At 60.7% G+C, this 98,504-nt stretch carries 83 protein-coding genes and 21 pseudogenes; 62 read left to right on the top strand and 42 right to left on the bottom strand.

The window, feature by feature from the left end:
* Window positions 1-578 precede the first annotated feature (578 nt).
* Window positions 579-758 carry a hypothetical protein gene (locus FJ958_RS21955; protein WP_140745385.1) on the top strand — a complete coding sequence of 60 codons (180 nt, stop codon included), beginning with the start codon at window positions 579-581 and terminating at the stop codon, window positions 756-758.
* 779 nt (window positions 759-1,537) lie between these two features.
* Window positions 1,538-1,705 (top strand): hypothetical protein, encoded by a 168-nt coding sequence (locus FJ958_RS21950; RefSeq protein WP_246677072.1) that lies wholly within the window; start codon window positions 1,538-1,540, stop codon window positions 1,703-1,705.
* Between the two features lie 688 nt (window positions 1,706-2,393).
* Here the strand turns inward: FJ958_RS21950 and FJ958_RS21945 are convergent.
* On the bottom strand, window positions 2,394-3,053 hold the full coding sequence (locus FJ958_RS21945; protein ID WP_140745398.1) for a GntR family transcriptional regulator: 660 nt from the start codon (window positions 3,051-3,053) through the stop codon (window positions 2,394-2,396).
* 341 nt (window positions 3,054-3,394) lie between these two features.
* Here FJ958_RS21945 and FJ958_RS21940 point away from each other — a divergent pair, with 341 nt between their 5' ends.
* Genes FJ958_RS21940 through atzF form a run of 8 tightly spaced genes read left to right on the top strand, consistent with a single transcriptional unit; the run spans window position 3,395 to window position 11,701 of the window.
* Complete coding sequence (locus FJ958_RS21940; protein WP_140745383.1) at window positions 3,395-4,522, top strand: BMP family ABC transporter substrate-binding protein; 1,128 nt, start codon at window positions 3,395-3,397, stop codon at window positions 4,520-4,522.
* Window positions 4,523-4,545: 23 nt separating this feature from the next.
* Window positions 4,546-5,685 (top strand): ABC transporter permease, encoded by a 1,140-nt coding sequence (locus FJ958_RS21935; RefSeq protein WP_140745381.1) that lies wholly within the window; start codon window positions 4,546-4,548, stop codon window positions 5,683-5,685.
* Window positions 5,685-6,611 (top strand): ABC transporter permease, encoded by a 927-nt coding sequence (locus tag FJ958_RS21930; protein WP_140745379.1) that lies wholly within the window; start codon window positions 5,685-5,687, stop codon window positions 6,609-6,611. Before FJ958_RS21935 ends, FJ958_RS21930 begins: the two co-directional genes overlap by 1 nt.
* Before the next feature lie 18 nt (window positions 6,612-6,629).
* Window positions 6,630-7,331 carry an isochorismatase family cysteine hydrolase gene (locus tag FJ958_RS21925; protein WP_140745377.1) on the top strand — a complete coding sequence of 234 codons (702 nt, stop codon included), beginning with the start codon at window positions 6,630-6,632 and terminating at the stop codon, window positions 7,329-7,331.
* A gap of 12 nt (window positions 7,332-7,343) precedes the next feature.
* Complete coding sequence (locus tag FJ958_RS21920; protein ID WP_140745375.1) at window positions 7,344-8,873, top strand: ABC transporter ATP-binding protein; 1,530 nt, start codon at window positions 7,344-7,346, stop codon at window positions 8,871-8,873.
* Window positions 8,873-9,541, top strand: a complete 669-nt coding sequence (locus tag FJ958_RS21915; protein ID WP_140745373.1) for a cysteine hydrolase — start codon at window positions 8,873-8,875, stop codon at window positions 9,539-9,541. The genes FJ958_RS21920 and FJ958_RS21915 overlap by 1 nt, the downstream gene beginning before the upstream one ends.
* Entirely contained in the window at window positions 9,534-9,884 is a 351-nt protein-coding gene (locus FJ958_RS21910) for a cupin domain-containing protein (protein ID WP_140745371.1), read from the top strand. Before FJ958_RS21915 ends, FJ958_RS21910 begins: the two co-directional genes overlap by 8 nt.
* On the top strand, window positions 9,881-11,701 hold the full coding sequence (atzF, locus tag FJ958_RS21905; protein ID WP_140745369.1) for an allophanate hydrolase: 1,821 nt from the start codon (window positions 9,881-9,883) through the stop codon (window positions 11,699-11,701). Before FJ958_RS21910 ends, atzF begins: the two co-directional genes overlap by 4 nt.
* Here the strand turns inward: atzF and FJ958_RS32130 are convergent.
* Window positions 11,661-12,041, bottom strand: coding sequence for a hypothetical protein (locus FJ958_RS32130; RefSeq protein ID WP_140745367.1), 381 nt, complete (start codon window positions 12,039-12,041; stop codon window positions 11,661-11,663). The two genes, atzF and FJ958_RS32130, sit on opposite strands and share 41 nt — an antisense overlap.
* Between FJ958_RS32130 and FJ958_RS31655 the strand changes: the two genes are divergently transcribed.
* Entirely contained in the window at window positions 11,935-12,393 is a 459-nt protein-coding gene (locus FJ958_RS31655; protein WP_181176469.1) for a hypothetical protein, read from the top strand. The two genes, FJ958_RS32130 and FJ958_RS31655, sit on opposite strands and share 107 nt — an antisense overlap.
* 13 nt (window positions 12,394-12,406) lie before the next feature.
* On the opposite strand, the pseudogene FJ958_RS32125 reads toward FJ958_RS31655, so the two are convergent.
* A pseudogene (locus FJ958_RS32125) lies at window positions 12,407-12,559 on the bottom strand (IS110 family transposase); the annotation flags it as partial.
* 33 nt (window positions 12,560-12,592) lie between these two features.
* On the opposite strand from FJ958_RS32125, the gene FJ958_RS21890 reads away from it, so the two are divergent.
* The gene (locus FJ958_RS21890) at window positions 12,593-13,429 is read left to right on the top strand and encodes a hypothetical protein (protein ID WP_246679693.1); all 837 of its coding nucleotides are present in this window, start codon (window positions 12,593-12,595) and stop codon (window positions 13,427-13,429) included.
* A 352-nt stretch (window positions 13,430-13,781) separates the two neighbouring features.
* Here the strand turns inward: FJ958_RS21890 and FJ958_RS21885 are convergent, their stop codons facing one another.
* A complete protein-coding gene (locus FJ958_RS21885; protein ID WP_140745361.1) occupies window positions 13,782-15,548 on the bottom strand; it encodes an adenylate/guanylate cyclase domain-containing protein in 1,767 nt (588 codons plus the stop codon).
* Between the two features lie 827 nt (window positions 15,549-16,375).
* Between FJ958_RS21885 and FJ958_RS21880 the strand changes: the two genes are divergently transcribed.
* Window positions 16,376-18,229, top strand: coding sequence for a tetratricopeptide repeat protein (locus FJ958_RS21880; protein ID WP_140745359.1), 1,854 nt, complete (start codon window positions 16,376-16,378; stop codon window positions 18,227-18,229).
* 531 nt (window positions 18,230-18,760) lie between these two features.
* A pseudogene (locus tag FJ958_RS21875) lies at window positions 18,761-19,056 on the top strand (transposase); the annotation flags it as partial.
* 47 nt (window positions 19,057-19,103) lie between these two features.
* Here the strand turns inward: FJ958_RS21875 and FJ958_RS21870 are convergent.
* A pseudogene (locus FJ958_RS21870) lies at window positions 19,104-19,463 on the bottom strand (transposase); the annotation flags it as partial.
* Between the two features lie 209 nt (window positions 19,464-19,672).
* Between FJ958_RS21870 and FJ958_RS21865 the strand changes: the two are divergent.
* The 3 genes and pseudogenes from FJ958_RS21865 to FJ958_RS21855 all read left to right on the top strand — a co-directional run.
* A complete protein-coding gene (locus FJ958_RS21865) occupies window positions 19,673-20,137 on the top strand; it encodes a mobile mystery protein A (RefSeq protein WP_140745357.1) in 465 nt (154 codons plus the stop codon).
* Window positions 20,134-20,724, top strand: a complete 591-nt coding sequence (locus FJ958_RS21860) for a mobile mystery protein B (RefSeq protein WP_140745355.1) — start codon at window positions 20,134-20,136, stop codon at window positions 20,722-20,724. Before FJ958_RS21865 ends, FJ958_RS21860 begins: the two co-directional genes overlap by 4 nt.
* 375 nt (window positions 20,725-21,099) lie before the next feature.
* Window positions 21,100-21,444, top strand: a pseudogene (locus FJ958_RS21855) (transposase); the annotation flags it as partial.
* Between the two features lie 263 nt (window positions 21,445-21,707).
* On the opposite strand, the gene FJ958_RS21845 reads toward FJ958_RS21855, so the two are convergent.
* The 3 genes from FJ958_RS21845 to FJ958_RS21835 form a co-directional block, all read right to left on the bottom strand.
* Window positions 21,708-22,640 carry a hypothetical protein gene (locus tag FJ958_RS21845; RefSeq protein ID WP_140745352.1) on the bottom strand — a complete coding sequence of 311 codons (933 nt, stop codon included), beginning with the start codon at window positions 22,638-22,640 and terminating at the stop codon, window positions 21,708-21,710.
* Window positions 22,641-22,941: 301 nt separating this feature from the next.
* Entirely contained in the window at window positions 22,942-23,727 is a 786-nt protein-coding gene (locus FJ958_RS21840) for a hypothetical protein (protein WP_140745351.1), read from the bottom strand.
* A 6-nt stretch (window positions 23,728-23,733) separates the two neighbouring features.
* Complete coding sequence (locus tag FJ958_RS21835; RefSeq protein ID WP_140745349.1) at window positions 23,734-25,677, bottom strand: adenylate/guanylate cyclase domain-containing protein; 1,944 nt, start codon at window positions 25,675-25,677, stop codon at window positions 23,734-23,736.
* A 229-nt stretch (window positions 25,678-25,906) separates the two neighbouring features.
* Between FJ958_RS21835 and FJ958_RS21830 the strand changes: the two genes are divergently transcribed.
* Complete coding sequence (locus tag FJ958_RS21830) at window positions 25,907-27,556, top strand: caspase domain-containing protein (protein ID WP_140745348.1); 1,650 nt, start codon at window positions 25,907-25,909, stop codon at window positions 27,554-27,556.
* Between the two features lie 329 nt (window positions 27,557-27,885).
* On the opposite strand, the pseudogene FJ958_RS21825 reads toward FJ958_RS21830, so the two are convergent.
* Window positions 27,886-28,706, bottom strand: a pseudogene (locus tag FJ958_RS21825) (IS256 family transposase); the annotation flags it as partial.
* 89 nt (window positions 28,707-28,795) lie between these two features.
* On the opposite strand from FJ958_RS21825, the gene FJ958_RS21820 reads away from it, so the two are divergent.
* Window positions 28,796-29,278, top strand: a complete 483-nt coding sequence (locus tag FJ958_RS21820) for a hypothetical protein (RefSeq protein ID WP_348642213.1) — start codon at window positions 28,796-28,798, stop codon at window positions 29,276-29,278.
* On the opposite strand, the gene FJ958_RS32555 is transcribed toward FJ958_RS21820, so the two are convergent.
* On the bottom strand, window positions 29,208-29,540 hold the full coding sequence (locus FJ958_RS32555; RefSeq protein WP_348642214.1) for a hydrolase: 333 nt from the start codon (window positions 29,538-29,540) through the stop codon (window positions 29,208-29,210). The genes FJ958_RS21820 and FJ958_RS32555 overlap by 71 nt on opposite strands.
* 18 nt (window positions 29,541-29,558) lie before the next feature.
* A pseudogene (locus FJ958_RS21810) lies at window positions 29,559-29,723 on the bottom strand (IS110 family transposase); the annotation flags it as partial.
* Window positions 29,724-29,854: 131 nt separating this feature from the next.
* Between FJ958_RS21810 and FJ958_RS21805 the strand changes: the two are divergent.
* From FJ958_RS21805 to FJ958_RS21790, 4 genes and pseudogenes are all read left to right on the top strand, one after another.
* Window positions 29,855-30,076: pseudogene (locus tag FJ958_RS21805) on the top strand (transposase); the annotation flags it as partial.
* A 153-nt stretch (window positions 30,077-30,229) separates the two neighbouring features.
* On the top strand, window positions 30,230-31,309 hold the full coding sequence (locus tag FJ958_RS21800) for a glycosyltransferase family 4 protein (RefSeq protein ID WP_140745344.1): 1,080 nt from the start codon (window positions 30,230-30,232) through the stop codon (window positions 31,307-31,309).
* Between the two features lie 17 nt (window positions 31,310-31,326).
* On the top strand, window positions 31,327-33,537 hold the full coding sequence (locus FJ958_RS21795; protein ID WP_140745342.1) for an amylo-alpha-1,6-glucosidase: 2,211 nt from the start codon (window positions 31,327-31,329) through the stop codon (window positions 33,535-33,537).
* Between the two features lie 163 nt (window positions 33,538-33,700).
* Window positions 33,701-34,374: pseudogene (locus FJ958_RS21790) on the top strand (IS5 family transposase); the annotation flags it as partial.
* On the opposite strand, the pseudogene FJ958_RS21785 reads toward FJ958_RS21790, so the two are convergent.
* Window positions 34,373-35,014 (bottom strand): annotated as a pseudogene (locus FJ958_RS21785) (DUF932 domain-containing protein); the annotation flags it as partial. The pseudogenes FJ958_RS21790 and FJ958_RS21785 overlap by 2 nt on opposite strands.
* Window positions 35,015-35,416: 402 nt before the next feature.
* Between FJ958_RS21785 and FJ958_RS21780 the strand changes: the two are divergent.
* A complete protein-coding gene (locus FJ958_RS21780) occupies window positions 35,417-35,950 on the top strand; it encodes a MucR family transcriptional regulator (protein WP_140745340.1) in 534 nt (177 codons plus the stop codon).
* Between the two features lie 99 nt (window positions 35,951-36,049).
* On the opposite strand, the gene FJ958_RS21775 is transcribed toward FJ958_RS21780, so the two are convergent.
* Together FJ958_RS21775 and FJ958_RS21770 are read right to left on the bottom strand one after the other, a co-directional pair.
* Window positions 36,050-36,361 carry a DUF736 domain-containing protein gene (locus FJ958_RS21775; protein WP_140745339.1) on the bottom strand — a complete coding sequence of 104 codons (312 nt, stop codon included), beginning with the start codon at window positions 36,359-36,361 and terminating at the stop codon, window positions 36,050-36,052.
* Between the two features lie 994 nt (window positions 36,362-37,355).
* A pseudogene (locus FJ958_RS21770) lies at window positions 37,356-38,457 on the bottom strand (chromosome partitioning protein ParB); the annotation flags it as partial.
* A gap of 312 nt (window positions 38,458-38,769) precedes the next feature.
* Between FJ958_RS21770 and FJ958_RS21765 the strand changes: the two are divergent.
* Together FJ958_RS21765 and FJ958_RS21760 are read left to right on the top strand one after the other, a co-directional pair.
* Window positions 38,770-39,516, top strand: coding sequence for a DUF4142 domain-containing protein (locus FJ958_RS21765; protein WP_246677074.1), 747 nt, complete (start codon window positions 38,770-38,772; stop codon window positions 39,514-39,516).
* Between the two features lie 24 nt (window positions 39,517-39,540).
* Complete coding sequence (locus FJ958_RS21760; RefSeq protein ID WP_140745336.1) at window positions 39,541-40,137, top strand: hypothetical protein; 597 nt, start codon at window positions 39,541-39,543, stop codon at window positions 40,135-40,137.
* 732 nt (window positions 40,138-40,869) lie between these two features.
* On the opposite strand, the gene FJ958_RS31650 is transcribed toward FJ958_RS21760, so the two are convergent.
* A complete protein-coding gene (locus FJ958_RS31650; RefSeq protein ID WP_181176466.1) occupies window positions 40,870-41,118 on the bottom strand; it encodes a hypothetical protein in 249 nt (82 codons plus the stop codon).
* A 792-nt stretch (window positions 41,119-41,910) separates the two neighbouring features.
* Window positions 41,911-42,238 (bottom strand): annotated as a pseudogene (locus FJ958_RS21740) (PAS domain-containing protein); the annotation flags it as partial.
* Window positions 42,239-42,722: 484 nt separating this feature from the next.
* Here FJ958_RS21740 and FJ958_RS21735 point away from each other — a divergent pair.
* A complete protein-coding gene (locus FJ958_RS21735) occupies window positions 42,723-42,908 on the top strand; it encodes a hypothetical protein (RefSeq protein ID WP_140745334.1) in 186 nt (61 codons plus the stop codon).
* Here the strand turns inward: FJ958_RS21735 and FJ958_RS21730 are convergent, their stop codons facing one another.
* Both FJ958_RS21730 and FJ958_RS32120 read right to left on the bottom strand, forming a co-directional pair.
* Window positions 42,909-43,484 (bottom strand): sigma-70 family RNA polymerase sigma factor, encoded by a 576-nt coding sequence (locus tag FJ958_RS21730; RefSeq protein ID WP_246679692.1) that lies wholly within the window; start codon window positions 43,482-43,484, stop codon window positions 42,909-42,911. It lies immediately after the preceding gene.
* A 532-nt stretch (window positions 43,485-44,016) separates the two neighbouring features.
* A pseudogene (locus FJ958_RS32120) lies at window positions 44,017-44,193 on the bottom strand (cytochrome C oxidase subunit I); the annotation flags it as partial.
* A 164-nt stretch (window positions 44,194-44,357) separates the two neighbouring features.
* Between FJ958_RS32120 and FJ958_RS21720 the strand changes: the two are divergent.
* A complete protein-coding gene (locus tag FJ958_RS21720) occupies window positions 44,358-45,872 on the top strand; it encodes a PAS domain S-box protein (protein ID WP_181176465.1) in 1,515 nt (504 codons plus the stop codon).
* Window positions 45,873-46,493: 621 nt separating this feature from the next.
* On the opposite strand, the gene FJ958_RS21715 is transcribed toward FJ958_RS21720, so the two are convergent.
* From FJ958_RS21715 to FJ958_RS32110, 3 genes and pseudogenes are all read right to left on the bottom strand, one after another.
* Window positions 46,494-46,970 carry a hypothetical protein gene (locus tag FJ958_RS21715; protein WP_140745328.1) on the bottom strand — a complete coding sequence of 159 codons (477 nt, stop codon included), beginning with the start codon at window positions 46,968-46,970 and terminating at the stop codon, window positions 46,494-46,496.
* Between the two features lie 58 nt (window positions 46,971-47,028).
* On the bottom strand, window positions 47,029-47,241 hold the full coding sequence (locus tag FJ958_RS32115; RefSeq protein ID WP_246677062.1) for a YidB family protein: 213 nt from the start codon (window positions 47,239-47,241) through the stop codon (window positions 47,029-47,031).
* 18 nt (window positions 47,242-47,259) lie between these two features.
* Window positions 47,260-47,367 (bottom strand): annotated as a pseudogene (locus tag FJ958_RS32110) (MucR family transcriptional regulator); the annotation flags it as partial.
* Between the two features lie 460 nt (window positions 47,368-47,827).
* On the opposite strand from FJ958_RS32110, the gene FJ958_RS21705 reads away from it, so the two are divergent.
* From FJ958_RS21705 to FJ958_RS32105, 4 genes are all read left to right on the top strand, one after another.
* The gene (locus tag FJ958_RS21705) at window positions 47,828-48,334 is read left to right on the top strand and encodes a hypothetical protein (RefSeq protein ID WP_140745326.1); all 507 of its coding nucleotides are present in this window, start codon (window positions 47,828-47,830) and stop codon (window positions 48,332-48,334) included.
* Entirely contained in the window at window positions 48,331-48,726 is a 396-nt protein-coding gene (locus FJ958_RS21700; RefSeq protein WP_140745324.1) for a phage holin family protein, read from the top strand. Before FJ958_RS21705 ends, FJ958_RS21700 begins: the two co-directional genes overlap by 4 nt.
* Window positions 48,723-49,595, top strand: coding sequence for a hypothetical protein (locus tag FJ958_RS21695; protein ID WP_140745323.1), 873 nt, complete (start codon window positions 48,723-48,725; stop codon window positions 49,593-49,595). Before FJ958_RS21700 ends, FJ958_RS21695 begins: the two co-directional genes overlap by 4 nt.
* Before the next feature lie 141 nt (window positions 49,596-49,736).
* The gene (locus FJ958_RS32105) at window positions 49,737-49,985 is read left to right on the top strand and encodes a hypothetical protein (protein ID WP_246679690.1); all 249 of its coding nucleotides are present in this window, start codon (window positions 49,737-49,739) and stop codon (window positions 49,983-49,985) included.
* A gap of 613 nt (window positions 49,986-50,598) precedes the next feature.
* Here FJ958_RS32105 and FJ958_RS21685 read toward each other — a convergent pair.
* On the bottom strand, window positions 50,599-51,009 hold the full coding sequence (locus tag FJ958_RS21685) for a cbb3-type cytochrome c oxidase subunit I (protein WP_140745321.1): 411 nt from the start codon (window positions 51,007-51,009) through the stop codon (window positions 50,599-50,601).
* 1,978 nt (window positions 51,010-52,987) lie between these two features.
* Here FJ958_RS21685 and repA point away from each other — a divergent pair.
* The 7 genes and pseudogenes from repA to FJ958_RS21650 all read left to right on the top strand — a co-directional run bounded on the left by repA (window position 52,988) and on the right by FJ958_RS21650 (window position 58,211).
* Window positions 52,988-54,190, top strand: coding sequence for a plasmid partitioning protein RepA (gene repA / locus FJ958_RS21680; protein ID WP_140745319.1), 1,203 nt, complete (start codon window positions 52,988-52,990; stop codon window positions 54,188-54,190).
* 81 nt (window positions 54,191-54,271) lie between these two features.
* Window positions 54,272-55,240 (top strand): plasmid partitioning protein RepB, encoded by a 969-nt coding sequence (gene repB / locus FJ958_RS21675; RefSeq protein WP_140745317.1) that lies wholly within the window; start codon window positions 54,272-54,274, stop codon window positions 55,238-55,240.
* A 148-nt stretch (window positions 55,241-55,388) separates the two neighbouring features.
* Window positions 55,389-56,594, top strand: coding sequence for a plasmid replication protein RepC (repC, locus tag FJ958_RS21670; RefSeq protein ID WP_140745315.1), 1,206 nt, complete (start codon window positions 55,389-55,391; stop codon window positions 56,592-56,594).
* A 102-nt stretch (window positions 56,595-56,696) separates the two neighbouring features.
* Window positions 56,697-57,086 carry an antitoxin Xre/MbcA/ParS toxin-binding domain-containing protein gene (locus tag FJ958_RS21665; RefSeq protein WP_140745393.1) on the top strand — a complete coding sequence of 130 codons (390 nt, stop codon included), beginning with the start codon at window positions 56,697-56,699 and terminating at the stop codon, window positions 57,084-57,086.
* Window positions 57,083-57,601, top strand: coding sequence for an RES family NAD+ phosphorylase (locus tag FJ958_RS21660; protein WP_140745313.1), 519 nt, complete (start codon window positions 57,083-57,085; stop codon window positions 57,599-57,601). Before FJ958_RS21665 ends, FJ958_RS21660 begins: the two co-directional genes overlap by 4 nt.
* 129 nt (window positions 57,602-57,730) lie before the next feature.
* Entirely contained in the window at window positions 57,731-57,931 is a 201-nt protein-coding gene (locus FJ958_RS21655) for an AbrB/MazE/SpoVT family DNA-binding domain-containing protein (protein WP_246677058.1), read from the top strand.
* Window positions 57,928-58,211 (top strand): annotated as a pseudogene (locus FJ958_RS21650) (DNA-binding protein). Before FJ958_RS21655 ends, FJ958_RS21650 begins: the two are co-directional and overlap by 4 nt.
* A 180-nt stretch (window positions 58,212-58,391) precedes the next feature.
* On the opposite strand, the gene FJ958_RS21645 reads toward FJ958_RS21650, so the two are convergent.
* From FJ958_RS21645 to FJ958_RS21635, 3 genes are read right to left on the bottom strand one after another with little or no spacing between them, the layout of a single operon-like run.
* The gene (locus tag FJ958_RS21645; RefSeq protein ID WP_140745311.1) at window positions 58,392-59,537 is read right to left on the bottom strand and encodes a site-specific integrase; all 1,146 of its coding nucleotides are present in this window, start codon (window positions 59,535-59,537) and stop codon (window positions 58,392-58,394) included.
* Window positions 59,534-59,920, bottom strand: coding sequence for a type II toxin-antitoxin system VapC family toxin (locus tag FJ958_RS21640; protein WP_140745309.1), 387 nt, complete (start codon window positions 59,918-59,920; stop codon window positions 59,534-59,536). Before FJ958_RS21640 ends, FJ958_RS21645 begins: the two co-directional genes overlap by 4 nt.
* Complete coding sequence (locus FJ958_RS21635; protein WP_140745307.1) at window positions 59,920-60,174, bottom strand: type II toxin-antitoxin system VapB family antitoxin; 255 nt, start codon at window positions 60,172-60,174, stop codon at window positions 59,920-59,922. The genes FJ958_RS21640 and FJ958_RS21635 overlap by 1 nt, the downstream gene beginning before the upstream one ends.
* A gap of 273 nt (window positions 60,175-60,447) precedes the next feature.
* Here FJ958_RS21635 and FJ958_RS21630 point away from each other — a divergent pair, with 273 nt between their 5' ends.
* Window positions 60,448-61,404, top strand: coding sequence for a DUF1403 family protein (locus FJ958_RS21630; RefSeq protein ID WP_140745305.1), 957 nt, complete (start codon window positions 60,448-60,450; stop codon window positions 61,402-61,404).
* A 2-nt stretch (window positions 61,405-61,406) separates the two neighbouring features.
* The gene (locus FJ958_RS21625; protein ID WP_140745303.1) at window positions 61,407-62,108 is read left to right on the top strand and encodes an SMC-Scp complex subunit ScpB; all 702 of its coding nucleotides are present in this window, start codon (window positions 61,407-61,409) and stop codon (window positions 62,106-62,108) included.
* Window positions 62,109-62,142: 34 nt separating this feature from the next.
* Here the strand turns inward: FJ958_RS21625 and FJ958_RS21620 are convergent, their stop codons facing one another.
* The 3 genes from FJ958_RS21620 to FJ958_RS32100 all read right to left on the bottom strand — a co-directional run bounded on the left by FJ958_RS21620 (window position 62,143) and on the right by FJ958_RS32100 (window position 63,299).
* Complete coding sequence (locus FJ958_RS21620) at window positions 62,143-62,676, bottom strand: RES family NAD+ phosphorylase (protein ID WP_140533556.1); 534 nt, start codon at window positions 62,674-62,676, stop codon at window positions 62,143-62,145.
* Entirely contained in the window at window positions 62,673-63,059 is a 387-nt protein-coding gene (locus FJ958_RS21615) for a DUF2384 domain-containing protein (protein ID WP_140745301.1), read from the bottom strand. The genes FJ958_RS21620 and FJ958_RS21615 overlap by 4 nt, the downstream gene beginning before the upstream one ends.
* Before the next feature lie 90 nt (window positions 63,060-63,149).
* Entirely contained in the window at window positions 63,150-63,299 is a 150-nt protein-coding gene (locus tag FJ958_RS32100; protein ID WP_246677057.1) for a hypothetical protein, read from the bottom strand.
* A 371-nt stretch (window positions 63,300-63,670) separates the two neighbouring features.
* Here FJ958_RS32100 and FJ958_RS21605 point away from each other — a divergent pair, with 371 nt between their 5' ends.
* Entirely contained in the window at window positions 63,671-64,120 is a 450-nt protein-coding gene (locus tag FJ958_RS21605) for a hypothetical protein (RefSeq protein WP_140745299.1), read from the top strand.
* Window positions 64,121-64,201: 81 nt separating this feature from the next.
* Here FJ958_RS21605 and FJ958_RS21600 read toward each other — a convergent pair whose 3' ends face one another.
* The 3 genes from FJ958_RS21600 to FJ958_RS21590 all read right to left on the bottom strand — a co-directional run bounded on the left by FJ958_RS21600 (window position 64,202) and on the right by FJ958_RS21590 (window position 71,603).
* Window positions 64,202-65,707: an HlyD family type I secretion periplasmic adaptor subunit gene (locus tag FJ958_RS21600; protein WP_181176464.1), complete on the bottom strand. Its 1,506-nt coding sequence runs from the start codon at window positions 65,705-65,707 to the stop codon at window positions 64,202-64,204.
* A gap of 29 nt (window positions 65,708-65,736) precedes the next feature.
* Window positions 65,737-67,923, bottom strand: a complete 2,187-nt coding sequence (locus tag FJ958_RS21595) for a type I secretion system permease/ATPase (RefSeq protein WP_140745295.1) — start codon at window positions 67,921-67,923, stop codon at window positions 65,737-65,739.
* A gap of 71 nt (window positions 67,924-67,994) precedes the next feature.
* Window positions 67,995-71,603, bottom strand: a complete 3,609-nt coding sequence (locus FJ958_RS21590) for an FG-GAP-like repeat-containing protein (protein WP_140745293.1) — start codon at window positions 71,601-71,603, stop codon at window positions 67,995-67,997.
* Between the two features lie 545 nt (window positions 71,604-72,148).
* Here FJ958_RS21590 and FJ958_RS21585 point away from each other — a divergent pair.
* Entirely contained in the window at window positions 72,149-73,063 is a 915-nt protein-coding gene (locus FJ958_RS21585; RefSeq protein WP_348642212.1) for a helix-turn-helix domain-containing protein, read from the top strand.
* 409 nt (window positions 73,064-73,472) lie between these two features.
* Here the strand turns inward: FJ958_RS21585 and FJ958_RS21580 are convergent.
* Window positions 73,473-73,817, bottom strand: a pseudogene (locus tag FJ958_RS21580) (HEPN domain-containing protein); the annotation flags it as partial.
* 400 nt (window positions 73,818-74,217) lie between these two features.
* On the opposite strand from FJ958_RS21580, the gene FJ958_RS21575 reads away from it, so the two are divergent.
* From FJ958_RS21575 to FJ958_RS21550, 6 genes and pseudogenes are all read left to right on the top strand, one after another.
* Window positions 74,218-74,493: a hypothetical protein gene (locus FJ958_RS21575; RefSeq protein ID WP_140745289.1), complete on the top strand. Its 276-nt coding sequence runs from the start codon at window positions 74,218-74,220 to the stop codon at window positions 74,491-74,493.
* Window positions 74,490-75,899: a His-Xaa-Ser system radical SAM maturase HxsB gene (gene hxsB, locus FJ958_RS21570; protein ID WP_140745287.1), complete on the top strand. Its 1,410-nt coding sequence runs from the start codon at window positions 74,490-74,492 to the stop codon at window positions 75,897-75,899. The genes FJ958_RS21575 and hxsB overlap by 4 nt, the downstream gene beginning before the upstream one ends.
* A complete protein-coding gene (gene hxsC / locus FJ958_RS21565; protein WP_140745285.1) occupies window positions 75,896-77,005 on the top strand; it encodes a His-Xaa-Ser system radical SAM maturase HxsC in 1,110 nt (369 codons plus the stop codon). Before hxsB ends, hxsC begins: the two co-directional genes overlap by 4 nt.
* Window positions 77,002-77,556: a His-Xaa-Ser repeat protein HxsA gene (gene hxsA / locus FJ958_RS21560; RefSeq protein WP_140745283.1), complete on the top strand. Its 555-nt coding sequence runs from the start codon at window positions 77,002-77,004 to the stop codon at window positions 77,554-77,556. The genes hxsC and hxsA overlap by 4 nt, the downstream gene beginning before the upstream one ends.
* A gap of 206 nt (window positions 77,557-77,762) precedes the next feature.
* Window positions 77,763-78,364, top strand: a pseudogene (locus tag FJ958_RS21555) (Tn3 family transposase); the annotation flags it as partial.
* 166 nt (window positions 78,365-78,530) lie between these two features.
* Window positions 78,531-79,628 (top strand): GSU2403 family nucleotidyltransferase fold protein, encoded by a 1,098-nt coding sequence (locus FJ958_RS21550; RefSeq protein ID WP_140745282.1) that lies wholly within the window; start codon window positions 78,531-78,533, stop codon window positions 79,626-79,628.
* A gap of 366 nt (window positions 79,629-79,994) precedes the next feature.
* On the opposite strand, the gene FJ958_RS21545 is transcribed toward FJ958_RS21550, so the two are convergent.
* Together FJ958_RS21545 and FJ958_RS21540 are read right to left on the bottom strand one after the other, a co-directional pair.
* Window positions 79,995-80,387: a hypothetical protein gene (locus FJ958_RS21545; protein ID WP_140745280.1), complete on the bottom strand. Its 393-nt coding sequence runs from the start codon at window positions 80,385-80,387 to the stop codon at window positions 79,995-79,997.
* Window positions 80,388-80,409: 22 nt separating this feature from the next.
* Window positions 80,410-81,234, bottom strand: a complete 825-nt coding sequence (locus FJ958_RS21540; protein WP_281406681.1) for a PD-(D/E)XK nuclease family protein — start codon at window positions 81,232-81,234, stop codon at window positions 80,410-80,412.
* Window positions 81,235-81,611: 377 nt separating this feature from the next.
* Between FJ958_RS21540 and FJ958_RS21535 the strand changes: the two genes are divergently transcribed.
* A complete protein-coding gene (locus FJ958_RS21535) occupies window positions 81,612-82,574 on the top strand; it encodes an AAA family ATPase (RefSeq protein WP_140745276.1) in 963 nt (320 codons plus the stop codon).
* Window positions 82,575-82,609: 35 nt separating this feature from the next.
* On the opposite strand, the gene FJ958_RS21530 is transcribed toward FJ958_RS21535, so the two are convergent.
* From FJ958_RS21530 to FJ958_RS32095, 3 genes and pseudogenes are all read right to left on the bottom strand, one after another.
* Complete coding sequence (locus FJ958_RS21530; protein WP_140745274.1) at window positions 82,610-83,533, bottom strand: nucleotidyltransferase and HEPN domain-containing protein; 924 nt, start codon at window positions 83,531-83,533, stop codon at window positions 82,610-82,612.
* A gap of 598 nt (window positions 83,534-84,131) precedes the next feature.
* A pseudogene (locus FJ958_RS21525) lies at window positions 84,132-84,517 on the bottom strand (hypothetical protein).
* A 118-nt stretch (window positions 84,518-84,635) separates the two neighbouring features.
* Window positions 84,636-84,917 (bottom strand): annotated as a pseudogene (locus FJ958_RS32095) (NUDIX domain-containing protein); the annotation flags it as partial.
* Between the two features lie 57 nt (window positions 84,918-84,974).
* Between FJ958_RS32095 and FJ958_RS21515 the strand changes: the two are divergent.
* Together FJ958_RS21515 and FJ958_RS21510 are read left to right on the top strand one after the other, a co-directional pair.
* Window positions 84,975-85,238 (top strand): hypothetical protein, encoded by a 264-nt coding sequence (locus FJ958_RS21515; protein WP_140745272.1) that lies wholly within the window; start codon window positions 84,975-84,977, stop codon window positions 85,236-85,238.
* Between the two features lie 18 nt (window positions 85,239-85,256).
* A complete protein-coding gene (locus tag FJ958_RS21510) occupies window positions 85,257-86,177 on the top strand; it encodes a complex I NDUFA9 subunit family protein (RefSeq protein WP_140745271.1) in 921 nt (306 codons plus the stop codon).
* Here the strand turns inward: FJ958_RS21510 and FJ958_RS21505 are convergent.
* The 3 genes and pseudogenes from FJ958_RS21505 to FJ958_RS32455 form a co-directional block, all read right to left on the bottom strand.
* A pseudogene (locus tag FJ958_RS21505) lies at window positions 86,178-86,629 on the bottom strand (4a-hydroxytetrahydrobiopterin dehydratase).
* Between the two features lie 45 nt (window positions 86,630-86,674).
* Window positions 86,675-86,830: a PTD012 family protein gene (locus tag FJ958_RS21500; RefSeq protein ID WP_140745269.1), complete on the bottom strand. Its 156-nt coding sequence runs from the start codon at window positions 86,828-86,830 to the stop codon at window positions 86,675-86,677.
* Between the two features lie 38 nt (window positions 86,831-86,868).
* A complete protein-coding gene (locus tag FJ958_RS32455) occupies window positions 86,869-87,150 on the bottom strand; it encodes an SAM hydroxide adenosyltransferase (RefSeq protein ID WP_210243464.1) in 282 nt (93 codons plus the stop codon).
* Window positions 87,151-87,223: 73 nt separating this feature from the next.
* On the opposite strand from FJ958_RS32455, the gene FJ958_RS32450 reads away from it, so the two are divergent.
* On the top strand, window positions 87,224-87,592 hold the full coding sequence (locus FJ958_RS32450) for a hypothetical protein (protein ID WP_281406680.1): 369 nt from the start codon (window positions 87,224-87,226) through the stop codon (window positions 87,590-87,592).
* On the opposite strand, the gene FJ958_RS21490 is transcribed toward FJ958_RS32450, so the two are convergent.
* A complete protein-coding gene (locus tag FJ958_RS21490) occupies window positions 87,586-88,521 on the bottom strand; it encodes an oxygenase MpaB family protein (RefSeq protein WP_140745267.1) in 936 nt (311 codons plus the stop codon). The two genes, FJ958_RS32450 and FJ958_RS21490, sit on opposite strands and share 7 nt — an antisense overlap.
* Here FJ958_RS21490 and FJ958_RS21485 point away from each other — a divergent pair.
* The 4 genes from FJ958_RS21485 to FJ958_RS21465 are packed head-to-tail and all read left to right on the top strand — an operon-like array spanning window position 88,520 to window position 90,127.
* On the top strand, window positions 88,520-88,870 hold the full coding sequence (locus FJ958_RS21485) for a type II toxin-antitoxin system RelE/ParE family toxin (RefSeq protein WP_140745265.1): 351 nt from the start codon (window positions 88,520-88,522) through the stop codon (window positions 88,868-88,870). The genes FJ958_RS21490 and FJ958_RS21485 overlap by 2 nt on opposite strands.
* Window positions 88,851-89,132 (top strand): helix-turn-helix transcriptional regulator, encoded by a 282-nt coding sequence (locus FJ958_RS21480; RefSeq protein ID WP_140745263.1) that lies wholly within the window; start codon window positions 88,851-88,853, stop codon window positions 89,130-89,132. The genes FJ958_RS21485 and FJ958_RS21480 overlap by 20 nt, the downstream gene beginning before the upstream one ends.
* Window positions 89,133-89,176: 44 nt before the next feature.
* Complete coding sequence (locus FJ958_RS32085) at window positions 89,177-89,617, top strand: DUF1778 domain-containing protein (protein WP_246679685.1); 441 nt, start codon at window positions 89,177-89,179, stop codon at window positions 89,615-89,617.
* Window positions 89,618-90,127, top strand: coding sequence for a GNAT family N-acetyltransferase (locus FJ958_RS21465; RefSeq protein ID WP_140745261.1), 510 nt, complete (start codon window positions 89,618-89,620; stop codon window positions 90,125-90,127). It abuts the gene before it with no gap.
* Between the two features lie 541 nt (window positions 90,128-90,668).
* On the opposite strand, the gene FJ958_RS32445 is transcribed toward FJ958_RS21465, so the two are convergent.
* Window positions 90,669-91,286 carry a cold-shock protein gene (locus FJ958_RS32445; RefSeq protein WP_281406679.1) on the bottom strand — a complete coding sequence of 206 codons (618 nt, stop codon included), beginning with the start codon at window positions 91,284-91,286 and terminating at the stop codon, window positions 90,669-90,671.
* A 661-nt stretch (window positions 91,287-91,947) separates the two neighbouring features.
* Between FJ958_RS32445 and FJ958_RS21450 the strand changes: the two genes are divergently transcribed.
* From FJ958_RS21450 to FJ958_RS21430, 5 genes and pseudogenes are all read left to right on the top strand, one after another.
* Window positions 91,948-92,541: a DUF6088 family protein gene (locus FJ958_RS21450; protein ID WP_140745387.1), complete on the top strand. Its 594-nt coding sequence runs from the start codon at window positions 91,948-91,950 to the stop codon at window positions 92,539-92,541.
* A pseudogene (locus FJ958_RS21445) lies at window positions 92,534-92,836 on the top strand (nucleotidyl transferase AbiEii/AbiGii toxin family protein); the annotation flags it as partial. The gene FJ958_RS21450 and the pseudogene FJ958_RS21445, both read left to right, overlap by 8 nt.
* Window positions 92,837-93,152: 316 nt before the next feature.
* Entirely contained in the window at window positions 93,153-94,412 is a 1,260-nt protein-coding gene (locus FJ958_RS21440) for a DNA repair exonuclease (RefSeq protein ID WP_140745259.1), read from the top strand.
* Window positions 94,409-97,879, top strand: a complete 3,471-nt coding sequence (locus FJ958_RS21435) for a YhaN family protein (RefSeq protein ID WP_140745257.1) — start codon at window positions 94,409-94,411, stop codon at window positions 97,877-97,879. Before FJ958_RS21440 ends, FJ958_RS21435 begins: the two co-directional genes overlap by 4 nt.
* Window positions 97,880-98,123: 244 nt before the next feature.
* Window positions 98,124-98,504 (top strand): annotated as a pseudogene (locus FJ958_RS21430) (LuxR family transcriptional regulator); the annotation flags it as partial.

Below are 98,504 nucleotides of genomic sequence, written 5' to 3'. Positions count from 1 at the left end.
GGCGCCTGAAGCCCCACCCACCCCCCGCCCAATGGCGCCGGCCGTCCAGCATCGTGACTTAAGCACAGGATGCGCCTCAAGGCGGCGGCAGGAATGCCCGATTGTTCGACTGCAATGACGAGAGGCCTTAATCTATCGGCACCCTTAGATTTACGATAACTTGTCTGGCGATGGCTTCGTCTGTGAGGACGTAGAATTGCCCCGAGTTGCCACTGGGTTCGTGGTTGTTCCGCCTCGCATTTGCGGGAACGTCAACGCTCGATTCGTTGCGGATCTGGAACGCGATCTGCGGGCCACGATGCCTCACTACCGCTTCAAGGTAGTCGTCAATCATGTCGGGCGACAGGACGATGACTTTTTTGTTGAGCCGAATGGCCAAGTCAGCGATCTAAGCATTCTCGAAACGTTGGCTGGTGTGATGGCCCCGTATCTGCACGGCGGCCCCGTCCACCTTCACTGACGAAGTGGGCCCAATTAGGCCGCGTAACGCTGCCCACCTAACGGTTTGTTTGTGCCAGAGATATGCGGATCAGTGAATTCGGAGTAAATTCCGAATCGGCGAGGTGCGGAAACTCACGATGGGAAAGTTAAAAAAGGCCAAGCGAACTGTTGGCGTCCCCACTTCGGGGTCGCCCGAAGTGATTACCGAAGCAAGCTATTTCGCTCGTAAGTGTGGCCTCACAATTGAAGAAGCTCTGGCCCTGATCCTGCAGTCGGGCAAGGCGGACAAAAAACAGAAGTCATCACCTCGCAAATGAAGAAAGCGCCGCCAGCCGGAGCCGTGCGGATTGATGAGCAATCACAGTGGTCAGCTCGCCGAGGCGGAAAACACGACGCTCCCCAAAAGACCTTGTCTTTGATTGGTTGTCGCGCTGTCGATCGCGTGGCATGTTATGGAATGTCTTCAGATCCACCCACGCGCGATCGCGTTGATGCCGGCGGAACTGCTGACCCCCAGCTTGCGCTGCACTCCGCGACCGACCTTTACGGCGAGCACGCCGCGACCGCAGTGGGCCTATTGCGCGCTGGAAGCGAATTTCGCATCTGGGGACGCCCGATTACCGCTTTTGGTGCCAAGTTATCCCTCGCGATTGAATTTAGCATGTGCTGAAATAGTTCCGAAAGGGAAATGTCGCCCGCTGCAACGAAGCGGCCGATGGCACGTTGCGGATCTCGCACAGGAGGAACAAAGATGGCAAGGTGGGCATCATTCCGCAGCAGGTGAGGGACCTGATCGAGAAGCACGGAAACAGCCGCGAGGTTCTGGAGCGAGAGGCGAAGAAGCTGAACGGCCGATGACGAAGCTACCCGACATTGAGCCGCCTACCGCTGGCGTCCTGCATCGTGGTGAACCGGCCAACGATGGGCACGATCACTTCTACACCTGGGCCATGTGCGGGCAGCGGGTAGACATGAGCACCTGCGGCAAGTCATGTGGCACAAACAGCCAAGCCCGCTAGAGATAGATAGCTGAAAATTGCCGGATCTGACCCCGCACCATTGCCGAATAGCACGAGGACTATTGAAATGGCCGCAAGTGCGGCTCGCCGCTAAATGCAGTCTCAGCGAGGGGACCATTCGTGATTTCGAGAGCGGCCGAAGAATCTTGCGCAAAGAGAAGATCGCAGCAATCCGACAAGCGCTTGAACTGGCCGGGGTGGTCTTCACGTCGCAAGGCCCGTCAATGACCGCTCAATCGGGTTGAGGCAGGTGATATCGGCCTCAATGAAATGTTAATTCGGTTGGCTGTGCATTCCCGCTGAATAAGCGTGCGGCGCCCCGCGTCTACGGTTTCGGGCGATCCTCTGCCATCACGTTGTAGAGCACAAGGCACGCCAATAGCGAGACGAGTCCGCCTAAGAGATCGTTCCCGCTCAACCCGGGAAAATATACGAAATCAAGCGCCAGCACGGCCATCGCTCTGCCCCTTGGCAAATCTACCCGGATAACCGTTAGAATGCTCTAATGTTCCGCTCCCGGTAACGGCACTTCGGGACTCTGCGTCGAGACGGACGCATTCTGCTATTGGGAGCTGGGGGACGTGGACAAATCTTGTTACGACAGTCGGTCGGACCAATGGCGCAAGCGCGCTGGCGCCAGGCATCGCCGCGCCCTCCGAATTCTGACATTCCAGCCGATCTCGCGAGCGCGCGTAGTTCAGCTGGAGGTGTCAAACAGAAAGTTCGAAAAGCTTCCAGGAACCCCAGTCGATGGCCAGTTGTAGAACCGCCTGACGACTGCTTTTGGCCAGAAATGAACTGGCAGCTTCTGGCGTCCGAAAAGCGACAACGGACATGCCGCCTGATGGCGCCAAAGGTGTCCGACTGACCTATAGCCGACTTTGGTCCTCGGTTTGCCTTTCGATAGTCATGTCGTTTGGCAAGGATCACTTCTCAGCTGGCGATGACCGGCATCGTGGTAATTGTGCCCTTTGGCTGCTCGCCGAGGGCAAAGACAGCGCTGGCCTCGCTGACTATGGAAACGTGGTCCTTGGCGGCAGCGCCGGCTGCCACGCCATCACCGCGCAGGATCGCGCTGACGATCGCGTCGTGTTCCTTCCAGGATTTGGTCAGCCGGCCGTCAAGCCGGAATTGCGCCCGCCGGAACGGCGCCAAGCGGCTGCGCGTCATGACGGTGAGCTCGAAGACGTGCGTGCTGTGGGCGCCGCGATACAGGCGTGAATGGAACTCGGTGTTGAAATATTCGTAGTCCTCTTCGGCGCCAAGGCGAACCAGCCGGGCCGATGCCTGATGCTCGATTTCCAACGCGCGGCGTTCGCCGGCGCTCATGCGCTCGGCGGAAAATCGGGCACAGATTCCTTCCAGTTCAGCCATGCTTTCAAACATCGATGCAAGATGTTCCTGGGTGACCACGGCGACTATCGCGCCACGGTTCGGCCGCCTCTCGACCAATCCCATCGCGCTTAGATGGCCGAGTGCTTCGCGCACTGGCGTGCGTGACACATCGAAGCGCGCGGCGAGCGATGCCTCGTCCAGCTTCTCGCCAGGACGCAGCACGCCGGTGACGATGCGGTCGCCGATCGCCCTCACCATCTGATCGACGGTCGTTCCCGACCTGAGCAAGCTGCGCTTTCCCGACACGTTCTCTCCCGTACAGTCTTTTTGCGTGGCCGAAACGGCCCAACCCAGCAGGCCCAGCCGCTGTTTCGACTCGCCACTTGCTCCTCTATGTCTATATTTTAATCCGTTTGTCAAATAGCGTACGTAATAGGCAGCAAGTGTATGCAATTGCTGGGACTTTGTGCAGCGCACGCCGCTATGAGTGTTGAATCTATTAGATAATCTGGAATCCTCAAGCTGGCACGGAGATTGCATACACTTTCTTAGCGAGGTGTTAACAGGCTCCCGAAGAGCCTCACAGAGGGAACATTCAGATGACCGACAGATTCATGCTGACGCGCCGCGACTTGCTCAAGACCACCGCCACCGGTGTGGCGGCTCTCGGTCTCTCCAACGCATTGCCCATGAGCCGTGCCTTTGCCGCGGCCGCCACTGTCGGCTTCATCTATGTCGGCCCGAAGGACGACTATGGCTACAACCAGGCGCATGCTGAAGGTGCTGCCGCGCTGAAAGGTATCGAAGGCATTTCCGTCGTCGAAGAGGAAAACGTCCCCGAGACGGTCGATGTCCAGAAGACGATGGAATCGATGATCAATCTCGACGGCGCCGCGCTGATCTTCCCGACCTCGTTCGGCTATTTCGACCCTCATATGCTCGCCATGTGCGCGAAATTCCCCGACGTGCAGTTCCGCCATTGCGGCGGCATGTGGGACAAGGCCAAGCACCCGATGAACGCCGGCTCCTATTTTGGTTACATCGGCATGGGCCAGTATCTCAATGGCGTCGTGGCCGGCCACACCACCAAGTCGAAGAAGCTCGGCTTCGTCGCCGCCAAACCGATCCCGCAGGTGCTGCTCAACATCAACTCGTTCCTGATCGGCGCGCGCTCGGTCGACCCCACCATCACCTGCCAGGTTATATTCACCGGCGAATGGTCGCTGGCGGTCAAGGAGGCGGAGGCCACCAATGCGCTGGTCGACCAGGGCATCGACGTCGTCACCTGCCATGTCGACAGCCCGAAGGTGGTGGTCGAGACGGCCGCCGGCCGCGGCGCCTTCGTCTGCGGCTACCACGCCAACCAGAGCCCTCTGGCACCGGAAAAATACCTCACCGGCGCGGAGTGGAACTGGGCCAAGGTCTACAAGATGTTCGTCGATGACTTCGTCGCCGGCAAGCCGCTGCCCAACTTCACCCGCGGTGGCCTCGCCGACGGCTTCGTCAAGATGAGCCCGCTCGGCCCCGCGGTCGGCGAGCCGGCGCGCAAGCAGTTCGACGCCACGCTGGCGGAAATGATGAAGGGCGGCTTCGCCGTCATCAAGGGGCCGCTGAAGAGCAACAAGGGCGCCGTCGTCGCCACCGAAGGCCAGGCCTTCCCCGAGACCGCCATCGAACTCGAAAGCATGGACTACCTGGTCGACGGGGTCGTCGGCTCCACCGCTTGATCCGGCAGGACGGAGACGGGGCCATGGCAGAGACGGTCAGCAACGCGGACGTGCCGATGTTCGGCGTCAGGGGTTATCCGGCGGCGCTCGAACGGGTCGCCAGACGGGCCGAGGCCTTCGTCATTCCGGTCGCCGCGCTGATCGTCGGCATGGCCATCTTCAGCCTGTTCATCCTGGCTGTCGGCAAGTCGCCGCTGCAGCTCTATGAAGTGATGTGGCGCGGCGGCTTCGGCTCCTGGTTCTCCATCCAGAACTCGCTGTCTCGCGCCGCCCCCTTGCTGCTCGCTGCGCTCTGCGTGGCGCTGCCGGCGCGGCTCGGCCTCGTTGTCATCGGCGGCGAGGGTGCGATCGTGCTCGGCGGTGTCGCGGCGGCCGCGGCCGCCATGGCGTTTAATGGCGCGCCGTCGTTCATCGTCATTCTCGTCATGGGCGTGGCGGGCATGGCCGCCGGCGGCATCTGGATCGGTGCCGTCGGCGCGCTGCGCCATTACCGCGCCGTCAACGAGACCATCTCCAGCCTGCTGATGGCCTATATCGCCATTGCCCTGATGAACCAGTTGGTCGAAGGGCCGTTGCGCGATCCGGCCTCGCTCAACAAGCCGTCGACACAGCCGCTGGCGGAGGCTTACCGCATCGGCAACATTCCTGGCATCGAGGTGCATTGGGGTATCGTCGTCGGCATCGTCGCCTGCGTGCTGTCCTGGGTGCTGATCGAGAAGACCCGCTGGGGGTTTGCCGCCCGCATCGCGGGCGGCAACGTCAAGGCCGCCCAGGTGCAGGGGCTTGCCGTCGGGCCGCTGATCGTCGGATTCACAGCGCTGGCCGGCGGCTTCGCCGGTGTCGCCGGCATGCTCGAAGTCGCCGCCGTGCAGGGTAGCGCCAACGCCTCGCTCGCTGCCGGCTACGGCTATACAGGCATTCTCGTCGCGTTCCTCGCCCGCCACAATCCGCTCGCAATCATCCCGGTCGCTTTCCTGCTCGGCGGCATCGAGGCCTCCGGCGGACTGATCCAGCGGCGCATGGACCTGCCCGACGCCACCGTGCTGGTGCTGCAAGGCATGCTGTTTATCGTCATCCTGTTCAGCGAGACCTTCTACGGTCGCTTCAAGGCATTCAATCCGGATCTCTGGAAGAGGTCCGATCACTTGAAGAGGATCGCCTGATGGACCCGACCGACATCGGCCTCTGGGGCGTCCCGCTCGCCATCCTCGGCGGCGCCATCCGCGTTTCGACGCCCTTCATCTTCGTTTCGCTGGGCGAAGCCATCACCGAGCGCTCGGGCCGGATCAACCTTGGCCTCGAAGGCACGCTGGTGTTCGGCGCCATGACCGCCTATGCGATCGCGGTGATATCAGGCTCGCCATGGCTCGGCCTGTTCGCGGCGGCAGCCGCCGGCTCCTTTTTCGGCCTGTTCCACGGCTGGATCTGCAAATTTCCCAAGGTCAACGACATCGCGATCGGCATAGCGCTGATGCTGTTCGGCTCCGGCCTCGCCTTCTTCTTCGGCAAGCCGTTCATCCAGCCCAAGGCACCCAGTTTACCGGCGATCCCCTTCGGCGGCTGGTCCGATATTCCACAGGTGCAGGCCGCACTCGACGTCAACGTGCTGTTCCTGATCGGGGCGGTGCTGTCGGCCGTGCTGTGGTGGGCCTTCCGCAACACGCGCGCCGGCCTGATTGTGCGTGTGGTCGGCGACAGTTCCGACGCGGCACGCGCCATGGGTCTCAACCCTGACACCGTGCGCCTGCTCGCCACTGGCGTCGGCGGCGCGTTCGCCGGCATCGGCGGCGCCTATCTCTCCCTCTACTATCCCGGCAGCTGGACCGAGCGCATTTCCTCCGGACAAGGGCTGATGGCGGTGGCGCTGGTTATCTTCGCGCGCTGGAACCCGCTCGGCTGCTTTGCCGCCGCATTGCTGTTTGGCGGCGCTGGAGCGCTCGGGCCGGCGCTGCAGTCGGTCGGCGTCACGCAAGGCTACTACCTGTTCTACGCCGCCCCTTACATCCTCACGCTCGTCATCATGATCGCCACCTCCTCACCGGGCCGCTCGCTGGCCGGCGCGCCCGGCGAGCTGTCAATCACCAAATGAGATGACTGGAGTTTCCGCATGAACGCCAGAGCCGAATTCGCCCAGCACTACATTGATGCCGACCCCTATCCGTGGCCGTACAATGGCGATCTGAGGCCCGACAACACGGCGTTGATGATCATCGATATGCAGACGGATTTCTGCGGGCCTGGCGGTTATGTCGACCATATGGGCTACGACCTGTCGCTGGTGCGGGCGCCGATCGAACCGATCAAGGCTGTGCTGTCGGCGATGCGAGCCAAGGGCTACACCATCATTCATACGCGCGAAGGCCATCGTCCCGATCTTGCCGACCTGCCGGCCAACAAGCGCTGGCGTTCGCGCCGCATCAATGCCGGCATCGGCGATCCCGGCCCGTGCGGGCGCATCCTGGTGCGCGGCGAGCCGGGCTGGGACATCATCCCCGATCTCTACCCCATCGAAGGCGAGCCGATCATCGACAAGCCGGGAAAGGGTTCGTTCTGCGCCACCGACCTGGAATTGATCCTCAACCGACGCGGCATCCAGAACATCGTGCTTACCGGCATCACCACGGATGTCTGCGTGCACACCACGATGCGCGAAGCCAATGACCGTGGCCTCGAGTGCGTCATGCTGGAGGACTGCTGCGGCGCCACCGACTACGGCAACCATCTGGCGGCCATCAAGATGATCACGATGCAGGGCGGCGTGTTCGGCGCGGTGTCGAATTCGAAAGCCTTCGCCGCGCAACTGCCATGATGGGACTCAGCCATGAGTGAGGGCGACAAAAAAGCGGTTGGCGTCGAGACGATCGGCATGACGATGCGCTTCGGTGGCTTCACCGCCCTCGACACCGTGTCGATCAAGGTGCCGGCGGGGTCGTTCCATGCGCTGCTCGGCGAAAACGGCGCCGGCAAGTCGACGCTGGTGAAATGCATGATGGGTTTCTATCACCCGACCGCGGGCGACATCCTGGTCGAGGGGCGCGAAGTATCTGTCACCAGCCCGCGCGATGCCTCGGCGTTCGGCCTCGGCATGGTCTACCAGCATTTCACGCTGGTGCCTTCGTTGACGGGCGCGGAAAACCTGGTCATTTCTCGCGAGAAGGTTCCCGGGATCATCGACTGGCGGCAGGAGCGCGCCGACCTCGCCGATTTCATGCAGCGCATGCCGTTCAAGCTGCCGCTCGACGTGAAAGTGGCCGAGCTTGCCGCCGGCGAGAAGCAGAAGCTCGAAATCGTCAAGCAGCTCTATCTCGGCCGTAACTTCCTCGTGCTCGATGAGCCGACTTCGGTGCTGACGCCGGGCGAAGCACAGGAAGTGCTTGGCCTGGTGCGCGGCATGACCAAGGCCGGCGATCTGACCGTGCTGATGATCTCGCACAAATTCCACGAGGTGACCGCGTTCGCCGACGATGTCAGCGTGCTGCGCAAGGGCAAGCTGACCGGCACCGGTAGGGTCGCCGACCTCGATCACAAGGCGATGGCGGGGATGATGATCGGCGACCAGCCGATCACCGCGCTCGACAGCCGCGCGCTAACAAAGCCGGACGCGGACCTCGTGCTCAAGGTGACTTCGCTGAAGGCGCCGGACCGCACCGGGCTGAAATCGATCCGCATCGACGATCTCGGGGTGCGCTCCGGCGAAATTGTCGGTATTGCCGGCATCTCCGGCAATGGTCAAAAGGAGTTCCTCGAAGTGCTGGCCGGGCAGCGTGCGCGCGACGGCGGCGCGGTGCTGGTCAAGGGCTCGCCCTACGCGTCGAGCCGTACCGAGGCGCGAACGCTGAATGTACGTCTCATTCCAGAGGAGCCGCTGAAGAACGCCTGCGCGCCGAGGATGACGGTGGCCGAGAACATCGCCTTTCGCACCTTCGACATCGATGGCAACGGCAAGCCGGTGAACTGGATCAACACCAGTGGCATCAAGAGCTTCGCTGCGAGCCTGGTCGAGCAGTTCAAGGTCAAGACGGCGTCGCTGGCTTCACCGATCTCGTCGCTCTCCGGTGGCAATGTCCAGCGTGCGGTGCTCGCCCGCGAACTCACTGGCGAGGTCGATCTGCTGATCGTTTCGAACCCTTGCTTCGGCCTCGATTTTTCCGCCGTGGCTGAAATCCGGGCGCGGATCATGCGCGCGCGAAATTCCGGTGCCGCGGTGCTTTTGATGTCGGAGGATCTCGACGAACTGCTCGAACTATCCGACCGCATCTTCGTCATGTCGGACGGCGCGCTGGTCTACGAAACACCGATCGCGCAAGCCAGCGTCCAGACGATCGGCGAGCATATGGCGGGACATCACTGATGGCCGAAATCGATGCCCTGCCCTTTGCCTTTGTCTTCAAGCCGCAAACGATGGCGCTCGTCGTGATTGACATGCAGCGCGATTTCGCCGAGCCGGGCGGCTTCGGCGCCAGCCTCGGCAACGATGTCGGGCGCATCACGGCGATCGTGCCGACGGTAAAGAAGCTGATCGAGGGATTTCGGGCCGCCGGCCTGCCGGTGATCCACACCATGGAGTGCCACAAGCCCGATCTCTCGGACCTGCCGCCGACCAAGCGCAATCGCGGCAACCCGTCGATCCGCATCGGCGATGTCGGCCCGATGGGGCGGGTGCTGATATCAGGTGAGCCGGGTACCGCGATCCTCGATGAACTGGCCCCCCTGCCCGGCGAGATAGTGATCGAGAAACCCGGTAAGGGCGCATTCTACGCGACCAGCTTCGGTGACAACATCAGGCGACTTGGCGCGCAGCAACTGGTCTTCGCCGGTGTCACCACCGAGGTCTGCGTGCAGACGACGATGCGTGAAGCCAACGATCGCGGCTACGAGTGCCTCCTGGCCGAGGATGCGACCGAAAGCTATTTCGCCGAATTCAAGACAGCGGCGATTGCGATGATCCGGGCGCAAGGCGCCATTGTCGGCTGGACGGCGACGACCGACCAGGTGCTCGAGGGAATTGCCAATGCCTAATCTGAGTTTTGCCGGCCTCCTTGACGGGGGTTGGCGCGAACTTGCGCTCCAGCATTTTCGCGAAGGCATCACGGTACACTGGCTGCTGAAGGGCGGCCCGGTAGAGCCCTCCGTAGCGATCCTGAAATACCAGCCCGGCGCCGGTGTGCCACGCCATCGCCATGTCGGGCTGGAGACCATTGTCGTGCTGGAGGGCACGCAAAGCGACGAGAATGGCGATTATGCCGCCGGGTGCGTCATCCTCAATCCGGTCGGCACCGAGCATTCGGTGTGGACGGAAAACGGCTGCGTCGTGCTGATCCAGTGGGATCTGCCGGTAATCATTCTGGGGGAAGGACAATGAGCGACATTCGTTTCGATCTCGGCAGCCTGCACACCGCCTATGCGGCGGGCCTGCCCGTGTCAGCCATGATTGACGCGGTGTTCGAGCGCATCGCCCAAGCCGCGGACCCCGGCATCTTCATCCACCTTGCCGGCAGGGCCGACCTGCTTGAGCAGGCGGTCGCGCTCGGGCCCTTCGATCCCATGACGAAGCCGCTGTGGGGGATACCCTTCGCGGTCAAGGACAATATCGACGTCGCCGCCATGCCGACCACGGCGGCTTGCGCCGAATATGCCTATACGCCGCAAAAGGACGCCACGGTGGTTGCCCGGCTGAAAGCGGCCGGAGCATTGGTGATTGGCAAGACCAATCTCGACCAGTTCGCCACCGGTCTCGTTGGCGTGCGCTCGCCCTACCCTATCCCGAAGAACGCCTTCGACCCGAAACTGGTGCCTGGCGGATCATCGTCCGGTTCGGCCGTCGCCACGGCACGCGGCATCGTCTCCTTCGCGCTTGGCACCGACACCGCCGGCTCCGGCCGCATCCCGGCCGGGCTCAACAACATCGTTGGGTTGAAGCCGACCGTCGGCGCACTGTCTTCCGCCGGCGTGGTACCGGCCTGCCGCACGCTCGACTGCATCTCGATCTTCGCGCTCACCGTTGACGATGCCTACACGGTCTTCAGAGTGGCCGCCGCCAAGGACGAGGCCGATCCCTACTCGCGCGCCATTGCCGCGCCGCCTCTCGCCGCTCGCCCGCCGGTGCTGACCGTCGGGGTTCCGGCGCAGGCGGACCTCAAATTCTTTGGCGATGATGCCATGCAAGCCGCTTTCGCCGCTGCGCTCTCGATGTTGAAAAGGCTCGGCTGCAAGCTGGTCGAAATCCCCTTCGGCGATTTCTACGCCACCGCCAACCTGCTCTATGAGGGCGCCTGGGTTGCGGAGCGCTATGCTGCGATCCGCGATTTCATGGACACCAACGAAGCGGCGATGCATCCGGTGACGCGTCAGATCATCGGTGGCGCGCGCCAGCTGTCGGCGGCAGACGCCTTCAAGGGCCTTTATGCCTTGCAGGCCGACAAGGCCAAGCTCGCCTCAGTCATCGCCTCCGTCGATCTGATCTGCGTGCCGACGGCACCAACGCACTACACCGTCGATGCCGTCCTCGCCGACCCAATCGTCACCAACAGCCGGCTCGGCACCTACACCAACTTCGTCAACCTGCTCGATATGTGCGGCATTGCCGTGCCAACAGGCACACGAGGCGACGGCCTGCCGATGAGTGTGACCCTGCTCGGTATACGCGGCCAGGACGCGCTGGCCGCGTCGCTCGCTCGCGATTTGCATGCCCAGAGCGGCCTTTCCCTCGGTGCGACCGGCTGGCCTTTGCCGGGCCAGTCTTCGCCTACTCGGCCGGCCGACGACGGCACAATCGAACTTGTCGTCGTCGGCGCTCACCTTTCCGGCATGCCGCTCAACGCTCAGCTCCGGGGTTTAGGTGCCCAATTCTCGAGGTCAACGAGAACTACGGCTGCCTACCGGCTCTATGCTCTCGCTGGCCAGTCCGTGCCCAAGCCGGGCCTCGTCCGCGTCGCTAGGGATGGCATGTGTATTGACGTCGAGGTCTGGCGGCTTGATCCGGATGCGTTCGGGCGGTTCGTTGCAGCCATCCCCGCACCGCTCGGCGTAGGAACAATAGAACTCGAGGATGGCGGCGCGGCCAAGGGATTTCTGGCGGAAACCGCCGGCCTTGCAGACGCATCCGATATCTCCGCCTACGGGGGCTGGCGCAGTTTTGTTAGGCGCGGCAAAAATATTGTCGATCGACGGGAACTGTAGTCCAAAACATCCGATGTTCTCCCGAAGCACATCGAATGAACCTTAAATTCGGGTTGCGTGCCCAGAGATGGATCAGGGCAAGCGTCGGTATCGCCGGACGGTTGCAGCGCAGCCTGCGAACGGCCGCCAGATTGGATTGCTCTTCCAGCGCGGTCGAGATGACCTGACGAACCCACCCGTCGTGTGTCGCGAGCAATTCGTCATCCCCATCGCGCGCCACTAACAAGGCAGTCGTGATCAGCCGCGTCGAGCGCGATTTGAGGGCATTGGTATGGTCGCCCTTCTGCAAATTCGACCGCATCGCGTGCCGTTGCGGCGGTTGCGTGTTCGCCTTTGCCATCGGTCGCCAGACTGATGCGCTCCTCGATTTCGCTCGACCGGACGAACTCACCCCGCATCTTCTCCATCGCTGCGAGATGCGCGGTCTCGTCCGCCGGCGGCTGGTAGGCCAGACTCCCGCCCCGATGTCTGTCCAGTTCGGCCGCTGGAGCCTGTTGTTGGCAACGCGGGCGAAGAACCGCGCATCTCGCCAGTTCGAAAGGTTGATAGGACCCAAGGCTTCCAACGACGGCGCCCAGTTGCGCACGCAGACGGGTCGCAACGGCATCGTTGCCCAAATACATCGCGCTCCGCAGAAGAGCATCCCGCTCTTAAAGAAGCCATGGCAACGACCGCCAGGTGACGCGCGCTGACTGATGCGCGGTGGCTGACCACCTTCACTTCACGACAGATCCTGCCGGATTCGTCGACAAGGCAAACGGCGGTTTCCTTCACCGAGACATCGAGACCGACAAAGTGCTTCATATTGCGCTTCCTTTCCTGATGCTTGTGGCTGTTGGACAGACCACGTTCTACCATCAGCTCGAAGCGCTGCACCTTCTTGCTTCACCGTTGAAGATGGGGCTCAAGCCGAATACCCCATCTGATTCCGACAATACCACGACTCGGCCTTTCGTCACCCGAAGGAGGGTACTTGAGGGAACGGCAATTGCAATTGTGGGAGCTAAGGGGAATGAATTCGTCAGCAACGCCCTTGAAACGAACCAATCCGTAGATCCAGCCGTGGCCGTCTGGCAAAAATGGCAAGCGGCCCATGACCGCACTGAATGGCTGTGCCGAAAGCAGCAACGCCTGGAGCGAAAACTCGTCGAGACTGTCGGATTTCCTTCCGCCAATGTTCGACTGCGTGATGGCGAGAGCGTGACGACGCATTCACTTGAGGCGCTTCATGAACTGACGGGAGACGCGGCGGTGCGCGCTAAGGCTGAAGCGGAACTTGCAGCTCACCAGGCGCGCTGGGATGCCGCCGATAGGGAGATTGGCTATTCCACGACGTTGCTCGCCGAGTGTGAGGCCGGCGATCGAGTGGAGCAACTGCTCGAAATGTTGTCCGAAACCCCTGCCGCTTCCCTTGCGGGCGTCGCGGCCTTAGGGAAGGCCAAGTCTCCGAAGACTGTGCTGAGTTTCCCTGGCCACAGATCCGCTCGGTCTTCCAGGATATTAGTCGGATTGGTCAACAGGCACCGTCGAGTCGAATGGTCCCAAACGGGGAGGGTCGATCGAAGCATTATCGATAGCGGTTGCTTCCACTTCGCGACGAAGCAATTGACACAACGTGAAGAACCGAGTCGACGGATCGGATATCGCCCTTCGCTTTCGGGAGGGGGGTCCATCGTGCGGCAACTAATTAAGCGGCAAGCCTTCGTACCGCACTCAGCTGGCGTGTAGTCGTAGTGTGGCGGCTCCTGAGCGATGCTCAAAGCGGGCAATTCGAGATCGTGCTTGCCGAGGCGAGGTTGCTTCGCAACGCGCGGATGCCTGCAAGCGTACGATCCTCGTCGTTCGCCGTCAGGCGTCTTAAATCGACGATGTCTGCCACCAGGATTGCCGCGAGCTGACGGCACTTCGGTCATTGCCTGCCCATACCGAACCTATCACGGTTGCGGCGGGATTACCGCGTCCCCCAAAACTCGGGAAACTCCACTCGCGAGAGATTAAGGAGCAGCCCGACGCCACTGCCGATTTTTTCGACGACATAGATTGATTGCGAGCTTGGAATACGGCTCCCTTTCCATACCGCCTAATCTGGCAAGCCGGCCAGACGCCATCCGTCAACAAACGGCTGAGCATCACTCGGGCTCTTGAAAGGAGAGTTCGCCACCAAATCACCGACCCTCCAATTTTGATTCCCCGCAAGGAATAGGCGGGCTTCCTCCTGTGCCTCGGGAACGCGACCGGCAAGGGCAAGCGCGGGAACCAGGTGCTCCCTCGAACCCGTCCCGTACGTTTCTTCCCGGCTCAACGACACAACAGCTTCTTCATAGCGACCGGAGGAAATCTGCGCCATTCCCATGATCCAGAAATACCAACCGGGTGGACGAGGATTTATACGGAGCGCAGCACCACAAGCTATCAGCGCCGCTTGCGGATCGCCTAAGTAGATTTGAAGCTCACCCGTCCATGCGACCGCATCTGCATTGTTGGGATTAAGCCGAACGGCAGCATCGAATTGAGTTTTTGCTTCATCCCAATTACGCTCATAAAGCTGAACGCAGCCTAGGATTCTGCGAGCGTGGGAATCGTCGGGATCGATTTCCACGGCCCGTTGCGCGTGTATCAGAGCATTTGCGCGGCCGGGTTCCTGTGGCTCTCCCCAAACAATCCAGCCAAATAGCAGTGAGATGGCAAGATTGCTGTGCCCCTCGCAGTAGTTTGGATCGATCTGGACGGCACGTTCCAAGTCAGCACACGCCTCACTGTTGTCCGATCTAGAATTGTTGCACTTGCCTCGCGACCTAACACAGAGATCATAGGCTTCGAGATTTGACGGTCGGGAACGGGGAATAAGTTTCTTTTCACCAAGCTTGCCAGAAATCGCTTGAACAACGCGTCGCGTGACCTCGTCCTGAACGTCGAAGATGTCGGCGATTTCGCGGTCGAAGCGCTCGGCCCACACATGATTGCCGCCTTCTGCCGCATTGATAAGCTGCACATTGACGCGCAACCGCTTGTTGGATCGCCGGGCGCTGCCCTCGAGAACATATTTGACGTCCAGATCGCGAGCGATCTGACGGATGTCGGTGGGCTTGCCTTTATAGGCAAAGGTGGAGTTGCGGGCGATGACGAAGAAGCCGGATACATTCGACAGATCGGTGATGATGTCCTCCGTCAGCCCGTCGGTGAAAAATTCCTGTTCGGAATCGCCACTCATGTTGATGAAGGGCAGCACGGCAATCGAAGGCTTGTCGGGCGTTGCGGGCGGCTGCGAAAGCTTCTCCAGCACAAGGGGCTCACTTAGGGTCGCGGGCTTTGCCTTGGAGGGACCGCCGACCTGTAGCGAATAGACCCGGACCGGATCGGTGATGTTCTTGAGTTGAACCTCACCGCGATCGTTGATCGCGATGTCGAGCCGTGACTTTACCTGCCAGTAGGCCTGCTCGGAAAGACAGATATTGCCGGGTTCGCAGATGCCTTCCAGGCGTGCGGCGATGTTGACGCCATCACCCATAAGGTCACCATCGCGTTCTTGCACGACGTCGCCCAGGTGAATGCCGATCCGGAACTCAATGCGGCGATCATCCGGCACCCCGGCATTGCGCTCAAGCATGGCGTTCTGCACTTCGATCGCGCATCGCACTGCTTCTACCACGCTGCTGAACTCGACGAGGATCCCGTCGCCTGTGCGCTTGACGACGCGACCACGATGAACTGCGATGGTGGGATCGATGAGATCGCTGCGCAGCGCCCGCAGCCGCGCCAAGATGCGATCTTCATCTGCGCTGGCTAGCCGGCTGTAGCCGACTACATCCGAGACCAGGATCGCTGCTATTTTACGGGCCTCACTCATGTCGTGCTCCCTCGATCCAGTCTGCCACTACTGCCGAGCCAAAGGAAGATAGCTCGGAGCCATTGGTCGGTTGATCCGAATCGGATCGATTCCGGTCGTTCGAGACCAGTGTTGGGCAGACAACAGCCTGAGACCTGTCCATTGGCGATGCCCGCTTTTGATTGAATGGACTGGACCGTGGGAATGAATGAGGCGCAAAGCGGCCGTTTGGACAGCACGTGGGGGCTCATCCGGACTTGCACTATCAGGACGGCACAAACTGTCCAGAAGCCGGATCTAGTGTCCCAGGTTGTCCATGAGCGCCCGCAATCCGGGCTGAGGCGCGACCCAGAAAGTTCGAAAAGCTTCCAAGAACCCCAGCCAGACTGGACGGCAAATGGAGAACCTGTTCCTGCCGAACAGGGCTGGCCATTGCGATGATGGTAAAGTTGTCGTTGCCAGTTCTAGGGGCCGCGCCAGCATATCGGCCCCCAAGCGACACTCTCCAACACGCCATTTGTGGACTCTTCCAAGAGCGGAAGAAATCAATCCCTTCCGCGAGGCCCCGATCATACGATCAGAGGGCGCGTAGATTGGCGGGGAAGCTACGAAACGGCTCGTGTGGGATATCACGCGCGCCTGTCCATAAATCTCGGGGGCATTTAAGCATTGTCTAAAATACCAATAGGGCGCAGTATCCGTTTGCTCGTTGGACCTGTTTTTAGGAAAGGTCACCAACATGAAGGCTTCATATTGGCCTTCGGCGCCAGACCGTTCCAACCCAGCCGTTGACTGCGGTCTAGGCCTAGACAGGGCGTAGAGCGCCTGCTGATTCTGCGGAGGGCCAAATGCGAAACTCCTGGGCGCTTGGGATATTTCTGGCCATTGCGCCAGCCAATTACAGCTTCGCAGCGAACAAGGATCACGACCCTTGCGTTAAGCAGGACGGAAACCTCGATCAGAAGATCGAGGCATGTACCAGCGTCATTGATGACAAACGCGAGACTAAGAAGAACAGGTCTGCCGCCTACGACAATCGCGGCAACGCCTGGGAAGAGAAGGGCGACAAGGACCGCGCCATCGCCGACTATGACCAGGCGATCAAGCTCGACCCGAATTATGCCATGGCCTATTACAATCGCGGCAACGTCTGGGAAGAAAAGGGCGACAAGGACCGCGCCATCGCTGATTATGACCAGGCGATCAAGCTCGGTCCGAACGATGCCTTGCCCTACATCAATCGGGGCAACGTCTGGGGTCTCAAAGGCGATTACGACCGCGCCATCGCCGACTTTGACCAAGCGATCGACCTCGACCCGAATAATGCCACGGCCTATTACAATCGCGGCTACGCCTGGAGCTTCAAGGGCGACAAGGACCGCGCCATCGCCGACTATGACCAGGCGATCAAGCTCGACCCGAATAATGCCAAAGCCTACGACAATCGCGGTAATGCCTGGAACGAAAAGGGCGACTATGACCGCGCCGTCGCCGACTATGACCAGGCGATCAGGCTCGACCCGAATGATGCCAAAGCCAATAATGACTACGCCAACGCCTATATAAGCGACGGCGACGCTTCGATCGCCATAGGCGACGACGACCGCGCCATCGCCGACTATGGCCAGGCGCTCAAAGTCGACCCGAATAATGCCGAAGCCTTCTACAACCGCGGCGACGCCTGGTACGACAAAGACGATTATGACCGCGCCATCGCCGACTATGACCAGGCGATCAAGCTCGATCCGAATGCTGCCAACGCCTACAGCCATCGCGGCGACGCCTGGCGGGGCAAGGGCGACGACGACCGCGCCATCGTCGACTATGACCTGGCGATCAAGCTCGACCCGAACATTGCCAAGGTCTTCTACAATCGCGGCGACGCCTGGTACGACAAGGGCGACTACGACCACGCCATCGCCGACTACGACCAGGCGGTCAAGCTCGATTCGAACGATGCCAAAGCCTACAGGCATCGCGGTGATGCCTGGCAGGCCAAGAGCGACTATGACCGCGCGATCGCCGACTATGCCCAGGCGATCAAGCTCGATCCGAATTATGCCTTTGCCTACAACAATCTCGGCTTGGCTTGGGGTAGAAAGGGCGACGGCGACCGCGCCATCGCCGACTATAGCAAGGCAATCGACCTCGATCCCAAATATGCCACAGCCTACAGTAATCGCGGCGCGGCTTGGAGCAGCAAGGGCGACAGCGACCGCGCCATCGCCGACTACGACCGGGTGATAGAGCTTGATCCGAAAAATGCCGGCGCTTATTTGCGTCGCGGCATCTCTTTCTTTTTTGGCGGCCATATTGGAAAGGCCCAGGCGGATTTCGCGGAGGTCGTCGACAACTCGCCTAACAACACCTACGGCGCCATCATGCTGACGCTGACAAAGCGGGCAAACAGCCTGACGGTCGATCCTGATTCCGTCGAAAAAAATCTGGACATGAGAAAATGGCCGGCGCCAGTGGTAAGACTGCTCGAAGGCAAGCTTCAAACCGTAGATGTCATGGCGGCGGCATCCAGCCAGGGCGAGAAATGTGAAGCCAACTTCTACGTCGGCGCATTCGATCAGGTATCGAAGCAGGACGCCGACGCCATAAAGCAGTATCGGGCTGCTATCGATGGCTGCCCCAAGGATTTTGTCGAATACGGCGCGGCAAGGCTGGGCATGAAACAGCTGGGTGCCGCGCCTTAGGAGTCGCGAAATACCGCCGGGTCTGCCGCGCACAACGTCTCGTCCACACGTTGTCGGAACCCTCATGCTTGGCGGGCTGATCTATGTCAATGCATTGAAGCCCGGCCACTCCCCCGATCTTCGGCGCATGGCTCTCCGTCTCCGATCTGTGCACCGGCGCGATTTCGGGTGGCTGCACCAAGCAGGGACTACTCGCCTCCGCATGCTTTTCAGATTTCATCCGTGCCCACGACTGTTGGGTTGTGGGCGATCAAGACTATGTGTCTCTTCGCCTCGTGAACTTCCAACTGCGATGAGCGGCGAAGAATCGCAGCCCGATCTCGGCGGCATCGATCCAGTGCGGTCTTTTGACATTGGCCGGATGGTCTTCACGGGTCGCGTCCCCACAGGTGGTGTAGCTCGGCGATAGGGCAGCCGTTCGCGAGCGCGCCCTCAACAGCGCCGTAGCGAGCGAGCGGCTTTGCGGCGGTCATCGATGTTCCCCGGTAGGGTCTGGTTGTCGACACCAACCCCTTTGTGGAAGGACCACCGATGACCGACGACATGATGAACCTGCGCGCTCTCGTGGAGAAGACCCGGACGCCGATCTGCTGCGCGAGATGATCGGCTTTGCCGCCGAGCGGCTGATGGAGATGGAGGTGGGGGCTGCCACCGGCGCCGCCTATGGCGAGAAGAGCCCGCTTCGGCTGGCCCAGCGCAACGGCTACCGGGCCAGGGATTGGGAGACGCGCGCCGGCACGGTCGAGCTGCGCATACCCAAGCTCAGGAAGGGCTCCTACTTCCCTGGCTTCCTGGAGCCGCGCCGGATGGCTGAGAAGGCGCTGACGCGTGGACCGAGCCCGTCGAGATGCCCTTGGATGTAGGCCTCCTGGACGACGGCGCGCACCGGCAGGAGGAAGGCAGGACGCGACGATATCCAGCGTGATCCGTCCGACCCGATGCCGCCGCCCGGCACGATCATGTGGGCATGCGGATGGTGCGTCAGCGCCGAACCCCAGGTGGGGAGCACGGCTGTGATGCCGATGCGCGCGCAAAGGTGTTTTGGATCCGCCGCGATCGTCAGCATCGTCTCCGACGCGGCGCGGAATAGCAGGTCGTAGATCATCGCCCTACTGTAGAAGGCGATGCCGGCGACCTCGGCGGGCAGCGTGAAGAAGACGTGGAAGTATCCGACGGGTAATAGGTCGGCTTCGGGCTCGGCAAGCCAAGTGCGCGCGGCCGCGCCCCGCACTCTCACTCTAGGGGGCGTTGCGGGGTCTCCCCGCAGAAGGGGTCGGCCGAGACCGTGGCTCGGCCGCAGGGGAAGGCTTTCCCCAATTCAGGCGGTTTCTCGCTCATATAGACATGAGCAATCTCGATAATTGTGCTCATATAGGAGTGAGCGGAGCCAATTATTTTGCTCACATATATGTGTTAAAGATTGCCTGAAATGGACACATATATATGAGTGACGAGCAAGCCAGACTGGCCAGAAAGAACCTCGATAGACGGCTTTCTCCCCTGAGAGCCGCCCCTATCGTGACGCCCTCGCGTGGCTGGACGAAAGCCATTCGGGAGGCCCTAGGCATGACTACGCGCCAGCTCGCCGAGCGCATGGGCGTGGCCCCCTCTCGCGTGACGACGATCGAGAAGGCGGAAGCCCTGGGCGCGATCACCCTCAAGACCTTACGCGAGACAGCCGAAGCGCTCGACTGTCAGTTCGTCTATGCCTTTGTACCGACCAAGGCCCTCGACGACATTCTCCACGATCAGGCCGAGCGCAAGGTGAGGAACGAACTCGCGCATCTCAATCACACGATGCGTCTCGAAAATCAGGCGGTGAACGCGGAAGACCTTGAAGGGCAAAAGCGTCGCATCGTGGCGGACTACCTCTCGCACTTTTCGCGGAAGCTGTGGGACAAAGAATGAGCGATCCGCTTTTTGAGGGTGATGACGACGGGAACACACCGCTCGAAGCCGAGGAGCGCGAACAGCTCATTCCTTCCTACATCACGACGCGCGACGAGTTGAACGAGGCGGAACTTGCCAATATCGCCGACGCCGTTCGTTGGGTCGGGCGGCGAAAGCGCAAGGTGCTCGACCAAGGGTTCCTGAACGAGCTGCACAAACAGATGTATGGCGATGTGTGGAAGTGGGCGGGCACGTATCGCACGACGGCGCGCAACATCGACATCGACGCCTATCGCATCCCCGTCGAATATTATCAGGCGATCGACGATGCGAAATATTGGACCGAGCGCTCGACGTTTCCGCCGGATGAAATCGCGATCCGTTTCAGCCACCGGGTTGTTGCGATCCATCCCTATCCCAACGGGAATGGCCGCTTCTCGCGCATGATCGGCGACCTGCTTGCGATCGAACTCGGCCAGCCGCGGTTCACCTGGGGCCAGATCAATCTCGTTGATCCGTCGGCAACCCGAAAAGAGTATATTGCGGCACTCAAGGCCGCCGACGCGGGCGACTACGGCCCCTTGCTCGCGTTCGCCCGCTCGTAACGCTCTCGCCGCCGATCCCGCGAGCCTATCTCCCTCATGTTGCCAGTCGGCGATGAGGGTGATGCCATCGCCGAACTCGACAAAGCCTTCCGATCCGACGGCTCCGTCCTGCTCAACCGTAACCCGGCCATTGGGAAACGCGTGGCTGTGCGGGAAAAGGAAGCGCATCTTCCTACACCGCCGACTTGCGTGGCTCGGGCTCCTTAGCATTCGGAAGTATGTGGCGCGGATACGGGCGGCGACCGGATGTGAGGTTGATCAGGCCCAGATACCGGGCCGCGTCATGCAACCGGGCTCAGACCGTGGATGCCGTCCTCCGAATTAGGAACGTATAATGTCGCCATGAAGCCCGACTTGACGTGATGACCCTCATGTGAGGACTATCGTCGCGAAGGCGCCGACCGGCAGCAGCTCATGACGCTCGCGACCGACGAGTTCATCCGCCGCTTCCTGCTCCACGTGTTGCCAAAGGGGTTCCACCGCATCCGGCACTGCGGACTGCTTGCCGGCTCTGCTCGCAAGGCCAGCGTCGCGCTTGCTCGTGAACTCCTGAACGTCGCCGTACCGTCCGACGATGACACCACGGACGAACCGGACAACTTCCGCCCGCCATGCCCCTGCTGTGGCGGCCGCATGATCGTCATCGAGGTGTTCGAACGATGGAGGCAGCCGCGCGGACCGCCACACGGTTCCCGGTCGACCGGGAGCAGCACGCCATGACCCGCCATGGAATGGTTCAGCCTTCAGCTGCGGGCACTCAGCCGCCGGAAACGGATCGACATACGTCTATGGTAATGATCGACTCCGACAGAGCCGCGCCCAGCCGCCCACCGTTCCGGCAACACCGCACGGAGGCGCAACGAAGCGGTCTGTCCGCACTCACCCCAGAGCTCCCCGACGGCGGTCGCGCCATCGCCGACATCTGCCGAAATCCGAAATCCCCATAGCCATCGTCTGTGGCCCGCGGGTTCCTTCCTCGGGGACTATCGTACGCCTGCCGGCGCCCGAAACTCTTCACGAAAGCTGACTGTCTCCTTTCGTGGGGTAACCGTGACGACATGCCTGTGGTAAATTGGGCATTCGGTGCCAATTGTGCGTTCGCTATTTACCGCTTGACCCCCTTTCTTTGCCGAAAGGTTGCGCATCTTGATGGTGATACCCTCTGGCTGGATCGCAGTGAACTGCGACGTGAGCCCGTACTTCGCCCATTCGGGCCCGAAGCCCGCCATCACCGGACCTACACAAAAGGTAAACCGCTTCGGATTCTTCGCGACACCCGGCTCGCACTGATTGGTGATGTAGCAATGCGGTGCCTGGTTGGTTGGAACGTTGTCGGCAGAATAGATCAACTTGTCGTCGCAGGTGACTCTGATCCAGCCCGTCCTGTCGGCCGCCCATCGTACCTTCATGGAAAAGGCCACCCAGGAACCGAAACGCGCGGGCGACTGGCACTCGTTGCCGAGGAAGGTAACACCGTTGGTTGCGTCCACCTTCAGCATATAAAGAAAATTGTGGATGAACGGCCCCTCCCAACTGGCGATGCGAAGGCGGCTGTCCAATGCGCCCGGCAGAAAGCCCATCGCGTGGCCGTTGAAAAAGCCGGGGTAGTTGAACGATGGATCGACCCACAGGTCGAAGCGATAGTCGATGCTCTCGTCTATCTTGCCGTCCGGCCCAATCAATGTGGCGCGTACGTTGCCGTTGTGGCAGTCGTTCTCGCCACGGCCATCGCCGTAGTCCACGCTGCTGCATTTTCGATCGAATATCTGAAAAGTCGTGACGCCGCCCTTCGTCACCGGTTTCAACGGCCCGTTCAGCCCATTGTTCTTAAAGCCGGCAGGGAACCTGTCGGCCAGCGCGGAACTTGCGAACAGCGCCACCACCGACATCACAAACAGGAGAATGCACCGTTTCATGCTCCCCTCCCCCAGATCTGACAGGCGAGGCTATCAGCGAGGTGCCGGCCAGGCAATCAAGCGCTAGCCGTCGCTGTCGGACTCCTGGCATGACTGGTTACGCCAGTCGGCCTGATATTGGTCGAGACCGTGCATGACAGCCAGTACAACGAGGCGAACTGGTAGGCTGGACAGACAGAAGGCCCTGACTTTACGGGAAACACGTGGGTCGTGTCTCACCCGACCGTTTAGGACTCGGGGGTACCTTCCAAGAGGTGATGGCGGCCAAGAAGTCATTCACGGCGCGGCTCCTGCCGACAAGCTACTGCTGTTTCGTCGCAAGATGATGCACAAAGGCCAGCGCTTGGCGTTTGCATCCGCTACTCACCATCCACCCGAGAACGTTCAGCGGATTTTCGAGAACGGCGTTCTCCGGAAACACCTTGATTTCGATCAACGCTGATGTCTTGTTGGTCTCGACGATAAGAGATTTTACCTGGGCAGGAACACGGTCCGGAAGAGAGTAAGTGGGCTTGCCGGCGCTCCAGACCAAGCCGGTCAACGACAGTCCGCCGCCGAAGCGAACCGAGAACACTGCGCTCTCGCCGATCCCGCGGCGCGCAAGAACCACCTCGCCATTGCGGATACAACCGGGAGCGGATTCTTCGATGGAAATCGCCCAGGGATCGTCAAGTCCACTTGGTTTGGATTGATCGGCGGTAGTGCGTGCGCTTCCGATGGACTCGTTTCTCTGGCGCTCGTTCGTCAATAGGCTCGCTATCAGCGCAAGATTTGAGGGTCCAGCCTGCCCGTCGCTGGCCCGCTGCGGATTGTTGGACGTCAAGGCATCCTCGGTGACTACGAAGGCTGCAGGCCCTGAAATGGGATTCACGCTGCCGTCCTCGCCGAGCAATGTGACGACCGTACCGGCCGGCACGTTGATAACGTCGCTTGGCGCAAAGATCTTGCCCGGTGGCAGTTCATTCACAACCGGCTCGGTCGACAGGACCACGTATTGGCTGCCGGCCGCCGCGCGTTGCGCCGTCACAACAACGGCTGCGGCAAGGGTCAGGGCGGCGATGCACGAGATCGGATGCATGAGGCTCATGATGCCCTATTTGTCGGGAAGATGAATGTCTGCCCGGAAGTGTCCGCTTGCAAGACGGCTATGGTGAAAGGCGATCAGGGCGTCTTGCGGATAGTTTGTGACCAACAGCTCAAAGGCCGCTCTCGCGAGCTTGTCGCGGGCGGCGAGCAGGGCGTACGCCTTTCCATATTCCTCGCAAAGCATCGTATTTTCTGACGTACGGCTCATCGCCTCGAAAGTCTCGATGCCTTGGCTCTTGCCCTTGAGGTGCAGAACTCCTGCAGGGCGCAGCAAGAAGCGCGTTGCTTTCTTCGCGACTTCCAAGCTTATGCAATTTTTCGTGCCGATGTACTTGTTTGCGCCCTCCAGTCGGGCCGCAGTGTTTACCGTGTCTCCAATAGCTGTGTAGTTGAAGAACCGATTTCCTCCGAAGTTGCCGACGATTGCCGGCCCGCCATGAATACCTATGCGGGTGGCGCCGAATGAATGGCCTCGTCCTCTTTCTCTCAGCCGCTGGGCCTGATCCTGCACAGCCAGTGCCAGGGACACCGCCCGCTCCGCCTGGTCATCTTGCGCTGCCGGAGCTCCGAAGAAGCCGACCACCGCATCGCCGATGACCTTGTCGATCGTCGCACCATGCCCGATGAACAACTCGCAGAGCCCGTCCAGATATTCGTTCAATATGTCTGCCAGCACCTCTGGCGCCAACTTCTCGCTGAGTGCCGTAAATCCCTCGACATCCGTGAATACGCAGGTGATCTCACGCCTCTCGCCACCAAGATGGAGAGCGTCGGGCTCCTTGACGATCGCTGCAACGACGGCCGGACTGACATATTTCGAGAACGCGCTCTGAATGAAGCGGCGAGCGTTCTCGTCGCGTCTCCAAGCCAGGAAGCCGGTGAAGGCCGACAGACCGAGCACAAGCAATGCCGGGGCGACCATCGGAAAGATGATCGCGAACCTCGCGAAGGCCCACGCCTCACCAATCCACACCAGCAGCAGCGCACCGGCGACCGCAACAGGTTTGATGACCACCGGGATCGGCCGCGAAACGATCCACAGGCAGAACAGCCCAGCAAGAAACATTGGCGCGTATCCCACCGCAAGCCAAGGGATCGTTACTCTGTCCCCGGACAAGAGCCCGGCCAACGCGTGGGCATGGATGGCGACGCCAGGGAGAACACCGGTTTCCGCGCCGCTCAACAAGGCGAACGGTGTTGGATGATGGTCTATTTGCTGCAGGTTCAGGCCGATAAGAACATATTTTCCCTCGAACCAATTCAGCGGTGCCAGCGGAACGGCCTGTGCCGGATAGGTTGGAAAGTTGAAGGGCAAGCTGTTTGCCGTGCGGTAGTAGGCCATTTCCTTCGGCCCGCGGTCGCGGCCAATGCCTGTCGATGCTGCAATCGCAGCAGCAAAGCTTGGCGTCCAGCCTCCTTTCGATACTCGACCGGGAAAAGCCCCACGGACCACGCCGTCGAGATTGTCGTGCGACAACGCGGCAAGGCCCCGCTTTGCCGACGGGGCGAACGCGTTGAGATAGTCAAACTGCCTCGGGGTGAGGCCGTCAATGCGCGACGCCGAGGCGATCACGACGGGCACGATGGCGGTTTCGATAACCGTCTCCAGCCGGGCATCCTTTTGCGGCTCTGTTGGCTGGTCGAACAGCAGGTCGATACCGATGACAAGCGGGTGAGCCGACTCGATCCGGGCCACGATGTCGGCCAGGAACCCGCGGTCCAGTGGTGAGCGGTATGGAAATTTCGCCAGGGTTTGTTCTGTTATTGCGACCACAACGATGTTGGGTGGAGCGCGAGTGAACGGCGAGATCGAGACCATCATCACATCGCGCAGAACATTCTCCAAGGGCGGTGAAACGAGAGCAGTCGAGATGCACAGCAGAACCAGATAGGCGAGCGAAGCGGCGATGCCACCTCGCCGGAGGCTGACGATCCCTCTAGGTATTCGCACTCCGAAATAGCCCCTAAGACAGTGGAAGCGCTACTTCCCGCCAGCATACCCGTTCGGCCCTGTCAGGCAAATTGACACCCGTTTTGCCTGGGAATGCAGGGGCTGGCGCCAAAACGGTGTCCGCCGAAAGCCACCTCCCTGCGCCGGCCATTCGTCCGCAGCCCGGGGGCAAAGCTCTTTTCGGTTGCATTAGCCTCTGCTACATTTCCCTGGGGGAGCCGTCTCTGCCATGCGCAGCGCTTTCATCCTGTTGGTTTTATTGTTTGTTGCTGTTGCGGGACAGGCAGCCGCCGAGAAACGGGTTGCGCTGGTAATTGGCAACTCGGCCTACCAACACGCCGCACAGCTAGCCAATCCGAAGAACGATTCGTCCGACATGAATGCCAAGCTTCAAAGCCTTGGCTTCGAGGTTGTCAGCGGCCAGGACCTCGACCTCGCGGGAATGCGTCGTACGGTGCGCCAGTTCCTGGACAAGCTCGACGGTGCCGACATGGCGCTGTTCTTCTATGCCGGGCATGGACTGCAGGTGAACGGCAACAACTACATGGTGCCGGTTGATGCCCAACTGTCCAGCTACAATGACCTCGACTTCGAGGCCCTTCCGATGGACCTCGTCCTTTCAGCGATGGAGCGCAGCACCAAGGTCAACCTCATCTTCCTGGATGCCTGCCGGGACAATCCGTTCGCCGAGAAGCTGTCCCGCTCGATGGGGACGCGCTCAGGCTCCGTGAGCCGGGGTCTGGCCAGGCTTGGCAGCGGAGTCGGCTCGCTCATAGCTTTCGCGACGCAACCGGGCAATGTCGCCATGGACGGAGCGGGGCGGAATTCTCCATTCACGAGCGCGCTGGTCGCTCACCTCGGCACACCGGGGCAGGACATCATGCGCGAACTCATCGATGTGCGCCGCGACGTGCTGGCGGCGACGGATGGCAAGCAAGTGCCGTGGGAGAACTCTTCGCTGACTGGCGAGGTCGTGTTGAAGCCTTTCCCCGAGGAACCGAAAGCGGCATCTGCCCCCACTTCACAGTCTGCGCCGCCGGAGAATGCTGTCGAGCTTGCTTATTGGGCAACGATCAAGGACTCGACCGACAAGAGCTTCTTCGAGGCGTATTTGCAGCAATTTCCGGGCGGCGTTTTTGCCCCCCTTGCGAGGTTGAAGATCGACGCGATCGACAAACGCATGGAAACGGAACGGCAGGCGGCGCACCTGCCGGAGGTGGGGCGCGCCACCAACGCGACCGACGATGCCAAGGGGACGGAAGTCGCAAGCCTTGAACATCGCGACCCGCTCGTGCAGTCATCGGCACCTACCACAGACCCCAGCGAACTTGTGCGCGCCACTCAAAGGGAACTCTCCCGCATAGGATGCCTTAAAGGCCAGGCTGACGGAGAATGGGGGGCCGGCAGCCGCGAAGCGCTTCAGGACTATGCTGATCGACAAGGTGTCGGGCTTGCATCGTTGGAACCGACAGCGGGACTTCTGGAAAGACTAAGGGCAGTCGGAGCACGTGTCTGCCCGCTTACTTGTGACAACGGAATGAGGGTGCAGGGCGATCGTTGTGTGCCTCAGGCGAGTGGTCTAAGCGCGTTTAATGGCACATGGAAATTAGTCAGACGAGCAACAACGGACTGCGGCGATTGGCGAGAACTCTCAACAACCGTCATGATAAGTGACGGCAAAGTATCGTCCAGCTCCGGATTTACGGGAAGTATTTCGGGCAGTGGCGCCATCAATATGAAGCAGGCCTTTGTCTATAAAGGAAGAACAGGCGGCAACACCCTGACTGGCGTCATAAGGGGTGACAATGGAACGGGCAAATTCAAAGGGACCGGAGCTGGCAGCGGGTGTTCAGGAAACATTATCATGGATAGGATGTAGAAATACGGCGTCGGCTGTCGCCCGCATCGGCGTCATTCAATCAACCCTCAGCGCCAGAACGCCGAATCCACTGCGTGAAAAGCGCGCTTGGCACTTGGTCCGTCGGCGGCGCCGGAACGGTCGCCGGTCCGCATGTCCGCCAATGTGAAACGGCAAATTGGCGGCCCTCCTGGTGTCGCGAACAGCGGCTGCTTTCAGGATTCACAGACGATGATCACTTCGACTGAGGTGCGGCGCTAAGCAGCGATGTCCGCAGTTGGGGATCGTGTCCACAGAGTGGTGTAACTGGCGGCATTGGTCGCCGCGCTCTCCGGTATGGGCCGGGCTGATCAGCGCGCCACGGCGGGCAGGCTGATGAGGGGATCATCGCTCAGTTGGCCGACGCTTTCCAGAGTCATGTAGCGGGCGCGCTGCACTGCTCATTCGCCGTTCTGTTCGAGCAGGAGTGCGCCGACAAGGCGCACGATGGCATCGTCGTTGGGGAAAAATGCCGACGACCTCGGTTCGGCGCTTGGTCTCGCCGTTGAGCCGCTCGATCGGATTCGTCGAGTGCAGCTTGGCGCGATGCTCCTTGGGGAGGGTCATGTAGGCGAGCACGTCGGGCTCGGCGTCATCCATGATTGTCGCCAGCTTCGAGACCTTGGGCCGGACCTGATCAGCCACGGCGCGCCACTGGGTGCTCGCGGCTTCCGGCGTTTCCTGGGCGAAGGCGGTGCGATGAAGGCCGAGACGACACGGCGGCCGCTCTTGCCGGCATGGGCCAAGACGTTGCGCATCAAGTGGACGCGGCACCTCTGCCACGTCGCGCACGGAACTTTGGTGACGGCCGCCTTGAGGCCTTCGTGCGCGTCGGAGACGACCAGCCTGACGCCGCGGAGGCCGCGGCGTGTCAGCTTACGCAGGAGCTCGGTCCAGATCGCCTCGGCCTCCGAGGCTCCGATCTCCATGCCCAGCACCTCGCGCCGGCCGTCCGCGTTGACGCCCACCGCAATGATGACGGCGACCGAGACGATGCGTCCGCCGCGGCGCACCTTCAGACAGGTGGCGTCGATCCACAGATAGGGCCAATCACCCTCGATCGGGCGATCGAGGAAGGCTTTCACCTTGCCATCGATCTCCTCCAGAGGCGGCCGACCTGGCTCTTCGAAATGGCCCAGTCTACGAAGAGGCATCCGCGCTGCGGCATGCAACGGAACGCAGCTGGCAAATCGCGCGCCCGACGGCGACAAGTGGCGCCGTGTGGTGCCCTCACCCAGGCCCTTGGAAATCCTGGAGGCATCCGTCATTTCGTTCCTTGTCGAACGCGGCGTCATCGTCATTTGCACCGGCGGGGGCGGTGTTCCTGTCATGGCGCGGGACGCCGGCAGTCTTTGCGGCGTCGAAGCCGTCATCGATAAGGATCTGGCGAGTTCGCTTCTCGCCCGTCAGTTGCAGGCAGATATGCTGTTGATGCTGACCGATGTCGAAGCGGTCTATGCCGACTATGGCACTCCTGCCGCCCGCGCACTCAGGCGGGTTGCTCCTGGAGAAATTTCCGCTCGATATTTTCCCGCCGGATCCATGGGGCCAAAGGTCGGCGCCGCAATCGAGTTTGCGGAAGCGACAGGCAAGCCTTCTGCCATTGGCAAACTCGACGATGCCATCGAAGTCGTCAGGGGTGAACGCGGCACGTGGTTCGAAGCCGGCGCTCCGCCTTCACTTGTCGAGCCTCGGAGGCTTTAGCAGCTGCGACACCGACAACATAGTTCTTTCCATAGGCCTTGGCGCATTTCGGGCACGTTGTGTAGAAGAAATACACCTCGCCCGGCTTAGCTTTTCGGGTGAGCACCATCTGCTGCATTGCCTGGTGCCACTCCCTCGCCTGACTGAACGGCCCCTCGAACACCTTTGTCAAGAAGTCGCCATTCAAAGTGGTCATCTCCTCGTCAGGTACTGGTTTCGAAATCGAAAATAGGCGTTCGCTGGTCGTTCCCCGAGAGACAATCTACCCCTTTTCGGCGCGCCTTCGTCGCAGCTCTGCGAAGTGATCGAGCAAACCCGGAATGTCGCTCCCCGACACGATGTGTCTCGACATTCTCTCGCCCGCACCTGGCGAAAGCGAGGTCACGAGCCATTTTGAACGAGACAGTTCTAACGAGACAAATATTGCGGCAAGATCGACGCGGATAGGTGGTGAAACTGTCCGATGCTTCCTGGGCAAGGGCAGCAACGCCTTCGCTCGGCGAAGCAAGAAAGTCTCGCATATACCAGCCTCCTGAACCGCCGGCAAAAAGCAGCAGGACAGCGGCTATTGCGGCTCGCCAGCAGCACCTGAAGTCGACCAACATGCTCGAACGCCTCAACGAAGAGATCAGGCGCCGCACCTATGTCGTGCGCATCTTCCCGAACACCGAAAGCTGCCTGCGCCTGGTCAGGGCGCTGGCCGTCGAGACCAACGAAAACTGGATGGAGGCCAACCGCTACATCAACATGGACGACCTGCGCGAGCACAAGAAGCTCGCTCTGCGCCAAGCCGCATGACCAGCCTCATGGCCGCCCCCTTTTTGCAGAACTTGACGCACACAACCCAGGCGCGCTTAGCGGCGGAACAATCTGGATTCTGCGGTGTTTGGTTCCCGGAAAGTCGGAAGCGGGTGCAGCGAATTGGGTGAACGATACAAGTGGACTGGATCGATGAGGGTTGCCCAAGTCGCACCGTTAACAGAAAGCGTTCCCCCAAAACTCTATGGTGGTACCGAGCGGATCGTGTCGTACCTTGCCGAGGAGCTTGTCCGTCGTGGTCATGAGGTCACGCTTTTCGCAAGTGGAGATTCGCACACCTCAGCGGAGCTCATAAAGTGCTGCGACCGGGCCTTGAGGCTTGATCCGACCGTTCTGGATCCCATTCCTCATCACATTGTAATGCTCGATCGCGTTCGGCGGGTTGCCGACGAGTTTGACGTTATTCATTTTCACACTGATCTGCTGCAGTTCCCACTGCTCAACACCCTCCAAACTCCTGCGCTCACGACCCTTCATGGACGGCTTGATCTTCCTGACCTGCATCCGTTCTATCAAAGCTTTTCCGACGTGCCGCTGGTATCGATCTCGGATGAACAACGTCGCCCGATGCCGCCCGTCAATTGGGTCGGAACAGTCTATAACGGGCTGCCGCGCGATCTACTGCCGATGACGATGCATCCCTCGGGTGATTATCTGGCATTTCTCGGCCGTATTTCTCCGGAAAAAGGTCCAGAGACAGCGATCGAGATCGCCACGCGCGCTGGCATGGCATTGAAGATCGCGGCCAAAATCGACAAGCAGGACAGGCTATTTTGGGAGAACGTAATCTCACCCATGATCGCCACGCATCCCAACGTGGAATTCCTCGGCGAAATAGATGAACATCACAAGGCCGATTTCCTCGGCAACGCTCGGGCACTGCTTTTCCCTATAAACTGGCCCGAGCCCTTTGGGTTGGTGATGATCGAAGCCATGGCATGCGGTACCCCCGTAATCGCGTTTGATCGAGGCGCGGTGCCCGAGGTGATTGACCATGGCGTCTCGGGTTTTGTCGTAAAAACTGTCGACGAGGGAATTGAGGCGATAAGATCAGTCGGCAATTTGGATCGGCGACGGATCCGGGCTATTTTCGAAGAACGGTTCTCGGCCGACCGTATGGTGTCCGACTATGTGTCGATTTATGATCGCCTTGTCGCGCTATCGTCAGGCGCTGTGACGGCTCGCGCCAGGGGCGCTCAACTGTCAGCTTGAAGCTAGAGGTCTCAGCGATGCAATCCGTGAGTGCTGAAGCGATCTCCCATGCACCTTTTCCCGGGGGATCTGGCGTTACGCATCTTGCCCAGCTTTTCGTCCCCTCCCTGCAGGAGCGCCGGCCCCGAACATTAAAGCATGACGATATTTTCGGCGTCTTCGACCGTAACGGCGACGTCCTCTCCGGACCTGGTAGCCCAGACGGGATTTACTATCGCGACACACGCTATCTTTCGCATCTTGGTCTGACGATCAATGGCGCCAGGCCTATGCTGCTCAGTTCGACATTGCGCGACGACAATGCGACCTTGACCTGCGATTTAACCAATCCAGACATTTTCGATGCCGAAGGCGTTCGTGTGCTGAAGCACGACTTAATTCATCTCCGGCGGACGCGGTTGCTGTGGGACGCCCGATGTTTCGAGCGGCTGGCTGTGCGAAATTTCGATGAAGTTCCGCATCGTCTCCAGCTTGAACTGGTTTTCGCATCCGACTTTGCGGATCTGTTCGAAGTCCGGGGCACGCCGCGCCCCCAGCGCGGACAGGATTGTCAACCGGACGTGACCGGTGAGCGGGTCTCGCTTGCTTACGTGGGCTTGGATGGCGTGCGACGCACTACCATTTTGTCCTTCGATCCCGTGCCGGCGACGCTCACCGGTGAACAGGCGACCTTCGTGATCGAACTCGCACCTCACGAGACACATTCGCTTTTCGTCGATGTCGGCTGTGACAACGAGGAAATCGGCGACCCGTCGCCTCGCCGCACTTTTTTCATTGCACTTCGCGATGCGCGGCGGGCGCTGCGCTATTCCACATCAAAGGCCGCCGCCATAACGACCTCCAACGAACTCTTTGATGAGGCGATGCACCGAAGTGTGGCGGACCTCTACATGCTGATCACACAAACGCCTGAGGGACCCTATCCGTTTGCTGGCATTCCATGGTTCAGCACCGTGTTCGGGCGCGACGCTCTCATCACTGCCATGGAGATGCTTTGGCTCGACCCATCGATAGCACGCGGCGTGCTCCTTTATCTCGCAGCCAATCAGGCAACCGCGGTGGATCATGTGTCGGACGCGGAACCTGGCAAAATCCTTCATGAAGTGCGGCATGGTGAAATGGCGGTGCTTCGGGAGGTACCTTTCCGCCGATATTATGGCAGTGTCGACTCGACGCCCCTCTTCATCATGTTGGCAGGTGCCTATCTAGAGAGGACAAGCGATCTGGACACATTGCGGCGTCTGATGCCCAACATCGAAGCTGCTCTGGCGTGGATTGACGATTACGGTGACCGCGACAAAGACGGCTTCGTCGAGTACCAGCGATTGACGCCCGATGGTTTGGCAAACCAGGGTTGGAAGGACAGCAGCGATTCTGTTTTTCACGCGGATGGAACGCTTGCGAAGGGACCGATCGCACTCGCCGAGGTGCAGGCGTACGTTTACGGAGCGTGGTGCGCGGCCGCTGCGATCTCTCGTCGGCTCGGCAATTCGGCCCGAGCCAACAAGCTCGAAGCCAGGGCATCAGACCTCCGCGACCGTTTCGACGTCTGCTTTTTCGACGAGCAACTCGGCACGTATGTGCTTGCGCTCGACGGAGACAAGCGCCCCTGCAGGGTGCGTTCGTCGAATGCCGGTCATACACTTTTCACCGGTCTCGCGCGTGCCGAGCGAGCAAAGCGTGTAGTGCAGAGTCTCACGGAGCGCGCCTTCTTTACGGGCTGGGGTATCAGAACGATCGCGGCAACAGAGGCCCGCTACAACCCAATGAGCTATCACAATGGCTCTGTCTGGCCGCATGATAACGCGCTGATCGCCGCCGGCTTCGCTCGCTATGGCTTCCGACATGAAGCTGCCAAGATATTCGAAGGCCTGTTCGCCGCCTCGACATATCTCGATCTGCGCCGCCTGCCAGAACTATTTTGCGGCTTCCCGCGCCAAAGTGCCCAAGCACCGACCTTCTATCCGGTCGCATGCAATCCCCAGGCGTGGGCGGCCGCTGCGCCCTTGCTTTTCGTCCAAGCTTGCCTCGGCCTCGAGTTCGATCCGAAATCGCAGTTTGTCGTTTTTGATGCCCCTGTCTTGCCTAGATTCCTGGACCAAATCGTCTTGAGGCGGCTTTCTCTGGGTGCCGCGTCGGTGGACGTGGCGCTCCGTCGTACCGGCTCCCAGGTGGTCGTGGACGTGCTTGGCCGCACTGGATCGATCAGAGTCGTGGCGAAGAGCTGACCAGCGGCGTCTCATCAGGCCCTCAGTCCTCGCTCGCTTAGGCTGATGGCGCCCGGCCCGCCGCCTTCAGCCGACCAATTCTCAGCCGACCTAGGGCGTGGTGACGATTTAAGGATTTGGGATTCCCAAGGAGCAGTTCAACGCTGATTTTTGGAGATCAGCGATGGATTGCGGCGCGCTTCGGGACGACCAGTGGGACGGGATCAAGTGTTTTGTGGGGCGGCACCAAAGGCAAGCGCGGCCCGCGCACAGATAATCGGAAGTTCCTCGACGCGCTGTTGGGGATGGCACGTTCGGGTGGCCGTTGGCGCGACCTGCCGGAGCGACTAGGCGACTACCGCTCAGTGAAGCGACGCTATTATCGTTGGATCGGGATGGGCGTGCTGGACGATATGCTGAAAATGCTCGCCCGCGAAGCCGATCTCGAATGGCTGATGATCGACAGCACGATCGTGCGAGCGCACCAGCATGCCGCCGGGGCACGCAAGGTCAAAGGGGGCGGATGCCCAGGGCCTGGGCCGGTCTCGCGGCGGCCTGAGCACCAAGCTCCACACCGCCACCGAGGCGCTCGGCCTTCCCATCCGCCTGATCGGCACCCCCGGCCAGCGCAACGACATCGCCTTGGCCCACGACCTGATCGACGGTATCGACGCCGATGCCGCCATCGCCGATAAGGGATACGACGCCGACCACCTCGCTGACAGGATCATTGAACAGGGCGCACAGGTCGTCATCCCGCCCAAGCGCAACCGCAAGGTCCAGCGACCCTACGACATCGATCTCTACAAGGAGCGCAACCGCATCGAGCGCTTCTTTTGCAAGCTCAAGCAGTTCAGAGCGTCGTGGTCTCCTTGGTGATGTCCACGAAGGGGTTATGCCTCATGGTCGTCCAATCCAGCACGCCCGGCACCTTCCACATGGTGTCGCCGGTGCCGTTGCCAGCGATCCTCATGACGGCTGCCACAAGCTCGTGGTCCCAGATGCGGCCATAGTCGGGGCCAGTGACGGCGCGAAGCTCGATGCGTCCGTCTTCCGCTTCAAGGGTTTTCACAAGCTCGGCACGGTGGGACAGCAGGCCGTGCTGCAGGTTGATGCCAGCCAGTGGCGCGGGAAGCTGGCGCATGTAGGTTGCAGGTGCGCCGACGAGGCTGCACAACTGGCCAAAACTCCAATGTGTGGGCGCCACCGGCTGGTCCTGTCCGGGAACGATCAGCGAAAGCCTTTCCGCATTATCGCCGCTTGCCTCAACCTTCACGGCCCGGCTTTCCACGGTCCGTGCGGTGGCGCGGTCAGCCCGGGCGCGCACGGCGTCGTAAAGCTCCGTCAGCGATAGATAGCGCTCATCGTCGGGGCGGGAAAACCACTCCGACGAAACCCGCCCGACGCGCTCGCCGCGCGAGATGTCCACGCGAAAGCCGCTGGAAGCAGTCTGCTGCTGGCCGTTGTCGGTGCCATTGGCATCCGTGATCATTTTCATTGCTCTCACTCCTTTTTCGTCAAAGCCGAAGGCATGTCCCCGGCATGCCTTCCGGGGGCGCGTGAGCGCGCGGGAGTGATGGGGGCCAATGCCGGCGCGCGGAGCCGGGCTGCGCGGTCGAGCGAAGCGGACATGAATCTGGTGTCAACGGTTGCTGGTTTGTCAGCCGCTTTGCGAGCCGGCGGCCCTGCTTTGCACAGCCGGCAATGGCGGGGAAGCGAGGGGAAAGTCCTCTCGCTTCCCTGAAGCAGTCACAGATTTGTCAGCGGTCGGCCTCAACGAAGCGAGGTTTTCTGGCTTGAAATCCACAACGAATAGGGATTGTTAGAGCAACGACTTGTCTACGTATTGGCGAAATAGACGATTGTGCGCCACCTTGTATTTCCGAGAGAGGAAAATTCCATGACCGTATCCGGTGAACAGCACGACAAAGCTGATGTCATGTCCATCGCTGCCGAAATCGTAGCCGCTTATGTGTCGAACAACCCCGTGCCGATGGTGGAGCTGCCGAAGCTGATCGGCGACATTCATGCCGCCTTGCAGGGGATTGGCACGCCTGTGGCCGAGCCCGCGGTAAAACGGGAGCCAGCGGTATCGATCCGGAAGTCGGTAACACCGGACTATATCATCTGCCTGGAAGACGGGAAAAAATTCAAATCGCTAAAGCGACATCTCAGCACACACTACAATCTGAGCCCCGAGGAATACCGAGCGAAGTGGAGCCTGCCTGCCGACTATCCGATGGTGGCGCCGAACTACGCGGCCGCCCGCTCGGCGCTGGCGAAGGCATCCGGGCTCGGGCGCAAGGCGGCAGAGCCCACAGCGGCGGTCACACCCAAGCCGGAACGGGCTGCTCGCGCCGCGACTGCGGCGACCGCGCCTGTTGCCGTGAAGTCGCCGCTCAAGAAACCGCGCAAAAGTTCCGCCAAGGCCTAGCCTGCTCCATCGAACCGGCTATCTTTCGGGAGGTTGGCGGATCTGAACATGGCGGAGCCCCGTCCGGCGGACGGGGCTTCTTTCTGTCTCAAGCGGATTTCACTCCGCGGTGCGGCGGGACCAGATGAGGGAGAACTCGCCCTGCGTTTCGGTCTCGACCAGGCTCGCATAGATCGGAGCGGGGAAGCTCGGATCGTCGAGCTTGACGGAGTGGTAGTCGCGGCCCTCGCGCGAGGCCTTCTTCCAGGCCGCGCCGAACTCGGTGGCGCCGGCGAAGATGCGGTAGTCCGGACCCTTTTCGTTGTCGCCTTCGGCGGGGACGAAATCGACCGCCTTGACGTTGAGGTTGAGGGTCTTGACCGAGCCCTTGAAGCCTTTTGCGGTGCTGGTGAACACGCCGATGGTGGCCATTGTGGTGGTTCCTTCCGTTTGATCGGGCCGCGCCCATCGCGACCTCGATGGCGGTGGTGAGACCGGAGACGATCGGCCTGCACCCACCGGGGTCCCCATTGCGCCTTCGCAATGGGGTGGTTCTTCGGGCTGGAACGCAGTGGAAGGCGGCCAGCCCTGGCTTTTTTGTTTCGCGATGCAAAGCCGGCCGTTTGGCCGGCGGCGGAAAAAAGCCAGGGCTGGACGTTGCAGGAAGACGATCGAGGCGAAGCCGGTCTTCGGTCAGACCCAATCCACTCGAGGACGCGGTGGGCGTGGCCGGCCAAAAGACAAGGAGGAACGCGGCGATGGCTGCTGCGTGGTTACGCTTCGCCCTCCGATCGCAAGGGTGCAGGAGCCGGAATGAAGCAGCCTAGCACCTGCCGACAAAGCGGTGATTTCTGTGCCTCGGAAACGACCGAAAACAAGCGCGACCCGCTCTCGTTGGCCAGTGCCTGCGTCAGGCGCGGCATGGATATCAGGCACGATATCTTGGGGCCAGATTCTCACACTTCCAACCTGCCGACGGTCCAAGGTTCTGCCCATAGCCAGGCCATTCGAGCACGGTCGAAGTCGCAGCAGGGCGGATGCGCCCCGATCCGAACCGATGGCTTGCCGGTGCATTCGATCTGACCTGCAGAGAGGCTTGCGGTGGACGAGGCCTCGCAAGAGAAGAGCCGCCCCCACTTGCCGTGCTTCCCCATGTCGTGCGGTCGAGGTCCCCGGCCGCGCTGAACAGTGCGGCCGGAAATTTTCTGAGCGGCCCGGAGCCGCCAAGGCGGCTCCGGGCTTTGTCCTTCACTCGGCGGCGACGCCGACGCCCTCGCCTGCATTGCTCTCATCGGCGCTGTAGGAAGATGACTCGTCTGCATCGCTGGTGCTGGCCAAGGGCACATGCTCTGCCGCTGGAGACTCGCCCCGCCGTGGCGTCCCCATCTGTAACATGAACCGGGTCGATAGCCGTTTCGGGCTACCCGCTCCGCAACAGCGCGGGCAACCATCCGGTCCCGGCCAGCAACTGCTCGGCGGCTTCGGCCATCGGCTGCTTCTTCAACGCTGCGAGCCGTTCCGCCGCCTCGCCGCCGACAGCCTCGCGCACCGCATCGAGGATGTTCGCCTTGGTGATCCGCCCGAGATAGACTAGCTGCGCACGGTGGGCGTCCAGTGTGCCGTCATGTCGAGGCCAAGCGCCACCGCCAGCCTGTCCGCCGTTTCGTGGGCGCGCGGCTTGCGTTCCCGAGGCTGCTTCACGGCATTGACAGTGAGCGAGGCGCAATGGGCAAACAGCGCCATGATCCTGGCAGGGTCGAGCGCGGCGATGAAGTCCCACAGGTCGTCCACGTCGCGCGGCATGTCCGCCGCCCATCCAGCGTGACGATCAGCCAGCGCCTTGGCCGCTGCCGTGTCCTCGACGCCATCGGCATGACCACCGAGAAAGGTGCTGGTCGGGCGGATTTCCAGGCAATGGGCTTCCATGCCCTGATAGAAGGCCTGCGCGACGAGCGTATGCGTGACAGCGATAAGGGCAACATCCGGCTGCTCGCCGAGCGCAAGGCGAAGAGCGAGCGTGCGGTGGGCGCTCAGATCGCGGATGAGAAGGTCCGAAAGAGACTTGCCGTCTTCCTCGGCTTCGGCGTCGCTGCCGCCATCGGGGTCCGAACCGACTTCCGCCTCGATGATTATACCGTCACCGTCAATGATGGTATGGCCGTCACTTTCGGCTTGCGCCTCCGGTACTTCGTGTTCGGCGCGGATGAAACCACGCTCGATGCGCGCCGTCCCGTCATGGGAAAGCATGACGAACACGCCCGAGCGCGCGATGATATCCGGATCGTAGGCATGACGCATGGCGTCGATGCGATCTCGGCTTCAAGCGCGCCGAAACGCTTGTCGACATCGTCAGGCAGTTACTCGGCAGTCTTCCAGTCTTCCGTAAGTTGGTTGAACGTCCCGAGTGCCGCCTGATACGCGGCTTCGTCTTCTTGCGACAGATCGACCGGCTGCGGGTAGCTACGGCGCAGGCCGTGCGCATGCGGATAGTCGATGTGGACATCGGCCCATTTCCAGCCCTCGGCCTTGGGAGCGCCCGACAACCGGCAAAGATGTTGACATGACCTATGATCTTCAATGGCCCTACGTGGGCGCGGCCGTTCTCTCCGGGTCGTCAATCTGCACTATGCAAGCGATCCGATTACGTTCTTTTACAAGAAGATACCCTCACCCGCGCCGCTTTGCGCCCCTGTGCGTTTTGCAGCACATCCGGCAAGTCGCGCGCAACGGTTCAGGCTCCGAATTAAGTGCCAGCGCGCGTGGTTTCGCGCTGGAACAAAGCCGCCGTGTCGTTGTTCTGGTTGGCCCATCGACCAAAGGAGCTTGGGATCATGAACACCATGCGGACTTTTCTAGCCCCGTTTGGCATCGCGACCGTGGTGCTATTCACCTTCCCCGCCATAGCCGCTGAAAACGCGCAGAACTTTGTCGACAAGGCTGCCGTCGGCGGAATGTTCGAAGTGGAGTCCAGCAAGCTCGCCGTCGACAAGGCGAAAGACCAGAAAGTCAAGGACTTCGCCCAGAAGATGATCACCGATCATGGCGCGGCCAATGCCAAGCTCCAATCGATCGCGGGCGAGCAGAAACTGACGGTGCCGAGCGATCTCGACGCCGCGCACAAGAGCGACCTCGACAAGCTGCGCAACACGAGCGACGGCTTCGACGCGCCTTATGTCCAGATGCAGCGTAGCGCGCATGCCGATGCGGTGAACCTCTTTCAATCCTATGCCAAGGACGGCGATAATGCGAGCCTGAAAGCCTTCGCCACCGAAACGTTGCCGACGCTCAAAATGCACCAGCAGATGGTCGACAAACTCGCTTCGTCGAACGCTAGCCAGAACACCACGACCGACACCGGGACCCCGGCCGTCAAAACGGCTTCGACGCCAAAGCCCACGGCTCCGGTGCCTGGCGCCAACAGCTTCACAGAAGGCCAAGCCAAGAGCCGCATCGCCGATGCCGGGTATACCGACGTTTCCTCGCTTGCCAAGGATGACCAGGGCATCTGGCGCGGCCAGGCGAAGAAGGACGGCAAAAGCACATCCGTAGCGCTGGATTACCAAGGCAACGTCTTCGCTGGCCAATAGTCAGTCACAACAGGGAGCTATCATATGCAAACGATCACCGCACTTTTCGACGACCACGACGACGCGTCCGATGCCGTCGGCGAACTTGAGTCCATGGGTATACCCGCATCCGACATCAGCGTCGTCGCCAACAATTCCGAAGGTTGGCATGAGGGTTCGGCGTCGCCCGCTGCCGAGGATGCAGCCGGCGGGGCCGGCATTGGCGCTGTCGTCGGCGGCGCAGGCGGCTTGATGGCGGGGCTTGGCGCGCTGTCAATCCCCGGGATCGGCCCCGTCGTCGCGGCCGGATGGCTGGCGGCAACGGTCGCCGGTGCGGTCACTGGCGCGGTCGTGGGTGGCGCGGCCGGCGGTATCATCGGTGGCCTGACCGATGCCGGCGTGCCCGAGAACGATGCCCATGTCTATGCTGAAGGAATCCGGCGCGGCGGCACACTGGTGACGGCACGGGTGAGCGATGACCTCGCGCCGCAGGCTCGGGAGATTCTGCAAAATCCCAATTCGGTCGACGTTTCCGAGCGGCGAGGTGCGTACGAAGCAGAGGGATGGTCCGCGTTCGATCCCGCCGCCGGCGATTATGCCGAAGGTATCACACGAGATACCGTCCGCCGCAGCGACCTCTGATCATTTAGGCCGTCTCGTGCGGCCGGCCGCCCGTTGAAATCACCGAAAGGAACCCGGCATGAGAAGAGTGCTGTTGCCCTTGGGGCTGACCGCGCTGGTCGTTCGGCTGGCTGGCCTTTCTCTACGTCGACAGAGGGTGGCCGACGGCGCCCTTCAAACGGGCGCCGGAGCAAAACCAGGCTGGGAACGCGCCGCAGGACACGTCGCCAGCGGCCGGCGTGAAGAAAAACCCGCAGGACAATACCGAAATGCTGGGAAATCAGTGACGGCTAGCCGCCTCCTTGAAATCCCCTGAGCTGGCACCGATACGCGGGTGCGCTTACGGCCAATGTTGAGGTGTCGGCTGTTCGCCATATGCATGCCCTTTCCGTTATCAGAGAGTCGAGATGCGAGCAGCCCATCCGCTGCCAACAGATGAGGGATGGGCTCGGCAAGAGGCCCGCTGCCCTTGAGGCAACGGGCCCAGGTCGGCTCGGGTAGGCAACCCTGATCGCTGGGGGGACGAACGATCTGGCACCTAACCGGCACAAGCTTGAAAGGTTCCTGAACTTGTCCCTGTTTGGCACGGGCATATTTGACGACATTCCCGCAGCCCAGAGCAGGCCGTCCGGATCGAAGCTCAGCCCGTTATCCTGCCAAATGCCGGTGCCGACAAACTGTTACGTCGCAGTGAAGTCACGACGGCCGCCCATATGGCTTGTGCGCGGCGGCCGGCTCCTCTCCTGACATGGGTCAGTTCAGCCGGTGTTTTTTCCTGGTGTCGATGGCCTTCTCGAGACTGCGCGCCGGCACATCCTCATTCTTGAGCGTATCCAACGCCAGCCCCATTTTCAGGGCGATGATCGCAGCCCTTGGGTCGTTATGCTTCGAGAGATCAAGGTTGGGACCATGTCGCGATCGAACGATCAACGCAGGAGATGCCCCAATGATCAAACTTCTCTCACCATCGGTATTTGCCATCGTCCTGGCGACTTCGGCCATGGCGCAATCCAACGGAACCGGGAGTGGCACCGGCGGCACAGGCAACGGCTCCGGCGGCACCACCGCCGGCGGCGGGACTGGCACCGGGACTGGCACAGGCACCGGAACTGGCACGAGCAACGGCACGGCAACACCAACACGGATACCAATGCCACCAACTCGCCGACGAATTCCGACGGAATGCCCGACCGTTGCAAGGACACCGGCGGCAACGATACCGACAACAACAACGCCACCGCAATACCACGTCGAACATGCAGAATTGCAATAAGTAGCCGTTTGCTGACCCGGCTATCCATGGAACTGATATGCACGCACGAGAAAGGTCCGCCTGGAGGCGAGCCCGAAGCCGAGGACCGGGTCGACTTCGCGTCAGTCCTTCACATAAGCTCCAGCTTGCCGGCCACCCTTCGCCGCCTTGGCGTCCTTGGAATGTTCCGCGATCGAAGGACCTGCTCCGGAAGTCTTCTCCGTCGCCGGACTGGGCGTCGGCTGCCGCCGAGGATTCTGGCCGTCCGACTGGTGGGTCTCGTCCTCCACTTGCCCGGTCGGACGGGTAAGCCCCATTCCGCTAGCGGGCTTTTTATTGCCCGCGGCATCCTGGGAGAACTGATCGGAGGGATCCGCGTCGGTGTTGGCGGGATACTTCGTGGCGCCGGTTTCACGGCGGTTTTTCTCTTCATTCATGACCAGTCTCCAATTGAGTGATGAGTGACCCGATGAAGAATAATCCCGCTGTCGGAAGAGGGTTCCCGTTCGATGCAGGCGGGACAGGCCGCCGATTGAACAGAGCATTTCCGGATAATCCAACTGGCTGGACGGATCGGTTAGCGGACGCCCGACGTCGGAGGCGCGCAGGTTGAAATAGGCAGACACCGCGGGCGTGAAGGTACGGATCACCAGATCGCGGTCGAGGAACACCGTTGCGATCTCCGTGCTTTCGAACAGGTTCCTGAGGTCGCTGTTTGCGTGGTCGAGCTCTTCGATCTTATTCGTGAGCTCGGCATTTATGGTGTTCAGCTCCTCGTTGAGGGACTGCATCTCCTCCTTCGAGGCCTCCAGCTCCTCGTTGGGTCGACTGGGCTTCCTCGTTGACCGAGACCAGTTCCTCGTTGGAGGTGGTGCGGGTGCTCAGGCCAGGCGGCATGCCAGCGGTTTTGAACTACTCCTACCGTGGGGCGGTCGCCCTCGACCGCTACGATATCCATCGGTTCGCAAACGCGTCCGGCATGCGGATCATCGTCGACGCAGAGATGCCGTTCAGCCGTTGGGACGGGACCGCATTTCTTCTTCGAGCCGGAGGAACATAACGACTCAACCAGTGTTCGAGAGGAATCGCAGCGATGACCAGCTCAACCATGGATGTGGAATTGGCATGCCCTGCAACGCCGGCTCGATGGCAACCGATCGAGGGACCGTCGGTGGACGACCGCGCTGAGCTGAATCGTCGCCCCCATCGTGACGGCTCGAAGGGAAAATTTCGGATTGCCGAACAATGTTGTGCAGAGCCGGAGGCCGGCCGGATTGCGGGCCGGGATCGCCTTGCAAACGCTGGCCGCCTGTTCACAGTGTTTTGCAGGAATATCATTTGTTAAGAGAATGCGATGCCTCGCATGAGCCAACGCAACCTTGGCCCCCAGGCAAGTCTGGGCATGGATCAGGAGATTGCGTCACTGCTGACAGCCATCGAACAGGAGAAAGTTCCTGATCGCCTGACTACGCTTGCGATGGAGTTGCAGAATGCGCTGGTCGAAAAGCGCCGACGCGAGACGACGATCAAGTTGAGCTGATTATCGGTGGCGTTCGGCGCCGGTGTCGTAATGGTCTTCGGACAAATAACTGCGCCTTTCGACCAGTGATTGCGACGAGGTCTCGCCAAGCGCTTCCAGCACGCCCGCGCGTGCGCGATTCAGGCGGCTTTTCACGGTTCCCACCGCGCACCCGCATATCTCCGCCGTTTCCTCATAGCTGACCCCCAGCACCCCGATCAGCATCAGCACTTCACGCTGATGCGAGGGAAGCGCCTGGATCGCACCGTGTACTTCCTTGCTCTGCATCGACCAGTCCTGGGACGCTTCGGAAATCGGGCGGCTGGAGGCGCAGTCGAGCAGCCCGGGCGCCTCCCTGGCTGCCGCTCTGACACGGGTATAGTGGGTGTTGCGCATGATGGTGAAGAGCCAGGATTTCATCCGCGTTCCCGGCTCGAATTTGTCCAGATTGGCAAGACCCTTGGTCAGGGTCTCCTGCACCAGATCGTCGGCGTCCCCGGGGGCGCGGCAAAAAGTGCGCGCGAAAGCCCTCAGCGCCGGGATCAGATCAACGATGGAAATGCTATCCGCTTGGTTCGCGCGGTCCTGGAGTAACAATGGTCGGCCCTCGGCAAGAGAAGTTGAACGGAGCCTAGGAAGAATGCAGGAGAATGAGGATCGTTCCTGTCTCGACGTAAACTCGCTCCAGGCTACTGCCATCAACAGGATTGGTGATATGGATTCCGGCCGGCCTGTCGATGTGGGCAGCGCCTCTCCTGGCCGCCCTTTGGATTCGACTAGGGAAACCAGAGCAGGGGCCGATGTGCTTCGGCCAGCTTGAATAGGCTTGGAGAGTGCGCCTCGCAGCCGGCGAACATTCTTCCCTGTCCGAGCGCGATATATGTCAGGTTGCGGGCATTTTTCGCCTCGCAAGAGTTGATGAACTAAAAAGCGGGCCAAAGCGGAAAGTCCGTCCGGGCCAAAGATTGCCCGCGCGAACTCGCCTGCGACCCAAAGACGGCACACCGATCTGCGGGCCTCGGAAATAAGAATTAAAAAGAGATCAAGCTACAGCTTCTGCCTCTTTCTGGGATGAATTGCAGGCCACGTCCGCGCAGCACTCGTCCGCAAGAAAGCCGATCAGACGGTTCACCACCAGCACGACGCCGATGTAATAGAAGGCGCTCCCGATCAAGGGCGGGTAGAATGTTTAGAGCACGGAAGCGCTTCCAAGCGAAACCGGGACCATCGCCGTCACCGCGCCGGCCAGGGTGAGCCAGAAGCCCGGCCATGCCGGCCGCCGTCCAATCAGCGGCTGCTTGAGAGACTTTCGGAGATGGCGCATCACCCGGTGCTATGGGATTTCGCCGAGCAGCCGCAGCAGACGCATAGTTCCTCTGGGCAATGATTAGCTTCGGCGCTAAGCTATGTTCTTCGGATAATCGAAAAGCTTTGCCTGGCCGAATTATAATCAGCGCCGCGGGGTTGGGGATGCAGCAAGGGAGATCGAATCGCGCGGCCAGACACATCGGCGAGCGAGGACAGCCCGACAGCGACATCGCTCGTGAGCAGTCCGCCCTCTATCGCCTCACAGACCGACTTTATCACGCAACGGGCCTGATCGAGGTCTACGAGGCCGCGCTGGATGCAATATGCGAAATTCTCGGATGCTCGCGCGCCTCGATCTTGAGATTCGACAGCCAAGGCATCATGTGCTTCGTCGCCTCGCGCTCTCTATCTGAACAATACAAAGGCGCTGTTGAGGGCCATTCGCCTTGGGCGGCTGGTCAGCGCGACGTCGAACCGATCTTTGTGGAGGATATTCGTCACAGTGGCGAGCCTCAGCACCTCGTCGAGACGATTCTCGGCGAAGGTATCGAAGCGCTAGCATTCATCCCACTTGTCAGCGCCCGGGAGCTGATCGGCAAGTTCATGGTCTACTATCCGCTGCCCCATCACTTCACCACTGGGGAATGCGAACTCGCATTAACGATCGCCCGGCAGCTCGGTTTTGCGATCGAGCGAGACCACTCCGACGCGATCGCGCGGCGATTGAGCGCGCTCGTGGAATCGTCGGATGATGCCATCATCGCAATGGAGCCCACTGGCATAATTACCGACTGGAACAGCAGCGCCAGTCGGCTCTTCGGTTACAAGCGAGACGAAATGATTGGGCGCTCTGTCATGTTGCTCAGTCCACCCGATCTCCAGCACGAGGAGCCGGAGATCCTTGCGCGCGTCCGCGCCGGCGATCACGTCGAGCACTACGAGACCATCCGTCTGCGCAAAGACGGAAGCACGCTTCCCGTCTCTCTCACGGTTTCCCCCATTGCGGACGCCTCGGGCGCGATTGTGGGGATCTCTAAGATCGCGCGTGACACCTCAGAACGACTGCGCGCGCAACAGCAACAGCAGATGTTACTTCGCGAGATGGATCATCGCGTGAAAAACCTCTTCGCCATCACCAGCAGTATCGTCAATTTGAGCGCATCTGCCGCGGAGACGCCAGCCGCTCTCGCCTCGATCGTATCGGACCGTCTTGGTGCCTTGGCGCGGGCGCATGCCCTGACGATGCGCGCGTCAGAGGGTCGATCAGAGTCAGCCGCCACGAGCCTACATGCTTTATTGGCCGCGATTCTGGCACCCTATCACGACGATGCGAACGAGCACCCACGCTGGGCGATCAACGGCGTCGATATGTCTGTGCCCTCCACACTGATTACACCTCTGTCTCTGCTGCTGCATGAATTCGCCACCAATGCTGCCAAGTATGGCGGCCTCTCGACTGCGGAGGGGTCAGTGAAGATCGCTTGTTCCAATCGGGACGGCAAAATGGTCATGCAATGGCGAGAGGCTGGCGGACCGCCGCCTAGTAAAACGCCAAGGGAGGGTTTCGGCGGTCGCTTGATCCGTCTGGCGGCCAGCCAACTTGGCCGTGTCGATATTGCCTGGGAGAGTACCGGGGCGGTCATCGAGCTCACGATTGATAGAGAAATTCCGGCCTAACCGCCGAGTCGACCCGGTTTCAACCAATTGTTGCACCTCAAGCAAGCAGATGGATTGCACGGTAGCCCACTGGGGCTGGAGCGGCTCAGGCGGCCCGACTGGACGGGGGATGGGATGACCTACCGTCTCGGGCCCAACTGACCAGAGTGGGAGCTGCGCAGCGTCCTACCAGTCTCAGCGCCCACCGGATCGTTCCATTTGCCCAGGCGTTGCGGAACCCAAAATCCCGGTTAATCAGCGGAACATATGTCGCCGCAACCTTTACGGGATGAGACTGCCTCGAACAATTCGCGATATGATGGCCGAGCTTCCGCCGGATCAGCAGGAGCAGATCGAGATCCGGTGTCCGGCCCTGCGGCAAATTCTGGAGCCCTCATTGCGGGCGAAGGCACCAGATGTTGCACCGAAGCGCAGGCCAGCACCCGCCGCGCCGTCCATAGCCTGTGGCTACGAGCGCCGCTCCACGGCGCTCGGACCGCGGGAACACTGGGCGCCTGTCGGATCAACAGGGGCTCACCGCTATCATGGCTGAAGGTTGCCACATATGAGGACCGAGCCGACAGTAGGTCGATGAGGTACCTTACGAGCAGAGCGGGCAAGCAGCGTCGTATGCCACCCCGGTTAACAACCGTCGGCCCTTAGCGATCTTACCATGCGAACGACAAGCGGATCATAGGGGAGCTTTTCGTCGCTGCTATAGTTGACGGAAAACAGGGCTGCGCGGTCCCCGCAGACTTTGATCGCGCGAACATACAGGATGTGGCCGTCCTTCAGGCCCGAATAGCTGGCCCATTGAGGCGTCACTCGCTTATAGGTCAACTTCCAGCCGTCGGCCTCGTTTACTGCCATGCGATGCTCGATCTCGGTGCGAAAACTCGCCTTGCCGAGTTGCGCGCCCCAGACTGCCAGAAATGCTTTGTCTTTGCCCTCGAAGGCTGCCCCTTGATCAGAACGCTGAGTTAGCACAAACCCAGGTGGAACATCGAACACGAAGCCAAAATGCTTGATCCCGAAGGCTTGCCATCCCTGAGCACCGAGCAGCGATGTGGGCATCATCGCGATGAGTAAACTCAATAGAATATGAGGAACATGTCTCATGGCGTGCCCTTATCGTTTCGGCATCCGCCCCAGGTCTGTGGCACATCGTCGAGCAGGGTCAGCCCGTCCGAGGCATTCGTTCGGTGATCTGCTGGCAGGTTGCCGTTTGGGTCATCTGGTTGATGGCATCCGGCAGATCCGTTGTGATCCTCGCAATCAGCTCCTGGCGCGAACACCCACTCTGCCTAGAATGTGCCTCCAGTGTCTGCGCGTCAATGGCCGTCGCAACCTCGTAACGCCCGTTCGGCCCGGTGCCGACCCACGAATCCACTTTCGAGCCTGCGCCCGTGGCGATCAGATCGGGCAGAGCCGCAGCCGGTACTGAATTGTTTTGAACGTAAGCGGCCACGATGTCGGCAGTCAAACCGATCAGGTCGGCGCTCGCGATAGTGTTCAAGTCTCACTCCTGTGTTGCCCCATCTGCTCTCCTATTGTGGAATTCTTTGCCGCGCGGAGGCGGTACCCGAGCACAACCGGAAGCCGAGGTGGCGCTCGCCTCCTGGTCGAAGATCAGCTGCAGTTGCCAAATTGGGTGCAAGGGGGTCGGGTTCAACCTGTCTCAGGCGCCTGTCATGGTTCCTCGAACGTGCCGTTGGTCGCGGCCGACGGATTCCCGCTGAAAACAGAACTACCGTCGAGAACGCTTCAAGCTTGGAACCTGCTGTAACGCACAGCATGTCAGCGGCACCTAAATAATTTCGACGGTTCGGAACGCTTGCCCACGTCGCAAGTTGCTCGGTGAAAAGGAGCCTGCACATGAACAGCGTCATTTACCTGATTGGCCTGATTGTCGTCGTGCTTGCGGTCCTTTCGTTTCTAGGCCTCCGCTGACGGCAGGCTCGACATGGAAGACTGACATGAACACCAATCCTGAAAAGAACTCCGATCTCACGCGCACCGAGGTCGGCGGCCAGTTAAGCGATGTCCAAACCAAGGCCGCCGACGCGGTTGCCGCGGCAAAGGACGAGATCGCCGAGAAAGCCAGGGACGTCGCCGCGGAGGGTAAGGAGGCTCTTATGGATCAGGCCCAGGGCGCCCAAAACAACCTCACCAATGCGATCGCGGCATTCGGCGGCGCCATCAGGGCAGCCGGCGAGTATCTGGCCAACAGCGATCAACGGGCGGCCTCCAAATTCGCCATGGACGCGGCCGGCGGACTGGAACGCATGTCGGCGTCCCTCAAGGACAAACCTTTCGAAGACGTCCTCACCGAGGTGCGGACATTTGGAAGTCGGAACCCAGGGGTCCTGATCGGCGGGGCGGTTGTCGCCGGCCTCGCACTGGGTCGCTTCCTCAAGAGCACCGCCCCCAGGGCTGCTGATAGGACGGCTGTCGATACGGATGCTCCGAGGACCCAGTCATGACCCCGGGCCAGGACGAGCGAAGCTTGATGAGCCTCATCAGCGATCTGTCGCAGCAGATCGCAACGCTGCTGCAGACCGAAGGAAGACTGCTTCGGACCGAGCTTTCCGAAAAGGCCGAGAAGGCTGGTGCCGGTGCAATAGAGGTGCTTGGCGGAGCCATCTGCCTGATGGCCGCACTGCTTGTTCTGCTTCAGGCACTGGTGATCGCGCTGTCGAAGACGGCGCTCGGCCCGGGATGGTCTTCGTTGCTGGTGGGCGTGGTGGTCGCCATTGTCGGCGTCGTTCTCATCCGCACTGGCTCGGCTGCCATGAAACCGTCCGAACTCGCGCCGGATCGCACCGCTGGCCAACTCAAGCGCGATGCTGGCGTCATCAAGGATCAAGTGAAATGACTGAGAAAACATCCGCTGAACTTCAACGCGAAGCCGAAATTGCGCGCGCAAGAGTGTCCGATACGGCCGAATCCATTCGCAACAAAATGACGCCAGGTCAGCTCATCGACGAATTTTCAGGGTTGTTGACCGCTGGGGACAGCGGTTCGATGTTCGCGACCTTGAAGTCGCAGGTCGCGGCCAATCCGCTGCCGGTCGCGTTAGTCGGCGTCGGATTGCTCTGGCTGATGGCAGGGCAAGGCGCGGCGCTCCCCCAGCCGGACGGATCAATCAAGCGGCAAAGCTGGGGGTCGGGTCCGGTGGAGCGTGAACCCGCAGCGACGGGCGCCAGCTCGCCGGAGGGCGGGATCACCGACGCCCTGTTGGACGCTCCCGGACAGGCGGTGTCGATGGTCGGCGATGCAGTCGAAGGGATCACCGCCAGCGTTTCGGCGGCCGCTCGCGAAGCTTCGGGCGGTGCCGCCAGATACGGGTCCGCGACCGTTGAACAGGCCACCAAGGTAACCACCGCGGCAGCCGATATGCTGAGCCAGGAACCCCTTGTGCTTGCCGCTCTGGGATTGGCGTTGGGCACCGCTGTCGGAGCGCTGTTGCCGCACACCGATTTTGAAGACCAGCAACTCGGGCAAACAAGCGAAAACATTCGCGACAAGGCGAACGAACTGTTGTCCCAAGGGGTGGACGGCGCCAAGGAAGTCGCCGCCGACGCCTATCGTACGCTGAAGGAAGAGGCCGATAACAAGGGCGTCAGCGGAGATTCCGCCTCCCTTGTGGACAAGGTGAGCGATGTCGTGCGCAACACGGCCGCGAAGACCGAAAGGAACGTCCGCGACAAGCTGACAACGACCTCTGATAGTTGGCCGACCTGAGCTTGGCGAAGAGATCCTCGACTTTCTCGTTCATCCCTCGACAACGAGCGAACTGCTTCGCCGCAGCAGCGGGTTCATGAGACGCGACGCAGGTGCTCATGATGAGCAAACGCTTACTCAGCCTGCGAGGCAGCCGTCGCGGTGCGTTATAGGCTGTGCAAGGACCTGATACACGTCGACAACCTCGTGCTCGATCTCGCTATCGGCCATACGTTGGCGGTGAGCCGATTTTCGAGCCTCATCGAGCAGATCGCCTATCATCGCCGGATCGTCGACAGCCCCTTTCGGGAGATGATCCGAAATCCAGGCGTGGAGGAAATTGGTGGCGAACCGAATCGCAGGTCAAGAGCGCCCGTCAGCCCCTCTTGCTGGTTGGATTCGATCGCATGATCGCGGCTATCAACGAGTGCCGCACCGCCCGCTGACTGACGACCCGCGGCGCAGATTCGCAGGATATCGTACCTTTGCTGGCGAAGCGTGCCGGATGGGCAGGGATACAAGTCGACGAGGACAGGCATTCGAGTAGGTCGGAATGGGATTCTTGGGCAAATTGTTCGCAGCGCCGTTCGGCAAGAAATCCGCGCCGGCCAAAAGGTGGCGATATGCGCCGGGCCACCGGCGCGGGCCCGGCGACCGCCGCGCATTCGAAAGATGCCAGGACGCCAGCCGCCACCGGTCAAAACGCCAAAGCTGCGAGGAAAAGGAAATGACGGGACAAGAACAACTGGGATCTCACCAGCGCTCCCGCGTCGGCTGTGACGAAGAATACGACTCCGCGATTCGCTAGCAAGTTCCGTAGCTTAGCACCAAATCGGTTGCCAGCCATGTCAGCCCGCCTCGTTGGTGTAAGACGCGTACCAGGAGCGGCAGCCGGGAGCGCAACCGGCAAACTTGCTCGATTGCCGCGTGTTGCCAAACCCAGGTTGGCCCAAGGCCCGAAGACGGTGGCCCGGCCCTCTGCATTCCGACACCTACCCCGAGCGGGGCGGCTATAGCGCGGATTTCAGCGTGGCGCTGTTGACAATCCAGCAACCGAGCGCGCCGTCTCGGTCGAAAAAACCACGAAGGCAAATATCAAAACCGCCGCGGCCACAATTAGCGATCCGCCGGCGACGACCGGTTCGAGCTCCGTCCTTCCGCTCTGCATCATGAGATACAGCGCCGGAAGCATAATGACGATACCAAGGGTGTAGAGGCCATAGTGGATCATGGCGATTCGGCGCGCGGCCTTGGCCGGATTCAGTGCGTAGTACCCGCCGAATATCGCGCTTGTCACCCATCCCAACAGGTTGATATGGGCGTGTGCGGGGAAGGCCCCGTGATCGCCCGAGATCGCCATCTGCAGACCGGCTCCAATCCCCAGGATGAGGAACACTATTGCTGTTTTAAAGAACAGTTCTGAAACCCTTGGCATCTTATTTCCTCCCCGAATGCCATTCCAACGGTTCGCACATGCCACGGTTCTGGGATGTTGACAGCGGTTCCAGGCGCCTCGCGACAGGCCATTAGCCGGCTGCGTTGACGGTTGGTCAACGTTCCGTCAGCGTATGCGATTATGGGGGCCTAAAAAAGGGATTTCTAATAAAAACTGCTATCTTTAGCCCGCAATGAACCTTGCCGCATCAAGTGGAGCTGAGGCTCACGAGAAGAAGACGTTAGCCACGCGCAATCGGCACCGCCATTTCACCCCGAACAGACCGCGGCAGATAAACGAGGGTGCCGCCACTGGAGGTAGGGGCTCGGGCGCTTGCCAACGGGGTGCACATGGATTGCGTTATGGTCATCCCTGTGCGGGCAACATCGCGTCGATCCCTTTCATATACGCCCCGCCAAACCGATCTGCTGTTTCGACCGACGCCGTCAAATGCCGCTGCGCGGCAGGGTTCTGAGCCTCCACCGCGTCAGGCGGAACATTAGAAGCTTCTAAGTGTTCATCCTCGGTCAGAGGGCACTCGATAGTGCCTCCGGCATCAACTCTCGACCACAGACACGGAACTTGGACGGGGCCGAGGGCAAAGAGTTTGGAGATAGGTCATGCACAGCATTATCTATATTGTAGGGCTGGTCGTCGTTATTCTCGCAGTGCTCAGTTTCTTTGGCCTGAGGAGATAGGCCGCCTCGCCGACGGTCGCAGCGTAGATGTAGCGGCCTTGGGCGGCCGAAACACGCCAGTTGTATCCCGGTCCCTCCCCTTCATCCCTTCGATATGAAGGCATCAACGATGTTGCGTGGCCTTGAGCCTTTGGGCGGGCACGCGGCGCCGGCGTTGTCGTGGAATCTTTGACGAGGCCAACGGCAGCGTTCTCAGCGGATTGCATCGGCGGTGGCTTGCTCCGATTTGTCTATGCACTTTCTAGTCAAGCTTCGGCTCGGGGAAGCTCTTCGAATCCGTCCAGCATTTTCGGGATCGCGCCCTCGGGGTCGGGAGCGGTGGGCGGGCAAGCTCGGCCGGTAGCGTGCCCCACGGTTGCGGATGCGATACTTTGAAACAGTCCCCTGCCCCGGCTATGCGTGGCCGATCGAGCCGTGCCCATTGTTGGGCGCACCGAAGCATCCTCGCCAGCGCAGCGGCGAGGTCCAAATGCACATTGTTTCGCCGGGTGATGCGTGAAGGTCGCGACAAGCGCGACCTGAACCGGGTTTCTCCCATGGGCTTGGCTGGCCAAGGGGACTAGGCGCTTTGGATCGGTTGGATGCACTTCGAGGTTCTGCTTCGGCACGCTCATAAACTGATTGCCGAATACGCCCGTCTCGCCGTCGCGGGCCCTGGCAGGAACTGGTAAAGGCGAAGCCGGGTGGGGTTAGCCGAGCACGTGGTAGGCTGCAGGTTCTCACGGACTAGCGCTGCGGCATCGCCGGTGGTTTCTTTTCCAGCAGCTTGGCGACAGGCCCTCGCCTTGCTCGCGTGATGTGCGGACGTATTCGACAAGACACGCCGCCGCCAGCCGCTTTGTAGTGATGAAGGCCCGCCGTGGCTCTCGCCGATCGTTGGCTGATGAACATTCAAGTGACTGAGTCAGGCGGAAATGTCGGTCAGATGAAGAGGGCGGCGAACGCCTGATGGACGCAGAAGTCGGTGAAGGCGGGACCTTCTACAAGGGATTGGCGGGCTGGTTTCCCGGCGCACCAATGGCAGGTGATTCCAGACCGTGCGCACGGCCAAGTGGATAGTCCAGCGGCGTCGCTGGAGTTTACTGCGGTAAATTCCTTGACGAATGCCAATGAAAACAGCGCACTAAACTCGACGGCCCTGCATTTTCAGCGCGGAACCGATCGAAGGTTGTTAACTTCTTGTTAACCCAAAACTTCTTGCTGCTGCGGCCGAATCGGAGCTTAATGGCGGTTGTTGGGTACTTTGTCTCCAAAAAGCGCCAATTCAGGTTTCGAAAAGAATGAATATCGCCATGCGACTTCCTGTCTTCGAGTTCGACGACAAGATCCTCGAGCATGGGGCCGAAATTTCGCGCAGGCTCAATCAGCTGCGCATGGAGAAATTTCCCCCCAATGCGACGAAAACCCTGCGTCCGTTTTCGATGGCCGAGGTTGCGCACTACCTTGGCGTTTCGCAGAACAATCTGAAACGGCTCCATCTCGAAGGCAAGGGCCCCCTGCCCGATCAAGCAGCATCGGGCCGGCGCTCGTACACTGCCGCACAGATGCTGGAGCTTCGCCATTTTCTCGATCGCCACGGCAGGACCGATGTGAAGAAATATGTCCCCCACCGCAAGCCGGGGGACAAGCTGCAGGTTATCGCGGTTGTCAATTTCAAGGGTGGCAGCGGCAAGACCACGACGGCGGCCCACCTCGCCCAGCATCTGGCACTGACCGGCCACAGGGTCTTGGCCATCGACTTGGATCCGCAAGCTTCGTTGTCGGCACTCCACGGCTTCCAGCCGGAACTCGATCGCAACCTCTCGCTCTATGAGGCGATACGATACGATGAAGAACGTAGGTCGATAGCCGACGTCATCGTCCCAACGAACTTCCCTGGCCTGGACATCGTCGCGGCCAATCTGGAGCTTCAGGAATACGAATACGACACGCCGCTTGCCATGCAGGACAAATCGTCCAATGCCGGCCGGCAGTTCTTCCTGCGGATAGCCAAGGCGCTGGCGGACGTTGACGATCGTTACGATGTCGTGGTCGTCGATTGTCCGCCGCAGCTCGGATATCTGACCTTGACCGCCATGTCGGCCGCAACGTCGGTGCTGATCACCGTGCATCCGCAAATGCTCGACCTCATGTCCATGAGCCAGTTTCTGCTGATGCTCGGTGGGATCCTGAAGACGATCAAAGGGGCGGGCGCTGAAATCCAGCTCGACTGGTTCCGTTACCTGATCACGCGATACGAACCGACGGACATCCCGCAGGCTCAGATGGTGGGCTTCATGCAGTCAATGCTTGCCGGCCAGATCCTCGATCACCCGATGTTGAAGTCGACGGCGATATCGGATGCGGGCCTGACCAAGCAGACACTCTATGAAGTCGAGAAATCGGCGTTCACTCGCTCGACCTACGATCGGGCGATGGAGTCACTCGATGCGGTCAACGCCGAGATCGTCTCTCTTGTCCATCGCGCCTGGGGCAGGGTGTGATGGCGGCTTGTTTTTACTGCGGTAAAAATGCGCTTTTTTGTCCACAAAATCAGCTCTCTAGCTGATTTCGGGAATGGTTGAATGGCACGCAAGGACATATTTGGCAGCGTCATGGGCTCCGCAGCTGCGGCGCAGCAAGACAAGGACGTGTCGAGCTACGCGGTGCGTGGTGCGTCGCGTTCCATCATCCAGTCGTTCGAAGAGCTGTCGAAGAGTTCGGTCGTCGAGCTCGATCCGGATCTGATCGACACGTCGTTCGTATCGGACCGCATCGGGGACGACGACGGCGAATTCTCCGAACTGGTGCAGGCAATCCGCGAACGGGGTCAGGATTCTCCTATCCTGGTGAGGCCACACCCGTCGTCGTCAGGACGTTATCAAACGGTGTTTGGGCATCGGCGCGTCAAGGTCGCCCGTGCGCTGGGTAGGCCTGTTCGCGCCGTCGTCAAGCAAATGGTCGATCAGGACCATGTGATCGCTCAAGGCCAGGAAAATGCCGCGAGAGCCAACCTGTCGTTCATCGAGCGCACGCTTTTCAGTGAGCGTATTCTCAAGAGCGGACACTCACCGGAAGTCGTGAAGTCGGCATTGACGCTCGATGACACCACGTTTTCAAAGATGCGGTCGGTTTCGAACAACATTTCCGAAGACATTATCCTGGCAATCGGCGCCGCCAAGGGGATTGGCCGTGATCGCTGGTGGCAGCTGGCCAAGCTCATGGAGCATCCGGCAAATTCCGCCAAGGCAAGGATATTTGTCCAGACCGATGCCTTCAGCCAGGTCGACAGCGATGCGCGCTTCAATCAGCTCTTTGATGTCCTGGCAGCGTCGGGCAAAACGGCGAGACCGTCGCCGGCGCGAGCACGGGAAACCACCTGGGCGCCGAAGGACAATTCCGTGAAGGCAAGGATCACCGATAACGGCAAAGTGTTTACGCTCGCCCTGAAATCCAAGGACGCGTCAGCGTTCGGTGCATTCATTGCCGGCAGGCTCGGAGAGCTTTTCGAATCTTTCCGGGCGTCGGAAGCCGAAAACAAGACAGGAGACTGAACCCGCAAAAGAAAAAAGCCCCCGAGCGTTGCCGCCGCGGAAGCCTTTCTCTGAACTAAGCACTCTGAGAATCCCATTTCCGCGAATCACTGTCAAGTGCTTTAGGCGCCGTTTCGGCGAGCGGAGATCTTTTGCCTAGCCAAAGGCAATGAGAATGGGACTGGGAGTGACGCCCTTCGGTGGGCGAACAATGACGCTTGCCTTGCTGCAGGCCAGCAACGGCACGCGCGAAATTCCTCAAGGCGCCAGCGTAGACAAGTGGCAGGTCTATCGCTGGCTTTGCGAAGGCAAGACCATCATAGGTGTTGGCGATCGCGCCCTGGCGGTTCTGAACGGGCTGCTGTCGTTCTATCCGGACAGCGAGTTGAGCGAGGAAAACGGGCTCATGGTGTTCCCGTCGAACGCGCAACTGTCCTTGCGTGCCCATGGAATGGCCGGCGCGACGCTCAGGCGCAACCTGGCGGCTCTGGTCGCTTGCGGGCTTGTCATTCGCCGCGACAGCCCCAATGGCAAGCGCTACGCTCGCAAAGGCAAGGATGGCGCGATCGACGAAGCCTTCGGCTTTTCCCTGGCGCCCCTGCTGGTGCGCGCTGATGAAATACGCCTCGCCGCCGAGCGCGTACTGGCTGAAGGACGGGCACTGAGGTTGATGCGCGAGCGCCTTACCCTGCAGCGGCGCGACATCCAGAAGCTGATCGAGGCGGCGGTGGAGGAGGGCGCTACGGGCGACTGGGGAGCTATCTGGCGACGCTTCAGGGCGATTGTTGACACGATTCCACGGCGCGCTGACCTTCGCGATCTCGAGCCGATCGTGGCCGACATGGCCGCGTTGCGCGAGGAAGTCGATAGGATGCTGGAAAGCTTCATGAATTCCACAAATCAGAGCGCCAATGAGTCTCATAGTGAGCGGCAGCAATCTGATTCAAACACCGACTCTATCTTTGAATTTGAACCTGCTTTGGAAGAAAGCATGGCGCCGGCCGAGCCAGCAATCGGGCGGAACGACAAGCCGAAAGCCTACCCGCTTGGCCTGGTGCTGAAGGCGTGCCCGGACATGCTCGATTATGCCGTGGCGGGGATAGGCAGTTGGCGCGATTTCATGATCACGGCGGCCCAGGTCCGCGGATATCTGGGGATCTCACCGTCGGCCTATGAGGAGGCCTGCCACACGATGGGCCAGGAGACCGCCGCCGTGGTGATCGGCTGTATCCTGCAACGGGCCCAGCACATCAATTCCGCCGGCGGATATCTGCGGGTGCTGACCGAGAAGGCGCGGGCAGGGCAGTTTTCGGTTGGGCCGATGCTGATGGCGGCACTGAGGGCGAATGGGGCAACCATGAGGATGACAGGATGAGCGCACCGAACCGCCCAGGACGTCCGGCGCTTGAAATTGGGGGAAAGGTGGCATATTTTTTGTACAATAAATGCGGCCATTGATGTGGCGACGGTGGACTTCATGAGTCAGGCTCTCAAGGCACCTGGGCAGATGGAACCCTTGGTTTTGTCCTATATGGACCAGGCCGGGAAAATCGGCATCGACCAGGTGGCGGACGGCTTTGGAATGTCCAAGGGGCAACTGGCCGAGACCGCGGGCCTGGCTCGCGAAACGCTCTATCGATTGGAACGAAGCCGCACGGTCAAGACGCAGGGACGCCTGCGTGAAATGCTCGAAATCATAAGTCGTGTCGCGGATTGGGCCGGCGGAAAGGAACAGGCAATGGCCTGGTACCGAGCCCAGCCGCTTCCGGCATTCGGCGGGCGTACGGCTGAAGCGCTTGTGAAGGAGGGCAAGGCCGGCGCCGTTCGCGACTATCTCGATCATATGGCTCTTGGCGGCTTTGCGTGAGGTTCGTCGGAACCTGCTACAGGGCGCATGATCCACGTTGGGCCTTCAGGCCGACATCCGGGGAGGGAGCCGCAACCAGGGGCGCGCGCTTTAATCCCAAAGGTGTCCAGGCGCTTTACCTGGCCCTGACCGTCATGACGGCGGTGAAGGAAGCCAATCAAGGCTTCGCGTATCGGATCGATCCGTGCGTGTTGTGCTCCTACGAGGTCGATTGCGGGGCTATTGTGGACCTGACAACCGAGAAGGGGAGGGGAGAAGCGTCCGTCACCCTCGATGAGATGTCTTGCGCCTGGGCGACCACGCTCAGCGACGGGAAACGCCCGGCTTCGTGGGGTGTCCATGACCGCCTGCTGTCTCAAGGCATTGCCGGCATTCTAGTGCAGAGCTTTGCGCCGGGCGCTGAAGCGGAGGATCGCAATCTCGTGCTTTGGGACTGGGGGCCAGATCTGCCGCACAAGGTGACCGTATTCGATCCGAGCGGCCGATTGCCGAAAGACCAGCTGTCCTGGCGGTAGGGATAGGGGACGGCGTTTTTACTGGCGCGCAGCGACGATTGAAATCCGGTCGACAAGGCAAAAACCTTCAAGAAATCTGGCATTTACCGAGGACTAGACATGACCGTTACGGTCACAGCAAAGGGATAGGTGACGATCCCTAAACCCGTCCGGGATCTTTTGGGGATCGTTCCCGGGAGCAGGGTCGAATTCCATCGCGCCGCGGATGGCAGCGTGGTGCTTGCTCGAGCTGACAAGAAACAGCCTAGCCGTTTTGCAAGATTGCGAGGCCAGGCCGGTGAAGGTCTCGACACCGCTGCGATCATGGCACTGACGCGTGGTGAAGCGTGACGCTGGTCGACACCAATGTTTTGCTTGATCTTGTCACGGACGATCCGAACTGGGCGGACTGGTCCGTTGCTCAGCTTGAGGCGGCAAGTCTCGACGGGCCGCTGCCAATCAATGATATGATCTACGCGGAGCTGGCAGTCCGCTATGGCGGACCGGCGTGTCGCCTGACTTCTTCATTGGTACCCATGCGGCTGTCGGCCAACTTCCATTGCTTACGCGCGATTCCGGACGATATCTCACATATTTTCCATCTGTGCGGCTGATCACACCGAAAGCATAGGGGCACGAATCCAAGAGCTCGTTCGCGATGGGGCGGAAAGCGCCATTGGTCCGCGGCGAGGTTGTGGCAAGCAAGCCGCACGCAAGCGAGCCGCGTTCCAAGTGAGCGCCGCGGCCGACAGGCGACCACGCGCCGGCTTTTCACCGCGGCCTTGTCTTCCGGAAGAGGGGAGGGGGCTTTTCAGAGCCCCGACGCCTTGGTGAGGTTGACCCGAAACCGATCGCGCCGTCGCTGATATTTTCGGGTCATCTCGGCCGAAGCATGGCCAAGTTGCTTTTGCACATGGCGCTCGTCGACCTCGGCCGAGGAGGCCAGCCCGGCGCGAAGCGAATGGCCGGCAAAGAGTTTTCCGCGCTGACCTTCCGGCAAGTCGCCACGCACGCCGGCGGCGAGGGCGGTCCGCTTTACAAGTCGGGCGACCTCCTGGTCGTTCAGGCGATTGCTGCCGACGGCCTTGCCCTGGCCAGTAACGCGCCGGAAGAGGGGACCATGGGCGATGCGAGCAAGTTTCAGCCAGATTTGCACGGCAACAACCGGGCAGGTGGCGTCGGAGGAACCACGGCCGATTTCGACCTCACGCCAGCCGGTTTTTCCCCGCAATGTGATCAGCAGGCCTTTTTCCAGAATCTCAATCCAGCCGGAAGAATCCTCGGTTTGATCGCGGCCGCAATCCAGGCCGACGACCTCAGAGCGACGCAGGCCGCCGGTAAAGCCGAGAAGGAGCATGGCGCGGTCGCGCAAGCCGCGTAAGGTTCCGCGGTCGAGCGTTTCCAGCATGGCGATCAGATCCTCGGGCAGCACCGCCTCCTTCTGGCGGGGCGGCGCGGCGTGGGTGTTGCGGATGCCGGCCATCACAGTCGCGATATGGCGGTCCTTGCGGTCGAGCGCCTGGCCACGTTGCGCATAATTCCAGGTCAGCGAGGACAGACGGCGTTCAATCGTGGACACGGAGTTCGGCCTCTTGTCGCCCGTGACGGCACCTGACGCGCAGGCGGTGATATAAAGCCCGATGACCTGCGGATCAGGCGGAAACACCTCAATGCCCTGGCGGCGGCACCAGCTCCCAAAATGCTTCCAGTCGGCCGCATAGGCGCGCCGCGTATTGGCCGAGCTTGCTGCCTCGACATAGTTCTGGGCGCGGTCAGCCAGGCGCTCCAGATGCTCCGAAACGCGCGGCCCGGGTCGGACGGCCGGAAGGGGAGGGGAGGGGGCGTCGGCTGAGAGATCCTCCGGCGCGCGGCCCATCTCCATGACGACGTCGACGATGTCGGGCATGTCGTCGTCGCCGGAAGCCGATGATCCGTGACCGTCGTCAGCCATCCTCATGCAGCCTTGATGTCCGTTCGGGAGAAATCATCGCCCTTGAAAAGAAGCGGTTCGCCGGAGAGTTTGGCCAGGGCATAAGAGAAGCAGTCGCCGTAATTGAGCGCCGCTGGATGCCGTCCCTTGCCAAAGCGGCGCCAGGCGCGGCGGGCCTGGTCTGCGTGCTCTGCGGTCACAGCCACGATGCCCACCTCCGCTTTGTGCAGCCAAAGGTCAAGATCCGCTCCGCCTGCTTCTCCGAGGCGCGCCTCGATGACCATGGCTGCCTCAAGCACCGTCGCAGCCGATATCAGGCGCACAGGATCGTCGGCAATTTTCTCGTGGAGACCGCTGGCTTCCGGCTCATTGAACGCGATTGCGGCGATAACCGACGTATCGATGACCATCAGGATGGAATTCCGTTCTCGTCATAGCCGATGATCTCATCGGGCGTTCGATCGTCGAGAACCGGCAGCGCGTTCAAGCGCTTGCGAATTGCCTCCAGATCCTCCAGCAGCGCTGCCTTGCGCGCATCAGAGCCTGTCCTCTTCAGTCGCTCCTCGAGCGCTCGCTTGGTGGCAACAGTAATGGTCTCACCCGTGCGCTGGGCGAGCTCGCGAGCCAGAAGTTCCGTTTCCCGATCCTTGATGCTGAGGGCCATATGCGGGTACCTTGGTTCCTAATTGTCTACCTTCAGCCTATATACTCTACCCAACGCCGGAATGCACGACATCTGCGGCCCTTCTCTGTGGTCGAGGGGAGCGATGCCGAGTACGATTTTTAGGGTTTTGATCGACGAGAGAGGCCATTTCCTCTATAAAGAACAAAACGAATGATAATGCAACATTATCATTCGTTTTATTGCACTGACAGGCTGTGCGTTTTGTCGCGAAAACGATGGCATAAAGCGCACCGGCATTTTACCCTCAAAAGCATGATTCGCCTCGATCCCATGACCGCCAGCCCTACCGCGCCGCCGATCGTTCCGGCCTGGGCGCTCGCCCTGGGCGGTGCGCCGAGCGATGCCGAAGCCGCCTTCCAGGCCGGCGCCGCGTTGGGGGCGCTCGACAGCCTCGCCCGCGCGCAGCCCGCCTGGGCCGGCGCGTGGCGCCAGCGGCTGGCACTTCGCTGTGCCGCCGCCAGCATGCGGCTGGCCGGCCGCGCCGAGGACGCAGCCGCCCTGCGCGATGCCTGGCAGCTGTGCCCGGCCGGCGCCGATCCCGGGCCCGCCGGCGCCATTTTTTCCGCTTGGCGGCAGCTCGCGCTGCAACCGCCCGTTGCCAGCGCCGATCGGCTCGACAAGATCGTCGGCCAGCTTGGCCTCCATTGGGATGCCGCCGCACTCGCCACCCTCTGCACGGAGATCGAAAAGCTGGCGGGGTCGCAGCGGCCGGCGCCATTCGCCGCCGCGGCGATCGCCGCTCAAATCGTCGCCATCCGGCCCGACTTCGAGCTGGCGGCCTGGTGGCTGGCCGATCTGGTGCTGGCGCACAGCCTGGGCTGGCCGCGGCCGCTGCCGCTCCTGATGGCCCAGGCCTTTGGGCCGGCATTTCGGTCGACGGACGCGCGCGGCAAAAGGATCCGGCCGGGAGAAGAGGGGTTTGAAGTGGCGATCTGCGTGGCGCTGGCGCAGGCGGCGGCTGATGCCTGCCGGCTGGCCACGGAGTTGTCGCGCCGCGCCGAAAATCTCCTCGCGGTGGCGCCAAAGCTGCGCGCGAAAGGCGCCGGCGACGTGATTTTCTTGCTCCTGAATGAAGACGCTGTGCCGGGCACGCTGACGACCAAAAAACTGTCGCGTTTCGCGGCGCGACGCCTGTTCGAGCGGCTGCAACACCTCGGTGTCGTGCGCGAGCTGTCGGGCCGCCCCACCTTCCGGCTGTTTGGGCTCTAGCGATGAGCGAAGCGTCCGCCCGCCGCAAGCCGAACGATCAGCCGGCCCTGCTTGACACTGAGCTCGAGCACTTGCCGCCGGAACTGCGCTGGCGCGAGTGGATGGGTCGCGTCGAAGCGGTGATCTTTGCCGCAAGCGAGCCCGTCCCGCGCGAGGTGCTGGCGCGGGTGGTGGGCAAAGACTGCAATCTCGAGCTGGTCATCGACGACATCCGCGCCGAGCTCGCCGGCCGCCCCTACGAGCTGGTGGCGGTCGCCGGCGGCTGGCAGCACCGGACCAAAAAGGTTTTTGGCGACGCCATCCACGTCGCCTTCGGCACGGCAGCGGGCGAGGGTGCAAAAGAGCTGTCGCAATCCGAGGCGCTTGTTTTGATGTGCATTGCCTATTTCCAGCCGATCACGCGCGCGGAACTGTCGAGCTTTTTCGGCAAGGAGGTGTCACGCGACCTGATCGGCGTGCTGCGCGGGCAGGAGCTGATCGCCTCGGGGCCGCGCAGTCCGCGGCCGGGCGCGCCCTACACCTATGTGACGACGAAGAATTTTCTGTCGCAGTTCGGGCTCGACACGCTGCGCCAGCTGCCGGATTTCGAAGCGCTCGAGGACGCCGGGCTGCTGTCGAAGGAGAAGCTTTTGGCCGGGGATATTCCGGCCGGGTTGGCTAATAGTGAGGGCGAGGACGATGTCGTCGAAGAGCAGGTGTCGTGAGCGGGCGTTTGTCGCCTTGCGATGCCAGAGACGGTCAATGACTCAAGGACCAGGACGACTGGTCGTGCGGTAGTCGGTGATCGGGATCGTGAACCGCGACGTGATCGCCGTCGACAAGGTTGGCTGGAAAGATCACCAGATTAGTGCCGCCGGCATGACGCAGCGACGGAAACAGAATGCCGCGAAGCCCGGCGGTGATGACCATGTCCGCAAGTTTCCACGACGGCGGGATTTTCTTGTCGATGCGAGCGATCTTGCGCCAGGCACAATCCCATTCCCGCCAGGCACCGTCCCAGATGTCCGGGTCGAATCCCTGCGAAAGGTCGGCCACCTCGGCGAGCGTGATCTTGTAAGCGGCAAGAGTGGCTGGCGGGACGATGCTGGCACCCTGCTTGTATTCCTCCAACGCTGTCTGAGGAGCGCGGGACAGGTAAAGCGCTTCGACGCCTGGCCGGTTGAAGCGCCCGCCGTCGATCGCCGCGCCTGCACCGCTGGTGGGCAGGAAGGCCCATTTGGGTGTCAGATAGCGATGGAAGATCTCGTCCGGCCCGACGCGGGTGACCTTCACCCGCGCGCCCCGTTCTCGAGATCCCGGATAAAGGCCAGGACTGCTTCGACCTGGCCGTCCGCGACGAGCTCGGCCGCCGTGCGATGGCCATAATCGGCGATCGGTTCATTGCGATACCAGTAGATTGCCTTGTCCACGTCGCCGGTGAGCTCCGTTGCCGCCGAGATCACCTTCACCATCTCGCGCATCCGGCCCTGCAGGCGCTCCGATGACGGGTTGCGGAGCGTGTTGCGGTGGACGCCGGTCAATTGCGCCAGATTGGCAACTTTCACGCCCAGCGCCTGCGACAGGCGCTTCGGCGAGATATAAGGAGTGCGCGGCTCCTGCAGGCTGTCGACAAAGCCCGAGATAACCGTGGAATGTGCTAGCTGTGCCTGGGCCATGACAATTCTCCGACCTCTCATACGCACAATATATGCACATTTCAACGCATAGCAAGTGAACAGACGTTTGGGCGCGTGGGCGGCATGTACCTAGAAGAGCGTTCCGAGAACCTTCCAGATCTGTTCGACAACCGGAATGCCGGCGGTCGGCGATGCTCCAATGACCGGAAACTGCACGAATTCTCCCTCGCCAGCCTGACCAACATTCTCAAGATAATAGACGGTCTGCGAACCGGGCATCGCCTTTCCGAGCCGTTTGAGATAGGCAAAGTGATCGGTCGAAAACTCGTCGGCTCTGGTAACGACTGCTAAGATGCGCCCGTCGAGTAGCGCCAGGTCGGGAGCGGCTCCCAGAAGGACAAGCGTCGAGACCCTTGGCTTCTCAGAACGTCACCGGCAATCTCTAGCCGGTGGTCCAAGCCGGGGATGGCGATGAGGTTCACGCCGAGTAATCGCTCGAGATTTGCGGTTAAGAGCCGAATCAACAGACTATTGTAAGTATCGATAAGAGATAATTTATCGATACTGACTTTTATCATCGAGGATATCGCCTGTGACGGAAGTAAAACCCAAGATAACTTCTGTTTCGTGGATGACGTACAATCGAATCAATGGCTTATGATCTTGCCAGCCTGCCCCTGAAGGTCCTAATCGGGCCGCTCGCATGCGCCGAAGACCTTTTGGCTCGCCTCGACGAGCGCGTGCACAAAAGCCCGGTCCGCGACGGCTTTTTGCAACGCTCCCACTTCGCTGACGCGGCCGCCGCGCTGTGGCTCGAAGGCGAGCTCGCCTCTGCCGAGAAGCGCGCGGCTGGTCGAGATGACCAATCAATCAGGGCAGCGAAGCAGTCGTTGAAACGATCAAGTCCGACGCGGCGCGCCGACAACACGCGATGCGATCATTGTGATGGCACGCGCCTAGCTTCGATGGCGTATCCATTTTTTGCTTTGAGGCGGCACATCGGAAGTGCCCGGCGCGCACCCTCATGGCATGCGATCGGCTATGAAAAGTTCATGAAGGCTCAAAATGCGATCGGCTATGTTTCCCCCGCGACAAACTAGCAGGGCCTAGTTCGACCATGGTCGGCCCAAGCGGCAATCCTTATGAATGACGGGAGGGCCCATAATAAATACACCATCGCGTCATTTCTCCCTGAGCGCCTCCGAAGCAACCTTGGCTAGCGGCGAGAGCAGGTAGTCGATCACGCGGCGGCTGTCGGTCTTGATTTCCACGGTCACCGTCATGCCCGAAGTCAGAGGGACCATTCCTCCGTTTATGTTCATCGCCTGTTCCTCGATCGCGATGGTGACCGGGAAGACGAAGCTCTGGGGCTGTCCAGCCTGACTGGTGGGCGCGGTGTTGGTCGTATTGGCGGAGGCTGCCGCATTGGCGAGGCCACGCTTGGCCTCCTGCTCCTCGACCGCTTCGGAAGCGATGCGCGTCACTGTCCCGTGCAGCACGCCGAAACGGGTGAAGGGGAAGGTATCGACCTTGATCACCGCGGTCTGGCCGGGCTTGACAAAGCCGATGTCAAGGTTGGCGACGAGCGCCTCAACCTGCAGCGCGCCCGCCGTGGGCGCCACGACGAGGAGCTGCTGCCCTGTGGTCACGACTTGGCCGACCGTGGTCACGGCGATCTGTTGCGCGATGCCATCGGCCGGCGAATAGAGCTTGGTGCGCGCGAGGCGCGCGCCCGCTTTGATAACCGCCTGTTTGGCTTCGTCCACCTTGCGTCCGGCGTCGGCGAGCTTGTTCTCGTTATCGGCTATGAATTGCAGGAGCGTCATGATCTTCTCGCTCGTTAGCTCTTTCAGCGCGGCGTCGGCCTCGATCAGTTGCCCCTCGTCCGAGGCCAGCGACGATTGCGATTTCTCCAGCTGCTGCGTGGAGTCGTAGAGATTGACCTTGCTGCCGACTTCGCGATCGAGCGCCTCCTGGCGGGTGCTGACGAGTCGCGTCAGCGTCTCGATCAACTTGTTCTGGTAGGCTATGCTCATATCGAGGCGCTGACGTGTCGCCGCCTTCTGCAAAATCTGCTTGTCACGACTCTGCAAGGCGCCGATGAGTTGGTTGAGGTCGGCCGTCAGCACTGAAGCCTCGCGCAGGCGGATCGCCTCCGGCAGCGCGACGCTCCAAATGATTCGTGGCTCGGGATCCGCGGCGGCTTGCGCCAGCTGTGCGACGATGACCTCGCCAGCGTTTGCCTCGTCCGACTTCGCAGGACCGTCCAGGACGGCGCGCGCTGTCGCGATGGCGAGGCGCCGGCGCGCGCTTTCGGCGAGGTTGGCATTGAGCGCGTCGCTTTGCGCGTTTTGCTCCGCGGCGGGTTCCGCGGGATCCATCTCCAGGAGCAGGTCTCCCGCCCTCACGCGCTGTCCGTTCTCGACATGTATTGCAGCGATCTTGCCGGGGTCGAGCGGCTGGATCACCTTGGCGTGCCCGGCCGTGTCGATTTTGCCGGGCGCCACCGCGTGCACGTCGAGCCGGCCGTAAAACGACCAGGCGAGCGCGGCAGCGAAGAAGGCGCAAATTGTCAGCATCGTCACGACGGGCAGCGGCGGCGCCGGCGTTTCCAGGATTTCGATTGCCGCCGGCAGAAATTCGCGATCGCGACCGGAGATGACCGGCGCAGGTCGGGCGACCGGCACCGGAAGGGGAGGCGGTATCGTTCTTTCGTTCATGCCCCGACCCTCGCTTGATCCGACTGCAGCGCCCAGAGCCGAGCGTAAAGGCCGCCTTCGCGCGCAAGGAGTTCCTCATGGCTTCCGATCTCGACGATCTCGCCCCTTTCCATTCCGACGATGCGCGTGCACGGGCGCACCGCCGCCAGGCGATGGGCGATAATCAGTACCGTGCGGCCGCGCACGATCGAGCGCATATTCTCCTGGACAATGCGCTCGCTCTCGTAGTCGAGCGCCGAGGTGGCTTCGTCGAAGATGAGGATGCGCGGATTGGTGGAAAGCGCGCGGGCGATGGCGATGCGTTGGCGCTGTCCCCCCGAGAGGTTGGCGCCGCGCTCCTCGATAATCGTGTCATAGCCCTGCGGCATCTGTGCGATGAACTCGTCGGCACCGGCGAGCCTGGCCGCCTGTATCACCAAAGCCCGCGGCAAAGCGGGATCGCCGAGCGCGATGTTTTCGTGGATCGACCGGTTGAAAAGGATGTTGTCCTGCAGCACGACTCCGATCTGGCGGCGAAGCCACCCTGGGTGGAGCTGGGCGATATCGATGCCGTCAAGCATCACCTGCCCAGCCTGCGGCGAATAGAGCCGTTGTACCACCTTGACCAGCGTCGACTTGCCCGAGCCCGACGCGCCGACGAAGCCGATGACCTCGCCCGCGCCGATAGACAACGTGACGTTGCGCAGGGCCTCGGTCGCGTCGGGCCGATAGCGCAGTGATACGCCGCGCACTTCGATTTCGCCCCGCGGCGGCGGCAGCGTCAACAGGTTCTGGGGCACCGGTTCCGGCGGCGTGTTCAGGATGTCGCCGAGCCGCGCCACCGAAACCTGGACTTGCTGGAAGTCCTGCCAGAGCTGCGAGAGGCGAAGGACAGGCGCAACGACCTGGGAGGCGATCATGTTGAAGGCGATCAGCTCGCCGACCGTCATCGCGCCGTTGATCACCGCCTCGGCGCCGAAGAGCAGGATCAGCGCCGTCGTCACCTTGCTCACATACTGGATGAGGTTCTGGCCGAGCGAGCCGGTGACGCCGGCGTCGAACGAGGTGCGGACGTAGGCAGCGAGCCGCTCCTCCCATTGCGCCTGCATCATCGGCTCGACGCTTGCCGCCTTCAGGGTCGGCGCTCCGACGATCGACTCCACCAGAAACTGCTGCGAGCGCGCGCTGCGGTTGAACTTCTCGTTGATCTGCTCGCGAAGCACCGGGCGGATCAGCACCGCAATCAGGAGATAGACGGGGATCGTGCCGAGCACGACCATCGTCAGCGTCGGCGAATAGATGAACATCACGACGAAGAAGACCAGAGTGAAGACGAGGTCGAGCAGCGAGGTCAGCCCCTGTCCGGTCAGGAAGTTGCGGATCGTCTCGAGTTCGCGCACCCGTGCGACCGTCTGGCCGGTCGCGCGCGTCTCGAAATAGGCGAGCGGCAGGCGGAAGAGGTGATGGAACAGGCGCCGGCCGAGCTCGACATCCATCCGGTTGGTGGTGTGGCTCAAAGTATAGGTGCGCAGGAATTGCAGGACCGTCTCGAACAGTCCCAGCGTCACCAGGCCGACGATCAGCACGGTGAGCGTGGACACTCCCTTGTGGACCAGCACCTTGTCGACGATGAGCTGGAAGAACACCGGCGTGATGAGCGCGAACAGCTGCACGAAGAGCGACGCGACCACGACCTGGGCGAGAGGCCGCCGGTAACGCATGATCGAGGGCAGGAACCAGCGGAAGCCGAACGTATTGGGATCGGTCCCCGCGCCGCCAAGCCGACGCGTCACGAGCACCACTTCGCCGGACGACAGCGCCGCGATCTCCTCGATCGCGAGTTCGTGGGCGATGGGCGCAACAGGATCGATCAGCCGCGCGCGGCGCCTCGCCGAACCCGCCGCCAGGATGCCGAAGCGCCCGTTCCGCAAGCCAAGAATCGCAGGATAGGGAACGGCGGCCAGGCGCTTGGCCGTGACGCCGCGCAGGATGCGCGAGCGCAGCTCCAGGCGATTGGCGCCGCGCACAATATCCTCGGCCGCCGCGAAGCGCCCCGTCAGCGCGAGTTGATGGCGCAGCTGTTGAATGTCGGCGGCGATGCGGTAGTAGCCGGCGACCAGGGCAAGGGCAGCGAGGCCAGAATCAAGCGCCTGGGCCGCCGAATGTGGATCGGCCGCGTCCGCTCGGCTCAAGACGCTATTCATCGGCTCCCCCTAGCTAGACTAAGACTAGGCCTCGTGTAAGGACCGCTCCGCTCTCCGCATTGTCCTGAGTTTCAGGCGACGCGATCGTGGATGATCGGGTCTACCACAAATTGTCCGAGCCCCGAGGGACCGCCCCCGAACTGGACTGTCCCATTGCCCTCCGTGAAATGGGCCGTGCCGTCATTGATCAGGACACCCCACGTGTTTGTGTTAGCGTAGTAGGTAAGAATGTCGGGTTTTCCGTCATGGTTCACATCAATAGCAGCGTTGGCCTGCGCATTGGATTTGATGACTCCGGCGAACGAAAAGTTTCCAGCTCCGTCGTTTGACCACCACTCGCTTGCTTGGGTTACATTGTTATAGAAAAAGAGATCCAACGTGCCACTCGAATCCAGGTCGGCCAAGACACCACCATGGAACCCGGGACCGAAGTCTTGCGATGATGGGGTAAAGCTTTGACCAGTGCCATCATTTAGAAGCAGCTCTGGTGCGGATGCGACGGAACCCTTGCCGCGTAAAATATCCGCTCTCCCATCGCCATTTACGTCACCAACGCTGACCTGTTCGTAGCCAAGTCCACCGGGCAGCACGGCGCCAGAATCGGTGAAACTTCCGTTCCCATCATTTAACAGTATTTTGTCGGGAAGGGGGTTGGGGTCCGAATCCTGTACGCGACGTATGTAGAGGTCCTGAAACCCATCACCATTGAAGTCTGCGAACATTGATCCCACGGTGTTTTGGTAGAACCCATTGCTGCCAAGGTCAAAATACTGGTAGCCGGCCGTAAAATGACCTGTGCCATCATTCATATACATTATTGAGGCATTTCTTCCATTTCGAACGAAAAGGTCTTGGTCACCATCGTTATCCACATCGGCTACCGAAGCTCCCCGCTGGAAGCTCCCCGGGAACGAGTTACCTGAGTCGGCGAAACTTCCTGCGCCGTCGCCGAAGTACAGGTGGCCTGCGCCGTTGTCACCAGAAACGAAAACGTCGCCGTTACCATCCCCATTAAAGTCCGCCACCGCTGAGCCATAGTTCCACTGACCGCCATTGGAGAGGAACGTTCCTGTGTTGGAAATGCTGCCGTCTGCGCCGACTCGGAAGATACTTCCACCCCCGAATTGGCCGTCAACAATCAGGTCAACTTCTGGAACAGGTGGCGTTGTACCGATGGAGTAGGTTGCTCCGGTGATGGTCGGAGGAGTGTTGAGCAAGATAGATACCGTACCATCGTCGGCGTTGGTTACGGCGATGTCGGGCCGCTGGTCGCCATTAAGGTCGCTGGTGGCGACCCAGACCGGGTTCGCGCCGACCGCATAGAGTGTCGGTGCCTGGAAGGTGCCGTCACCATTGCCGAACAGCACCGAGACGGAGTTGCTGCCCTGGTCTTGCACGACGACATCGAGTCGGCCGTCATCGTTGAGGTCGTCGACCGACAGCGAGATCGGGTTGGCTCCTCCAACGGCAAACGTCGTGTGCGGCTGGAAGGTGCCATCGCCGTTCCCGAGCAGCACAGAGATTGTTGCCGAGCCGCTATATTCATCGTCGGTCACGATCAGGTCGGATTTGCCGTCGCCGTTGACGTCGGCAATCGCGACCGCGCGGGCCTGGTCTATGCCTGCGATGCTCGTCGCCGCTTGGAAGGTGCCGTTGCCATTACCCAGCAGCACGGAAACGGAATTGCTGTAAGTGTTGGCGACCGCGAGATCGACCTTGTCATCGGCATTGAGGTCACCAATGGCAACCGAAGATGTCCCCGATCCACCGGTCGCGTATTCCACCTTCGGCTGGAAAGTGCCGTCGCCGTTGCCGAGCAGCACCGAGACGGTGTTGCTGGCGATATCCGGCACCAGGATATCGAGCTTGCCGTCTGCGTTAACATCGCTGCCGGAAATTCCGTAGGGTCCAGCACCGGCCGCATAGGTCGTCTGGCCGGCGAAAGTTCCATCACCTTGGCCGAGCAGCACGGAGATTGTGTTGGTGCCGCTGTTGGCCACGGCAAGATCGGGAGCAGCATCGCCGTTGAAGTCGCCGACAAAGATGGCCGCCGCACCTGATCCTGCCGCATATGAGGTGGCGGCGCCGAAGCTGCCGTCGCCGTTGCCGAGCAGAACAGAGACCGCTCCGGAGCCGGCATTAGCGAGCGCCAGATCGATCTGGCCGTCGCCGTTCAGATCAGCGGTGCTTACCCATACGGTAGCGCTTCCCGCTGCCGAGTACGTCACCTGCGGATGCAGGCTGCCGCCCGGCAGAACGTTGCCGGCGAGATCGGCGACGGCGGCGCCGACAAAGTCGAGTCGCACAGTGCCGTCGCCCGAGCCGGTGTCAACGGCGACTGTGTAGGCGGTGCCGCCGCTGCCGGCGACTGCGCTCACGCTTGCAATGCTGGCCCCGCTGACGCCGACCGAGCTGACCAGCGCAAACTGGCTGGCATCGACGCCCGTCACTGCCTCAGAGAACGTAACTGTGTAGTGAACCGTCCCCCCGTTCGTCACCAGCGGATCCGTCGCTATGAAACTCGTCACGGACGGCGCAACATTGTCCTCGTTGGCATCGGTCACATTGACGGTGATCAACTGGTCGTCAAAGCTGCCGGCGCTGTCGGTTACCCGAACCCGAACGTCGTAGAGCTCATCGTGGGCCGTGGGGCTTCCCGGATATGGCGGATCGAGCGGGCGCTCGTAGTCCGGGGCCTGCTTCCATGTCAGAACACCCGTTTGCGCGTCGATGTTGAAAAAGCTTCCATCCAAGCCACCCGAGATCGAATAGGTTAGCGTGTCCCCTGCATCCGGATCGGTGGCCGTGACCGTAGTTACCGCCGTTGTGTTCTCGACAACCGAGATCGCGGCGGTGTTGCCGCCGCCGCTCGAGGTGATCGTCGGACCGTCATTTTGGCCCGTTATGGTCACCGTCACGGTTTGAGTGGCCTGGTCGCCATCAACATCCGTTACAGTATACGTAAAGCTGTCATGGGCGATTTGGCCGGCTGCCAAATACTGCCAGTGAGCGCCATCAGAGGTATAGATGGCGTTGGCAATGGGGTTGCTCGGATTGGAATAGTCGGTTACCAACGCCACTGATCCATTGAGGGGCTGTGTGAACGTCAGCGTCTTCACCAGGTCAGGGATGCTGTCATTCGACAGTAGATTGACTGCTGATCCGGCGCCATCCTCCGGTGCCGAAATGGAGTCGGCCGCTAGCGAAACTGCCTGATCGGCGAGGTTCATTTTGACGCCGTTCACGTAGACGTCCATGTACTCGATGTTTTTAACAGTGAGATCAAAGGACGTGAAATGAAATGATTTCCCACCAGGCGGCTGGATGAAATTTTGCGCAGTAGTCAAATCTTGTTGTACATCAGCGCGGATCCACTCGTTGTAACTTAGGTTCAGGCGCAGTCTATCTGCTGTACCAGACCCGCCGTCATAGGTGTCCGTCGCCCCGGCATTCTCGGCCATTGTGTAGGCGAGAGTGTCATTGCCAGAGCCGCCGACGAGCGTGTCGCTCCCACCTCCGCCGTCAAGAAAATCATTATCTGAGCCGCCATCGATCTGGTCGTTTCCGCCGCCACCATAGACAACGTCGTCACCAGAGCCAGCCGTTATTTTGAAATTATCAAAAAAGCCGCGTTTATCTATATGATCATTACCAGCCGTTCCGTTGATTGAGATCGCCATGTGTTATCCTCCCTTTGACCTTGACGGTCCATTGTCAACATAGTGAATTCGGGGAGGTTGGCGCACGACGAACGGTCAAGTAGTATCCACCCGCGAGCAGTGCTACGCAGGCCGTGTCTTGTCTCTTTCTGCAACAGTAAAATCTTGCCGAGCTAATCTCTGCCAGAAGTCCTGATCAGCTAAGGACCATTCTAAGCGCCGTTCTTCGTGCGGCGACAGCTCCCTCGGATGTTGGAGAATGCGCCCTCGCTCCGCATGTTGTCAACAATTTAATTAGAATTGTCTAATTCTACATGCTGTAACCCCAACAAGAAGCCACTTCGCGCGCTTTTTAACAGGTTAAGCGGGTTCTTCGGGTGCAACCGCAGCGCGAGACCTATCTCTGCCGCGAAGGTGAGCACAACACATGGAGAGTCCAGACCGGTAACTTCTCTGGGGTCGATTGCGGGTTGTTAGGCCGGCGTAGTCCATCAGCGTCGCTTTGTTCGGAGGGAAAGCGATAGCGGTGGAATGGACGATGACGATCGAGGGCAGGAACGAGTTCGGTGACGTTTGCCGGAAGGCGGTCCGTGTCGAGCAAATCGACACTCTTTAGCATAGATCTTTTGTCGGCTGACCCTGCTACTCCACCCGCCAGCATGGACATTACATTTCCCATGACGGCGACATTTGACGAGGGTCGGAAATTTGACCTGGTCATTTTGCTCGTCTCATACAACGTGGCCGACGAGGCGAAGGGAAAATTGTTCGGATGGCTTCGCAGGCAATCTGCTGCTGGAGCACATCTTTGTGGGATGGACACCGGGCCGCTGCTTCTGGCCGAGGCCGGGTTGCTCGACGGCTACGACGCGACCTGCCATTGGACCGCCATGGCCTCTCTGAAGGAACTCTCCGCAAACACGCGCATCGTCGAGCAGCTCTATTTGATCGATCGCAATCGCTCGACATGCGCCGGACAGGCCGCCAGCCTCGACTATTCGATGGCTATGTTGAGACACATGTGTGGAGATGCGCTCTACCACCTCGTTGGCAATGAGCTGATCTACACCGCGCCTCGGTCCGCCGAACTACGCCAGCGCGAGATCATCAACCCTCAGCCGTTTGTGACCAACCCGCTATTGAACCGCGCGCAACGCATCATGCAAGAGAATGTGGAAAGTCCGTTGGATATCGAAACGGTTGCCGCAAGGTGCGGAATCTCCATTCGGGAGCTGCAGTACCTGTTTCAGCGGCATCTGAACACCAGTCCCAAGAAGAGGTACATCGCTTTGCGGCTTCAGCACGCCAAGGAACTGCTGCTCTACAGCTCCATGAGCATCCGCGAGACGGGCCTAGCTAGCGGTTTTATGACACCCTCCGCCTACTACAGGGCCTTCCTAGCGGTTTTCCAGACGAGCCCGCAGGAATATCGCAATGCTTTCACCAAAAAATCCAGAGTGTACGGTCGGAATCTTTATTGAGCAGCCACTCACGTGGCGGGCTTTGCCCACGCGGTGCTGCAATGAGTAGTCTGCGCCATTGCTCAACGTCGGCTCCCGAGTTCCGGTTCACAGGACGGCAATGGCTTGTCCCGTCCTGCAAAGATGGATGCTGTTGCTCGCTGCTCCATGATGTTGTCTCAGGCGTATGCAGTGGCCGGCGATGAAGATGAATGCGCCACCGTTGTTGTTCAGGGCGTCAACCTGCCAAGCCCAGTCCATTCGCAGGTGGCGCATACTAGTCCCCTTTGCCGCAAAAGGCTTCAAACCAGCGAGTTGACGTCCGCTATCGTTTTACGCCGCATCGTATGTTCATGCTTCGTGCTGAAATAGTCGCATAAAAGGCAGTCTGGAATTTATACTCGCGTGCCGCTCGCTGAGCCGCGGTACCCGCCTCGTTTCTCAATTTTTCAAGTCGGGATCGGCAGATCGATCCAATCCGATCGATGAGATCTGAGACGCGTTCTGCGAGCCATTGAAGTGCTTCATTCGTGATTTCGAAGTGCCGCGAATAACGCGCTTTCACATAAGCCTCATTGAGGACGTTGAACCACGCTACGAAGCGCTGTTGGTCACGAGGCCATGCTTCGGCAAGTTCCTGGACTTGGTCTTCGGCGAGGCTCCGGAGAAATTTTATGTTGTGAGAGGCAGGGCTGTAGTTCGTCAGCACCAGCAACAATGCCGCGTAGGCTTGCTCGATTGATTGATGAAGGAGAAATGCCGCCTCCTTGTAGTCTTTTCATTCCGCCTGTTCTTCTCGGGCTGTCGGCGTAGCCCCGGCCAAAAAATGCGCCTATCGTGGACGGAGTAGATAGACCTGACGCGCAGGGAACGCGGCTGGTATGCCGCGCCTGCGCGTCGTTCGATTAACCGTTGCCGATGATCTCGCTCGCGAAGGCAACGCCATCGGCCATCAGAAGCAGGGTGAGCACGATCGAGATGCGGAGCATCAGGTAGCTCATTGTGGCGTCGTCCTTTGGAACGCTGACCCTTGAGGTATTCTAGCGGACCTTGCAAGTATGGGATGGAGGCAAGAGTGCAAAAAACGTCGGAATTAACGCCGATTCTGAAAGCGCTTTGTCAAATATGCCGTTGATTGTTTATCCCGCCCCGCGCATTATCGCCCGGGGCGGGATATGACAAAATTGCATAAAGCTGCTGAATTAGACTTCGTGGTGGATGTTTCGCCACAATTTGAAAAGCACGTCAATTCGGCGATGCTTCGACTTCAGGTACATTACCCGGCGTGCAGGTTTGCCTGGCGCGACGGCGGGATATCAATACGAGGTTCGAGCGACCTCACCGAAGAGCGGTTTCGAAAAGACGTTCTGCACGCTGTCTATCGTGAAAAAATCTACGCCGAAACTCTGACTATGCGCCAGGCGCTCGTCGCCGCGGTCACAAGCCGATGAACGTCTGGCCGCTGAAGTTCCGCGACATGTCGGACGGTTCGGTATTGTTCTGCGACGATGCAGGCGGATTCTTCAAGTCAACCCACGGCTTCCTGGATCGGTATGCCGCCGACAGCCTGACTACACTCGATGGAACGTTCCTTAGGGAAGGCAATCACGGTTTCGATCGGGAGTTCGACCTTCAGTGGACGTCGTTCGCCTACAGGTGGGCGAGGCGGCAGGCGTGCCCGACGAGAATGAACTACGTCATCCTCGTGCCGACGCTTAGGTGCAATCTCGCTTGCGGTTATTGCCAGGTCTCCAGGGCTGCCGAGAATGCTCGCGGATTCGACTGGTCGGACGAGACCCTCGCCGGTGTCCTTTCGTTCCTCGACGGCTTGGAAGGTCCGGATATCAAGGTCGAGTTCCAGGGAGGTGAGCCCTTGCTTCGGGTTGATATCCTAGAAGCCGTTCGGGACTTCTGCCGCGGAAAGTTTCCCCGGTCCCAATTCGTCGTCTGCACGAACCTGCAAGCACTGGAGGAGCGTGAATGGGCCTTCCTGGATGCTGACGATACATTCATCAGTACGTCGCTTGACGGAGACCGCGCGACGCATGAGCGTCAGCGGACCCACGTCAGTGCAGTCACCGATGTCTTCTTTCGAAATCTCGAGACAGCCGTTTCCCGCTATCGGGAAGGGAAGATCTCGGCCCTGCCCACGGTGGATGTCGCCGACCCGCCGGATTTCAACGCGCTCCTGGACAACTATGAGCATTACGGAATCCGGTCCGTTTATCTGCGCCCGATAAACCACCAGGGATTCGCCAGAAAGATCCAGCAGGGCGACAATGTCCTCGCGCGCTGGAATCGTCTTCATGCCGAATTCATCGACCTTCTCATCGCCCGCAACCATCGGACCGGGCGCTTCATGGAAGAGTACTACTTCAGCCAGTGCCTGAAGCGCGTGCTCCGCTTCGATGCCGATAACCACGTCGACATACGCAACCCGAACCTCTTCGCCTCCGACTATGTCGTGATCGATCACGACGGCCGCTTCTACCCGACCGACGAAGCCCGGATGCTGTCCAGGATCGGCCGCATCGATCTTAGCATTGGTGACGTCGGAACTGGAATCGACCGGGCGAAGGTCGACGTTCTCAATTCGGGGGCACTCAACCACTTCGATCCGGATTGCGTCCACTGCGCCTTTCAGCCGTTCTGCGGCACTGACGTCATCGACGACATTTCCCGGTATGGCCGGATTGACGTTCCGCGGCCTGACACATGGTTCTGCGGCCGCCACTTGTCGCTCTTCGACAAGGTCTTTGAGGTCCTTTACAGCAAGGACGAGCCCACCCGTGCCTCACTGGCAGCCTGGCTCGGCGTGGGCCGCTGGGACGACAGCATGGCGCCGACACACCAATGATACCCTTGCGCATCAAGGTGGAGGCAAACGCTGACCAGCCTTTCGTGGTCCGGCTTCGCTCGTTTGAGGCCGACGGCCGCGAACAAAAGACTGAACAACTGAATCCTTTCGACGTGGCGCTGGAGCGCGTCGGCCCGGACGGCGCCCACTACGTCGGCGAGGGCGGTCCGATACGAATTCTTGGCATCGATCCTGCCAAGGTCGATGGAGACGTGCTGCTCGTAAACCCGCGGCGCGGAACCGCGGACCGCCTTATCCGCAGTTCATCCCTGCACAACACCTTCCTGGTGACGGAGCGGTGCGACCAGGTATGCCTGATGTGCTCCCAGCCGCCTAAGAAGCATCATGTCGACCTGTTCCCGTATTTCGAGACGGCGGCGTTGCTGGCCCCGGAAGGCGCGACGATCGGTATTTCCGGCGGCGAGCCGACGCTTTTCAAGGCACAGCTCTTCGAGCTCTTGAGGAGGGTTTTGGAGGCTCGCGCTGACCTATCCTTCCACATCCTGACCAACGGCCAGCATTTCGATCCGGATGATTGCGGAGCGATAAGACCTATTGATCGAAGAAGGGTGGTCTGGGGAATTCCGCTCTATTCCTGCAATCCCGCCGTTCATGACGAGATTGTCGGGAAGGCCGGCGCGCATGGGCGGCTATTGGAGAACCTCACACTCATGTGCGGCCTAGGTGCCCAGGTAGAGCTCCGCACCGTGCTGATGCGCCCGAATGCTGATGGGCTGCCTCAACTGGCAAGGTTCATCGCCTCTACTCTGCCGTTCATTCGGACATGGGCAATCATGCAGATGGAGAACATTGGGTTCGGCCGCATGAATTGGAAGACGCTCTTCTACGACAGCTCGGAGGGCTTCGACGTCGTCGGCCGTTCTCTCGATCTCGTCAGGAGCCGAGGGATAGATGCCTGGCTCTACAATTTCCCGCTTTGCACAGTCCCGGGCCAGTACCGCCATCTGGCGCCATCCACAATCTCGGACTGGAAACGCGCCTATCGAGACGAATGCGACGGATGCTCATTGAAGGCTCGGTGCGGCGGATTTTTCGAGTGGCACCCGGCCAACCACGGATACGGCAAGTTGGGGATTGTCCAATGAAGAAACAGCTTTTCGCCATACCGTCGCTGCTCGCGGCGGGATTCCTGCCAGTCAATGCGCAAGCGCTGCCGACCAAGCCAACGTTGGACGGACATGCCGGACAGACGAAATCCCTCTTCGACATCTTCAAGCTTGACCACCTGTACACGCTCGCCGGACATAGCAGTCACAGCAGCCATAGCAGCCATAGCTCGCACTCGAGCCACAGGTCGTCGACGGGCGGCTATTCCTACAACCCGCCGGCGCCGAGCGAACCGGCTCCGCTGTATAGCGCTCCGTCAACGCCCGCGCCGACCTACCAGGCGCCCGCGATCGCTCCAACGGCTGCGCCGCTCAAGACGCTCCCGGGCAATGCCTACAAGTTCAAGGAGATCGTCCAGGAGGTCCAGTTCGCACTACTCGCATTTGGCTACTACACCGGCGAGCTGGACGGCGAGATGAATCCTGAATTAAGGGCGGGGCTGCTGCGCATGCAGGCGGACTATTCGCTGAAGGTCACCGGGACGATCACGCCGGAGACGCTGACTGCGCTAAGGATAGAGGCCAGATAGGGGCTCCTACCCTGCCGGGCGCAATAGAATCAGGGCAGGCCGATTGTGAAACCGTGAACCCACTCAGAAGCCGATACAGCGATGGCTCCGTTTCCTATATCCAGCTCACCTTGATCCTGCCAGAGGCCAGGTAGTCACAGGATCAAAGCAACATCGGCAAATCGGAACTGCCGTGGGATCGTGCCCTAAGAACCTTGAAGCGGATTGCATATCCGGCGCTGTCGAACCACATCGGGGCGCCAATTAACACAACTCTGATTCTCGACCATTGGGACGATCTGCTCCATCTGGCGGCGTCGATCACGACGCGATCCGTGGTGCCGTCTACGATCCTGAAGAAGCTTTCCGCATCTCCGAAGGAAAGCCAGCTCGCAAGGGCGCTACGGGAACTCGGTCGGATCGAGCGATCGCCTTCATGATCGAATGGTACTCAAGTCCAGCGCTACGCCGGCGCTGCCAGGCCGGCCTCAACAAGGGTGAGGCGGCACATAAGCTGAAGCGCGCCGTCTTCTTCCACGAGCGCGGTGAAATCCGTGACCGATCGTTCGAAAGCCAAGCCTTCCGCGCCTCCGGCCTCAACCTCGTCGTCAGTGCGATCGTACACTGGAACACGATCAATATAGAACGGGCCGTCACCCACTTGCGCAACGTGCGTCGCGAGATTCCGGATCATCTGCTCAAGCACATCTCCCCGCTGAGCTGGGAGCACATCAATCTGACAGGCATCTACACCTGGGATAGCGAGCAGCATCTGCCGGAAGGTTTCCGGTCGCTTCGCCTTCCAGCTGGGCTGCGGCGGGCTGCCTAGAGTTCCCGCTTCGTTCGCCTTAACGTACGATTTCGCACTGCTCTTGTTCCGACCCCATGATGCGACAGCGTTATAAGAAATCTGCAGATTTCTTATAACTCACTTGCCACTCTTGAGCTCATGCCGCTATAAGACAAACTCATTTTTCTTATAACGGAGCCGGCGCATGAGGACGGTCGACCTCGTTTATCGCACGATGTATGCGGAACTCGTTCAGCGATGCCTTGATGCATCCTTCGAAACCGACTTCTCAACGGCGGGAAATTTCGTCCGGGTTCCGGTGAAGGGGCGGGACTATTGGTATTTTGAGGAAACCCAACCCAAGAAAACGCGGAAGTATGTCGGCCCCTCCGACGATCCCGAGATCGCGAAACGCGTTGAAGCCTTCCAAGAGATCAAGGAAGACCTCCGCAGCCGAAGGAAACTCGTCTCCACGCTGACCCGCGAAGCAGGACTGACTGCACCGGACCGGTTCACTGGCGATGTGGTTGAAGCCATGGGAGTAGCAGGAATCTTCCGCCTAAGAGGCGTGCTCGTCGGTACGGTTGCCTTCCAGACGTATGCGGGACATCTCGGCGTAAGATTGTCCGGTGCTTCATTGCAAACCGGTGATGCCGATTTCGCGCAGCACTACTCGATCTCGTCGTCAGTCGAAGACAGCCTGCCGCCGATCTTGGAAATCTTGAGAGAGATTGACCCAACCTTCAGGGAGATCCCCCACAGATCGGATCCCGGAAACGCCACGCAATTCGAGAATGCAACGAGATACAAGGTCGAATTCCTTACCCCGAACCGGGGATCCGATGACTACATCGACCACGCCAGCCCGATGCCAGCACTGGGCGGGGCTTCAGCGCAGCCCTTGCGTTTTCTCGATTTCCTGATCCACGAGCCCATCCGGGCTGTGTTGCTGCATCGGTCGGGAGTGCCTGTAACCGTGCCGTCGCCGGAACGCTATGCAGTTCACAAGCTCATCGTCGCGTCTCGCAGAAAATCAGATGCAAACGGCGTCGCCAAGCGCGAAAAAGACGTCTATCAGGCCAGCCTCCTTGTCGAGGCACTGGAGGCCACACGTCGCAAAGACGACCTTGCAACAGCGTTCTCGGAAGCGTGGGGCAGGGGACAGCACTGGCGCGAGGCGATGCTGAAGGGCCTTGACCTGATGCCGCCGAAGAAACGACAGGAAGTTGAGGAGACAGTCAGAAAGGCCCTTGTCGAGATCGGCGAGGAGCTGGACGGCTTCAACTCGGCCGTGAACTCGTAGCCAGCAAAAAGGGGCGACCCGAAAGCCGCCTGCCGCTCGGGCTGGGGAAGACACTCGTCAATCAGCATCGCGTATGATCGACGAGACGTCACTGTGGGCCATCAGCGACCTGCTGCGGGCCTGTCCCGACCTTGTGGAGGGCAAGACCACCGGCACTGCTCGAGATGATTGATGAACTGCCCCTTGGCCGATCATGGCCATGGTGAACGAGCTCCGCGGTGTGGTGCACCAACGGCACGCCCTTGCCGGAATGATTTATCTCTACGCCCGCCGGCTCAGAACACGCGCCGGCGGAGCTCGACGCTTTCGAATGGGCGATGGTCGAGGTTTTCGGCCACAGCAGCCACGCAGGGAAGGCCATGGAAGTCAAGCGCTTCGGGCCAAGATGATGCGGATCGACGTGCCGAAACCCCGCGCAGCCTCCTCGTAGGTTTTCAGCTGTAGGCCTTTGCGCTCGAAGAGACGGCCGGTTCCCGGATCGCACAGGCGCCACAGGGCTCGGAAACTGTCTTTGCTTGCGAGGCAGTCAAGATATCGCTGCGCAAGCCCGCGCAACTCGTGCGCGATGTCGGAACGCCATTTGTCAGGTTCGGCGCTCGCCTGCCACCGGTCGAAATCGTCGACCGCCTGGACGAAATCAATGTCGGGCCGCGCGCCGGCGGACGGAAGGATCGGTTGGGCGTCAGGATGCTTGCGCCGAAGGTTCCCGCGGCCGCTTCGACCAACAGGATCGAGGAAAAATCGGTCATGGCCCGGCAACGGGCCTCCTGATCGGCGAGCGTCATGTCGAGGCACTCCAGAGCTTGTTGAGCGGCTGGTTGGCTGCCCGGAACTCTGAAGCCTTGCGGCGCAGATAAGTCTCGCGATCGGAAGGAAGCGCGAGGCGCATATCGTCGTAATCGGCGTCCTGCTCCCAACGCGGCGCGATCCGGCCGCTGCGCAGGATTGTCATGGCCGCCGATAGATAACCCGCCGCCTCGCTGACCACCGCATCGAGCTCGTCGCCCTTGAGCTCGAAGATTGCCGGATCGTCGGCGAGATAGACCAGGCGCGCCACCACGGTCCTGACTCCAGGCAGCAGCGCACGGGCGGCGATCGCATAAAGCACGCGCTGCAGCTCTCGCCCCTGGCCCAACGCAATGCGTTGATGTCTCGGAGGCGGCTTCGCGCTCTTGTAGTCGGTGATCCGAGCGCCGTTGCCGGTGGCGCGAATATCGAGCCGATCCATGCGACCGCCGAACACCAGGCCAGTCTGCTCGATCGGGACCGTGATCGTCGTGTCCCAAGGCGCGCCTTCCCCGGTGCCGCCCCCTTGCCCGAACGGCACCTCCGTCCAACTGCGCGTATCGGATCTGACCTGATCATCGGCGGCGAGGCCTCTGGCAGTGCGACGCGCGGCCTCAATCACCGTATGCCACAGGATGGGTGGCGGAACGGAACGCTGTAGTGGCCATGCGTGCAGGATCGCCGTCGACGCATCGGCGATCGCGGCTTCGATCTCATCGGCGCTGGCGCGCGCAAATCCCGGCGTCGGCTCGAGCGCTATGATCGCGCCGCTGATCAGCTCATGAACCAGTTCTCCAAATGAGGCCGCACCGAGCTGCAGCGGATCGGATTGGAACCGGACAGAGCGCCAAGAGCGTAACGCCAGACGAACCCGAGCGGATCTCGCAACAGCCTCTGGAGCGATGTCGTCGACTGAACCCGCGCCAAGGCTCTCTCTATCGCCGGATGATTGGCTCCCGAAAGGCCGTCATGCAGCGTCAATATCGAAGGCCGTTGCCAGTTGCACCAGCAAAGCTGGCTTTGGCGAACATGGGCGAGTTGGCCGGCATCGCGGGGTCTCGCCAAAAGCCGGTCCGCTTCGCTGAAAGCATGTTGCGGAATGCGATCGCGCTTGTACACGATCTCTGCCGAAGGCCAGAGCGAGCTGGGTGACAGAACGCCGCCCTTGGGGTTGCGCAGCGAGCGGGACAAGACGAGTTGTTCACGGGTGTGCGCCTGGATGATCTCGAAATGGCGTCGGTCGCGCTCGGCGACCCCGACGGGATGAAGTCTGCGGCGGTCGAGCAAATGGTGCGGCAGCAGCGGGTCGTCGTTTTCCGAACGCGGCCAGGATCGGCTGGTGAGGCCGAGCAGCCGCGTAGCCGCTCAGATGGACCTAGTGAAGAGGATCGTCGGATGACGATGTTTGTTGAGACTCGCGCTGCGCTCACTGTGCGCGCCGCCTTCGACACCGCGGTCAAGATGCGATATCCGGTGCTTGTGGTCGGCAAAGCCGGACTCAGAAAGACTGTAGCGCTCAACTGGATAGCCGCCCAAAGCGGAGCTGCCTATTGTGAGGTTGCGCAGCATACCAAGGCTATCAGGCCGATGTTCCTGATGCTGCACGACGCCTACGGCGTCCAAAAGGACAGCAAGCACACCTACGACCTTGCGAAGGATTGTATGAACTTTCTGGGCTGCCGATACGGCCCGACGCGTCCGCTGCTGGTAGACGAATATCAAAACTTCACACCCACTGTTTTGCGTGAGCTGCTGCACCTTCAGGAGCACTGCGGTTTCGCTTTGCTGCTTGCCGGCAACACTCATCGGTTAGCGGGGACGAGGCGTGATACCCACGCTGTGGATCAGATCGAAAGCCGCATCGGCATGCGTTTCGAGATCGGGCAGCCGACGCGGGAGGACTGCGAGAGGATAGGCGCCGAACACAACGTTGAGGGAGCCGACGCCTACGAGGCAATCGCCACCTATGCTCAGAACACCTCCCTTCGCGCGCTTTGCCACCTGCTCCAGAACTGCGCTGCCGCTACCAGCGGCGAGGACAGCATTCGTCTTCCTCGGATCGAGACCATGCTTCGCGGCATGTCGTGCGGCAGCGACGCGCTCAAGCTTCTACACGAGCGCCGAAACGACTTCGCACACGACGTCAGCGGCCCCACTTAATTCCGGACATCACACTGGAATGAGACTGCTTGCCCTCAGCCGGCTCGCTGAACTGCGGTGCCTGCCTCGTTTCTCAATTTTTCAAGTCGGGATCGGCTGATTTGTTCGATCCGACCAATAAGATCGTCAACTCGCTCTGCGAGCCACTCGAGAGCTTCTCTCGTGATCTCAAAGTGCTTCGAATAGCGCGCCTTCACATAAGCCTCTTTGATTATGTTGAACCAGGCGACGAATCGCTGCTGGTCGCGAGGCCAAACGTCAGCCAGGTGCTGGGACTGGTCCTCGGCAAGGCTTCGAAGAAACTTGATGTTGTGCGATGCAGGGCTGTAATTCGTCAATACGAGCAACAACGCTGCGTAAGCCTGTTCGATTGACTGATGAAGAAGAAAGGCCGCTTCTTTGAGATTGGATTCCCGAAGGAGAAATCCCGCAGTCTTTGCGAACACCCGAGCGTGTGGCAATCTGTCATTGAGGTATTCAGTTGCTAGCCGGAGGGCGTCGGCCGGCTTTGCCGGGATGGGGTTAGCGAGCGGCTCGTCATCAAGCTCGTAGAGCACAATTCCTTCGCGGCGAATGTCGATGAAGAAGTACTGGCCTTCCCTGAGCGCCGTGTTCACCTCCCGGCGAGAGTGGACGATGAAGCTGACGGGCATATTGATCTCACGCATCAAACGATCAGCTGCAGGCTGCCAATAGCTGGCGAAGTCCGTCAGCTTTCGATTATTGACCACCACCAGCAGATCGAAATCGGAACGGTAGCCCTTCTTGGTATGCGGCTCGTCGACCCAGCCGCCGCGCGCATAGGATCCGAAGAGTATGATCTTCAGAATGCGCCCGCGCTTCTTGAAATCGGCCGTTCCGCCCTTTACCGCGTCGTCGAATTCCTCAAGTAGCAGCTCCACCGTCCTGGTCAGCTCACGCTGCTTTGACGGTGGGAGATGGTCGATGCTGGATTTCATAAACAAAGGTCGATTGTCCTGTATGTACGCATAGCCGATATAAACCCCAATCCTATGATACGCGTTTGTTCAAACGAAGCAACGCAAAGATCGATTTTGTTTTTGACGATTTTTTACACCGATGTGAAGAACATTAAACGAGCAAATCTACGACCCGACTTCCTACTGGAGAGGCTGTCAGGGCGAGGAGCAATCTTTCTTGAACTTGATCTGTGGATGATCCTCTCAGCATCCTCGTCTTGCCCTTGGTTATCTGGAGATCGAAGGTCGTCCTAGCTCATCACACGAGGGGTCACTTAGACACGGGCTTTTCGGCGGTGGCTCGACAAGCCGGTCGCCGCTGGTGGGCTCGTCTGAAAGGCCCTGCCTTTGGGGTTAGCTGTCATGCGGATGAGAAGACACAATGGATAACGTTTTTAATGAACAGGTGACGGCGTTTTGAGAAGCACCGAGTTGGGCTTGGCGTCTGCCGGTTCGAAAGATAAAGAACCTCGACGCGATCTCCGTTCAGACGAGGCTGTCAACCGCCGCGCTGCACCGTTGGTGGGCTGTAAGGGGCACCTATGGAAGATCCCGTCCGTTCTGACGCGGGCGACTTTCACCCGCGAGCCCCGTTCTCAAGGTCCCGGATGAAGACCAGAACTGCTTCGACCTGACCCTCGGCGACAAGCTCGGCCGCCGTGCGATGCCATAGTCGGCGATAGGTTCGTCGCGGTACCAGTAGATCGCCTTATCAACGGCACCGGTGCGTTCAGTTGCGGCCGAAATCACCTTTACCATTTCGCGCATCCGGCCCTGCAGGCGCGCTGATGCGGGATTGCGAAGCGTGTTGCGGTGAACCCCCGTTAACTGGGCTAGGTTGGCCACCTTCACGCCCAGCGCCTGCGACAGAAGCTTCGGCGAGATATAGGGCGTCCGCGGCTCCTGCAGGCTATCGACAAAGCCGGAAACCATGGTGTTGTGTGCGAACTGGGCCTGAGTCATGGTCAATCTCTTTCCAATACCGCACAAATGCACACGGCTCTGCATATAAGTGCAAATCAGGACAGTTTGAGGGCGACCATCCCCGCACATGGAAGGCACACGCCGCTTCACAACCAACGCGATCGGAAAGGCGCTTCCAATAGGAGTATGCCCCAAGGGGTTTCCTCGGCGCGTTGCCAAGGACTCCTGCCTCTTCTCGCGCCTCCGTTGTCGCAGCCTTCCTGCCGCTCTTACCCTTCATCGGCCAGCCTTTCGGGACGGTGAAGCGTCTCGTCGTCCGCGACGTGATGAGTAGCACTTCGACCTTCCCGCCTGGATCCAGCCGAAAAGGAACTACCGCGACCTGGCGGATGGGTTTGCCTTTCTTGGCCTTGTGTATGACCTGCTTTTCCTTGGATATCCTGTTCTCAGAGCAGGGCCGCTGCTTGGCCTCTTCAGTTGAAGGGTAAGGGGGCTCATGACGACCGTCCCGGCTGGCTTCATCTCAATCGGCCTGCATCTCAGCCATGATGTGCGGCGCACTGTCAACGACGTCCAATGGCAGAATCGCGATCTGCTGCAATCGGCTCATCAACGCCGGATTCCCCAAGGGGTGGGTCATTCTCGATCAGTTGCGGAGAAGATCGATTCCAATCTGTACGAGGCAGCCGAGGTGGCAGATATTGGTCAGCAGACGTCCGTCCACATGACCTGGACCGCCGGGTCGAGACGGCCGACATGAGCGGACAAAGTCCAAGCCATGGCTGCCATGAACCATCGCGTCGTCACCGTGTTCGGTGGAACCGGGTTTCTCGGCCGCCGCGTTGTTCGGCATCTCCGCGATGCTGAGGTTTTCGTTCGGATTGCGTCAAGACATCCGGAACGGGCCAAGAGATTGTTTGGTTCCGACAACCCGCAACTTCAATCGGTCGAAGCCGATATCCACGATGAGCGGGCGATCGCCGATGCACTTGCCGGTGCCTGCGGTGTTGTAAATGCGGTCAGTCTTTATGTCGAACGGGGACAGGAGACCTTTCATTCCGTGCATGTCGAGTCGGCCCGGCGGGTTGCGGCTCAAGCGCACCGAGCTGGCGTCGAACGGCTCGCTCACGTTTCGGGAATCCGTCCCGATGTTGCCTCGCCGTCGCTGTACATCCGTAAGCGGGGCGAAGGCGAACTGGAGGTGCGTGCCGCTTTTGCTGACGCCATCATCATCCGCCCAACCGTGATGTTCGGACCGGATGACGCGTTTCTCACCACTATCCTCAGGCTTCTACGCCGGCTTCCAATCTGTCCGATGTTCGGTCGCGGCCTGACGAGATTGCAGCCGGCCTATGTGGGCGATGTGGCAGAGGCGACCGCAAGGGCGCTGCAGGGGACGCAAACGCATGCGATCACCTATGAGTGCGGCGGTCCTCGCGTCTACACTTACGAGGAATTCCTCAGAGCCGTTGCACGCCAGGCCGGTCTTCGACCCATACTAGTCCCGGTGCCATTTGCCGCTTGGCACGCGCTGGCATGGGCCGCGGAAATGCTTGCGAGTCCGCCCGTCACCCGGAATCAGGTTGAACTGATGCAGGTCGACAACGTGCCATCGCCGCAGATGCCCGGATTCGAAGAACTTGGCATTTCGCCGCACCCGGCCGAGGAAATACTCGCGGAGATGTTGCGCCATCGCTGATCAACGAGCCTCTTCGGCACCGCTCTCAGCCTCCACGATTTGAGTGTCCGAAAATCGCGCTAACCGGCCGATGCGAACTTTTGGACCCGTTCCGGTCGTTGGGGTGCCGAGTGCCTCTCTACGAACCGGCGAGCAGGTTGATGTTCGCGCCATGATGAAGTCGTTCTCGTGCAATCCCTTGATCTTGTGAGTCTGCAGCGAGACCGCCGCATAACCCCAGCCGAAGCAGATGTCGGGATGATGCCCTTCTTGTTCCCCAGACGGGCAACTTTGTCGATGAAGCTGAGCGATTCACAGAAGTCCGCAAATTTGAATTTGCGGCGTAGCAGGTGCGCCTCCTCCAGTTCCCAGCCAGGGGTCTGGGACAGATAGCCCTCGGCTGCCTCCTGCGTTAGCGGAGCGAAGCCGCCGCGGCAGGGCGTACAGTTTTTCTGAGCAATACCATCGGTCATGACAACCTCCCTTCGTGCTCATTCCTGGTGCAGCGATCGTGTCTTTCACCTTGCCCGATATTTGCTCGCATAGTGCTTGGCAAGAATCTTGCGAATCTGCTCGGCAAGGCGCTTGTTGCCGGTCTTCGCCCGCGCCTTGTCGTCGCCTTTTCGCAGCTTCGGCGCATCGGCGTCCGGGCCTTGTTTCGTTGATTTGCGCATCGCAATCAATCAACGCCGTGACGGACAACCGGTTTCGTTCAAAGGACGATCTCCACAGGACTGCCGATCGCGAGACCGAGCTCGCCGTCCGCGCGCCCTTGATCGACAGCAATCTCCGCAAGCCCGTTCGAGTTCTCGTACCAGAAGGCCGTGCCCGGCGGCCGAGTGCTGAAGGTCGTCGCGCCCTCCTGCACTCGATCTGCTGCGGCGAGCCTTGCGCCTGCCGGCAGCCTGGCCGCCCTCAAGCCGGTCATGGCATTGCCGAAACGGTCGATATAGACGATCTCGGCGAGGTCTTCCGGCCAGGCGATCTGCTTCATCCAGGCGCGGCTTGCCGGGCGGCGGCTCACCGCGTGCCAGCATGGCAGCGACCGGGGCAAAGAGGTCACGCCCGTGGAAGCTGGCAGACAGGCGCTTTGGCTTCCAGTCGATATCCCAGCTCAACGCCTCAGCCGCGCGGCGCTGGATCAGCTCGAACAGGCCGTTGCCGGGGCCGACATACCAGCGACCGTCGGCCTCGACGATGACGGACGGCCGCGTTCCTCCGGCGCCTGGATCGACGACACAGAGGAAGACGGTTCCCGCAGGGAACCACTCCGCGCAGGCCGCCAGCAGGTCGGCCGACGCATTGGGATTGCCGACCGGCGCATCGGAGAAGAGATCGATCGCGGGGATGCCCGGCGCCATCTGGTGCAACACAGCCTTCACCTGACCCGTGTAGGGGCCGTGCAAGCCGAAATCCGTGAACAAGACAATCATTGAGGGGCGCCGACTGCGCTGTGACGGACATACAAATAGTCCGCCGGAAGGCGCATCCGCCGGCAGGCCTGAACGGCCGGGTTGATTTCGATGACGAGACGATCCGCCAAAGCGCCTGCCTGCCGGACCGCCTCAGCTTCCCAACTGCGCAGGCCGTTCCCGGTGAGCCCCAACAGGGCCTGCATCCAACAGGGCACCAGATCAACGGCAGCCGCTACCAGCAAGGATTGTGCCGGCCTCAGCGGCAGCGGCAGGATAGGCGCCGAACGCATGATGGCGAGAAATTCAAGCACAATGGCCGAGCGCTCCAGCCGTCCGGCTGTCGCATTGAAAAGCGCTTCAAGCTCGGCTTCCGATCCCGGTGCGCCTGTGGCGCCGAAAAGGCGCGCGGCGGGGACGCTCTCGGCATAACAGCGGTCACGCTCCGATGCAGAGAGCTGCTGCACATAGGTGTGATAAGCTTGCACAAAGCCGTATGCCGCCGTGCCCTGAACCCAGTTCAGAAGGTTGGGGTCATTGGCGCAATACGTCTCGCCCGACGATGTCACGCCTGCGACCCGGTCGTGTATCCGCCGAACGCGGGCGATCATGGCCTCGGCCGCGGTGCGCGAACCGTAGATCGTCACCATGGCAGCGAGCCCCGTGCTATGCAGTCGTTGAATTGGATTCAGGCGGAAAGACGTATGCTCCCATACCCCAGTGCGCACGCGCGGTTCTGCAAGCTCCATGATCACGGCGGTGACGCCGCCGATGAACAGCGAAAGCGGGTTCTTGAACACGCGCCACGACACGGAATCCGGCGATACCAGTCCGGCCTCGCCGATCGGTCGCGAGAAATCGATGTGGGGCCGGCCGCCAGGCTGCAGCACCGCCCGCGCTACCGCCTCCAGGAGGCTTTGCAACGGCCAAGGCAGGACGATCGGCGTGGTCATGGCAACGAGCGCCACTCACAAGAAACGCGTGCTTCCGAACAGCGAGGGCCGCTGGGCGCACTTGGCGAAACTGCGGCCCAGGCGCAGTACGGTTGGCTTTGACATTGCCACGGTGGAGTTCGGTTGGCCAGTCGGGATGCCGTTATGCCGGTCACTCGGCGGCGGGTTGTGGGAAGTGCGCAGCAACCTCGCACATGGCCGGATTGGCCGCGTGATCTTTTGTGCCGCGCATGGCCAGATGGTTCTGCTTCATGCCTTTGTGAAGAAGGCCCAAAAGACGCCGTCACCGGACTTGGACATCGGCCGCAAACGGCAAGGGAGATCGAACAATGACCAGCAAGCACATTAGCTCGTCCTTCGACGAGTTTTTGAAGGAGGAGGGCATCCACGGCGAAGTCACCGCTCACGCGATGAAACGTGTGCTGGTATGGCAGATCGAACAGGCCATGACCGAACAGGGGATCAGCAAGAGTGAAATGGCGAAGCGGATGAAGACCAGTCGCGCCCAGTTGGACCGCTTGCTGGATCCTGAAAACGACAGGGTGCAACTCAATACCGTGCAGTGCGCCGCGGCGGCGGTCGGCCGTACGTTTCATCTTGAACTCGCCTAAGTGCGCGCCGGTGGAGACCGCGCCGTGTCAGCCGAACCGCCGAGATGCCGGAGAAACACAAGGAACTCTTCGCCGCGAAAGTCGATCGGCTGGCGCGGGGCGAAAGCTACGACGACCTTGGTCGTAAACTGCTTTTCATGGAGAAGTATTGCAATCTGCGTTGCAGAGTTGTATATACAGTCGCAGCACAGGAGCGCGACATGGCCACCACAGCCCCGAGAAAGGAAACACCTGTCTCGATGCGATTCCGGGACGATGATCTGACGATCATCGATCGTGGCGCGGAACTGCTCGGCCTATCGCGCACCGAATTCATGCGCCGCGCCGCATTGCACGAGGCGCAGGCGGCGATCCTCAATGAGAGCGTCATCCGCCTCTCGCCAGATGCCTACGACACCTTCATGCAGGCGATTTCCGCCCCGGCGGCCACTCCACCGCCGAAGGTGGCCGAACGACTGCGACGGGCAGCACCCTGGGAACGTTAGGTGGCGCTCTCCGGCATTGAATTGCTCGGCAACACGCATCGGCTTGACGCTTTCGACTGCGGCAAGCCGGCCCTTAACGCGTGGCTCTCCGGCTTTGCCCGTACGAACCAGGAGCGAGGTTTCACCCGCGTGCTGGTCGTTCACAACGACGGAGAGGTTGTCGGGTACTACGGTCTTGCGCCAAGCGTGATCCAGCCGAACAGCGCGCCCCGTGCGATCCGCACCGGGAGGCCACCTGACCCCATCCCGTGCCTCCTGATTGGACAGCTTGCCGTCGATCATCGCTATGCCGGGCAGGGCATCGGCAGCGGGCTGGTGAAGGATGCCCTGCAGCGCTGCATCTCCGGGGCCGATATCGTCGGCGGCCGCGCGGTCGTTGTCCGGGCGATTGACGCCGAAGCCGAGCGCTACTGGCAAAGCTGGGGCTTCATCGCTTCGCGCGACAACCCGTCCGTGCTTATGCGGTCGATCCAGGACGTGCGCCTCTGGCTGGCGGACAAGGGTCACTAGATCCGCGTCACTCGATTCTTTGAGGCTCGAGTGAATCGCCCTCGCCGTTGTCAGTGTTGCGCGCGGAACACATGGACGAAGCCGGCTCCGACCACTCGGCGCAGCCAGCTTGCCGACGTCGATGTGCCTGACAGACACCTGCGGTTCGGCCGCGCGCTGGCAGGACGAGTCGACGAAAGATCGCGCATCTGGCACCGGCGCGAGCAACGCCATCGAGGTTGTAGCGCGGTTTCCAGCTGGAAGTGCAGCCAGCCGTGTCGACCTCGCCACCCATGAAGGGGAATGATGCGGGCAAGAGGCGTCGCCGCTCTTGTTCTGACTCCTGGTTGCAGCATTATCCGCTGAGCAGCAAATATTGACGATTTGTGGCAAATAAGAGCGTCATGGATTGTCATCGACATGGCGGCACCCAAGGGAGCGATTCATGCACGCGGCCGCAGTCAATCCCAACCGGATGTGGCATCTACGAGTGCATCAAGGGTCTTGGCTCAAGCGGGATCGAGTGTCGCGCGACACTCTTGCGGGACCAACAAATCCGCGCCTAGGCGAGGCGAATGCTGCGAACTTCCACGCCTTTTTTGGCCTGTCCGCATTCGACCAACACCTTTTGCCCCTCTACCAGCACCGCAATCCCTGAGCGGGTCAGCGCGGTGGCATGCACGAAGATGTCCTTCTCCCCACTATCGGGCGAGATGAAACCGAATCCCTTCTCGGGATTGTACCATCTGACCGTGCCCGCGCTCTCCGCTTGCGCATCCCGCCCCGCGACGTCGCTCCCGGCGAGACGCGTATGTGCCGGCGTTCTCGCGATCTCCTCGCCGATCTCCAGCACTTGCGCGACCTGCCAACCCCGTGAGCTTTCTTCGACCGTGACCTTGAGACGTGTTCCCTCGGAGACACCGTGGCTTCCGGCCGCCTCGAGCGCGCGGATGTGCAGATAGACCTCGGTCCCGTCCGACAATTTCACAAATCCAAAGCCCTTGCTGGCGTTGAACCATATCACCTCGGCATCGCGAGCGTCCGCGGTAGCGGCGGGAAAGCGCTGAAAGTAGCTTGGTTCGGAAGCCGGTTCCGAAAAGGAAGCGGGATCATCGTCGCGGCGACGCCGACGTGGCTCGCGATGGTCTCTATGTTTGCCCATGATCATCTCGACTAGCATGGAAAGCGTCTTGCGCTTCCGTCAGGATAATCTCCATCGAACGACGCGTTTGTGTCAAATGCCGTGATGGCGCGTTGCCGTGCTGCTGATCACGTCCGCTTGGTTGGACGCGGCCGATCCGCCCCGGCGATGATCTGGCAGCGATTGCCGCTCACGGCTATGCCAACGGCAGACGGATCAACACGCGCATCAGCGTGGGATGCGTGGCCATCGATCGCGGCCGCGGGGCGGCGCTGGGAGCCACGAGCCCTTGGCTACGCTTATTGACCTCTCGAAAAGATCCGCAGCCGGGTGCGCCCTACACCCTATGTGACGACCAAAGACCTTCCTGTCGCAGTTCGGGCTCGACACGCTGCGCCAGCTGCCGGTTTCGAGGCGCTCGAGGACGCTGAGCTGCTGTCGAAGGGAAAAGTTGTTGGCAGGCGACATCCCGCTCACACACAAGAAGCGACCGCTCGATGACGACGATGCGGTGTGAGGCAGAATGATGTCGATCCGTTTGGCGTACGCAATGGGGCTCCGTCGCATCGTGTTGACGTTCGCAAGGCACGTGGGCGGGAACACCCGTTTCGCGCGTTTTGCAGGACTCTTCAATGTCAGAAAAAAATAGCTTATTTTCTGACGTATGAACGCGGCCGTGACATCAGTTTCACATCGGATCATGCGCCGCGCCCGCGCCGGCGGCCGTGGCTGTGTTTTCACGCCCAGCGACTTCCTCGATGTAGCAGGGCGCGCTGCTGTCGATCAGGCCCTCTCTCGCTTGGTCAAGAGTGGAAAGCTGCGCCGCCTGGCGCGTGGCCTCTATGACTATCCGAAGGTCCATCCGAAGTTGGGCCAGCTTTCACCGGCTCCCGACGACGTCGCGCGTGCGCTTGCGCGGGAGACTGGTTCAAAGGCGCAGATCGCCGGCGCGCACGCCGCCAATGCGCTCGGCCTCTCGACGCAGGTTCCCGCAAAGAGCCTCTATCTGACGGACGGGCCCTCGCGCCGGGTTGTGCTGGGCAAGCGCGTGGTCGATCTGCGTCACGCTTCGCCCAAGCATCTGATCGCACCGGGCAGCCCAGCCGGAACCGTTGTCCAAGCTCTTCGCCACGTCGGGCCGGTGCGGGCCGCCGACGTGGCCCAGCTCGCCGCGCGTCGGCTGTCTGCCGGCGACAAGAGACTACTCGCGTCCAACGCGGTTCAGGCTCCCGCCTGGATGCGTCCGACGCTGATCTCAATCGGCAACACAGCGTCGAACGCGGCGAATGGATAAGGTCGCCCTTCTACCGCCGAATGATCGGGCAGCGCTTTTTGGCGAAACCGGCGCCGGGCGCGGCATCGCCAATACGATCATCGAGAAGGACTTCTGGGTCTGCTGGACCTTGAAACGATTGTTCGGTCTTCCGGAAGACGCCGCAGCCGGCCTGGTCTTCAAGGGCGGAACGTCCCTGTCCAAAGCCTTTGGCATCATCCGCCGTTTCTCCGAGGACATCGATTTGTCCTTCGACCGGGCCGACCTCGGCTACACAGGTGGTCGCCATCCAGAAAAGAAGGGCATCAGCCGGAAGCACTTTGCGGCTGATGATAGGCGAGTCCCGGATCAATGACCTCAGAGCGGATATCGGACAATGGCACCGATGATGTTCGATAACACCCCGCCGTCATTCGACGACATTCTTTCCAGAATTGAGAAATTCCAGGAGACCATCAACAGATAGGTGCACGACTAGCTGAGAATCATGGGCCACTGTATCTCGCTCGCCTCCCGTTGCCCAACGCTGCCGGATTTTGCTAACCCAAGCTTTGGTCGCTGCATACAGTTCAGCGACTTGGACTTCGACAGGATTGGCCTGACCTCCGGTTCGGGCCTGGAGAGCGCCCCGGATGGCATTTCGATTTATTCATACGGCCGACATCCATCTCGATTCGCCACTGCGCTCGCTCGCACTCAGAAATTCTGAACTCGCCGAGCTAGTCGGAGATGCCAGCCGACAGGCATTCGCTGCAATAGTGGACCTCTGTCTTGCGGAGCGTGTCGACGCTCTGGTCATTGCTGGCGATCTTTACGATGGCGACCAGACTTCTATGAAGACGGCACGCTTTCTGGCATCCCAAACGACGCGTCTCCATCAAGCTGGCATCAGGGTCTACATGATCCGCGGCAACCACGACGCCATGTCGCGGATTACGAAGCAGCTCGTGTTGCCCGACACGGTGACCATTTTTGGCGGCCGCTGCCAATCCGTGATCCAGTCTGGCCCTGGGGTGGACGTCGCGTTCCATGGGCTCAGTTTCGCCAACCCCAAGGCGCCCGACAGCCTGCTGCCCAAATTTGCCGCGCCGCAGGAGGGAGCTGCGAACGTCGGCATCATGCACACGAGCCTGGCCGGCTCCCCTGGCCATGACGTCTATGCACCTTGCAGCGTCGCCGACGTGGACGGCCACGGCTTTGGTTATTGGGCGCTTGGCCATATTCACGCTCGCCAAGTGTATTCCGGCGCGAGCACGCTCGTGATGCCAGGGATCCCTCAGGGGAGGGACATCAATGAGGCGGGCGAGAAGTCGGTCACGCTGGCCACCATTCGCGACGATCGCTCTGTCGAGATCGAGGAGAGGCTCACCAGTGTCGCGCAGTTCGAGCGGGTGACCGTCGATATGACCGGGGCGTCGGAATGGAGCGAGGCCATCGCCCGTATCCGAGCAGGACTGGAGCAATCCCGGGAGCGTGTGAGATCGCGCTACCTTGTTGCCCGCCTTGGCTTGGTCGGCACTTCTGCCCTTTCATGGTCACTGATGCGCGACCGGGACTTGGCTGTTGCAGAAGCCGAACAGGCAGCCGAGCAGGTGGGCGACACCTGGGTGGAGAAGCTGGAGCTCGCTGTTTTGGCTCCCGGTGTCGGGGATTTGGAAAGCGTTGCAGATCCCACCCTGGAGCTCGCACAGTCCATGCACGCCAATGCAGGGTCACAGGCATTTCGATCCGATGCGCGAGAATTCGTTTTGAAGACGATCGCGGACCTGCCGCCGGATGCCCGCGGCTTTGCGGGAAAGGACGAAGCAGGGCTCGAGCAGTTTCTGGATGATGTGCTTGCACACGGCGTCGACTTGGTCACTGCAAGGCTCAAGGCCGGTGCAACGCGATGAGATTGCGGCGCCTCGATCTCACGCGCTACGGCAAGTTCACCGACAAAGCGATCGACTTCGGAGAGAAGTCCCTATCTGGGCCTGATTTGCACATCGTCTTCGGCTTGAACGAGGCCGGCAAGTCGACCGCCCTTTCTGCCTACCTTGATCTGCTCTTCGGCATTGAAGAGCGCAGCCGTTACAATTTTCTGCACGAGTACAGCTCGATGCGCATCGGCGGGCTGCTCGAATTCGAGGGGCGAACACTTGCCGTTTCCCGTACCAAGAGCCGCAGCAACTCGTTGCACGATGCCGAAGGCCAGCCCCTCAGCGAGATTGCGATTTCGGCTCACCTCGCCGGATTGGCCCGCGAAGCCTACAGCAGCATGTTCTCGCTGGATGACGAGACGCTGGAAGCAGGCGGCAAGGCGATACTCGAATCGCGTGGCGATCTCGGCAAGCTCCTTTTCACCGCCAGCGCCGGGCTCGGGCATGCCAGCGATGTCTTGGCAGCATTGGAGACGGAGGCAGACGCGCTCCACCGAAAACAGGCCCAGACCACCGAAATCGCGCTGCTGAAGAAGCGGTTCGCCGAACTCAAGTCACACAAGGAGACGATCGACACCCTGGCCTCGACATTCGAGGCGCTCGAGGCGGAACGGGTGGAAGCCCAGCACAAGTATGATCGCAGCCTCGCTGAACGCTCAGTGTTGTCGGCGCGTCTGGCTACAATCGACCGATATGTGCGCGCAGCGCCGCTCCTGGTCGAAATCAAACGCAAGGCGAGCAGACTAGCTGAGCTGCCTGACATCCCGTCTCCTCCCAGAACCTGGAGTGGCAGCGTCGCGGAATTGATCGATCAGGACGCGCGGCTGAGAACCCGTCTCCAGGCGAATGCGGATGAGATCGATCGGGCGAAGGCAAAGATCGAAGCAATCGCTGTCGACGACGCTGTGCTGGCGATCTCCGAACAGGTGCGAGGACTCGCCGATCGCAAGGCGCGCTATTTATCCGCGGGCATGGATCTCCCGACCCGCAAAATGGAAGTCCAGATGCTTGACCAGACGGTGGCGAACTGTCTCGCCGCGCTCGGAAGATCGGCCGAACAGGATCCATCCCGACTCATCTTGCCTGCCTTCGTGGTCGGCACTCTTCGCAACATGGTCGAACAACGCTCCGGGATAATGACGAGCCTGCGGATGGCCCGCGATGAAGCCGCTGCCGCGCTCGACGGGCTCAACGCTGCACGACGTCGAGTTGGCGAGGAGAGGGCGGTGCCTGAGCCCGCGAGAGCCAGGCTCATGGCAGCCGTGTCGGAGGCGAAGGCCAGTAGTCACAGACGGGAGATAAGAGAGGCGCGCGCGTTGGAGGACGAGCGTCAAACAACACTGGCGGATGCGATGCGGCGCCTCCAGCCATGGTCGGGAGATGCGGGCGGACTTTCGAAAAAATCGGTTCCGCCGCCGGCGCAGATGGCTGCGTGGAAAACACTGGCCGCGGACCTTCAAAGGGACAAGGCAGTCTTCTCCGAGCGTCTGGCTGAGTATGAACAAAGCCGCATGGCTACTTCGTCAAGTCTGGCTGCTGCACGCGCCTCCACCGATCTCGCTGACGATGATACCGCCGCAGCCATACGACGTGAGAGAGACGAAGCCTGGCGAAATCACCGGACGGACCTCAAGGCCCAAACTGCGGACGTGTTTGCCACAGCATTGGCCAAGGACGATGATATCGGCGCTGCTCGGTTGGCCCATGCGGGCGAGCTGGCGGATCTGCGCGCAATCAAGCAAAAGGCAGCCGAGACCGAAGCGGCAATAGAGCGCGTAAGCTGCCACCTCGCCGGGGCAGCCCAGCGCGCAGAAATGGCGTCCGCTGAAATCAAGCGAATGGCCAGCGCCTTGCTTGAGGATTGCCAGGCGCAGTCGCTCGACCTGCTGATCGGACTTCTCGAGGAGCGCCTTTCCGCGCGCGCCGACGCGCTTACCGCCTGGGATGGCATCCTGCTTGCACGCGCAAGGATTGAACGTGCCACTGCTGAAGCAGAGCGGATCCATCTCGGATTGGCCTCGGCTCTTCAAAGCGTTGGAATAAAGACGGAAGCTGGGGAGGCCCTGGAGGCAATGGTGGTCGCCGCCGACCGCTTTCTGGATAGGCAGGCGAAAATCGACGCGGAACGAGCGGAAGCGCTGAGGAGCGTCGCCGCGAAGGAAGAGGAGCTAGCCGCCAGGCGGCTCGCTGTTGACATTGCCGAGCGGCGAGAGGGTGCATGGCAGGCCGAGGTCAAGGAGACGCTGAAGGGCACCTGGCTCGAAGAAGGCATTGCCGGAACCGGGCTTGGAAACGTGCTCGATCAGTTGTTGGAGCTGTCAAAGGCCATGCAGGATCGTGAGTCCATGCGCATCCGGATTCGCAAGATGGGGGCGGACAGGACTGCATTTGCTGAAGAGATGGCCCGCCTTGGTTCGCAGACCGGCGAGCGTGCCAGCGACGACGCGCCAGAGCAGGTAAGCGTCAGGCTGACAGAACGTCTGGAGCAAGCCGAGCGTGCCCGTGAGGCGAGGGCAAATCTCCTCCTTGACGTTCAAAAGTTGCAGGACGTTCGCGAGGCACTGAACGCTGACGTCGCGGCACACGAGACGACAAAGCAGGAAGTGCTCGATGCTTTTGGGGTGAAAACTCTGCCGGAGGTCGTGGAGCGCGATGAGCAGCTTCGCGAGCGAGACGGCCTGCAGAGTGCGGTGGCCGAGCTTCAAGAACGATTGTCGAGCGAGCTCGCCCTAGGCGCCTTTATCCAGGCGCAGTCGTTGCTGGAGGGCCTCGATCTCGATGGCCTCGCAATTGAAAAGGCGGAAATCGAACGACGCCTCGCCGACCTCGATGACTCACTGCAACAGCAGCTCGTCCGGCGGACCCGGGCGACCGACAAGCTCGATGCGATCGGCGGCGACAGCGCAGTTGCCCGCATTGATGCCGATCGTCGCACCGTCCTTCTCGAAATCGAGGAAAAGGCCGTCCGCTACATCGAATTGAAGCTTGGGGTGATGTCGGCGTCGAGCGCGCTTCGGGTCTATCGAGAACGTCACCGCTCCGGAATGATGAGCGAGGCCTCGGACGCCTTCGCACTGATGACGCGCGGCCAATACACAGGCTTGACGACCCAGCCGGTAAAGGGCGGCGAGGTCCTTATCGCGACACAGCGGGATGGCCAATCGAAGGTCGCAGACGCTCTTTCGAAAGGCACGCGCTTCCAGCTCTACCTGGCTCTACGCCTCGCCGGATATTACGAATTTGCCAAGCTCAGGCCGGCTGTTCCGTTCATCGCCGACGACATCATGGAGACCTTCGACCATCTCCGGTCGGAGGAAGTTTTCCGGTTGTTCGGCGAGATGGCCAGCGTAGGCCAGGTGATCTACCTCACCCATCATCAACACCTATGCGAGATTGCGAAGTCGGTTGTTCCTAACGTGGCCATCCACGAGCTCGGGTAATTCAAAAGGCATTGTTGTTGGTGCGTTCTCGAGGTAAGTGGCATCGCCAACGACCGCTTCGCGCCTGATCCCGGCCATTCCGCCGGTCACCAGACATCGCTGCGTGTCGACTCCCGACGTTCGGGGTTGCGTGAAAGCCGTCGCGCGAAGCGACCTCCGCGCCCTATACTAGCGTGTCGGACTTGGGATTTTGTCCTAGGTATTAACGACAAGCGGGGCTAACGTTGCTCACCGGAGATGGGCGATGACAAAGGTTTCGATCCGCCGTGCGGACTTCATGATGGTCCTTGCCTATGCTTCGGACCTCGCCACCGGCCATTCACGGGACTTCGCGCTGAAATCATGCGTGCTTGCGATGCGGATCGCCGAGCTTGCCGGCCTATCGGAGCAGGTTCGGCGCAACGCCTACCACCAGTCGATGCTGCGCTATGTCGGTTGCAATGCCGACACCGACCTTCTGTCGGCCACGTTCGGGGATGAAATCGCGCTTCGCCAGGATCTCGTCGGTCTCGACATGGGCAACCGCGCGGAATTGGGTAGGGTCTTCTTACAGGCTTTCAGGCGGCTCTACTATGATCTCGACCCCGATGCGCAGGCCAAGGCGATCGAGGCCGCAATGTCGCAG

The organism is Mesorhizobium sp. B2-3-5 (assembly GCF_006442395.1).
Classification (GTDB): domain Bacteria; phylum Pseudomonadota; class Alphaproteobacteria; order Rhizobiales; family Rhizobiaceae; genus Mesorhizobium.
The sequence above is the reverse complement of the archived record's forward strand: the minus strand, read 5'-3'. Positions and strand labels throughout refer to the sequence as shown.

Excerpts from the sequence above, each read along its gene's own strand:
- FJ958_RS21955 (WP_140745385.1), top strand. The coding sequence starts at position 579 with ATGGGAAAGTTAAAAAAGGCCAAGCGAACTGTTGGCGTCCCCACTTCG.
- FJ958_RS21945 (WP_140745398.1), bottom strand. The coding sequence starts at position 3,053 with ATGGTGAGGGCGATCGGCGACCGCATCGTCACCGGCGTGCTGCGTCCT.
- FJ958_RS21940 (WP_140745383.1), top strand. The coding sequence starts at position 3,395 with ATGACCGACAGATTCATGCTGACGCGCCGCGACTTGCTCAAGACCACC.
- FJ958_RS21935 (WP_140745381.1), top strand. The coding sequence starts at position 4,546 with ATGGCAGAGACGGTCAGCAACGCGGACGTGCCGATGTTCGGCGTCAGG.
- FJ958_RS21930 (WP_140745379.1), top strand. The coding sequence starts at position 5,685 with ATGGACCCGACCGACATCGGCCTCTGGGGCGTCCCGCTCGCCATCCTC.
- FJ958_RS21925 (WP_140745377.1), top strand. The coding sequence starts at position 6,630 with ATGAACGCCAGAGCCGAATTCGCCCAGCACTACATTGATGCCGACCCC.
- FJ958_RS21920 (WP_140745375.1), top strand. The coding sequence starts at position 7,344 with ATGAGTGAGGGCGACAAAAAAGCGGTTGGCGTCGAGACGATCGGCATG.
- FJ958_RS21915 (WP_140745373.1), top strand. The coding sequence starts at position 8,873 with ATGGCCGAAATCGATGCCCTGCCCTTTGCCTTTGTCTTCAAGCCGCAA.
- FJ958_RS21910 (WP_140745371.1), top strand. The coding sequence starts at position 9,534 with ATGCCTAATCTGAGTTTTGCCGGCCTCCTTGACGGGGGTTGGCGCGAA.
- atzF (WP_140745369.1), top strand. The coding sequence starts at position 9,881 with ATGAGCGACATTCGTTTCGATCTCGGCAGCCTGCACACCGCCTATGCG.
- FJ958_RS32130 (WP_140745367.1), bottom strand. The coding sequence starts at position 12,041 with ATGGCAAAGGCGAACACGCAACCGCCGCAACGGCACGCGATGCGGTCG.
- FJ958_RS21885 (WP_140745361.1), bottom strand. The coding sequence starts at position 15,548 with ATGAGTGAGGCCCGTAAAATAGCAGCGATCCTGGTCTCGGATGTAGTC.
- FJ958_RS21880 (WP_140745359.1), top strand. The coding sequence starts at position 16,376 with ATGCGAAACTCCTGGGCGCTTGGGATATTTCTGGCCATTGCGCCAGCC.
- FJ958_RS21865 (WP_140745357.1), top strand. The coding sequence starts at position 19,673 with ATGAGTGACGAGCAAGCCAGACTGGCCAGAAAGAACCTCGATAGACGG.
- FJ958_RS21860 (WP_140745355.1), top strand. The coding sequence starts at position 20,134 with ATGAGCGATCCGCTTTTTGAGGGTGATGACGACGGGAACACACCGCTC.
- FJ958_RS21845 (WP_140745352.1), bottom strand. The coding sequence starts at position 22,640 with ATGAAACGGTGCATTCTCCTGTTTGTGATGTCGGTGGTGGCGCTGTTC.
- FJ958_RS21840 (WP_140745351.1), bottom strand. The coding sequence starts at position 23,727 with ATGAGCCTCATGCATCCGATCTCGTGCATCGCCGCCCTGACCCTTGCC.
- FJ958_RS21830 (WP_140745348.1), top strand. The coding sequence starts at position 25,907 with ATGCGCAGCGCTTTCATCCTGTTGGTTTTATTGTTTGTTGCTGTTGCG.
- FJ958_RS21800 (WP_140745344.1), top strand. The coding sequence starts at position 30,230 with ATGAGGGTTGCCCAAGTCGCACCGTTAACAGAAAGCGTTCCCCCAAAA.
- FJ958_RS21795 (WP_140745342.1), top strand. The coding sequence starts at position 31,327 with ATGCAATCCGTGAGTGCTGAAGCGATCTCCCATGCACCTTTTCCCGGG.
- FJ958_RS21780 (WP_140745340.1), top strand. The coding sequence starts at position 35,417 with ATGACCGTATCCGGTGAACAGCACGACAAAGCTGATGTCATGTCCATC.
- FJ958_RS21775 (WP_140745339.1), bottom strand. The coding sequence starts at position 36,361 with ATGGCCACCATCGGCGTGTTCACCAGCACCGCAAAAGGCTTCAAGGGC.
- FJ958_RS21765 (WP_246677074.1), top strand. The coding sequence starts at position 38,770 with ATGCGGACTTTTCTAGCCCCGTTTGGCATCGCGACCGTGGTGCTATTC.
- FJ958_RS21760 (WP_140745336.1), top strand. The coding sequence starts at position 39,541 with ATGCAAACGATCACCGCACTTTTCGACGACCACGACGACGCGTCCGAT.
- FJ958_RS31650 (WP_181176466.1), bottom strand. The coding sequence starts at position 41,118 with ATGGCCGAAGTCGCCAGGACGATGGCAAATACCGATGGTGAGAGAAGT.
- FJ958_RS21735 (WP_140745334.1), top strand. The coding sequence starts at position 42,723 with ATGCCTCGCATGAGCCAACGCAACCTTGGCCCCCAGGCAAGTCTGGGC.
- FJ958_RS21720 (WP_181176465.1), top strand. The coding sequence starts at position 44,358 with ATGCAGCAAGGGAGATCGAATCGCGCGGCCAGACACATCGGCGAGCGA.
- FJ958_RS21715 (WP_140745328.1), bottom strand. The coding sequence starts at position 46,970 with ATGAGACATGTTCCTCATATTCTATTGAGTTTACTCATCGCGATGATG.
- FJ958_RS21705 (WP_140745326.1), top strand. The coding sequence starts at position 47,828 with ATGAACACCAATCCTGAAAAGAACTCCGATCTCACGCGCACCGAGGTC.
- FJ958_RS21700 (WP_140745324.1), top strand. The coding sequence starts at position 48,331 with ATGACCCCGGGCCAGGACGAGCGAAGCTTGATGAGCCTCATCAGCGAT.
- FJ958_RS21695 (WP_140745323.1), top strand. The coding sequence starts at position 48,723 with ATGACTGAGAAAACATCCGCTGAACTTCAACGCGAAGCCGAAATTGCG.
- FJ958_RS21685 (WP_140745321.1), bottom strand. The coding sequence starts at position 51,009 with ATGCCAAGGGTTTCAGAACTGTTCTTTAAAACAGCAATAGTGTTCCTC.
- repA (WP_140745319.1), top strand. The coding sequence starts at position 52,988 with ATGAATATCGCCATGCGACTTCCTGTCTTCGAGTTCGACGACAAGATC.
- repB (WP_140745317.1), top strand. The coding sequence starts at position 54,272 with ATGGCACGCAAGGACATATTTGGCAGCGTCATGGGCTCCGCAGCTGCG.
- repC (WP_140745315.1), top strand. The coding sequence starts at position 55,389 with ATGAGAATGGGACTGGGAGTGACGCCCTTCGGTGGGCGAACAATGACG.
- FJ958_RS21665 (WP_140745393.1), top strand. The coding sequence starts at position 56,697 with ATGAGTCAGGCTCTCAAGGCACCTGGGCAGATGGAACCCTTGGTTTTG.
- FJ958_RS21645 (WP_140745311.1), bottom strand. The coding sequence starts at position 59,537 with ATGAGGATGGCTGACGACGGTCACGGATCATCGGCTTCCGGCGACGAC.
- FJ958_RS21640 (WP_140745309.1), bottom strand. The coding sequence starts at position 59,920 with ATGGTCATCGATACGTCGGTTATCGCCGCAATCGCGTTCAATGAGCCG.
- FJ958_RS21635 (WP_140745307.1), bottom strand. The coding sequence starts at position 60,174 with ATGGCCCTCAGCATCAAGGATCGGGAAACGGAACTTCTGGCTCGCGAG.
- FJ958_RS21630 (WP_140745305.1), top strand. The coding sequence starts at position 60,448 with ATGATTCGCCTCGATCCCATGACCGCCAGCCCTACCGCGCCGCCGATC.
- FJ958_RS21625 (WP_140745303.1), top strand. The coding sequence starts at position 61,407 with ATGAGCGAAGCGTCCGCCCGCCGCAAGCCGAACGATCAGCCGGCCCTG.
- FJ958_RS21615 (WP_140745301.1), bottom strand. The coding sequence starts at position 63,059 with ATGGCCCAGGCACAGCTAGCACATTCCACGGTTATCTCGGGCTTTGTC.
- FJ958_RS32100 (WP_246677057.1), bottom strand. The coding sequence starts at position 63,299 with ATGCCCGGTTCGCAGACCGTCTATTATCTTGAGAATGTTGGTCAGGCT.
- FJ958_RS21605 (WP_140745299.1), top strand. The coding sequence starts at position 63,671 with ATGGCTTATGATCTTGCCAGCCTGCCCCTGAAGGTCCTAATCGGGCCG.
- FJ958_RS21595 (WP_140745295.1), bottom strand. The coding sequence starts at position 67,923 with ATGAATAGCGTCTTGAGCCGAGCGGACGCGGCCGATCCACATTCGGCG.
- FJ958_RS21590 (WP_140745293.1), bottom strand. The coding sequence starts at position 71,603 with ATGGCGATCTCAATCAACGGAACGGCTGGTAATGATCATATAGATAAA.
- FJ958_RS21575 (WP_140745289.1), top strand. The coding sequence starts at position 74,218 with ATGACAAAATTGCATAAAGCTGCTGAATTAGACTTCGTGGTGGATGTT.
- hxsB (WP_140745287.1), top strand. The coding sequence starts at position 74,490 with ATGAACGTCTGGCCGCTGAAGTTCCGCGACATGTCGGACGGTTCGGTA.
- hxsC (WP_140745285.1), top strand. The coding sequence starts at position 75,896 with ATGATACCCTTGCGCATCAAGGTGGAGGCAAACGCTGACCAGCCTTTC.
- hxsA (WP_140745283.1), top strand. The coding sequence starts at position 77,002 with ATGAAGAAACAGCTTTTCGCCATACCGTCGCTGCTCGCGGCGGGATTC.
- FJ958_RS21550 (WP_140745282.1), top strand. The coding sequence starts at position 78,531 with ATGAGGACGGTCGACCTCGTTTATCGCACGATGTATGCGGAACTCGTT.
- FJ958_RS21530 (WP_140745274.1), bottom strand. The coding sequence starts at position 83,533 with ATGAAATCCAGCATCGACCATCTCCCACCGTCAAAGCAGCGTGAGCTG.
- FJ958_RS21515 (WP_140745272.1), top strand. The coding sequence starts at position 84,975 with ATGACGACCGTCCCGGCTGGCTTCATCTCAATCGGCCTGCATCTCAGC.
- FJ958_RS21510 (WP_140745271.1), top strand. The coding sequence starts at position 85,257 with ATGGCTGCCATGAACCATCGCGTCGTCACCGTGTTCGGTGGAACCGGG.
- FJ958_RS21500 (WP_140745269.1), bottom strand. The coding sequence starts at position 86,830 with ATGCGCAAATCAACGAAACAAGGCCCGGACGCCGATGCGCCGAAGCTG.
- FJ958_RS32455 (WP_210243464.1), bottom strand. The coding sequence starts at position 87,150 with ATGAAGCAGATCGCCTGGCCGGAAGACCTCGCCGAGATCGTCTATATC.
- FJ958_RS21485 (WP_140745265.1), top strand. The coding sequence starts at position 88,520 with ATGGCAACGAGCGCCACTCACAAGAAACGCGTGCTTCCGAACAGCGAG.
- FJ958_RS21490 (WP_140745267.1), bottom strand. The coding sequence starts at position 88,521 with ATGACCACGCCGATCGTCCTGCCTTGGCCGTTGCAAAGCCTCCTGGAG.
- FJ958_RS21480 (WP_140745263.1), top strand. The coding sequence starts at position 88,851 with ATGACCAGCAAGCACATTAGCTCGTCCTTCGACGAGTTTTTGAAGGAG.
- FJ958_RS32085 (WP_246679685.1), top strand. The coding sequence starts at position 89,177 with ATGCCGGAGAAACACAAGGAACTCTTCGCCGCGAAAGTCGATCGGCTG.
- FJ958_RS32445 (WP_281406679.1), bottom strand. The coding sequence starts at position 91,286 with ATGCTAGTCGAGATGATCATGGGCAAACATAGAGACCATCGCGAGCCA.
- FJ958_RS21450 (WP_140745387.1), top strand. The coding sequence starts at position 91,948 with ATGCGCCGCGCCCGCGCCGGCGGCCGTGGCTGTGTTTTCACGCCCAGC.
- FJ958_RS21440 (WP_140745259.1), top strand. The coding sequence starts at position 93,153 with ATGGCATTTCGATTTATTCATACGGCCGACATCCATCTCGATTCGCCA.
- FJ958_RS21435 (WP_140745257.1), top strand. The coding sequence starts at position 94,409 with ATGAGATTGCGGCGCCTCGATCTCACGCGCTACGGCAAGTTCACCGAC.